We start from the raw sequence: 115,343 nt of genomic DNA on the forward strand, positions 1-115,343 counted from the left end.
GCCATCAGTTATATACGGTGTGGAGTCTCTTTTATTTTAGTACACAGAAATTGTTAGGAATATCATTACTGTTATCAATAAAATTAAAAGAAGAGGCATTATAAATTTTAACCATTTATTGAAGCCAATTTTTACTATAGCCAATGCAGCTAATATTAAACTAGTAGGGTTGATAAGATAAAACAAGCCCATGCCAAATTGATAGGTGTTAACGATACTTTCTCGCCCTATATTTACGGTGTCAGCTAATGGCGACATTATTGGCATTGTCAATACTGCCATTCCTGAAGATGACGGCATGAAAAAGGATAACCCACCGTAAATAAAAAGCATAAAGTTTGTAAAAACACCTTTGTTCATACCTTCAGTTATCGTACTTGCATGATATAAAATGGTATCGCTAATAAGCCCATCTTCCATTAAGATTGTAATACCTCTAGCAATACCAACTATAAATGCTACACTAAGTAATGAGGCAGCACCCTTCGCGAACTCTTCTACAAAAACACTTTCTCTAATTTTAGCAATAAAGCCTATAACAATAGCACCGACAAGAAATGTAGCTGTCATTTCTACAAACCACCAATCTAAAAATGAGACACCAACAATCATAACCACAAAACATAATGAAAACACAACGATAATAAGCCTCAGCCTATGCGTAAATTTCGTGGTTGTATTCATGGTTTTTAAACCAAAAAGTTCTTCTAACTCTTGCTTTTGATCATAGACAAGAGATTTTGATGGATCGGCTTTAACGCGTTTTGCATAGCGAAGAATATAAACAATAGTAATAAGCAGACAAATGAATAACATGATCAATCGATTTTCGAGTCCTGTTGTCCAATTTATTCCAGCTGCATCGGAAGCAATAATCGTGGAAAACGGGTTTATAGTAGAACACATTGACCCAATGCCTGAACCAAGAAAAATACAAGCAAGGCCTACCATTGCATCGTATTTAGCAGCTAGGAATACAGGAATTAAAATAGGGTAGAATGCCATGGTTTCTTCAGCGAGACCAAAGGTTGTGCCTCCAGCAGCAATAAGCGTAGTAACCAAAATAATTAGAATATACTCTCTACCTTTGAGTATTTTCGACATCCAGGAAATGCCAGCATCAAAAGCACCTGTGAGATTCATTATGCCTATTAAGCCTCCAATAATTAGAATTAAAAAAATAATATCGGAAGCGGCGATTATTCCTTTTATAGGCGATTTTACCAATTCAGCAAGGCCTTGAGGTCTTGGTGCCAGTTCTTTATAAGTATTTGGAATGGCAATAGGTTTATAAATATCACCATCTAAAAATTTTTTAATAGGGATTATTATATCGAGCTTATCTAAAGTCTCTTGTGTTGCTGGTAATTCTATGCTTTTTTCTAAACTACTTTTTAAAAATGTATCACTTGCAGTATTGTATACTAGTGTATCATATTTTCCTGCTGGAATTAACCAAGTTAAGACCGTGACAATTATGGCAATGACTATTAAAATGGTTTGGGCAGTTGGAAATTTCAGTTTTCTCATTTATAATTTTATTAGTTATGCTAAGGTATTCCAAATGTACCACAAGGTCTACCGCTGTGGCAAGTGCGGAATATCGAAGTAGGCCACTTGGCCATTTACCATATACTTAATTATTTTTAATATAGTTATATTTAAGCAGTCAGCCACCAATTGATACAGCCGATGTTGTGCAGCTTTTTCACTACTCTTTGATTAGTTCCTCATAGTTTGGGTGCAGGTTTTTATATAAAAATGCTAATTCTAATTCTTTATCATTAACCAAATCTGTCCTACCATGGGAGCCACCGCCCGCTTCATTGAGATAGACCTCATCGTAGCCTAAGTCCTTCAGAAGTTGATGGAATTTTCGTAAGTCAGCGGTGAACAAGCAATTAATTCTAGCCGTTGTTGGCACCGCTTTTTATCTATTTAAAAGTCAAAAAATTTATTTATTGTCTAAATCATCTCTCCAAGCTGAGAAAGACCAATACCAATCTTCTATATAGCGTAACTTTTTTCTGTTGGATTTGGAATCTTCCACAAATTCAATACGAATACTGGTATTTGGCAGATAAAAGGTGTTTTCTGTTTGTGGGTATAGCATTTCTGAACCGAATGGAGAGGAAAATTGTAGTCCATTTTCGTGCAGACTTATTTTTATTTCACCCACCATCATATTGGTATAAGTACCCAGGTATTTATTCAATTTGTTTGGTTCCAGTTCAACAGGTGTGGATTCTTTCCTTTCTTTTCTTTCGTTTGCTTCTTTCAATGATTTTAGATTGCTAAACGTGTATGACTTTCGTCCCTTAGCAAGTAATTCATTGATATTTGTATTGATTATAATGTTTGGGTCGTGGATAGAAAAAAACCAAATTTCTCCTGTAGTCAGGTTTTGAATGTTTGAGTACATTGTTACGATGCCGTTATTGTTTTGAGCTGTTTCCTGGCAAATTGACAACATTGTAGATAAGCTTGCACCAAGTTTGGTTAACTTTTCGGTTGCTACTGGATATCTCCAACAAGAAGAGCTGTCTTCGTTCCCGCAAATGTCGAAGTTTGTCGAAACCAGTGGCTGACCTTTTTCTACCATTTGAGTACCAGAAGCACTTATTATAGCAAACTGTCCATTTCTATCTGCAACGTGCATTTGTGCACTTAAAAAACCTTTTTGAAACCAATAATTGTCAAAGAAATCTATCACTTCCTTAACGGAACTCATATTACCAAGTATATGTGGTAAAATGGCATCATCACCTTCTGTAAATTTTTTTTTGCTTTCCAAGTCGAATCCCTCTATGTAAGCAATGGCATTAAAATCAAATGTAAGTCCAACTTCATTCATTCCTCCTTGAATGTTTCCACCCTCTCCATTTGCAGGAGAAAAATAAGAAAGTGTATAGTAGCCATATTTAGTGTCATTCGTTTTTGGAAAGACATTAATAAAATTTGCAATTCCCTCTGGGCCATCTTCATTATTCGCATTCCACACCTGACCATTGCAATCTACTCCACTAAATATTGTGCAGGCATAAGACGGAATAAACACGAAAAAAGATGTAATTAGAATATAAAGACCAAAGATTTTTCTCCTTAAAATTTTTCGTTTAATCGATTTGTTCATCTGGGTTCGTTTTAAATTGGCGCCAACGGTTTTGGCTATGGTTTCGTTACTGAATGGTACGGGAGTATCATTCCGCCCTACCCATAAAAATAGCAAAAAGGCTTGAAATTCCGATTAGGGCACGAGCACAAAGTGCGAACTGTGCGATAGCAAATTTTCAGAAATGGCCGGTAACGGGGCCATTAAGTATAGCTATTGTTGGGAAACGTTTTTTATCTAGATGACAAATTAATGTCTGCCTTAGAAAAATCAAAGTAACTTGCGAATACATCTAAATTCCTCAAATCTCCTTTAGCAGTTCCATTGCCATTTTTAATTGCGTCTTTTACTCTTCCTTTTCCTAAAACAAAGTCATAAACAACATTACTAGGAATATCCAATATTAAATCAGCGTTTTCAGGGACATACTCATAAAATGCAGCAATACCATTTCGCACATGGAAACCATATGTCTCATTACGGTCTGTAATGTTAAATCCTATTTTAAAATCTGCATCGGTTGCTTTAGTTGCATCTATTTTCACTCTTAGGTTTTCTAATATCGTGCCTATACTAAATTGTTGTATGATAACGGGATTCGCAAAATCAAATGCTCCAGATTTATCTAATGTTCCGTCTAATTCTTTAGCTCCAGACAAAGCAAAATTTCTGTAATAAATATTAGACTGTTCATAACCCCATAATTGCATTGCTTTCGCCTTTGCATTTCTAGCATCTTTATTATCAGGATTAGCTCTTACAGCATGAGTTAATATTTCCATTGCCCAACCATAATCCTTCGCATCTATAGCTTCATTGGCAATTTTCAGCACATTATCAACACCTCCCATCGCAGAAACATAGAGTTTCGCCTTTCTATGAAAATTAGGTGTTGCTAATTCGGTGGCATCGCCAGAATACCAACCGAGATAACCATTATATACGTTTCTTACTGAATGTTCTACACTTCCATAAAACTCCTGTAACCAAGGGTCTTTTTTTAATTGCTCTGGCAATGAAATAAGACTAACTAATTCTTCTCTAGTAGCACCTTGATTCATATGGTATATAGATTGGTCGTGGGTATATTGAATGGCATCTCTATAGTTTTGAATGCGCTCAACTATAAAATCTGTACCAACCCAACACCGCATATGTGAGTGACTAAAACTATTACTATTTTTAGCAAACTCTAGAAGGTTGTCTACGCCTTTATACCATTTTACGAGGTCACGATATTTAGTGCCTCTAAGTGTATATAAGTTAGGAAAGGACTCACCTTGTGTAGTTTCTGAACCATGTACGTGCTTCAAATCTGGAAAGAATACATCAATTTCATCCTCCGCATCTCCATAAGCTTCAAACATGACAATTTTAACACCCGCAACTTTTGTTTCTAGTTGTCCTTTTACAATATCTGTTGGTTTATAAAAAGATATTTTTCCACCTGCGAAGGTAGGTCCTAGGCCTGCATGAACTAAGCCTTCCTTATTTTGACCCAAATAAGTTGCACCACCATAAGCGGTTCTTTCAGTTAAAATACCACCAACCACACTAGCGTCATTCGCTAAGTAATCCATAAATTGATAATGAGCAAAAATTTTCACTTCACCATTGTCAACTTGTTCTTGTGTTACTCCCATTCCTGCTGCACCAAAAGAATGGTCCGGATGTCTATGAGAGTATATGACAGCTTTTACTGGCAACTCTATGCTTGTAGATTTTCTAAAATCTGACATTATTCTTGCAGATGCTTCGTCACTTTCTCCTGGGTCTACAACTATTAGGCCATCTTCTCCAACAACAATCAAAGTAGAAGTTAGTTGCCAGCCAGCCATAAGAAATACTTTATCTTTCACTGGTTCATATATGGTTTTTGCCATTTGTTGAGCAAAAGACGTCATTCTAGGATTTATTGTTTCACTTTTTTCAGTAATTGCAAGATTGTCAAATTGTTCCCTGATTGGTGCTAAATTTTTAACGACTTCTGGGTCTGCATACGGCTCTATCTCCAAAGGTATATTTTGGTCTATCTCCTCATGTTCTAATATGGTATTATCAAATGAATTGCGAGAATTTTCGTTTTGAGCACATCCAATTAAAAGAATTGGAATTAAGAATTTTAGCATTTCTTTCATTTTATTTGTTTTAATGTTTGCCAACAGTTTTGGCTATGGTTTCGTTACTGAATGGTACGCGGCTATGATTCCGCCCTAAACTTAAAAATAGCAAAAAGGCTTGAAACTCCTATTAGGACACGAGCACAAAGTGCGAACTATGCTTAGCAAATTTTCAGAAATAGCCGAGAACGGAGCCATTACTTATAGCTATTGTCGTTATTTTGTTATTTAATAATTTTTCAATTCTGTTTTGATTAGATTTCTCAAGTCATAGTTTTCCTCAATTACTGTTTCGACCCTAGTATAGAAATCGCTCCACTTCACATTGATTTCAAATAACATTTGTTGAAATTTCTTCGTTTTTGCTAATTCAAGAAACTTATTCTTATCAATAAGATTTTTTCCATTTATTTCATTAAAAGTATAGCCCTTAAAAGTTCTTTTCTTCAATTCAAACCAATTCTGTGTATTGTAAAGTTCTTGTTCGGCAAGATAAGGTTTTAGCCTATCGTTGATTAAAGGTGCAAGCTCTATCCAATAGACATTCTCCATATCATTAATACTTCTAATGTAAGAAATTAATGCCTCTTTTATTTTTGTATTATTTATCGTGTAAAGATTTTCTTTAAAATCCGAATCAATCAGTTGCTTGAAGTATAAACTTCTCCTTATAAGAGCAGGTTCTGAAATTGAATCAACAATTTTGTTTTTGAGTCCGAATTTATATAAGTCTAAATGTAATTTGTCAATCTGTTTATATTGATTTTGATAATAATTGAATTGTACTGAATCGATAGCTAAATTTTCAAAAATATTGTTCAATACAACCTTTTCTAATCGTTTATTTTTTCGATTTTCATTCCAGTTATTTATTCCCAAGGCAATCAAAATTCCAATAACCACAAGAATGATTTCTCCAATAGCATATTTTAAATACTTTCCAGTATTGTTTTTTTCCATAAGGTCGTAACGGATTTTTCGAAAGAATTTTATCATATTTCTAGCTTTAAATAGCCAACACGGCAAGCTGGCCCTATCACTAAAACAGTCCACTGGACTGTTTCTATACGTTCAATCCTGTATCCTCATCCAAGCTCTTCAAGACTTCGGGTTTTTCATTTGAAAAACTACATTCGGATAGTGTCTAAAAAACTTGATCATGGTCTAATTTAAGTATTTATTAAGTCCGCAGGCGGCTAAATCGCCCAAATGTCCACAGGACATTTGATTTACTATGTAAATATTGGCTCGATAATATCATTGGTTAGTGATTTCTGTTAATGAAGCACAACATGTTATGTCAACACTAAATTAAGCATTTAACCATTAATATTTCGGGATAACAATACATTTCAATGTTGTTACCCAGAGCTTAAAATAAATAATAAATCCTAAGCATCCAATATATAGACTTCCTTATTTTAGGGCATAAAAAAACCACCTGAATAAGGTGGTTTCGTTTTTCCAAATCATAACAATTATTCTATAATGCCCGCACAGCTTACCCGTGCACCAGCTGCACCAGATGGTTGAGAGGTAAAGTCATCTGCACCTTGGTGCACAATAATAGCCTTACCCATAATATCTTTTGTGTCGTCACCACAACCCATGCACCATTCCGCAGTGTTCATGGAAATGCTGCCTACGCCGTCTGAGCCAACCTCAAAATTGCCTATATCACCTTTGTGGTAGCCTTCTGCATCACCCCATTTGCCGTGTGGTTGTGCCGTGGGGTTCCAATGGCCGCCGGCAGACTTGCCATCAGGTGAGCTGCAATCTGCTGTTTGATGAATGTGGATTGCATGGGTACCTTCCGTAAGACCCGTCATATTGGCTACCATATAGACCTCGTCTCCTTTTTGGTTAAAAGTTACGGTGCCAGACACATTACTATCGCTTTTAGGCAATAAGTCTATGGTGAGGGTTTTAGATTCAATGGCTGGAGGTGTCGGAGGTTCCGGTGGTGTTGGTGTCTCCACTGCTTCGCCTTCCATGTCTGTCTTTTTATCGTTGTTTTTGCACGCCGTGGTCGCCACCAGCGCTATACCTAGTATCAATAGTTGTAAGTGCTTCATAATAAATAAGATTGTTTTTGGTTTGTAGTAAAGTTAAGCATATGCTAGCGCAACTGCAAGTGCCTTAGTTTTTCTTTAACCCTAACAGGGTCTTTACAACGCAAATGGTGCCTAATGCAGCCTTATTTAAGTATTGTGGTATTAATAAATGGGCCATATGACAAAAATCATGTTTTTTACCGACGCTTGCATTTAATTTTGAATATCATTTAAAAAGTATGTGCCAGAACTTAATCGATAAATACAATGTGGCCGGGCCGCGTTACACCAGTTATCCAACAGTGCCTTACTGGAATATGGATAATTTTTCCGTGATGGATTGGAAAACATCCTTACGGCAATCTTTTGACGAAAGCAATGCGACGCAGGGTTTAAGCCTTTACGTGCATTTACCGTTTTGCGAAAGTCTTTGTACGTTTTGTGGTTGCCACAAACGCATTACCAAACGCCACGAGGTAGAATTACCTTATATCACTGCCCTTCTAAAGGAATGGGATTTGTACAGATCCGTACTAGGTGCCAGACCGCGCATCAAGGAGCTGCACTTAGGTGGCGGTACGCCGACCTTTTTCTCACCGGAACACTTAACTTTATTGCTTACCGAGTTGATAAAAGTAGCAGACCTTGATTCCGATTGTGAGTTTAGTTTTGAAGGTCATCCTAACAACACTACAGAACACCATTTGCAAACCTTGTACGATTTTGGGTTTAGACGTGTTAGCTTTGGGGTTCAGGATTATAACCCAAGCATCCAGAAAGCCATTAATAGGGTTCAGCCTTTTGAGCACGTAAAACAGGCTACGGAAATGGCAAGGGCCATTGGCTATACCTCTGTGGGGCATGATATTATTTTTGGGTTGCCGTTTCAGACCGAAGCGGATGTGATACACACCATTAAGCAAACCGAGGCTTTAATGCCAGATCGAATAGCCTTTTATAGCTACGCGCATGTGCCCTGGATGAAGGGGAACGGTCAGCGCGGATTTAAGGATTCCGATTTGCCTACCGGCACTTCTAAGCGTCAGCAATACGAAACCGGAAAGCGTTTGTTGGAGAAAGCGGGTTATGTAGAAATTGGTATGGACCATTTTGCCTTAACCACCGACAGTTTGTACAAGGCCTTACAAAACGAAAGCCTACACCGTAATTTTATGGGTTATACAGCTTCTAAAACACAGGCCATGATCGGTCTTGGTGTATCTGCCATAAGCGATAGTTGGTATGGTTTTGCCCAAAATGTAAAATCTATTGAAGAATATTACCACCTCGTCAATGAAGGAATCATACCGGTGTATAGAGGTCACATCCTTAATACGGAAGATCTCATTATAAGACAGCACATCCTCAATTTAATGTGTCATTTTAAAACCGCATGGTTACAGCCTGAAATGACTTTTGATGAACTGCCCGAGGTGCTTTCAAAACTTAAAACGTTTGAGGATGACGGCCTTCTTGAGTTTGAACGCAAACAAGTGAACGTAACAGAAAAGGGGAGACCCTTTATACGAAATATATGTATGGCTTTTGATTTACTGTTACAGCGTAAACAGCCAGACACCAAATTATTTTCAATGACCATTTAAAAAATAGACCTATGAAACGAATAATAGTGCCCATAGACTTTTCTGAACACTCAGAATACGCATTAGAGGCGGCAGCCAACCTCGCACAGAAATACGGTTCAGAGCTTATCGTGCTACATATGCTAGAATTATCTAATGCCATTTTAACATCAAATGGAGAATCCATTAATGAGGAAGCCGTATTTTATCTAAAACTGGCGGAGCAAAAGTTTGACGCCTTTTTAGACAAGCCCTATCTCGAAGGGATTAAGATTACACCTATAGTAAAGCACTTTAAGGTATTTAGTGAGGTAAATGATGTGGCTAACGAGTTAAACGCTAATCTTATCGTTATGGGCTCGCACGGCGTTAGCGGAGTTAAGGAAGTTCTTGTGGGCTCTAATACCGAGAAGGTGGTGCGCCATTCAGATATTCCTGTGTTGGTAATTAAACACAATCCTATTTTGCTCGATTTTGAAAATGCAGTCTTCGCTAGTGATTTTTCCGATGAAGCCATTACTCCTTATATCAATGCAAAGGTCACCTTTAAAAAGCTCGGTGCTCAAATGCACCTGGTCTATGTAAACTCACCAGATGGTAACTTTAGAAGTTCAGCGGAGATTGATAAGAAAGTATCGCTGTTCTTGAAGAAAGCGGATGGCGACCTAGATAATCTCTCTAATGTCCATATCGTTTCAGACTACTCCATAGAAAAGGGTATCTTGAATTTTGCGAATATGATTGGAGCTGATCTTATCGCTGTGGCTACGCATGGCAGAAAGGGCTTGGCCCATTTCTTTGAAGGAAGTATATCCGAAGATATCGCTAACCATAGCACCTTACCTGTAATGACGTTTAAGATTTAGTTCTTTAAAGTCTTTCGGTACGTGTACATGTTGGTTGGTAGGTTTAATAGCAGTAAAAACGCCAAAGTTGATAGGGCTTTGGCGTTATTGTTATTAGAATCTGTAATCTAGCCTAAGATGTAGGTTGGCACCAATGTCACTGTCATTGGCAAAAAACACGTCATCTTCTATAAAATAATCGATATAACCAATATCAAATCACATAGATATGGGCACTGGGGTTTGAAACGAACGTGTGAGTAAGAAAGCTATAAAAATTAATGGCAGTCTATAGCACTTGATGCCATTTCAACAACAGGAGCCGGGGAGATATAAGGAATACCAAGACCTAGGCCCCTTAAAATAAAAAGTGCTCCAATAAGAACTACAACAATGGGAATGGCTTTTTGAATACGCTGTTTAACGGTAGTGTTTAGAAATTTTCCTAGATAAATGGCTGTGGTCATTAACGGAATGGTACCCAAGCCAAATAACACCATGTACAAACTACCTTCTAAGAGACTACCCGTAGCTACTGCGCCAAAGACTGCCATATAAACCAGACCACAAGGTAAAAAGCCATTGAGAAAGCCAATAGTGATAAAGGTATCGGCTGTTTTCTTTTTTAGGGCTTGCCCTAAATTGGATTTCACTTTAGCAATAATCGTTTGCAATGGTCTAGACAGGTTGTATTTTCCAACCGTTTTATAGGGTAACAGCACTAGAATAATCATTAGAACTCCTATGGCAATGGATAACTGTTGTTGCAATCCAAAAATATAAAGGCTTTTGCCAACGAGACCAAATATCAATCCAATAAGGCTATAGGCGAGCAGTCTGCCGACATGATATACGCCGATTTGGCTTACTTTTTTAAAGGAATTAGAACGGTCAACCGGCAGCATAAAGGCAATAGGGCCGCACATGCCAACACAGTGCAAACTTCCTAATAATCCAAGTATAAGTGCCGATACTAACATAGTTAATACGTGATGGCTTGTTTAAATAAATAGGAATTATTTTTGTAGCTCCAATCTATGGTTATGTTCCAACGACCATCCAACAAACGTTTGTCAGGTATGAGCAAATTGTGGTTAGATAAAGAAATAGGAATTTCAAAATCTAATTGTTTGTTAGATGGTCTATATAGGAACACTTTGCCTTCTATAAGTTTATAATCTAATTCTGGAGGGAAGGTTAAGAGAACACCCGCTTCCGTTGTTTCCCATCTGATGTTTGTTTTTAAGGTATGGGCGTTGGTTTCCTTGTCAATATCCTTCTGAAACTCTAGTTCTTGTTGGTAATAGTCTTCAACGACTAGGTCGTGCTCGTACTTTGAGTCTGTACTCATACTGATAACAAAGTACATGATAAAGGAAATGAATCCTATAAATGCAATAACGATTGCGGTTCCCCAATTTATTTTCATATCTGTTTATCCTGTGTTACAGGACCCTCCATTGTTTTTTGTTTAACCTTAATTAAAGCGTCTAGGCCCTAAGAACGTTACCGAAGTCGTTTCAATAAGTTCGTCCTTGCTGTACACTTCAATCATTAATTCATGCTTATCTCCAGGTAAATCAGCCTGGTTTAATTCTATAAATAAGGTACCTTCGGCAAGGCCTTGGGCATCTACCGTAAAGCTGTCTGAAGTCGAGACGAGCTCAATGGTGCCTTCTGTACCTCTGAGCTTAAAACTAACATCCTCTATATTTTTAGACGTTTTATTGACTAATTTATAGGTGTATACATTACTTATAATATTGTTATCTTTCTTTTCGTACAGTTGGCCTGGTAACCGTAAAATCCTAGCTTCCACATCGTTTCGCAATGCCAACATCCCAGCAAGTACGCCGATTAATATCACAAGTACGGCGATATAGCCCTTCATTCGGGCTGTAAGCTTAAATGGTGCTTTTTTCTCAATATTTTCTTCGCTCGCGTAACGGATGAGTCCTTTGGGCAGATTGATTTTTTCCATGATTGTGTCGCACTCGTCAATACAGGCAGTACAGTTAACGCACTCCAATTGGGTACCGTTTCTGATATCAATACCTGTTGGACATACATGCACGCATTGGAAGCAATCAATACAATCACCATAGCCCAGGGCTTCACGGTCTTCACCCTTTCTAAATTTCTTTCTGCCATTTTCGGCTTCACCGCGTTTATGGTCGTAGGCCACGATTATGGACTTATTGTCTAATAGTACCCCTTGTAAGCGGCCGTAAGGACAAGCAATAATACATACCTGCTCCCTAAACCACGCAAAGACAAAATAGAATACGCCTGTAAATATTAACAGCGGAATCAAAGTACCCATATGCGAGGTAGGACCATCTGTAATATATTTTAGCAACTTATCGCCACCTATTAAATAGGCCAGAAAGACATTGGCAATAAGAAATGAAATTATCAGGAATATAAACCACTTCAGCAGTCGTTTCCTAATTTTTTCAGCATCCCATTTTTGCCGTGCCAAACGCATTTGTTTATTTCGGTCACCATCTATCCAAAACTCTATGCGCCTAAAAACCATTTCCATAAAAATAGTTTGTGGACAAATCCACCCACAGAAGATGCGGCCAAAACCAACGGTGAAGAGTGTAATGAACACCACACCAATAATCATGGAGATAACGAACAGATGAAAGTCTTGTGGCCAAAATGGAAATCCAAATATGTTAAATCGTCGCTCTAGGACATTGAACATTAGGAATTGATTACCATTAACCTTAATAAATGGTGCAGCAAATAGAAAGGCCAATAAGATATAGCTTACTATTTTTCGCTTCTCATAAAAAGGTCCTGAAGGTATTTTAGGAAATATCCAATTGCGCTTACCTTCTTCACTAATGGTAGCAATGGAATCTCTAAAAACTTCATTTTCTGGCGTTTCCATAGGAGTTCAGAACAATCTGATTTTAATGTTTAACTTTCTCTTTTACTTGTTCGATGCTACAGTTGTGGTCTCCATTGCTTCTGAAGCACCTTCTTCTGTGTCAGTATCCTCAATCTTATCTTCAGTATCTATTTTGATGTCTACATCATGGACTTCCTCTCCGGTTTCGGTATCCTTGAGCGATGCGTCCACCCAGATTTCGCCTTCAGGAGCTTTGGGATTTGCAGGTGTTGTTCCTTGGAACTGCAAAATATAACTTCCCACTTGAGCCATTTCCAATGGTGATAAATCAGATTTCCAGGACACCATACCTTTGCCAGCTCTACCGCCTTCAGCTATTGTTTTAAAGACATTCTTAATGCCTCCGCCTAAAATCCAGTATTCATCTGTAAGATTAGGTCCGATACCTCCACCACCGTCTGCCATATGACAGGCCACACAGTTGGTTTCAAAAATTTTCTTTCCTGCACTCAAATCTGAGGCATCCGCTAATACTTCAACCGTATTAGCATCCACCAGATTTTTAGCAGTTTTCTTGTATTCTTCAATAGCGCGTTGTGCTTCGGCATATTCCACTTCATATTCCACAAATTGATCATCTGCTCCTAGAATATGGAAACGGATCATATATACCACACCAAAAATGATGGTGATATAGAAGCCATAGAGCCACCATGGTGGTAAATTATTGTCAAGCTCCTTTATGCCATCATAATTATGGTCCAGGATAATTTCGCCCTCCTCTTCAATGGGCTTACTACCAAGTAACTTTTTATAGAGGGCCTTAATTTTATCGAGTATGGGGAATTCAGTCTTTCTAGCCAAGTAGCGTTCTTTAGCTTCCTCGTCCAGACTTTGAAATAGAATGTTATCAATAGAGCCTACAATACCTTCAATTGCTAGCAGTATAACAAGGACCAACACTAAGAATAACAATACCACGGGTTGCATAAATGCAGGTTGTTCCCCTGAATCTATAAAGTATTCCACTAAGCCGACTATGGTAAAAAATACCAAGGGCACTCTAATGTATGATGGGATTAGTTTTCTCATGATAAGCTGTCGTTTTGGTTTTCTAATGGTATGTTACTCACTTTAGTGATGTAGTCTTTCTTTGCTGTAATTACCCAATAAAACAGGATTACAAAGAAGACAAAGAAAATAACTAGGGATATCAAGGGATAGATTTCTATCCCGGTGATACTTTCCATATGATGTTTTACAAATTTTAGCATAGCAAATTAGTTTTGAACGGTTTGATTTTCTGTATCCTTAACTTTTATATCGGTACCTAAACGCTGTAGGTAAGCAATAATCGCTACTATTTCGCGATTGCGCATTTCTACAAAGTTCTCGCCGCCAGCTGCTTTATCTGCTTCATACGACGCTACAAAATCAGGATCGTTGTAAAGGTTCTTCTCAATTTGGGTGCCCTGTGCTAACATGGAGGCTTGAGCATTAGCAATATCCTCTTCAGTATAAGGAACACCTAAGGAAACCATGGCTTCCATTTTCTTTTCTGTCATGGATTTGTTTAATTTGGCCCCTTCGCCAACTATCAACCATTTGTACGATGGCATAATGGAACCACTCGATGTGGTCTGCGGGTCATAAAAATGGTTAAAGTGCCAGTTATCGGAGTACTTACCACCAATGCGGTGCAAGTCTGGTCCTGTGCGTTTACTGCCCCACAGGAAGGGATGGTCATAAACGTATTCACCGGCTTTAGAATATTGTTTATCATTGGTCCAGTCGAAACGCTCTACTTCACTTCTAAAGGGTCTTATCATTTGCGAGTGGCAGCCTACACAACCTTCTCTTATATAAATATCACGTCCTTCCAACTCTAATGCGGTGTAAGGTTTTACACTGCTAATGGTTGGGATATTAGACTCAACCACTAAGGTTGGAATAATCTGTACGATACCACCAATTAAAATTGCTACGGTGGCGTAAATAGTCAAAAGTACAGGCTTACGCTCTAACCACGTGTGCCAGCCTTCTCCAGCAACCCTACCTTTTGCTACGCGCTTAAGTGCAGGGGCTTCGGCCAATTCATCGGTAACCTTAGAATCAGATTTTACAATAGTCATAACCACGTTGTACACAAGTATAAGCATACCAGTGATATACAAGGTGCCACCAATAGCACGCATCCAATACATCGGCATTATTTCTGTAACTGTTTCTAGGAAGTTACCGTAAACAAGTGTACCGTCCGGGTTAAATTGTTTCCACATACTAGCTTGTGTAAATCCTGCCACATACATAGGTAAAGCGTAAAGGATAATACCAAGTGTACCTACCCAGAAGTGCAGATTGGCTAGTCCAATTGAGTGCATACGGGTTTTAAATAACCTAGGGATTAACCAATAGATCATACCAAAGGCCAAGAAACCGTTCCAAGCTAAGGCGCCAACGTGCACGTGTGCAATGATCCAATCTGTAAAGTGGGCTATGGCATTTACGTTTTTAAGGGATAACATTGGTCCTTCAAATGTGGCCATACCATAACCTGTAATGGCAACCACCATAAACTTAAGCACAGGATCTGTACGGACTTTGTCCCATGCGCCTCGAAGTGTTAATAGACCGTTTATCATACCACCCCAAGATGGAGCAATAAGCATTACAGAGAAGGCTACACCTAAGTGTTGTGCCCATTCTGGTAAAGCGGTGTATAACAGGTGATGGGGTCCGGCCCAGATATATATAAATATCAAAGACCAAAAGTGAACTATGGATAGGCGGTAGGAATACACAGGTCTATTTGCCGCCTTAGGAACGAAGTAGTACATCAATCCTAAAAATGGTGTGGTTAGGAAGAATGCCACGGCATTGTGCCCATACCACCACTGTACCAAGGCATCTTGAACACCTGCGTAAACCGAATAACTCTTCAGTCCACTTACCGGTAATTCCAAACTATTGAAAATATGCAAGACCGCAACGGTAACAAACGTAGCGATGTAGAACCAAATGGCCACGTATAAATGACGCTGACGGCGCTTTAGTATGGTGCCTATAAGATTGACGCCAAAGGCTACCCACACAAGGGCGATGGCAATGTCAAAAGGCCACTCGAGTTCAGCGTATTCCTTAGAGGTTGTAAATCCTAACGGTAGTGTAATAGCTGCACCTACAATGATGAGCTGCCACCCCCAGAAATTAAAATTACTTAATAAGTCACTGAACATCCTTGCTTTTAGTAGACGCTGCGAGGAGTAGTAGACTCCGGCGAAAATAGCGTTACCCACAAAAGCGAAAATAACCGCATTGGTGTGAAGTGGTCTCAATCGACCAAAACTCAACCACGAGATACCATCGGTAACGTTAGGGAATAGAAACATAAAAGCTAGTAGTAGACCTACTAGCATGCCAACAACTCCCCACAATATGGTCGCGTAGATGAATTTTTTAACGATTTTGTTATCGTAATAAAACTGTTGCATTTCCATAGTTAATGTAATTAGTCTGTTTTTGATTTAGTTGATTGTTTAGTTTGTTTTTTGACGAGTTCATCTTCAAAAAGCATTCGGACAGAAGGTGTGTAGCTATCGTCATATTGACCAGATTTTACAGCTAATAAAAAGACAATAAAAAAAGCCACGCCAACAATGACGCTAACAGTTAACAAAATATATATAACGCTCATACCTACTGAAGTTATGGTTCAAAAATAATATGGTCTTTGTATGAAAAACATGACATTTATCATATCGGATAATTTATTTTAATCTTCGTCCTAAAAAATTAGTACATAGGGTTGTAAAAACTACGATGCTTATAGAACTCAAAGGCATTAATATGGCAGCTACTACAGGTGCTAATTGTCCTGTAACTGCAAAATATAATCCTACAATATTGTATAGGAACGATAGGACAAAACTCCATTTTATAATTTTAATTGCTGATTTTGAAGCTTTTATATAGTTAAACAAGTGTTTAAATTTTGAAGCATCCAAAATAGCATCACAAGCGGGTGAAAACACGTTAACATCTTCTGAAATGGCTATACCCACATTGCTTTGTGCCAAGGCTCCGGCATCATTGAGGCCATCACCGATCATCAGCACTTTAGCGCCTTCGGATTGATGATATTTGATATACTCTAACTTGTCTTCAGGCTTTTGATTGAAAATGAGCTTAGTCTTAGCAGGTAAGAGTTTTTTCAAATTTTCCCGTTCACCTTCATTATCTCCTGATAAAATCACCAAATCAAAATGCGGCTTTAATGCATTGAACAATTTGGCGACGCCCTTTCTGTAACTATTGTAAAAGGTGTATTTACCCTTGTAATTAGAGTTGCTGCTAATGTGCACTGTTGTATTAAGGGCAGATTGCTCCATTGGACTGCCAACAAAATGGGCTGAGCCAATCTTTAGATTAACAGCCTGATGCTGCGCTTCGATACCTTTACCGATATGTTCATTGAAATGGTCTAGCGTAACAATATCATGTGTTTCTAGAATATCGTAAAGGGTCCGACTTAAGGGGTGATTAGACCCTCTAAGTGAATTTTTTAATACCAAGGCCTCATCTTGGGTTAGACCTTCACCATCATAAATGGCATGGCTTGACTTGTTAGAGGTTATGGTACCGGTCTTATCAAAAATAATCGTATCAATTTCTGCAAGCTGTTCTAAAACACCAGCATTTTTCACATAGAACTTAAGTTTTCCGAAAATACGAAGTAGATTGCCAAAGGTAAAGGGTGCAGATAGGGCAATGGCACAAGGACAAGCTATAATTAGTACTGCGGTAAAAACATTCATTGCCTTACTGGCATCTATAACTAGCCAAAATGTAGTGGCTATGAGTGCAATGCTTAAAATGGTAATCGTAAAGTGTTTGCTGATGGTATTAGTAATAGTGGTAAACTCGTCTTCCTTGTTTTTATTAAAGACATCGTTGCTCCATAATTGGGTGAGATAACTTTGTTCTACGGATTTTAAAGCTTCAAGCTCAATAACACCACTGGTTTGCTTACCTCCTGCAAAAAGTTTATCACCAGAGACCTTAGACACAGGTTGGGATTCTCCTGTCACAAAACTGTAGTCAATTTTTCCCCGACCGTTAATGAGAATACCGTCCACAGGAATGAGTTCTTCGTTTCTGATGAGCAGACGGTCTCCTTTTTTAATATCGTAAACTTGGATGCTGTCTTCATGGCCATCTTTATCAATCTTGGTAATGGCGATAGGGAAGTAGGATTTGTAGTCCCTTTCGAAGGACAAAAAATCATATGTTTTTTGTTGAAAGTACTTCCCGACTAAAAGAAAGAACACCAAGCCGGCCAAACTATCGAAAAAGCCTGAGCCTAAATCAAAGATTATCTCTATGGTACTTCGAAGAAATAAAACCGTTATCCCTAAGGCAATGGGCACATCTATATTGAGTAGCTTTGACCTTAGACCTTTGTAGGCCGATATAAAATAGTCTTGGGCCGAATAGAAAACAACGGGAAGCGATAAGGCGAACATCAGCCAGCGAAACAAGTGCTTGTACTGTTCCAACCAATATTCATTGACCTCAAAATATTCAGGAAAGGAGAGGAACATAATGTTTCCAAATCCAAATCCTGCTACACCCAATTTGTAAATGAGGGTTCTATTAATATGCTTTTTGCCCGATTGGAAATCTTCCAAACTGATGTAAGGCTCGTAGCCAATACTGCATAAGAGGAGAACCACATCCTTTAAATTGGTCTTTTCTGAATTATAGCTAATACGCACGGTCTTCTTACCAAAATTCACTTGTGAATCACTGATATCCGTGTTCAGTTTGTTGAGGTTTTCTAAAATCCAGATGCACGAACTACAATGGATATGAGGAATGTATAAGGTGACGATTTCTAAAGTATCACTTCTAAACTCCGTCAGTTTTTCTATGATATTATCCTGTGCTAGAAAATCGTATTTGCCTGCAACTTCTTTAGGAATGGTGCCAGGGGAATGCTGTAAATCATAGTAACAGGTTAACTCGTTTTCGCTAAAGATCTCAAAGACGGTCTTACAGCCATTACAGCAGAACGATTTGTCATTTACGATGATTGGATGGATTCCACAATCATCACCACAATGAAAACAAGACTTGTTCTCCATTACACAATTTACTCTTTTATACCTGATTGCAAATATTTGCTTTTGTGCACTAATAAAATATGATTTTTGTCAGGTTTTTTTTATATTTCCACTACTAAATCAATAGGTATGAGTAAATGTGAATCTTGTATTGTTAGGGAATTTAATGCATTAAAATCCTTAACAAGAGAAGAGCTTATGCGGGTCTCCGCATGTAAAACGGCAAAAATCTTCCGAAAAGGTCATGTCATTTTTGAAGAAGGAGAAACCCTTAATGGTGTTTATTGCGTGAAATCTGGGGTTTGTAAACTCACAAAAATGAGTGAAAACGGTAAAGATCAAGTGGTGAAGCTTGTGGTTAAAGGAGGGTTACTTGGTAAGCGCTCCTTGGTGACTGAACAAAAAACCAATCTCAGTGCAGTGGCCTTAAATGATATGGAAATGTGCTTCGTCCCTAAAAGCGAAATTATGGATGATTTGAATAAAAATCCTAAGTTTACGATGGACGTTTTAAAAACTATGGCTGAGGATTTAAAGGATTCTGATGAATCTTTGGTGAACATGGCACAAAAATCCGTAAAGCGCCGTATGGCTGAAATACTCATGTATATTCATGATAATTTTGGCACCGATGATGATGGTTACTTAAGCATTGTACTGTCGCGTGAGGATTATGCAAGTATTGTGGGCACGGCCACAGAGTCAGCTATTCGGATTTTATCCCAATTTAAGAAAGAGGATATCATTTCTACCTCAGGAAAAAGAATTAAAATAGAAGATTATCACAGTTTAAAGTGGATGGAATAAAAAAATGCCCTATTTTCCTAGGGCATTTTTTAATAAGTCCTCTATAACTTTAATCAATACCAAACGTTTTTATCGCTTTAAACGGATCGACTTGAAGGGTTTTCATTTTATCTTGGTAAGTCTTCCAGCCTGAATTGAAAAAAGCATTTGTCTCACTTAACAAAGGCTTCATGGCATCTTTAGCTTGTTGTATCAAGGTTGTTTCGGTTGCCGTTAGGCCATTTTGACTATTGGAAATATAACTACGAGCCGTGCCTAAGCGTTGCAAAGGTGTCACTTCTTGATTTCTGGTAATGCCTTGGCGTTTATCTATTTTACCCAAATATTTGTCTATAAGGGTATCGATGGATTTTACAATACTGTCGGAAGCCTCAATTTGAGTCTTAAATTTCTCCTTATCTAATTTTTTAAGGTCTTTCTTGTACTTTTCGGCAATAGTCTTGCTTTCTACCAATTGTTTTACGGCATCAGCTGCGGTTTGCTGTATTTTTTCTAATTCCTTTGAGGCCGCATAGACTTCATCAATGTTCTTTTGAGACACGTTTAATCTAGGATCTGATGCCACAGTGATTTTGGTTTCAGATAGTTGATCTCCATAATGCAAAACAGCTTTGTAAGTACCAGGTTTTACACTGACACCACCAGATTCACGGTTTCTTTTTCGTATCGTACGCGAAGGTCTATCCGCACCAGCCTCATCCATATACCAGGTCCAATTGTGAATACCGTTTTCTTTAGGAGCCTTAGAGGTTAAGGTGCGTATTAAACGCTCACCATCATAAAGTTTTAAGGTCAGGGAATCCCAGCTAACTTTAGAGTCGTCTTTTTCGGTTTCTTCCTCGTCTTCATCTATGTCTCCATCCTCTGAGTCCTTTTCATCATCATCAGATTTTGGCATTTCTTTTTTGTTGAATAGATACGAGAATCTTGCTCCGCCACTGCGATTTTCACCTTGGAACAACGCATCAGCGCCAAATCGGCTTCCAGTTGGTTGCTGGTAGGCTGCTTGATAGGCTGTGGGTGGATCAAATAGTTTAATATTAGAAGTCATTACGGCTTTATTTCGAGCCATTTCACGCAAGGGTCTAATATCATCCAATACCCAAGCCGCACGACCAAATGTACCAATCACCAAATCGTGTTCTCTGGGATGAATAACTAGGTCCTTAACCGAAGTTGTGGGGAAACCTTCTGTCCATTTCGTCCATTTTTCACCTGCATCTAAGGATACATACAAACCGTCATCCGTACCCAAGAACATGAGGTTGGGTTCTTCTATATCTTCAACTATAGCCAAGGTGTAGCTCTGAACATCTGTCTCGTCCACAATGCGTTCCCACGTTTTACCATAGTTTTTAGTGCGATAGGCATAAGGGATGTAGTTGAAGCGTCTATAATCATTAGCGATTAAAAGCGCTTCGCCCTTATTTTTATTGGATGCTTTTATTTGAGCAATCCAACTGCCTTCGGGTAATCCTTTGAGATTCTTTGAGACGTCTGTCCATTCCATGCCACCGTTTGTGGTATAATGCACACGACCGTCATCTGTCCCTACCCATAACATATCCTTTTCAACCGGAGAGGGTTCTATAACCAGAATGGTGGTATGATTTTCTGCACCAGTCGCATCCATGGTTAAACCGCCGCTTTCCGATTGTTTTTGTTTTTCAGGATCGTTGGTGGTTAAGTCTGGCGAAATCACGGTCCAGGTTTCGCCTTTATCTGTTGATTTATGCACAAATTGACTTCCAAAATAAACAGTGCTATTATCAAAAGGGTCTATATTAATGGCTGAATTCCAGTTAAAACGCAATTCAACCTCAGGATCAGGATGTATAGGTCTTACACTATAATTATTGCCCGTTTGCCAATCGTAGCGGCTAACGTAACCCTGTTGACTCATGGACCATCCGTAACGTGAGTCGTCCTTGTCTGGTACTACATCAAAGCCGTCACCAAAACTAATTTCCTGCCAATAGCTATTTCTAATGCCCTGCGCACGCCATACATAGGCTGGGCCTCGCCAAGAGCCATTATCTTGCATCCCACCATATACATTATATGGATATTCATTATCAACGGCAATATGATAAAACTGTGCTACTGGTAAGTTCCCAATAAAACGCCATGTTTTACCGCCATCGTGGGTTATGTTCATACCGCCATCGTTACCGTCAATCATAAAACTACCGTCCGTGGGGTGAATCCACCAGGCATGGTGATCAGGATGAACACCATTATAGGCGCCATAAGCTGGCATCAATTCATCGAAATTCTTTCCGCCATCTTCAGAAACGTTTACATAGGTAAATACAGAATAAACCCTGTTTTCGTTTTGTGGGTCCACATAAATTTCAGAATAATAAAAAGGGCGGTTGCCAATATCACTTTTATCGTTAATCAATTTCCACGTAAAGCCACCATCCTCACTTTTGTAGAGAGCATTCTTTTTTGCTTCGATAAGTGCATAAACAACGTTTGGTTTTCCTGGGGCAATCGCTACACCGATACGTCCTAAGTCACCCTTTGGTAAGCCATCTTCAGAGCTTAGCTTTTTCCAGGTTTTCCCGCCGTCATGAGTCATGTGCAAACCTGAACCTTCACCACCCGAATTAAAAAACCAGGGTTCGCGCTTGTGTTCCCATAGGGCTGCAAATAATTTGTTTGGATTGGTTGGATCCATGATTAAATCGGCTACACCGGTTTTATTATTGGCGAACAATATTTTATTCCATGTTTTGCCACCATCTGTAGTTTTAAACACCCCACGCTCGGGATGTTCGCCCCAAGGTGAGCCTATTGCTCCAACATACACCACATCTGGATTGGTCGGATCTACGATAATGCGATGAATATGTCTTGTTTTTTCCAGACCCATAGCCATCCACGATTTTCCGCCGTCCAATGACTTATAAACACCATACCCGCCGTTTAGTGAGTTTCGGGGATTGCCTTCTCCTGTGCCGACCCAAATGACGCTTGGATTAGATTGCTGAATTTCAACTGCACCGATGGAAGCGGTCAGTTCCTTATCAAAAACAGGCTCCCATTTAATGCCGCCCGAGGTGGATTTCCAAAGGCCGCCAGAAGCGGTGCCAACGTACATCACATCTGGATTTTCGGTGACCACATCAATAGCGGTAACACGACCAGACATACCGCCAGGACCGATATTTCGGATTGTCATGTTTTTGACCATGTCCATTGAAAATTCTTGTGAAGAAAGAAGTGTTATGCATAGCAGCATAACAAGGGTAAAAAATCGTTTCATTAGTTTGGATTCGTTTAGTGAAGGCTAAAATTAATGAAAAGTTGGGATTGAAATCTAAAATAGTTGTTAATGCTTTTATCCAGACTTTAAAAAGCGTTATTTTTATAGTGCTATGAATAACAATATGAAAAAATCGGGTTTTGTATTCAAAACTTATGAGGCACCCAACCAATCGCCTTTTGAGAAACTCTTCGAGATTTTTAAGGAACTTATCACCTATACCTCGGGCGACTTTGATGAAGCTATTGACTGGTTGCGACAGTTAGATAAGGAATACGAGCTTACCACACCGGAATATACCATTGACGATTTTATTGAAGATCTCAAAAACAAAGGTTATATCCGGGAAGAAATAGATCCCACTGAAGATGGTGAGGGCGAAGGAGAGGGCAAAGGCAAAGGCCGCCTTAAGATTACAGAGAAAACAGAACGGGCCATTAGACAGCAAGCCCTAGAACATATTTTTGGAAAAATAAAGCGCAGTGGTTCAGGTAATCACAAGAGCAAAGGAGTTGGTATAGGTGATGAGCATACCGGTGAATTTCGGTCCTATCAATTTGGTGACGCCATAGAAAAAGTATCTATGACCGAAAGTTTGCGCAACGCCCAAATCAATCATGGGGTTGGTGATTTCAATCTCACCGAGGACGATCTAGTGGTAGAGGAGACCTTGCATAAAAGTCAGATGAGTACTGTATTAATGATTGATATAAGTCATAGTATGATTTTGTATGGGGAGGATCGTATTACACCAGCAAAAAAAGTGGCCATGGCTTTATCTGAACTCATTATGACGCGCTATCCCAAAGATACCTTGGATGTATTGGTGTTTGGTAATGATGCCTGGCCCATCAAAATAAAGGACTTACCCTATCTTAAAGTAGGGCCTTATCACACCAATACCGTTGCTGGCTTGCAATTGGCCATGGACATGTTGCGACGAAAACGCAACACCAACAAACAGATTTTTATGATTACTGACGGCAAACCGAGCTGTCTTCGTATGCCAGATGGACAATATTATAAGAACAGTAATGGTTTAGACCCATTTATTACCAACAAATGCTACGCCATGGCACAACAAGCCAGACGACTGCATATTCCAATTACAACTTTTATGATAGCTGAAGACCCTTATCTGATGCGATTTATCAGGGAATTTACCCAAGCCAATAGAGGTAAGGCTTTTTATACAGGACTAAAAGGTCTTGGTGAAATGATTTTTGAAGATTACGAAAACAATAGAAAGAAACGAATAAAAGGATAGTTAGGGAATAAAGAAAAGAGAATAGAGAAAAGAGATTTTTGAATCCAGTTTTTCTTTAGTTTATGTCTAGCTCTAAAATGAAAATATGAAAATAGAAACAATAAAAACCCTTGGCGAATTAAAGAAGTCAGGTTATCAGTCAAGATCAATCAAAGATGAATTGAGAGACAATTTAATTCAAAACATTAAAGATAAGAAAGCTTCGTTTGAAGGGATTCATGGCTATGAGAGTACTGTAATTCCGGAACTAGAACGGGCTATTTTGTCTAGACATAACATTAACTTACTAGGCCTTCGCGGTCAGGCCAAAACACGTTTGGCACGCATGATGGTTAACTTACTCGACGAGTATATTCCTTATGTTGAAGGCTCAGAGATTAATGATGACCCCTTACAACCTATCTCGCGTTACGCCACGGAACTCATAAACGAAAAGGGAGATAAAACACCGATATCCTGGCTACATAGAGATCAGCGTTTCGCCGAAAAGCTGGCCACGCCTGATGTAACTGTAGCTGATATTATTGGAGATGTAGACCCTATAAAGGCTGCCAACCTAAAATTGAGTTATGCGGATGATCGGGTGATTCACTATGGCATGATTCCCAGGGCCAATCGCTGCATTTTTGTAATCAACGAATTACCAGATTTACAAGCGCGCATCCAAGTTGCCTTGTTCAACATTTTACAAGAAGGTGATATTCAAATAAGAGGTTTTAAGTTGAGATTGCCTTTAGACATGCAATTTGTTTTTACAGCCAATCCAGAAGATTATACCAACAGAGGTAGTATCGTAACCCCATTAAAGGATAGAATAGGATCCCAAATATTAACCCATTACCCCAACACTATAGAGACCGCTAAAACCATTACGGCACAAGAGGCTAAATTAGATAGTCGTCAAAAAGACACTATTTATATTCCGGATTTGGCCAAGGACCTGTTAGAACAAATTAGTTTTGAAGCGCGCGAGAGTGAGTTTGTAGATGTGAAAAGTGGTGTGAGCGCACGTATGAGTATTACGGCATTTGAAAATCTACTTAGCACAGCCGAGAGAAGAGCTTTACTATCTGGTGATGCTTCTACGACCATAAGGTTATCAGACTTCATAGGTGTGATACCAAGTATAACAGGCAAGGTAGAATTGGTTTACGAAGGTGAACAAGAGGGCGCAGATTTTGTGGCGCAGTCTTTATTGGATAATGCCATTAAAACCTTATTCCCAAAATATTTTCCAAAGATTGAAAAATTGCAAAAACAAGACGAAGAGACCCCTTATGACGACTTAATATCTTGGTTTTTTAACGGTGATGGATTTCAATTGTTAGATGATTTTGATAATGCCACCTACAAGGCCAAACTCGACGAAATTACACCTTTGGACGCTTTAGTTGAAGAATACCAACCGGACATTGATGACAAGGACGTTTATTTTGAAAAGGAATTTATTCTTTGGGGCTTGGTACAGCACAAAAAGCTCAGTAAATACCGCTATGCTGAAGGCTTAAAGTTTCAAGATCCCTATGGGAGCTATATCAGTGGATTATAGAATTATTAGATACCACGACTTTTAATATTTGCATCGCAGAGTTTTATAATCTCTGCGATTCTTTTTTGTTTGGTGTCTTCGCGTTTAGCACTGTTTAACCAAGACAAATAACTTTTTCTATAGCCTTTAGAGAAGTTTTGATAGTTTTCGAAAGCACGTGGATTCTTATCAAAAGCCTTTTGTAGGTTTTTGGGAATAACGCCATTTTCAACATCGTCCATGGCAGTCCAAGTCCCAGTATTCTTGGCTAGTTCAATCATCTTGTAACCTGCCTCTTGGATTAATCCTGCCGCTTCCAATTCGATAATATATTTTTTATTAAGTGCGCTCCAAGTGCTATTAGGGTTGCGTTGCGTAAAATATTGGATACGTTTTCCATTACCGAGACTTTTTACCGTGGCATCAATCCAACCGAAGCATAAGGCTACTTTTACAGCCTCTTCCCAACGCATGGTTGGTATCTGCATTTCTAGTTTATAGAACACTAAATAAACAGCTTTGTGCTTTACATGGTTTGCTAATAGCCAATCGTACCATTCGACATCACGTTGAAAATAAAGCTCTGGAAATTTCAATTGATTTTTTCTTAATAGTTACACCCCTAAAGTCCCCTCAAGGGGACAATTGTAACATTTAACTCTTTTGGATTTTCCCTTGAGGGGACTTTAGGGGTGTTTTAGTACTTATAGTTTTTTGGAATAAATATAATAATCTCTATCGACTTTAAAATCTGTGGTATTAATGGGCATTGCTTTCCATTCTGAACTGGGAAACAGCCATTGTCCCTTACCATCAATTAAAACTTCGATTGGCATGTCAAAACCTTTTACAATATCCACATATCTGTATTTCAATTGATTGTTTTCAATATTATATTCTAAAGTTGGAATTCGTGTGTCTCTTAGATATTGATTGAAAAACGCTGACAAATCTTTTTTGGCTTTGGTACTAATGTAGTTTTCAATTTGTGCCGTGGTGACCGTTTGATGATAAAATGCACTGTTAAGGCCTCTCAAAATTTCGCGCCATAGCTCATCGTCTTCAATAAGTTGTCTTAGTGTGTGCAACATATTAGCACCCTTATAATACATATCTCTAGAGCCTTCATTGTTAACATTGTATTGTCCGATGATTGGTTTATCATTTCTGATATTCGCCCGAGTACCAATTACATAGTCTGCCGAGGCTTCTTTACCATAGTAATAGTCTAAGAATAAGTTTTCCGAATAGGCTGTAAACCCTTCGTGAATCCACATATCTGCAGCATCCTTATAGGTGATGTTATTGGCAAACCATTCATGCCCTGCTTCATGGATAATTATAAAATCGAACTTCAAGCCCCAACCTGTTCCTGATAAGTCCCTTCCTAAATACCCTTTTTTATACTGATTACCATAAGTTACTGAGCTTTGGTGTTCCATACCCAAATAAGGGACCTCAACCAGTTTAAAGCTATCCTCATAAAAAGGGTAGGGGCCAAACCAGTATTCAAAGGCTTCCATCATTTTCGGTGCATCCTTAAATTGCGCTTTGGCTTTTTCTAAATTATAGGATAGTACGTAATAGTCCATGTCTAAAGGGCCATTTTCGCCCTCATAGACTTCCGAAAAATTTACATAGTCTCCAATATTTACGTTGACACCATAGTTGTTTATAGGATTGGACACAAACCAATGCGATTTTACTTTGTCACCTAAATCTTCGAGCTTACGCAAACGACCGTTTGAGACATTTGTTAAGTCTTTTGGATTGGTAACACTAATGAGCATACTGTCTACTTCGTCGTACATATGGTCTTTATTGGGCCACCAGACGGAAGCGCCTAATCCTTGGCATGATGTGGCGACAAAATCCTTTCCATTCTCGTCTTTTTTCCAAGAAAAACCGCCGTCCCAAGGGGCTCGAATCGCTTCTTTTGGGTTTCCTTGATAATATACTGTAATAGTGTTTAGGTCATCAATTGACTGTTCATCTTGAAGCTGCACGAAATGGGCATTGCCTTCATGAATTACTTTTAATTCCTTTTCATTTTGCACCACTTTCGTAATTTCCATGGGCGCCTGTAAATCTATTTGCATCACTTGATACGGCTTTAACACCTTGTAGTGCACCGTATTTTTACCAGAGATAAATTTTTCATTTGGTTTTACCTCAATATCTAAATGGTAATAGATTAAATCCCACCAAGCACGCTCGGGTGTGATACTACCTCTTAGGGTGTCTTGTCTGGTGAAGCTCTGTTTATTTGAAAGAAGACCTTGTCCGTTGCAGCTTAGACATAATACAAGGCCTAGTAATGTTATAAGGGTTTTATTCATTATTTTAAATTATGCTATGGACACAAAGTGGTCCGTTGCTAATCGTTATCTAATGATGCTATTGGGAAATACAACGACACTTTCGTGGCCATCCTCACCAACAGATGCCACACCAAAATAAAAATTATCTATGACAATGCCTTCCAAAGTAAATTCGGTGACATTTCCCACGTAACGGCTATGCTCCCAAGTCGGAGAGGTTGTGTCTCGCCAATATACCTTATAGCCTGTAGCACCATTCACTGCATTCCATTTTAGTTTGGCAGAGGCTTCCACAATACCGCCAATACCAACTTCTGATGGCGCAGGTGGTGCCGACGCTAAACTTGCCATGGTTATCGCATTAACTGCGGTTAATTTTTTGCAATAGGGAAAGTTCACATGTTCAAAAGTATCACCGTAATTAATCCCGTTTTCAGTTCTGATATCTTGATGTTGTTGTGTGTAGTTTTCATGGGCTTCCATAATTCTAAGTCCGGCAAAACCGGCATCATTGAATGGTCTGTGATGCCCACCGCGTCCAAAACGGTCTAAGCGATACACCATCATAGGGTTCATCTCTGGCATGTAGGTTCTAGTTGTTTTATAGACATATCTGGCCAATTGTCTAGAGATGCCATCAACTTCGCCACCATAAAAACGACGCGCTCGTGCTTGTCGTGCTAGGCGTTCTGCATCAGTTTCTGCCGTCGTAATAGGTTCAGAAAATATTCTAAAGGTGCGATTGTCTATGACACCATCAACTCCAGAAATATTTCCGATCATATCATTGTTTAAAACTCCAATGATGTCCCAGTCGTTATCCTGAGCATATTTTGCCATGCCTTGTCCGCCAAAAAGACCTTGTTCTTCACCAGATAAGCCTAGATATACGATGCTATTTTCAAATTTATATTTAGACAATACGCGAGCGGCTTCAATAGCACCAGCCATACCTGTGGCATTATCATTGGCGCCTGGCGAATCTGAGGTGAAGTCCGTAGGATCTGAAACCCGGGAATCTATATCACCGCTCATAATTATAAAACGATTTGGATATTTGGTACCGCGTTGAATAGCTACCACATTCACCACATTCACGTCTTTTATAATCCGCTGGTTAGTGCCTTTTTCAAAAAAATTATTTTGAAAAAATACGTCCAAACAATTATCACAATCTGCCGAGATATTATCGAATTGTTTTTTTATCCAGCGTCGTGCTGCACCAATACCTCGTGTGTCCGAAACCGTATCGCTCAAGGTATGCCTAGTACCGAAATCGGCCAGAGTTTTTACATCCGTTCTCAAGCGGTCTTCAGAGACTGCGTCAATGATATCGTAGATTTTAGAATCGGTTTGCGCTGTGCCATAGAAGGTGGATATAAAAAGAAGTGGGATAAAAATAAATTTCATGAGTTTAATTTTAGACTCTAAAAATACCACATAATGCATTCTAGTGTTTTAAAAATTTGTTAATTAGTCTTTGTATCCTTTGCGTTGAAATAAAGTTATGGCGAATTTTACAGAGCCTAATCATAGTGAAGAATGTCGCTCCAAACAGATTAAATAAGGGTATTCAGTGAATTATATGGTTGATATCCGCAGTGCTTACCTCTATCTACAATCATAATTGTAGCTGTAAAAGGCAAAAATAATTTTAATGAACACTGTAACCCTTCCTCTGAAATACCTTATTTACAATAAGGTTTAGGTTAAACTCACGAGTAAATCCCTAACTTGTTCTGATGACTTGATTTGAAACTTAGCCTTTGTCTTTTTATAACCTACCTTGATGGTGAAGGACGATTCAGGTGCTTCTTCAAACATATATTCATCGGTCCAATCATCTCCGATTACCATAATGAAGTCATAATCCTCTTCAACGACTAATCTATTGGTTGCCCGTCCTTTGTTTACGTTGCTGCTTTTTATTTCCATAACCTTATTACCCTCAAGTAGAGAAAGGTCATTGTTGGCAATCATACTTGTAATAACGGTCTTTAATTCCGTAGTTCTTATTTGTGCTAATTCCGGGTCGGCTGTTCTGTAATGCCAAGCTAAGGAGTAATTCTTTTTTTCAATGAACGTACCAGGGGTGCGATCAACAAATGTTTCCAAAATTGGAAGCAAGCGGTCCATCCAGTCCGTTTTAAGACGCTCCAAAGCTGTCCAATCACCTTTGTCACGCAACCAGACACCGTGATCCGTAACCAAGTTGTAAGGCTTATTTTTAAACCACTTGTTAAATGTTTGTTTGTCTCTTCCACTGATAATGACAAGATTATTTTCTTTTTGCGCTTGGAGTTTGTCAAGAAGGCTAAATAATTCTTCATCAGGTTTAGCATCCTGAGGATTGTCCTTGAAGCCTGTTAAGGTACCATCATAGTCTAGCAGTAATAAGCGATTTGACGCCTTTTGGTAATTTTGCTTTATGGTGGCAACATCGGCAACCGTCATTTTTTTGGCTACGATAACCTCCTTGAGCTCCTTGGTAGCTTCTAGGGCACTTAAGAATTCATGGGCCCACTTTTCAACATCATAACGCCTCAAGCGCTTTTGTAGAATCTTTATTCGGCTCTGTTGTTCTTCTAATGGCATTTCCAAACCTTTTTTTAAGGCATTTGAAAAATCATCAAAGCTGTTTGGGTTAATCAGTATAGCCTCGTTCATCTCTTTGGCGGCACCAGCCATCTCACTTAGGATTAATACCCCATCACCGTTGGTTCTTGTGGCCACATATTCTTTAGCCACTAAATTCATACCATCCCTCACAGGCGTAATTAGGGCGACATCTGCAGAGGTGTATAAATCAATTAAGTTGTCAAAAGGAAGTGACCTGTAGAAATACCATATGGGTGTCCAACTTACAGTCGCAAATTTTCCGTTGACACGCCCTACAAGTTCATCGGTTTCACGCTTTAGTTTAATGTATTGCGGAACGTTTGATCGTGATGGTACGGCCAACATAACGAGTCGTACTTTTTCTTGATATTGTGGATTGTTGTCTAAAAAATATTCAAAGGCTTTAATTCTATTCGGTATTCCCTTGGTGTAATCCATCCTATCAATAGAAAGAACAAGTTTTTTATTCTCCTTTGGATCTTTATGGTCGTCCAAACGCTTTTGTAAATCCGATTTTTCGGTTTCAGAATTGTTATGCTCAAGTGCCGCATTATGGAATTTGTCATAATCAATACCCATAGGAAAGGAATCCACTTTTATAAGACGATCGTGATAGCTAATTTCATTAAAGTTAACGTCCAATCTTAAAATACGTTTAATAGAACTTAGAAAGTGGCGTTCGTAGTCATAGGTGTGAAAGCCAATAAGATCAGCACCGAGCATGCCTGTTAGCACTTCACTACGCCATGGAAATGTTCTGAAGATTTCATAAGATGGAAAAGGAATATGTAGAAAAAACCCAATGGTTAGATTTGGTTTTTTGTTTTTTAAGAGCTCTGGTAACAGTAAAAGTTGGTAATCGTGAACCCAAACAGTATCTCCGTCATTAGCATGTTCTAAAACAACTTTGGCAAATTTTTCATTAACAGCTTTATAAGCTTCCCATTCCTTGGTTTCAAATTCGGTATATTCCATAAAATAATGAAATAATGGCCACAGGGTACGATTACTAAATCCGAGGTAGTAATCTTCAATATCTTGCTTGGTGAGTTCAACAGAAGCACATTTGGCTTCTTCAATGCGTCCTTTTACTTTTTTTAATAGGCTTGGGTTAATGTCTTCTTCAGGTATACCAGACCATCCTATCCAAAGGCCATTTCCGTCTTTATGAACGGATTTCATTCCGGTAGCTAGACCGCCCACACTGGGTGAAACTTCAATGGAATTGTCTTTTATGGATATCTGTAATGGTAATCTGTTTGAAACTATTATAGTTTTGTTTGAACTCATATTTTGTTTTGCAATTGATATTTCGTTAATTTAAAGAAAAATGATTGCTTTACCATATGAAGAAAGAAGAATTAATGAATAATTTACATTATGGGATTATTGGTAATTGCCAAAGTGCAGCCTTAATTTCTAAAACGGGCTCTATCGATTGGTGTTGCCTTCCAAAATTTGATTCGGCCTCAGTTTTTGCCAAAATCCTTGATGACGAGATTGGAGGCCATTTTGGTTTTATAGTCGATGAGAGCTATACGGTAAATCAGTCCTATATTCCAGATACTGCCATTTTGGTAACAGCCTTTAGCAATGGCATTGACGCTTTTGAAGTCCACGATTTTATGCCGCGGTATTATAAGCAGAACAATACCTATCATTACCCGCCAGAGATTATTCGCTATGTGAAGTATGTGAGCGGTAATCCTTCTTTTAAAATAGATTATAATCCCAAGTTGGAGTACGCCAAAGGCGAAACCGTCACCTATATCAAACACGATTTCATTGTAAGTCTCAATGATGAAGAAACGTATGACACCTTATTTCTTTATACTGACTTAAACAAAGCAGCGGTAGTGAATGGTGATGTAATTGAGTTGAAAGAGGATTGTTTTCTCATGTTTGGCTATAATGAAAAGCTCTTTCTCCCCGATTTAAAATTTGCCTATTTACAATATGAACGTACCAAAGTGTATTGGCTCAACTGGATGCAGCGCACTCCGACCTATAAACGGTACAACGACTATATTTCCCGAAGTGCGATTACTTTAAAACTCTTAAGTTTTGATAAAACAGGCGCAGTATTAGCTGCAGCAACCACTTCCTTGCCCGAAACCATTGGAGAAGTGCGAAATTGGGACTATAGGTTCTGTTGGATTAGGGATGCTTCAATGGTCATCAAGGTCATGTCCCACTTAGGTCATAAGAATATTGCCAGACGCTATTTAAATTTTATTATCGATTTGATGCCCGATAAGGATGAGAAGCTTCAGATTATGTATGGTATTGATCGCGAGAAAAACTTAACTGAAATTACTTTAGACCATTTGTCTGGTTACCACGGGTCAAAACCGGTTAGAATTGGTAATGCCGCCTATAAACAGAGACAGAATGATATCTACGGCATTCTTATGGATGTGATTTATCAGTTGGTGGCTAATTTTAAAAATGACATTGACAATGGCGAGGAAATTTGGACAATAACAAAAGGTATTGTTTGGGTCGTTAATAAGCATTGGCAAGAACCTGACAAGGGTATTTGGGAATTTAGGGAAGAAGATAGACATTTTACCTTCTCCAAGGTTTTATGTTGGACGGCTATTGATAAGGCTATAAAAGTAGCGCGCTTGTTGGGAAAGACTGGAAAATTGGCAAAATGGCAACTTATTGAAGAAGCTATTAGGACAGATATAATGACCAAGGCCTGGAACCCTGATGTTAAGGCCTTCACTCAAGCCTATGACTCCAACGAATTAGACGCATCGGTATTGTTGATGGAATCGTATGGGTTTATAGATGCCAAACACCCCAAATTCATAAGCACAGTAAAAGCTATAGAGCGCAATCTTTGCAATGATGGCCTTTTGTACCGTTATAAAAACAAGGATGATTTTGGCTTACCATCATCTTCCTTTACGATTTGTACATTTTGGTTTATTAATAGCTTATATAAAATAGGGGAGCGCAAGAAGGCTGCGAAAATGTTTGATCAACTGTTATCCTACAGTAACCACCTTGGTTTATTTAGTGAGGATATTGACTTTAAGACGAAACGTCTTTTAGGTAACTTTCCTCAGGCCTATTCGCATTTGGCACTCATTGAAACCGCAATCAACCTATCTAACGTTACGGAAGAGGAAAAGGTGAAGTCACGCATAAGCTAGTTACCTTCTATAAGGTGTAGTGTTCCAAAAATATCTGCATCGATCCAACCGCGATTTTTGTCTTCACCGGTAACGGCGATGGAGCCTACAAAATTCTCTCTGTGTTCACTATTGTCGTTATCACAGTAGGCCAAGGCAAAACCTATGTACTTTCCAGTATTTAATATTATGGGTTGGTTTGGCTTATCGTCGCTATAGCTATCATTGAATAAATTAATTTTGACCTCCCATAGGGTCACGTTTCCTTTGGTGTTCCGTTTGGATTCGACATGGGAATTATACAATTTACCTTTCTTTTCGGTAGACATGTCAACCACATTGCCATCTAAAGCCACATGATATGCAAAGGCATTATGATTGTATTGGTGCTCACCGCCACTGTTGTCCTCATCGATAAAAATCTCTAGGCAATCATCGTCCCACCAGTTGGTTAAGGGGTCCTTTTCCTGATCTAACAGCACATCATCCGTAATTTCTGCCAAAAGATAAAGTGCTTCTGGGGTCCAAGTTAGCTTGTAACGACCTGAAAAATCGTCGTCAGTAAATAACGCTCCTAACCACAATTGGTCCAAAGGATACCACTTTGCATTTTCCCATATCGCTTCGGTGGCTAGGCCATCTATGTTTAGTTCTTCTGTAGCCTTTGGCACTTTTATCAGGGGCTTTAAGGGTTTTGATGCTTTTTGATAGTTAAACTTAACAGTTTCAACCTCACCTTTAGCGTTCTGTATATCTACATAAACATTCATTTCAGTACTTGTTACTTTTTCGAAGGACATACCCTCAAAAACGGCTTTGTCCTCAGTGATGTACTTCAGAGGAAAATCGACGGTTTCATCCTTGGTTTCCCAACCCCTTAAATCGTTGGTAAAGTGCTTGAGCTGAAGGACTAAGGAATTTTCGCTTTCCCTTATGATTTCAATCTCATAAAAACTGACCTTTCCATCCACGATGAGTTTAAAAGTTGCCATCATAGAACCACCAGAGGGTTCGCTCCATATCTCCTCGGTTTGTCCGCCAAAGGCTTCCCCATGCCAGGTGCCAGAAATCCAGCGAATATTATCAAGTTTGGGCTCTAAATAATTCACCTGACCAAAGGAAAAAGCGCTTATGAGACTCAGCGTTAATACTAGGAAGATGGATTTCATAGTTGAATGATTTTAGTAAAATAAGCATCGCTTGGTAGTTAAGTAAAATACTTAAATTCGTTATCTTTCGTCAAGATACACAAACTTTAAATATGAGGAATCTCCAACTATTAATTTTAATAGGCTTTTCCGTACTAATGGGCTGTAATGAAACAGCTAAAGAGCAAGTCAGCGCAGAGGTAATTGATCCTGAAGTTTACTGGGGTGAGAATCCCTGGCCGGAAATTCGAAAACAACGTATTAATACGCTACTACCTAAAGCTTTAAAAGCGGCGGATGTTGATTGTTGGTTGGTGATTTGTAGAGAAAATAATAACGACCCTATAGCCGACCATGTTGGTGGTGAGAATGCAGGTGGCACGGCCGTATTTTTGTTTTATAATGATGCTGATGGCTTTCATAGTTTGGTATTTTCGCCTTCTGGTGAGGCCAAGGCCTTAGATGATTTAGATATCCATGATAAGGTGGTCAGTGTAGAACGTGGTACTTCTGCTGTAGGAATGGCAGTAGCTTTTATCAAAGACCAAGATTTTAAAACCATAGCCGTAAATTCTTCAGACAGCAATGCCATGGCAGATGGCCTATCCTATACCCAACGGGACGATTTAGAAGCTAAGTTAGGAGCACTTTCCAGTAGATTGGTCTCCTCTACAGACTTAGTCTATGAGTGGCTATCCATAAAATTACCACAAGAAGTTGAGATATTGTGCAAAGCAGCGCAGCTTACAGCCGATTGGCAGATTGAAGCCTATAAGCAAGTTGTTCCTGGCGAGTCGACCGATGCGGATATAGCTAAATTCCTAAAGCAGAAAATGGCTGCATATGGGGTTACCGATGGTTGGGCACCAGACCAGAATCCAAATGTCAATTCCGGACCAGACCGTGGACATTCTCATGCCACAGATAAAGTAATTATGCCTGGTGATGTGATTCAAATTGATTTTGGGATTAAGGTTTATGATCGATGGGTAAGCGATATTCAGCGTTTTGCTTACGTACTTAAGGACGGGGAGACTGAAGCGCCTAAGGATATTATGCATTATTGGGAAAGTGGTAAAGCGGGGAATAGAGCAGCACTTGCTGCTATGAAACCAGGAGTTAAAGGCGTTGATGTAGATAGGGCACAACGTGTTTTAATGGAAAAGGCAGGGTCTGATTATGTGATGTGGAGTACAGGGCATCCCGTAGGCTATGTAGCGCACGATGTTGGGCCCAATTTAGGGGGTTCGCAAGCCTCTCATGTACGGCCCGCATCCCAAAAAGAACTAAAAGCAGGGATGACCTTTGCATTTGACGGTTTCCATGCTTGGCAATTGGAAAACGGTGGTGTAAAAACCATTTCGGTAGAGGAAATGGCGGTGGTTAAGGAAAATGGTGCTGAATACCTTATAGCACCACAAGAAGAATTGATTTTGATTCCAAGCCAATCCTTTAAATTGTAGTATTATTAAAAGAGCTTAGTTATTTAAAGCAATAGCTTCCTTAATATACAACATCAATTCCTCAGTCTGATTCAAAATATTGTTTAAGCGTCTTATGTTATTGCATTGGCTAAAATTTTTAAACCTTAGCGCATGGTTTATTTTAATGATTTGATTTGAAATAGGCCTAGGTTCCTGAATAATTTTATCGTAATCCTTTTTAAAATTTAAGTATTACCCGTTGAGAAAGTATTTGATTTAAACATTTAAAAATATAATCATTGTATCTATTATTTAAGCTCTTGATCAATCATTTCAATAATACTTCTAGCAGTTTTAATTAAGACCTTAGTCTCTGAATTAGATATCATACACATCGTGGCTCGTCGATTCAATGTATTAATAAATATTTTAGAATTGATTAGGGCTTTATAATCACTTGTCACTGCATGATTATCCGGCATTGTTTCTAGTTTAACTTGATTAAAGCGAGCACCAGTCAGGTCATAACTATTAGCCAAATCATTCCATGAAATATGGCGTGCAAGCAAATCAGAATAACGCCCCAAATACAACTCAAGATGAGCGAGCTCATCTTCCGTCATGTCGGCTACATATCCTGGCCACTCGATAAGGCTTTTCTTGAGTGTTGGATTTGAAATCAAGTTTATTTTTCCTGACGTTAGCAATACATTTAATGAGCCTGCTTGGTTGTTATAGGTTGGACCAGACAACGTTCGGCTAAAAAGACTGTCTAGGTGTTTTGGGGAATAATTATAAAGATTTCCCGGGGAAATTGACATAATAGCTTTAGCTGATGAAATAATTGTACTCCTTATATCATTGAGCCATTCAAATTCATTGGTTGCAGTTTGAAAATCTTCTTTAAGATTAATTAGGATAGCTTGCTCCTCTTTTCGCTCTATTCTTTGCTGATTCCAATTATTGATTTGTAGTGCGATGAGGATACCAATGACCACAAGAATGATTTCGCCAATCGCGTATTTGAGGTATCGGGCAGTTTTCCCTTTTTCCATAAGGTTATATCGTATTTTACTAAAGAACTTAATCATTTTGATTCTAAACTAATTTGATTTAATATTTGATCGGTAAAGTCTAGAAGTTTGTTTTGTCGTCTGAGTCTATTTTGATCCATTACCAGTTTATGTGTTAGTAGACCGAAGAACTTTTTATTTAAGGCTAGTTTTTTAATTTTCTCCTCAATATTTTTATGTATTAAAAACGAGTCATCTGGTAGTTTAATTCCCATTTCGTTTTGAGCTTTGATACTGTGTAAATCAAAAAAAGACTCACTTTGCGCAACAGTAAGGAGTGTTAATAAATCCATGCTATGTTCATGGTCTTCAAACCCGCTTTTTATCTCTGCATCAAACTCCGTTAAATATCGTCTCAATGTTTTATTTCGCAACAGGTCGATTTGTCCCGTACTTAACATGGCGTCATAGGTTCCAGTCACTGGTTCGGCTCGCCACCAGGACAATGGGCCATAACATATATATTCTGGAATAGAATCTTTGTGTTCTAGTAATGTATTGGTTGCGTAAAGTTCAATTAATTTTTTGCTATTTGAAATTACAGTATTTTGAAGTTTGATGGTTTCTTTTAATCTTTTTTTCGTTTCAACAAAATCCATTTGCAATGCAAAAAGAAGTTCTTTTTCGGTGTTATGGTTTTTTCGCTGTTCATTCCAATTGTTGATCTGAAGCGCAATGAGAATACCTATAACGACGAGGATTATTTCACCAATAGCGTATTTAAAGTACTTTGTTGATTTTCCAGTTTCCATAAGGTTGTATCTGATATGTCTAAAAAGTTTAATCATTTTGAAGATGTTGCCTTAATAATATCGTCAATTAAAATATCGGTTTCTTGGCATCTGAGAAAAACTTGCTGATGAAACCAAAGGCTATTGTCTAAATAATTTTCAAACTCAACCTCTTGAAATAAAGGATAGTAATCTGGTTTAACTTGAGAGGGGCCAGACCACTTTAAGCCGCCAGTTGTGGCATCCATCTCTTTAAACGAAATTTTAGATAATAAGTATGGTATAAAATGATTGTTAATCCAATCATCTAATTTAGACATTCTGGTTTTTCTAATTTCGGATAAGGTATTCCATTTATAGAGTAATGCTGTTACCTGTTCATTTTTTAAAAGATCTAATCGGCCACTTTGCATGATACTTTTAATGGTATTATCCGCAAAGGCAACTTCACTTGCCGAAAACGATTCATACATCAGACTATCTAGGTTGTACTTTAGAAGTTCTTCTCTAGATGCACCAATGAGGCTCATCAATGCTATTTGTGCGTTTGTTTCATTAGTGATCTCTACAATAAACTGTGCCAGATTAGCTTTGTTCGTTTTAAAATCTTTGTGAAGTTTTGCAATTATCTCCTGTTCTTCGATTTTATCTATTCTGTTCTGGTTCCAAGTATTTATCTGTAAGGCAATGAGAATACCAATGACTACAAGGATGATTTCACCTATGGCATATTTAAAGTATTTTGACGTCTTATTTTGTTTCATGAGGTCATATCTGATTTTACGGAAGAACTTAATCATGTTTATAGTAGTTAATTTCAAGGTGGTAAGCTGGCCATTGACTTTGTCGAATTTACGATTTCACCAAAAATGTCGGCAGGACATTTTCTTTACGCTCTGTCCTTTTATCCATTAGTAATTCTTGTCTTATATATCTAAACAACTTAGTCATTATGGCTTTTCAATATCCCTGTTTATCAATTCAATAATTGTCTCAGACTTTGACTTAATTTTATCATAAAAAGGAATAAAATCCTTAGAAATTGTTATAGAGATTACCAAACCATTTTTATATTCAAGACTTTGAAATAAGCTTTGAAAGCTTTGTAAATCTATATTTTGTTCTCGGGCTGTTTTTTCTTCTTCGTAAATAGGTTTTATCAAATCTAAATCAACGTAACTAAACAATGATTTTGATATGTATTCCCTGTATTCATAAGTTTCATGATCTATACCAGCGTCATTATATTTATAGATTTCTTGCAAATCTAGTAGTAGTTTCTTTATAGAATCGTTAGCAATTAAATTTAAATTTCCTGAGTTTGATAATTCATTATAAGTACTATTATTTGGAGTAAAGCGTTCCTCCATAATAGTAAAATAAACATCTTTCGCTAGTTGATCAATATTACTGGTAGGTGACCCATTTATTTGCGATAAAATTTTCTGTGTTCTTTCAAATTTATCTTGTCTAAATTCGATCATGTAGATGAGGTTTGTAAGATCTTTTTGTAAATCGAGCTTGATGTTTTTTAGATAACTTACTTCACGTTGACGTTCTATGCGCTTTACATTCCAATTGTTGATCTGAAGTGCAATGAGAATACCAATAACCACAAGGATGATTTCGCCAATGGCGTATTTAAAGTATTTGGAGGTTTTGTTTTCCATTAGTAAGGTTTTGCGGATATGTCTAAAAAATTTAATCATTTATCAATAGTTATTAGCCTTGCTGTCAAAGACTATTTTCTAATGCTATAAGAGCTTTTAATTTTTCAGATTCTTTAATTATTCTGTTCAACTTTGAAGACATTAATCTGTGATGATTTCTTGCAGCCCTCACAAATTGCCTAAATTTAATGTATTGTGGTGACCGTGGATTGCTAATCCAAGGATGGTGCTTTAATGCCTCATCAGGATTTTCTCTATACAGGTATTTAAAATCGAACCATCCTTCAAAACATTTAGCCTTAAGGTCATTAACATTCTTACTGTAATTTATATTATAGAATGATTCTCTGTCACAAAGCTGATAATACTTTTGAATTTCGGTAACTAGACTATCTGAGCCTATTGAATACAAACTTCCTGTATTTTTTAATTCTTGAAAAATGGAGCTATTTAAATTAAAGGTATTTATATAAAATATTGAAGTAGAGACCATGTAGTCCAAGTGATCTATCGCCATATTGTGACGTAAAAGGCTATAAAGGCTGTCGGTAAATTTGTATCTATTCGAAAAACCACTAGTTTCAGATGTAGAATCTAATCCGCGAGCCCGCTCAATATTTAAATCTAATTCTTTAGACAGTTTTACTAATAACTCTTGGTTTCGGTTAGTGTTTAATCGTTGGGTATTCCAAGTATTTAATGAAAGTGCAATTAAAATTCCAATAACAACCAGGACAATTTCGCCAATGGCATATTTGAAGTATTTGGAGGCTTTGTTTTCCATAAGCAGGGATTTTCTAATGTGTCTAAAGAATTTAATCATTAGCGTTCAAAGTTTTTAAAGACTTGTTAATCTCCTCTAAAATAGGCTTTACTAAAAGACTAAGCTTCATATCTCTGCGTATCAAATAATCTATGTTGTGCTTATGATGCCAGATGTTATTTTCAAACTCTAACAGGTTAAGTTTAGAAAAATCTGTTTTAAGGTTAGATTTAGATGCGTACATTGGAATAAAAGAAGGAAAATTCTTTTTAATGGTATCACCATTAGATAATGGAAAATGTTTCATTAAATACGGCATTAAATTCATCGTATAGTTATCTACGGTGTATTTGACGTCATTTTCGGACCTTTCCAATTCTGTTACCCAGTTTGTAATCAAAGATTTTAAATTCGTATTGGATATGATTTCTAATTTACCCGAATTAATCATCTGATCAGTTATACTTCTTTCGGGCTTAAAAGAACTTATATTACCTAATATTATAAAAAGGCTATCTAGCGTATTGAGATTTGATGTTAATTTATTTGTTTTTATAATACTATCAATACGTATACAAGCCCTTGTGTTGATGAGATTATTTTCTACGGACCCATTAGCTATTTCAAAGTTATTTTTTAACTCTTCTTTTAGGTCTAACAATATTGCTGTTTCACTTTGTTTTAGTTTCTGAAACTCATTCCAATTGTTAATCTGTAAAGCAATGAGAATACCAATCACCACAAGAATAATTTCGCCTATGGCGTATTTAAAGTACCGGCCTGTTTGATTTTTTTCAATTAGTGATTTGCGAATATGTCGGAAGAGTTTAATCATAATTTAATCCACTAGTTTTCAAATTGTATCCTTATCAAAAGTCTACTAGACTTTTTATTTCGGATAGTCTAAAGAATTTTATCATTGGTTGGTCTGTAAATGTGTTGGCATAAGTGATAGTGTTTTGTCAACGGATGCCATCGTAAACTCCAAGCGAGTTATGGACGCCGCAATATTATCTCGGTTTAGCATAAGGAGTCTCCAAACATTAGTTTCACTGAAGAATTCCTCAATGTTATTTACTTCAAGAATATTTCGAAACTCAAAATTAGTCGCATGGGATTCCATTAGCGGTAACCAATGGTTATTAAATGCATATTCAACATCTCCTAAAGCCTTTACGATATGATTTGCGTGATCGTCATAGTAAACACCGAGACTTTTCCTCAACTCAGGATTTTTCACCGTATTTATGCCTGTAGATTTAAGCGCTTCGTAGGAGTTGGTCAGGGGCTGAAATCTGCTGAAATGAACAACCTCGCCCAACCAATAAGGTACGCTGTCCAAATGTTTTGTTCGTAAGGAATCGTTTATGAGCTTTGCGGATGCGGCCAATGCTTTTTGATGCCAGTATTTTATATCCACTAAATTTTCTCTGTCTTGAACAAGGTTTTCCTTAATCTGGGATAGGATTTCTTTCTCAAATTTCGCCGTCTTTCGTTCTTCATTCCAATTATTAATCTGTAGGGCAATAAGAATACCAATAACCACAAGAATAATTTCGCCAATGGCGTATTTAAAATATTGGGTAGTTTTGCCTTTTTCCATGAGCTTGTATCTTATTTTTCGAAATATTTTAATCATGTAACTCAGACTTGATTAGGGAAATGATTTTTTTACAAGCCCGCATAGTTATTCGACATTCTAAGACACAATGGTACTCGTACATTTTTTTTAGTGCCACGTAACTTTGTAATTGCTCATTTTCCAGAAGGACTTGCCAGTTGACCATTTTTTTATCAAATACTAGGCTAGCTTCCCTATCAATTTTCATGTCTAAAGATTCTAATAATTTTATATTGGATTCTTCAAGATTTGTAATAGGGTAGTGCTTTGATAAAAATGGCAATATGGTTTCTCGTGTGAAATCTGCCAGAAAAACTTCATCGTCAATCACATCATTTACATTACCCGTCCATTGGGTAATTAAATCTCTTAACTCGGTATTTTGAATGATGTCCAAATTACCTGCACTAATTAAATTATTTGAGGCACCAGGCCTGTCCGTAAAGGAAAACCATTTAATGAGACTATTTGTAAGGCTGTCTAGATGGATATTGGTATAATCCTTCGATTTTGAAATGACTTGAAGTGCTCTTAACTCTTTTAAAATAAGTTGGTGCTGATTTAAAACACGATTTAGGTCTATAAAATTCGCCTCAAATTCAACTTTTAAGTCTTTGAGTATGTTTTGTTCACTTATGCGCTCTAGTCTTGCTTGATTCCACGTATTGATTTGAAGCGCAATGAGAATACCAATAACCACAAGGATGATTTCGCCAATGGCGTATTTAAAATAGCGCGTTGATTTTGAGTTTTCCATAATAATGGTTTGACGGATATGACGAAAGAATTTAATCATTGGCTAGCTTTTGTTAAGCATAAAGGTGCTAAGTGGCCATCAATGCTTATAGCCTCTTTCAATTCAGGTTTATTTTGAAGTCTTTCAGAAAATGTGTTTGACTCCATAGAAGTTGCTGGTCTCATTTGTCTATATGCTAATTACTTGCCTCAAATAGATTAATTGTTTTTGTCTTGTAATCTCAATTTTAAGGCTTTATCGAGATGATCTAGATACGTTTTCTGTTCTTCGAGTTTTAAGATGATATATCCTGTCATGGTGTATAAGGAGCCCAATATCTGTTCTAGTTCTTCAGTGCCGTATTGTGCCCTTAATTTTGAGTAGTTAAATATGTCAAATTCCAAGTTAAAAGCATTCTTAAAATTGAAGTCTAGCTTGGAAAAAATTGTATCTACATTTTTAATACCGTACTTGTTTACAAAAGGGCGTACGGTTTCAATTTTTAGTAAGTCCCAGTTTTTAAAGGCCTTTAATAAAATTTCCTCATGCTTGAGGTAATCTCTTAGTGCGTCACGTACATTATCGTTGGTGATATCGGTTAAATTATCACTGTAGTTTTCAGAAATAACCGCGTTATATGTGCTGTACCACCACAAATCGTGATACATCATATTTGGGTTGTAATAGGCTTTTCCTCTAATTTCAGAAAAAACTTGAATATTCAAATTTTGATAATTAGTAAAACTGGACAAAAATCGCTGATTCATGCTATCGGCCAGTTTAAGATCGACTTGAATCTTACGAAGTAATTTACCTTCTTCTAGTTTGGACATGCGATTCTGGTTCCAATTGTTAATTTGCAGTGCAATTAAAATTCCAATCACTACCAATACAATTTCGCCTATAGCGTATTTGAAGTACCTTCCTGTTTGGAAGGCAGGTTTACTCGTTTGGTTTTTCATTATTAAGCTGTGTCTTACTTGGCGAAATAGTTTAATCATTCTAGACGGAATAAAAATTAAAGCGACAAGCAGTCTTTACTAAAAGAGTCCACAGGATTAATTTTAAGCGTCCGGTCCTACTTTGATTCATAAGGGTGGTTATAATTTTTCGTAATTATCATTACATTACTCATAAGCCCTGTAAAGGCTATCGGGTTGCGTGAATTTAGGAATGGTAAGATGGGGCTTCGATAAGCTAAAGTATGTAATCTGTACTGACAAAATTGGAGGATTTAGTTTCTAATAAATTCTTTAAAATAGCATTGTTGTAGGCATTGTCTTTAGAGGCTACAAAAGTTCTTATGGAAAAGGACCGTAAGGCATCGTGAACACTTAAGGTACCAACAGCCGAGTCTTTACGTCCGGTAAAAGGATAGACGTCTGGACCGCGCTGGCATGAACTATTTAGGTTTACCCTACAGACTAAATTAACCAAGGTATCGATCAATGGGGCTAGGGTTTTAACATCTTTGCCAAATAAACTTACCTGCTGCCCATAATTGGAGGCTGCCATGTCATCCAATGGTTCTTCAATATCTGAGAATGATATGACGGGAATAACTGGGCCAAATTGTTCCTCTTTATACACACGCATGTCTTTTGTCACTGGATACAAGACGGCCGGAAAAATATAGTTCTCTGTAGTTTCACCGCCTTTTTTATTTATAATCTTGGCGCCTTTTTGTACCGCATCATCAATGAGTCCTTGGATATAGGCAGGTTTATCGGGTTCTGGCAAGGGCGTTAATTTAGCACCATCTTCCCATGGGTTTCCAAATTTTAAGGCATCCACCTGTTCAGAAAAGCGCTTGTTGAATTCGTCAATTATAGCCTCATGTACATAAATCACTTTTAGTGCTGTGCAGCGCTGACCATTAAAAGAGGTGGCGCCCGCAATGCATTCGCTAATCGCTAAATCTAAATCGGCATCTTCTAAAACAATGGCAGGATTTTTTGCCTCTAAGCCCAACACCATACGTAAACGATTACTCTTAGGGTGTACATCTTGTAGAGCATTAGCCGACTTACTGTTACCAATTAGTGCCAAAACATCAACCCGACCGTCTTTCATAATAGGTGAGGCAACGGTACGACCACGACCATAGATGATATTAACAACCCCTTTTGGAAAGCTGTTTTGAAAAGCCTCTAACAAGGGTGATAACAGTAGTACGCCAAATTTCGCCGGTTTAAAAATAGCGGCATTGCCCATTATTAGGGCCGGAATTAACAGTGCAAAAGTTTCATTTAGCGGATAGTTATAAGGGCCTAAGCACAAGACAATACCCAGAGGGCCTCGTCTAATATGCGCGTTAACGCCACTGTGCTTTTCAAATTTAGCACTATTACGATCCATTTGTTTATAATCTTCAATAGTATCGTAGATGTATTCCACGGTTCTGTCAAATTCCTTTTCAGAATCGGGCAGATTCTTCCCAATTTCCCACATGAGCAGTTTCACCACCGCATCGCGCTTTGTCTTCATTTGCTCTACAAAGGTTTGCATACAGGCTATTCGCTCAACAACTTTCATGGTTGGCCATAGGCCTTGACCTTTGTTGAATGCTGTGACAGCTGATTCAAGTGCGCCTAACGCTTCTTTTTCGCCCAGTTTGGGAATGGTACCCAACAAGGTGGGTTGATAGTCTTCGGTTGAAGAAATACTGGAATAGACTTTTGAAGTTTCGCCATTCCATAACTTTAATTCACCATCAACTAAATAGGTGTTTTGGGTAATCGTTTCCTTGATTTGAAAGTGTTCTGGGATTTTCATAGAATTGTTTTGAGCTTAGGATTAATTAATAAGACATGCACAGCTTAGCCAAAAGCGTCACAGCTACTATTTTTTACTAAAAATACGAAATACGATACAGATGGTATGCATATCTGCTTCATATGGTTTTAGAATTTTGAATTTCCCTAAAGACTGAATATATCCATTTCAGTAAAACCGTTCCCATAAACCGATAATATATGGCTTGTCATGTATTAAGGTTAATTGAGTTGTTGCGGCCAGATAGGGTTAATGGCGAATTTTTACGAGGTATGACATGAATTTTTCGATTTGGTCATTGAAAAATTTAGTCAGGCTTAATCATTTTATCAATGAGAGCTATCATGTCTATTATTTTCGTTTTAATATCATCTAATCGCTCACCTTGAACAATTCCATAAATCAAATAATTGGCTAACATACTTTCAAATTCCATAGTGTAAAAAAATTCATTTGGCAACGACTGGAAATTTGAACTAGGTAACGGCTCTGCCAATAGCGATGCTGAATTCGGTTTAATAACATAGTTGAATGAATTTCTGTAGGGAAGGATTTTCATGTAAAGAGGTGTCTTAAAATTGTCATCTAGATAAATTAACCGGTTGTCTACCTCACTTAGTTCGTCCATATATCTGTTCCATGAGGAGATATGTTTTCTAAGTGATTTGTTTTGTATAATTTCCATCTTGCCTGTATTGAGTATTTCGTTCAAGGTTCCGAGTTCAGGATCGAATGTTGGTGTAAAGATGTGCGCCAGTAATAGCTTTGTAATGCTGTCATTAGGAACCTCTGTTTTACTGTGAATTAGTTCCATAGCAGTAGAGTCATAAAATCGATACAAATTATTCTGCATAATTTTATTGTCTAATTGTGCCATGGCAGAATGTAAATCTAGTCTTAGATTTATTAGCGTGTCTCGTTCAATATGTCTATCTAATCTATTTTGATTCCAATTGTTAATTTGTAAGGCAATTAAGATTCCAATGACCACAAGGATAATTTCGCCAATGGCGTATTTGAAGTATTTGCCTGTTTTTCCTGTTTCCATGAGCCGAAGTCTAATGTGTCGAAAAAATTTAATCATTTAATCTCAGAATTAATTAAAACTAAAATTTCTTCAAGGACTTGTGAAGCTTCTATTAATTTTGCTTTTAAGGAATTAACAAAAATAATTTTATTCTCAATCATGTTTTCAAACTCGGGATAATCAAGCAAGCTTCTGTTATCAATATCAAAACCAGATACAGGAAATTTGATATCAGGTCTTATAAGAGTTTCATCAGCATTGAGCCAGCTTCCTTTTTTAATTACAAAATCAATAAGCACATAGTCAAATTGAAGGGATGAATTCTCCTTTTTATAAATATTATCGAGTTTAGGTTTCCAAAGCGATAATTTATTTCGTAAGTTTTCATTTTTGATGATGCTGAGTTTGCCAGAATTTATTAAATCGTCCAAAAATCCATTTCGCGGGAAATATTGTTCTGTAGCACTAATAAAATTAACTAAACTGTCAAAATAAACTTCAGAGGTGGGTTTACTTTTTTTACCAGTGAATTCTAAAATTTTAAGATTTGCTTGAACCGTTCGTTTTGTTCGAAATATCAGAGAATCAATCTGAGATGTATTATATAGAAAATCTTCTTTAAGATTAATGAGTGCATTTTGCTCTTCAATATTAATCTTTCTTTCCTCATTCCAATTATTGATCTGTAAGGCAATAAGAATACCAATAACGACGAGGATGATTTCGCCAACGGCATATTTGAGGTATTTCCATGTTTTTCCTGTTTCCATGAGATTGAGTCTTATCTGACGAAATAGCTTAATCATTTTTAGGTTTCGTTATGGTTATAATGTCATTGATAATTTCTGATGCTTTTTGATACCGCATTACGCGTTGTCTCATGTAGACTAAACAATCGTCAATGGCATTTTCAAAAGTAATGTCAGAGAAAAACTTAAGGTGATCGTAGCTCAAAGTGGATTGTCCTTCTGTTATAAGAGTTCCAAAGGCATCCAAACTTCTTAATGAACCGTTTACTTTGTAATAGTTTAATAGATAGTTAAAACCAATAGTGGCATCAGCATCTTTATCTTCTATGTCTGTGGACACCAATGACCATTCATACAGTTTCGTTTTTAAATCTTCATTAGACAAACCGCTTAACTTTCCGGAGTTCTCGAGATTCCTAAGTGTGTATTCACTTCTTTTCCAATAGGGATTTGTGATGGTCTCAAATAAAACACTATCCAATTTTTGTGAAGACAGATTAAGCTTTGGTTCCGGATTTATATTAGTAAGCACAAATGTTAGTGCCTTTTCTGCATTACCTAAAACGGTTAAAGTAGAATCTAGTGTTTTTCGGTTTTGTTGAAATTCTGCATGAAGTGTGTTTAATATTTTAGTTTCATTGAAAAGTTCCTTGCGCTCTTCATTCCAATTATTGATCTGTAAGGCAATAAGAATACCAATAACCACGAGGATAATTTCACCAATGGCGTATTTGAAGTACCTCCCTGTTTGGAAGGCAGGTTTACCTGTTTTGTTTTTTATCATAAGGTTATATCGGATTGTTCGGAAGAATTTAATCATACGTTTACAAGTTTTGCTTTAAGTGTAGTTTTTGAAGCATTTCTTGAATATGTTGCATAACAATTTGACTTAATTCAAGATAGCGATTAATAGTATGTCGTTGATGATCGAGTAGATTAAAATACATAACAGCAAACTTATTAGGGTCAAGGTTGCCAGCAGTTTTTCGTATAATGGCACGATAGAGGTGGGTTTGGTCTGTAGGATATTGGGTGCTCAAATTGCTTAAAAGTTGAAGATAAAACGAGGAATTTAATTTTGAAACTTCCAATTCAGCGTTTTGAACCCGATTAAGTTCCATTAGGCTATTGTTAAAAGCATTTGAAAAAAGATCAATATTACCGCTGGAGGTGAGGATGTTAAAGGTGTTGGTATTGTAGGTGTTGATGACACGAATCCCTAAAAAAACAGATTCTTTAAGATACTTAATATAGATGTCCTGTTCACTTAGTTCTTCTTTTTGAATTAAAGAGAGATAGGCGTTCATAGCCTTCAGAGAAGCATGATTTTCATCTATTCGGTTTTGAAGTTGAATCGAATCCTTCGTTAAATCGTTGATTAAATTTTCAATGTAATTTGATTTTAGTTGTTTCTTTTTCTCATTATCATTCCAATTATTTATTTGTAGTGCAATAAGAATCCCTATGACTACCAGAATAATCTCACCGATGGCGTATTTGAGGTAGCGGAAAGGTTTTTCTTGTTTTATCATATTATAACGGAAATGGCGAAAAAATTTAATCACTACTTTGATTTTTAATGGTCTCTAAATGTCTGTCGCGACCAGTCATTTGCCAATGTCCTAAGGATATAGGAATGTTACCTATGCTGTTTAACGCATCAAAAAAGTCTTTGACTTTAAAATCTTGTCCTACTGATTCTTGCTGTTGTGCATAGTCGGCTAGGGCACTTTCTAAAAGATACTTTCCGGTAATGTAGCTTGTGCCATAGCCTGGTTGTCTCAAATAGAGATGTTGCTCAAAAATAAGAAGTTCTTTTTCCGTTTTCATCCAGCCTCTTGGTGTGTATTCGCTATGAATACCGCCAGCTTCCTCCATAGTCATGATATTCGCATGGGCATATAAAGAGCCTAAGCCTCTTGCAGCGCGTTGTGCAATCATTATGTATACAATCTCTTTGGTTCTTGGACTGTCATCATACAAACCTGCCTGCATAAATAGCTCTTCAACGGCTGTGGCTGTACCTTCATTTCTAGAATCGAAAATATTATAGAGTAGGGGGCCTTTTCTAATTTCACTTGGGTGGGGTTCATTCTCCATTCGTGCAAGTTCGAACCAATGGTAAAAATGGGAATATAAGGGTCTAGGATCATAATGCTCGCCAATGACAAAAAAATTACGCTCTGCTTTTGGTACATATTCACCCAAATGCTCTCTTAATGCAGGCTCAAAATAAGGTTTTACGGTTACGATATCCTGTTTGTCTAAAAAGTTAATTAAGCTAGCGGCAGCTTCATTTGCCATCTTATCATAAGCTTCTGGTGAATTCGCATCTTCCAATTTTGGGAGGTTTCTGTTACGGTGTTCTTCGAGTTTTAAAGCCGTCCATGCACGTGCTAATTCGCGCTTTAAGATGGTGACCTCGTTTTCCCAAGTTAAGGGTACCAGATGTACATTTTGTAGATACCAGGTGTAATGGTCTTTTCCGATACCTGAAGGACCTGTTTTAGTTTTTGATTCTGATTCTAACCAGTTCACAAAAGCAGTCGTTGCTGTAATAGCCGTATCAATAACTGCTAGGATTTCTGAGTCGTTCTGAAGTTCGGGTTTAGATTTTAAATCGTTTAGTACCCCACGTTGCTCTTTAATATCCCGAATACCAGTAATCCATAAGTCTTTAGCATTACCGGTTAAGTTTTGTTTGGCTTGTTTGTATAGAGGTGGTATGACTTGTAACTCATGTAGAAATCGTTCGCGTTCATCTGAGGATAGGGGAAAGGTATAGGTCCATAACTCGGTGGTAGCATGGTTTGTTGGTCCTTCATGGGCCGGTACATCGCTCTTATAGGTCCAAATATTTTTGTAAAATGCCGGATCACGTTCCCAAGGTTTTAAAATATGATAGTTAAAGTCGTAACCATTCATTTCTGCCCAAACAATCATCCAATCCACTTTTTTATCTACCGCCCAACTTGTGGTATCTATAGCTTTTAATTGCTGTTGTAAGTCTTTAAATTGAGGCCAGCGCTTTTCAAAAGTTGCTTTGGTGTAATCTGGTGCCTTGTCTCTAAGAGGTGGTGTTTCAAAGTTTCGCCACTGTTTAAAGAGTTTAACTAAGTCGTCATAGCTATTAGATTGATAGGCCTGAGAGGCTATTGGTTGATTGGGGTCGACCTTTTCCGAATTGTCACAGCTCAAGGCTAATAAACAAAAGCAAAGTCTAATTAATATATGTTTCATTGGTTGGTTTTTAATAGTTTTAATTTTTCAAATAATCGTTTTTAATAGGGTTTATCTAACACATATTAATCTGTAAAGCAATTAGAACCCCAATAACCACATAGAGAATTTTAACAATGGCGTATTTAAGGTATTTACTTGTAAGGCCAATAAAATACCCACCATCACTGGTATTATTTCACCTATCGCATATTTAAGGTATCGTCCCATTTGGTTTTGCTTAATTAATGAACGACGCGTATTACGCAAAAATTCAATCATGGTTGAGTAGTTCTTTCTTTAATAATGCGTTTAGAGCTTTTGTATCGTGGATGAGGGTGTTTAACATAGTTATAGCATCCTTTTTAATCCAATAATGCGTAGCGATTATATTGATATAGTCCAATCTATTGTCACGTAATTCTTGGGCTAATTTATTATAAGGGGTTGTTGGAAATAGAAAACTCGAAGCAGGTTCAAAACGCATAATGCTATGCTCATAAGTGAAGGCCCCATCTACAGGAAGGGCCCATTCAGTGCTCACCCGTATTCGTTCTTTGACTTCCTCTTGTTTTGCATATAGTTTTACGAGGCTGTCTCGCAGATTGCTGTTTCTAATAACCTTAAGGTTGCCCGTACTCGACAAATCATCAAAGGTTGAGGTAGAGGAGGAAAAATTGGGATAGATACTACCCGTTTGAAAATAGGTGTTAGCGCGTTCGACTAAAAGAGAATCACTAGAATCACTTTTTTTTAAAGCTTCACTAAACCTTATAATAGTTTCTATGCCTAGTTTTATGCGGTTAATCTCTGCATTAAACGTCGTAATATTCTCGTTGGTTTCAACCAGAAGACGATTGAGATAGAGACCCTCCTCAATGACAGCTTTTCTTTCCTCATTCCAATTATTTATCTGTAAGGCTATTAAAATACCAATGACCACAAGGAGAATTTCACCAATGGCATAGAAGCCGTATTTCGAAATTTTATTCTCGTAGAGCAGTTGCTGCCGAATCCGGCGAAAAATTTTAATCATTTACTTCCTTTAGGTTGAAAGTAAATTAGGTCAATGGTTGTAGTTGAGGTTGCTAACCCTAAAGATATTAAAATGCTATCAGTTGTTCGTTCATCTGATTTTAATTTCTTGGGATTTGAAATATATTTTATTGATTTAGGTAGTTTTCTATACGTTTTGATAAGACTAGGTTCGATGCTTTATAGGTGCTTAAATTGTCAAAAACCAAAGCACTTTGGTGCAGCAGACCTACTAAAAAGTTGAGGACTTCAGGTTCCTTAACAAATGTTTTAAAATCGGTTTCAAAGGTGTTTTTCAATTCCAATCGATAATTAGGAATACTTTGGTAATTTGTGCTTGTTCTAAGTTTATCTAGTGGAACGAATGTGCTCGATTGGTTAAAGTTAAAGCTTCCTGCTTTTTGTTGATAAACCTCCAAAGACCATTCAAGGAATTGGCGTGAATAATAACTAATAATAGCTTCGGGAATGCTGTTGTCTTTGATTTTTTGAAGTAGGCCACTTCCATACAGGGTTTGATAATTCGTATTGAATTTAGAAAATTTACGATATTCGAAAGCGTTTAGAAAATATTGACCTAATTCTTCATTGCTGTAGTTTGCTTTACCTTGTTGGAAAAGGATAATATGTTGAACGCCCTCCATTATAGTGCTGTAATAGGCAATTAAATAATCGATACGTTCTGCTTCCAACTTTAAATCGGCTTGAATACCGATTAACAGTTCTTCTGTTACTATTTTTTCTTGAGCGTCTTCCTTTTGAATATTTAATTGAAGCGCGATAAGAATACCAATAACCACAAGTACAATTTCGCCGATGGCATATTTAAGATATTTAGCAGTCTTATTTCGATTCATAAGGTCGTATCTAATCTTTCTAAAGAACTTAATCATATGGCCTGACGTTTATTCAGTTCTTGGTCAATCAAATCGATAAGGGCTACAACATCTGATTTAAGTCCCTTGTAATGAAAATTAATGTAAAGGTCAGTCCAGTTTCTATTGGTTTTCAGGTAGTACATAAATTCTTCATCCTTTTTAAGTAATTCAAAATCAATAGGTCTCAGAGACCCAACAAAATCACCTGAAATGATATCATAATCGACACCTCCTTCGAATCTAAGCGGAAAAATTTCTTGAATCCCTAAAAAGTAGTTTTTAGCATAGTCATCTTCAGCAATACCAAAAAACCTGTAACGCGAGTCATAAACATCTATAATTTTCTTTCGTAGTTTCTGATTTGAAATGATATTAACACCTTTGGCTTTTAAGGATTCAAAAGCACTAGAAGAATACACAAAACGAGTCACAAAAAATGCCTTAGCAAAGAGTTCAGATAGCGCATCTTCATGTATTTGGTTTGAGGATGTCATGAGTTCTAAAATTGAATCGCAGGCTAAAAGACTTGCTTGGTGTTTTGCAATATTATAGTTTATATCGGCCAAGTCAGTAGTCAAGGATGTTTTAAAAGAACGCAGCATTTCAAGCTCAAAGGCTCTTTCTTTTCTAGTTTCATTCCAATTATTAATCTGAAGCGCAATGAGAATACCTATGACCACGAGAATAATTTCGCCAATGGCGTATTTGAAGTACCTCCCTGTTTGGGAGGCAGGTTTGGATGTTTGATTTTTCATAAGCAAGTTTTTACGAATATGTCTGAAGAACTTAATCATTTATTGGATTTTTTCAATTTCAGCTTTCAATAATTTTATAATGCTATCATTAACTATATTAAAAGCAAGATTTTTTCTTTTCATATTATTTAGGAGAAACATTTTATTGTCTACCATGCTTTCAAATTTTCTACTTTTTAAAATAACTCTGTTATCAAATTGAGATAATTTACTTTTTCCAATCCTTTCTTTTATTGGGGCAAACCTGTAATCTATCTGCCTCAAAGAAATATTGTCATACAGAAATGGTACGAAATTGTTTGATCCATCTAAATTCTCTACATCCTCGGTTCTTTTGATATCTGAATATAAACTTGGTATTTGATATAAATAATCACGAAGGCTGTCGGATAATATTAATGATAATTGACCAGAGTTTAAGGCCTCGTTAAGAGTTGATCCTTTGTAAATTAAATCTGGTGAAGTTAGTATAGAGTAAATTAGTGTATCAATTGTTTTTTCACCAGTATGAGCAGGCTTAGTCCCAATAAATCCCAAAAGTGTTTCACAATCCTTCATTAAGGATTCTATGGATTCTAAATTTTCTTCAACTGCTTTTTTATTTTTTTGGCTTTCAAAAAGTAGCCTTCCCATCAGATTTTTATTCGCCTTGATATCATTTCTGTCATTATTCCAATTATTGACTTGTAAGGCGATAAGAATTCCAATAACAACAAGAATAATTTCGCCTACGGCATATTTAAAGTATCGTCCTGTTTGATTTTTCATAATAAGGTTTTGACGGTTGCGACGGAAGAATTTAATCATTATTGGTTAGATAATTTTCAATGGATGATTTGAGTTTTTCTGAACTATCTGAAAGCAGTTTTAATTGATACATGATGCCCTGAATGTTTTGAGCCTTTTGTCTTAAGGTGTTAATTATAAAAATATTATTCTTATAATCTTCCAGAGACTTTTCTTCAATATTATAGTCTGAATACTCTACAAGTTTTTCTTCTTGAAAATCAAAATCCAAATCAGGAAGCTTTATTCCAATTTCTTGGATATATTTTGAAACGTATGCAAATGGTTTATAATCAAAACTTAAAATATATGGAGCTGTAATGTTTCTCGTGTAATCACTAAGTGCAGAATACCAACCCTCGTAATCAATAGTATAATATTTTACGATTTCATCATTTAAGGATTTATTTCTAATTAATCCCAATTGGCTGGAAGCTTTAATGTTCTCAAAAGTTGTGGTATTCAATGCCAGACCACCAACAGCTAAAATTGAATTATAATGTTTAAAAAATGTTTCCTTATTTGCTTTTTTTCTGTTCGCTAAAATATCCAGACATTCTATATAATTATTGAAATCTATTTTTTTTGATTTTAATTCAATCTCTATGAAACCTATATCAGAATTTAGATCAGTTAAAAAACTATTTAAGATAATTCTTTCCTTAATTTGATTCTTTCTGTTTTCATTCCAACTGTTAATCTGAAGTGCAATGAGAATTCCAATAACCACAAGTATAATTTCACCTATGGCGTATTTGAAGTACCTCCCTGTTTGGGAGGCAGGTTTGGATGTTTGATTTTTCATAATAAGGTTTTGACGGATGTGACGGAAGAATTTAATCATATAAAAAGCTTAAAAGCAAAATGGTTCAATTTTCTGAATTAAATCTTCGGCTCTTTTCTTCATTTCGTTTATTAATTGTTTTTCGCGCTCACAAACTATTATTGTTAAATTCATTTCATCTTGTAGTGCAATGAAAATAGGATGATGGGGATCTCTATGCCAATTGACACTTTTTAATAGCGTTTGTAACTCTTTACTATAGCTATCTCTATAGAAAGGTACTTCTTGAATTCCAAAGTCCGTATAATTAATTAGTCTGGATGAATCCGTTAAAAGGTTTTGATTGACTTCAATAATTTGTATGGCATTGTCTAACTCAGAATAATAATTTAAAATGGCATTTTTTAAGTCCTGATTTTTTAGATTTTCTAATTTTCCAGAAGATGTAATATCAATGATGGCCGATTTAGAGGGGATAAAACGGTAGGACCGCACAGCAGCTAAGTAATCATCTAGTAAAACGGATTTATCCTCTTGAATTTTTAATAGGTTGATTAAAAATCGATTTGTACTTATTTGTCGCTCATTTAGCGTTGCTAAAGAACGCTCAATATTTAAGAGGTCATTGCTGAGGTCTTCATTTATTTTGCAATAATAGAAAATCTCTTGTTGTTTGAGTTTTCTGGTTTCATTCCAATTGCTTATCTGTAAGGCAATTAAAATTCCTATAACTACGAGGACAATTTCTCCGATGGCGTATTTGAAGTACCTCCCTGTTTGGAAGGCAGGTTTACCTGTTTTGTTTTTCATAATCAGTGATTGACGGATGTGACGGAAGAATTTAATCATTTAAATCGGTATTTATTGAATCTATAATACTCCGCGCTTTACCTTTAAAATTTCTGAGTTCGTTGGTATAGATGTTAAAGAACAAGTAATAGGCAGCCATTCTGTTTTTAGCATCGTCATCATAAAGATAGTATTCTATAAAGTTCTCATCATGCCGACCCATTACATAACTCCAAGTAAAACCTTTCCTCTTAAAATGAAGGTTATTGTCTAAAAACTCTTGGGCCAGCTCTATTTGGGCTATCTCTATTTCGTAAAGATGTGTATTATAAAAATCAGCTATTTTGTTAGCCAATGATTGATTTGAATTACTGATACTAGGTAAATTTTTAAGCAGCTCATAACCTCGCGTGCTGATTCTAATATCATCCCAACCACGAAATCCCAATTGAAGGCTCGGATTTTTTATAACCTCTTCTTTGATAAGCTCGTCTCTTAAAAAGGATAAAAAAAGTGGTTTTCTAACGGAATCATAGTAATTCAAAAACAGTTCCGTCTTCGCAATATCTGCTTCTAAATCTGATTTTATGGTAGAATAAATCCCATCGGTAAGTTGTTTTAGTTTTCTATTTTCATTCCAATTATTGATTTGAAGTGCAATGAGAATACCAATCACCACCAGAATAATTTCACCTATGGCGTATTTGAAGTACCTCCCTGTTTGGGAGGCAGGTTTGGATGTTTGATTTTTCATAATAAGGTTTTGACGGATGTAACGGAAGAATTTAATCATTTTAGATCCATTTCAATATTGTTTAAAATCCTATCCGCGGTTTCAATTAATTTAACTCTGTCATTATACATTATAAGCAATGTGCCTCGTCTGGAAATGAGGTTGTTAATAAACATACGATTATTAAATAAGCCGAAATGATCTGTTTTTAAATTGGGATTTGTAATTATTTGATAACGATAATCTCTAAAATTAAAATATGAAAAGGTATCTGCGTAAGAGATATACTGCTCCCAAATAGTGGATTCTTTTTCAATTCTAATTTTCTGTATAGTTCTTGTTTCTTCGAGATGTTCTTCTACGAGCCAGGGCCAGATGAGTAGGTCTTTTTTGAGCGCTTCATTTTCTATAATATCAATTTTACCTGTGTTGAATAATAGATCCAACAATTGAAAGCTATCGTTGAAAGAATAAGAATTACCCATAAATGATAATAAACTATCCAGAGTTTCTGCTTTATAAATCAATTTGGGCTTGTTGCATTGAAGTAGCATCTGGTCAATTGCATTTAATTCCTTGATGGTAAACTCATTAAACTCAAACAGTTCATTTTTTCTCATTTTAAAATCGATAGCGAGATTTTGGAGAATTTTCCTTTCTTCTTTTTTGAGTTGCTGTTCTTCTTTCCAGGTGTTGATTTGTAAAGCGATCATAATCCCAATCACCACCAAAATAATTTCACCTATGGCGTATTTGAAGTACCTCCCTGTTTGGGAGGCAGGTTTGGATGTTTGATTTTTCATAATAAGGTTTTGACGGATGTGACGGAAGAATTTAATCATTTTTTGTCATTGTTCAGTCTAAGCTCTATTAGTCGCTTGGTAGTCATCATACCTTCTTTAGTTAAATCATACCTTCTAATTTTATAATCTCTATACTTTTTAGCTTGCTTCAATAGCATAAGAAATTCAGTATCGTTCTTTACTTTTTCAAAGTCTAAAGGAATATAGCCTTCTGGTACTGCGACTTTATTTCCATTCTTGGTATTGTATCTTGGTAATTGAATGGTATCATTATCTATAATTTCAAAGAAGGATATAGAAGTGTCGTAGTTAGGAATAAAGTTCTTTATATAATAGTCGCTTAGTAATAGTTCAATATCAGGATAAAACGCATGGTCTTTGCTTATTCTTGGGAAATAGCTCTCATATAATAACTGTAATTCATCTTTGAGTATACTATCCTTAATAAGTTCAAGCCCTTCCATTTTTATTTTGTCGTAGGCCGCTGATTTCGGATAAATATACTCATCATCTTTTAGCCATAGGAATTCATAAACCAAATCTTCTGTAAAAGGGGCGTTGTTTTGTATTGCCTTTAAAATTCTATCGTGACTTCTTTGTCCGAGTTTTAAAAAAGTTAAATCTGTTGAGACGTCGTACTCTAGGGATTCAATTTCGCTCTTAATTTGCTTTAGAAGCTCCAATTCTAAGGCCTGTTTTTTTCTTTGTTCATTCCAATTATTAATCTGAAGGGCAATTAAAATCCCAATAACCACCAGAATGATTTCACCTAGGGCGTATTTGAAATATTTACCTGTTTGATTTTTCATAAGCAAGTTTTTACGAATATGTCTAAAGAACTTAATCATACATCTGGTTTCTATTTTTTCCGTTAGCGTCTATCTTCAAAATCCCCAGTTTCGTGAGGACTCCACTAGAGCTTTGATTTTGCAAAAGCAAAATTGTGTTTCGATAATGACGGATAGGACGGGAAAATTTTAGCATTGAAGCAAATTATTCTAAAACTGAAAATATATAAATTGTTCACCGCTACCTTGGGATATTACAATGAGAAAGAACATCAGAGCCCATGCTATTCCCAACACCCATGAGGGTGTGTTTTTAGCTAGAGCCTTAAGGGAACTATTTCGCATCAACCAGTGGCATAGAAACATTATGGCAATGAGGCTAGTGACTTTCAGTATTTCAAATGTACCTAGTATTTTGGTGCCATCTGCTTGCATATAGAACATGGATGTAATCATATTCCATGCTTTTTCAAATGACCGGGCTCTAAAAAACACCCAGGTAATGTTTACACAAGAAAAGGTGAGGAGTGCTAAAAAAATACCGTTATAAGCATTAACCTTAAAAGGGATGTAACGTTTTTGGATACGCTCTAGAATGAGGTAAGACCCATGAAGCCCTCCCCAAACCATAAATGTCCATGCAGCACCGTGCCATAAGCCTCCTAATAACATAGTGATCATTAAGGCCGCATACATTTTGGTAATGCCATGTCTATTACCACCTAAGGGTATGTACAGATAATCTCTTAGCCATGTTGATAAGGTAATATGCCAACGGCGCCATAGGTCTGAAAAGCCAATAGAGGCATAAGGATACCTGAAATTATCAGGGAGAATGATACCTAACATTAAGGCTATACCAATAGCGCAGGTGGAATAGCCTGCAAAATCGAAAAATATTTGTCCAGAAAAGGCAATAGTTCCTACCCAGGCATCTACGCCATGCAGTAATTCATTTGAGCTAAATACGGTATCTGATGTTTCAGATAAAAGCGTATCGGCCAAAACCACCTTTTGAAATAAACCTATGGTAAGTAAAAACAATCCCCATATAAACTGCTCTACTGTCGCCTTTTTTTCTTCATAGAATTGAGTGATTAAATCTGTGGCCCGTACTATAGGACCCGCAACTAACTGAGGGAAAAAAGTAACATAGAGTGCAAAATCCAAAAACGTTCGGGCAGGTTTCATTTTACCTTTATACATATCTATGGTATATGACATGGTCTGAAAAGTGTAAAATGAGATGCCCATTGGTAAAATAATATCCATGGGTTGTGCCTGAAAGTCAATACCAATACTATTGAGAAGGGCTACAAAATTTTCGAGCAGGAAATTACCGTATTTAAAAAAACCTAGAAACCCCAAGTTAACAATGAGGCTTAAAGTCAACCAGAATTTTCGCTTGCTCTTATGGGTTTCTTTGGCTAATTTATTTCCTGCCGTATAGTCTACGATTGTAGAAATCCAAAGTAATAAGACCAAAGGAGGATTCCATAAACCGTAAAACACATAACTAGCCAATAGCAGCATACGTTTTTTATTGGTCCAGTTAAATAGTTTTGAATAATATAGCCCGAGTACAAGTATTAAAAATACTACAAAGCTTAGTGAGTTAAAGAGCATATCTAGTTGATTTTTTTAGTTAGGTGTTTATCTTGTATGAGTTTATTTACAAAATCCTGAGTATAGGTTTTGGCATCCTGTGCATTCATATGAGACCATTCTGGTAAAGTGTGTTTCGACATAAACTCGTAATCTTCAAAATGATAGTTTGGGCAATCTACAATGTCAACAAATTTGTCCCATACCTTTTCTCTTGGCATCGCCCTGCTGGAGTGCACATACCATTCAGCCTCAACTTTGTGCCGTACAAGAACTAACCGTCCACCACGTGCTTTAAATTTCTTTATGAGTTGATGTAAATGATCAATACTTTCAAATGCTATTTTTTCTGTGTCCTCAGAATAATCGGGGAGGTTGGGGAGAAAACTATTCCACACATCGGTTATTTCTTTTTGGTAAAAGGGGTTCTCCGTTAACCTAGGGAACATTATGAGATTTCTATCTTCGTCATTGTAACCAATATTGACCAATTTAAATTCATTGTCTTCAACGCGATTTTCGGTGAAGGAGATGGTATTGATAAGGGATTTTAAATCTAAGTTGTTATATGATTTAAGTTCCGACGAGGATAACATCACTAGATGTCTTTGAAGTGGTTTAGACAATGCAAAACCAAGTTTTTGCGCATATGTTCTGTTATAGTAATGCGCAACCCATTGTCGTGCCGTCACACTTCTTGGATGATTCGGAGACCTGAAAACCATAAGGGGTACAATACCCATAACTATGGTGCCATTAAAATCGGTATTATTTACAATATCTTCAAGAAAAGGGCCTGGAGGTTTTCCGTTGGCGCTTAAGTGAATGGGTTTAACACCTTGTATTTCCTCCCATATGTGTGTATTGAAATTATAACCTGTTCTGGAAGCCCCGATTAAAATCACATCATCAGATGTTAAATGGTCAACTTTAGCTCTTTGCTCTGACCATAAGTTTCTATCATCTTCTAAATACGCCGTATAGTATTCTGGTTTTGTACGCCAATAGCACTCCCAAAGTATAAGACTAAGACTACTAATTATGATGGCTAGTATCAGCGATTTTCTTAAGTCCATGGCTAAGGGATTAAGGCGTTATCTTTTTCCATTATCTGTATCAGCTCTCTTGTAAAGAAACGTGCGTCTTCTGTGGCAAGATGCGACCATTCTGGTAAAAACAAATTTTGGAACTGTGGATAGTCAGCGTAATGGTATCCTTTTACCCCAGTTTTTTCTACCAATTCATCCCAAAAGCTGTCCCTGGGAAACCCTTTGGTTTCAACTTCTAGAAATAGACCAGAGGAAGGACATCGCAATAAAATCAAATTTCCACCTCTAGCCTTGAATTTTTCGGCCAATTCCAGAAAGGCAGCTGTTGTTGATTCCTTATCTGGAGGAGGTCGATCACCATTGGTTAAGATTGAGGTCCAAACCTTTTTAATCGTATTGGCATATGTTGTATCGTTGGTCACATATTCAGGCATTTTCATGTGCCTATTCAAATCAATTTCCTCGAAATTATAAAATGGAGGTCCTTGTTTTGGCCCGCGATTACCTATGTGAATATGACTTAATAAGGTTTTTAAGTCTACATCAGAATCCCAACTTTCATCACCGTCCCTAATAAAGGCCAAGTTGGTTTGAAGTGGCACGGACAGTTTATGATTAATTATTTGGGTATAGGTTCTATTGTGATAATGATCAACTAGCGTTTGAGACCGCTTTATAGGGGATGCTTCAGGAAAGGTCGTTGAAAAAAACAATGGTGGCGTAATCCCAACGACAAGCGTGCCCGAAAAGTCCGTATTATTCACAAGATCTCTAAAGACGGGTATCGGCGAAGCCCCTTGGGTGGCAAGCATAATCGGCTTAGTCTGTGTTAAGTCTTGCCAAACGTCTAATTGAATGTCATACAAAATGCGCGAAGACCCTATAAAAACCACCATATTGCTATGGTCTTTATCGAGTTGCGTACGCTGATTGGCCCAGAGATTTTTATTGTCATCTAAATTAGGCATTAACCCTTGGGAACGCCAATATGATTCCCAACTAACCAAACCAAATAGGCTAAGAATGATACCGATAAATAAGGATTGTTTTAGTTTCATATTAAATAAATATTATAAATAGCTTAGCCACCAATAATGGCGGTGTGTTTTCTTATAGTTCCAGAACCAAACGCAAACGGGATAAAGCGTCAGCACCACAAATAACCAGACCAGGTAAACCACTCCTAAGGAAAAGCCATAACCTTGCAGTCTCGTTTCAAAAGTTATAAATATTTCAACAAACATCAAGTTTGGATCATAGCCCGTTAGATATACGGCAAAAAGCGCGAGCAAATGGATATAGTAAATGTGTATGATGTAAAAAAACATCGGCACTTTTCCGAACAATACCATCATGTTGTAAACAGTACCTTTAAAATGTTCTGCCCAGGCCAATACTATTAAAGATGGTCCAAGTGTTATCAGCAAATACAGCAGTGATGGTGGGTATTTCGTAATATTGAAGAAAGAGATTACGGTTTTAGTGAATTCGTCGTAATGTAACCACGGCGTCATATTGCCGTATACATTGAATATTCGGATGACAAAAAACAAAACAACTGCGCTAAGCCCTAGCTTAATTAATAAACGTCGTCTAGCAGAAGGGTCATAGCTAGAGTTGTATAGGCTACCAAGATGATAACCTAGAGGCATAACAAAAATCCAGGGTATTAAGGGGTAGGCACTTATAATTCTAACATTTTCTGTCAATTTAATTGGGCCTCGCACGTGAAGTAGTGTCCACAAATCGCTGAATTGCCCTCCCGTAAAACCGTCTAAGCTATTATGGCCAAAAATGACAATGAGACACACAGGAATCATTATTTTTTTTGGGATGTGCGCAAAAACAGCTAAAAAGATCATTGAAATACCAAGTAACCAAATCACTTGAAAAATGATACTATTAAAATTGAATAGGAATCGCCATCCAAAAGCAATAATAACTATTTCTGCAAAAACAAGCCATAAACCTCTTTTTATCAGCCATTTGCTAAGTTCTGAATTTCCAATCCGTTGATGAACAAAAAAGGCGGAAGTACCAGCCAATAAGACAAAAACCGGAGCACAGAAATGCGTGATAAAACGCGTAAAAAATAACCATCCATTGGTTTGGTCAATATCTGTAGGGCTAAAATAAAAAATATCTCTATGAAAATAATCACGCACATGGTCTAAAGCCATAATGACAATGACCAAACCTTTTAAAAAATCGAGGGATTGAACGCGCGATTTATCTTGAGCCATTCTTATTATCTTTTAAAGGGTTGCTTCTTACCATAGGTCAATGAACGCCATACCCATTCAAATGGGCCGAACTGAAAATACTTTAACCATATTGGACTGGTGATGAGTTGGAAAATCCATATACTGAAAACCACATAGTATAATTCATAACGCTCTAATTGACCGTAGAGTCCAAAACCTATGAAAACAATAGAAGTGATGATACTATGCATTAAATAATTAGAGAGTGCCATTCTACCAACAGCAGCCAATCCCGATTGAAGGAAGCCGATAATTCCGGACTTGATAAACAACATAAAAAGACCAATATGGCCTAAGGTTACAAATAAACGACCTACACTGTAAGTCTGTGAGGCTTCATAAATTTTTAATGCATCGAAATTACTATCGGTAATCAATCTAACCTCATAGTAATTAATACTTAAGCCAACGATATAGCCGATAAGCAATAATACTGCGTAAAATTTTACGGTTCGTTCACCATGCAGGATACGCAACTTAAAAAATGCCATACCTAAAAACATAAAACTTAAGATATCCCATGCGCCATAACGATATTGGAACCAGGTCTGCATCCATTGAATCTCACTAGCTTTATGTTGCATTACTTCGAAATAATTTCCATGCATACCATCTATTTGCTCCTGTATCTCTTCTGATGTTTTTTTGTGTTTCGCTTCGTCCCATTTAGCCACAGCTTGTTCAGCGTTTTTATCGAGGGTGGCGCCGCTTTCTTTTAAGGCCGTAGCTTGTTCCGCTTCTTTTTTAAGGTCTTTGTTTTTGTGATAATCGCTAACATCCCAGACCATTCCTAAGCCTATTAAAACCGCGGCAATAATCAATAGATTTTTAACCGGTAGGTTTCTAAATGGAAACAAAAAGAATCCAAATAGGGCATAGGCATATAGTATGTCTCCATTCCACAGGAATACCCAAGAGTTTAAAAGTCCAAACAATAATAACCACACTATTCTGCGGTAGTAAACATCTGCTGTAGAAATACCAGCACCTTTATCGATGAGACGTGTGGTAAGTAATATGACGCCCGCACCAAAAAGAATAGTGAACAGACCGCGCATGGTGCCTTCAAAAAACATTTCGTTGGCAAACCATACCCCATAGTTTGGGCCTTCGGTATGTCCAAGTACACTTGGGTCTGAATACGAAAAGGGTAATCCCATACCGTTTATATTCATTAGTAAAATACCAAACAGGGCGATACCTCTAATTACGTCTAGGGCATTAATGCGCGATTGATTTTGTGTAGGTTTAAATTCATTGGTGGTTAGTGGTTCCATGGATTATTGACTTAGTTTAGTTGAAATGCGTCTTTTCTTTGAAAAGAAACTTGTTTGGTTAGGTATAGGTGATGGTGTTAATACTTCTGGTGTTATACTGTATTACCCGTAGGTGTCATTTTGAATAGTATCTTCCAAAGCACTAAACTTTATTTGGTTGCTAATTGAAGCATTCCTTGTTTTTTTGAATTGTACATAGTGTTGAGATCCTACGCTTTTTCCATTTGATAATTTTTGGAAAAGTATAGTTTGGGGGTAATTAGCCTGGCCAATTCGCAAGGGCTTGCTGTTGGAAGAAGTGTTTATTGTTATAAGTCTTAGTGTCTTATTATAGGATTCCCATGGGTCTAAGGAAAGATGAAATGGCAAACATGAGGCATGTAGCAATCTATCAGAAGTAACTAAATCCTTATCGAAGAAGGCCTGTTTGAAGGTCAAGAATATTTTGTTGTGCTTTAGGGTAGTGGTTAAGAATTGGCAATAACAATGCAAATTCCAAGTCAGAATTGGCAATAGCCCAAAAACTATCACAATTCCTGAGGATTGTTTTAAGCGCATTTTGGTTGGTTCAGTTAGTCGGCAGGTAAGCTAAAGGATAAATCTGGAAGATTTAAATATACAATAAATTTCAATTGCTAATACAACAGGTAAGAGGACTTCTTAATTTAATTATAAAGCACCTTACTACAGTAACTCATATCCATTTTCATAAGCTCTAAATTTTTAGCAAGTCTACCTGGCTTATCCAATGTCTGAACAAAAACGTTGTTGTTGCTATCATTAGCGACGTATTCTGTACCGAGAATGGTCATAAATTTATAAGGAGGGAGATCAAAACAGTGACTTCCTAGTTTGATACCCTTTTTGCATTTAGATTTTCTAAACAAATGTCAGAATGTGGGTGTTTTTAATATTAATAAAGAATATTGTCCAATATGCTGTCTAATCTGCCCTCATTGATACTTAGGCGACCGTCTGACATAAAAATCTTATGGATTTCTGTTCTAAATTCACTGAGTTCCATCATTGTAAATTGATGGTCATGTATGGCCCTTTCAATTTTGTCTAAGCGTTGTTCCTCGCTATCACCGTTAAATTCCTTGTAAATTTTTTTAAATGTATCGCCGTTAGCCTTTGACTTAATTAGCTCAAGTTCTATAGGAGTTTCCTCCATATCAGCATTGGCACAGAGTAATAAAATGTAAAGTTGTAATTCGGTTTTATCCCATTGGTTAGGTCGAGATGTCATAATTTTTAGTTTTTTGGTTTTAGTTACTCATTTGACATTGAAAGTTAAGTCGATTGAAATGGGATACACTAAAGATAGTTAACATAACGTATAAAATACCTGTTGTAAAGAGTATTTAGTTATTTATATGAGTTTTGGGTCTTCTTTTTATTGATTTAAGGATTGGAGGTGATTGTAAATGGGTTTAGACGCTATTTAAATCGTGGGACGAAATAACAAAAGATTTGAAAAAGTCAGTTAATACAGGATAATTATTAGTTAAAGTCTACGATTTTAAATTACAGACTTTTCTTTTCGGGAATTTGTCCTGTTTCATTAATAATAGCTTCGAAAATACGATCTATTTTATTGAGCTCCAAAATATAACCTGAGAGTCTGTAAAGCATATCATCCATAAGATTTTCATATTCAATATCACTAAATATTTTAGTCTTATCAATAGGTAGGCGCGATTTTGATTTCCAGCCTAATCTACCGTAACTATCTACATCTTTTAAGGCATAGTTTTTTGTGAGGTAGGGTACAAGGTCCTCTTCAATTTTATTATCAAGACCTGAAAATTGATCTTCGGCACCTTTTACGGCCCTAGACCATTGGTAGAGTAAATTTTTTAAATGCTCCTTACGTATGAGATTTAAACGGCCAGACTGCAACAAGTCAGATAATGCATTTTCTGAGGGCGTAAAGCGCGCATATTCGAAGCCCATAAATAAAATACTATCTGTGTTTATAGAGGCAATTTCAGTTGGGTCTTCACCTATTAAGCCCATAATGTACCTACCGGTTTTGAGACATTGCTCATTCATTTTAATAGCCCCAGCAAGTTCTTTTTTATTTTGTTGAAATTCACTCTTTAAATTTGCCAATATATTTTGCTCTTCTAGTTTGGCAATACGTTCTTCATTCCACGTATTGATTTGTAATGCAATGAGAATACCTATCACTACGAGAACAATTTCGCCAAGGGCGTATTTGAGGTACTGGGTGGTTTTATTCTTCTCCATTAAATTGTATCTTATTTTACGAAATATCTTAATCATAATTTAAGTATAAATTGCCCATGCACTGGTTTAGTAAGTAACTAAAACTAGCTGCTGAAGTGTTTCTAACAATTAAGCCCTAATTTAATACAGAATTAAATATCTAATTTTTCGGAAAAATAGTTTCATTTAACCTATTCCTTTATAATCAGAGCTGGCAGGTTTAAAGCTTTAAAACTAGTATTATAGGTTTTCATTTCACCATCAATAATAGCGTCATGTTTTTGTCTCAAACCATACCAATGTTTTAATAAGTCTGATAAACGTTCCTTGGCACCTTGGGTGAGCATTGGGTCTGCGCCATCAATATAACCAGCTAGATTAATTAACTGTGCGTTAAGTTTGTTATTAAAATTTATGACATCTTGAAAGGTCTTTTGTTTAGGCTGTATAAGTTGCTCTTCCCAGGTATTTATTCTGGTAATCAGGGTGTCGCCAAGTTTTAAAAGATCTAGAGCTTCCGGTTTATCCTTTAGAAGTTCACTATAATTACCTAACTGACGCTTTGCTGATCTCATATTATTTACGGATTCATGAATTTCCTTAACCGTATTGGCTATGGTCTTAAGCGTGTTGTATTGTATCTCGTAGTCGTTCTGAGTAGCCTCAATGGCTGGATCTGCTAATACCTTAAAACTTATATCCTTTGCAGTGTCACCTTGGGATAATATAGCCGTATAATCACCTGGTGGCGTGGAATGACCTCCAAGTCCACCTAGAACAAATACATTTTCTACTGGTGGAATGTCCGTAGTGGTAAAATCCCATGTCATTGAATTTATACCAACCTTAGTAGGTAGAACTTCTGGTTTTGAAGGTCCACCAGGCCATGATTTAAAGTTCTCTGCAGGTTTGTTGGTGTAACGACGTATGGTATCACCATCTTTAAGTATGACTAGCTGAAAATCGAGAGTGTCCTTATTTTTTGGTATAAAATAGCGGAACGTAACCCCACTTTTGGGATTTTGGCCTTGCCTCTGTGCGTTTGTTGTTCCTCCAAAAATACGATAGCTATCCTTGGGTTTGAAGAGTTGAAGTTCGCTCTGATTGTTAAGTTGTTGTATCGGACTTAAATCATCTAGAATCCAAAAACCACGTCCGGCTGTGGCAGCTACTAGATCATTGTCTTGTATTGTGAGATCATTAATAGGAACTACAGGTAAATTTAATTGCAAAGGCTCCCAGAGTTGGCCATCGTTGAAAGATAGGTAAAGGCCCGTTTCAGTACCAGCGTAAAGTAAGCCTTCCTCTACCTTGTCAGCCCTCACCACCCTTGCAAAGCCATTAGGGTCATTTAAACCATTGGTGATTTTTGTCCAACTCTCACCATAATCCGTTGTTTTAAAGATATACGAGCTTAAATCCATAGACTTGTAGCGCATAACCACAATATAAACCGTCCCTGGATTGTGTTCAGAAATGTCAATACTGTTGATAATGCCATCGGAAATTCCTTTTGGGGTAATAGCTTTCCAAGATTGACCACCATTTTTTGTAATGTGTAACAAACCATCATCCGTGCCTGCAAGTAGAACGCCTTTTTCATGTTGTGATTCTACCAATGCCGTAATTGTATTGTAGTTTTCCCCTCCTGCAGCTTCGTTAGTGAAAGGCCCTCCTCCAGGACCGTGTTTTTCAGTTTCATTTTTAGTGAGATCTGGACTAATAGTATCCCAACTTAAACCACCATCAGTCGTTTTGAAGACCACATTACCCGCGTGGTAAATAGTTGACCTGTCGTGGGGTGAACTAATAATAGGAGCGTTCCAGTTGTAACGGTATTTTGAGTCTTTTGGAGCTATACTTAAGCCAAGTTCCGGATACTGCTTGATCGATTTTTGTTCAGTTGATTGAGAATACCACTTGCTTATATTGCCTTGATAGGTGCCGCCATAAACCACACTTGGGTTGTCTGGGTCAAAGGCTAGAAATGCACTCTCACCGCCTGCCGTTGGATACCAATCTTTCCAGCCAATACCGGCATCTCTAGTTCTGCTTGCTATAGCCATAGTAGAGTTGTCCTGCTGACCCCCATAAACGTAGTAGGGAACACGATTATCTGTAATTACGCGGTAAAACTGAGCAGTAGGTTGATTTTTCTGTGTACTCCAACTTTTGCCACCATTTAGCGAAATATTAGCTCCGCCATCATTTGAATTAATAAGGCTTAAGTTATTGTTGGGATTAATCCATAAATGATGATTATCGCCATGTGGAACAGGAATATTACTAAATGTACGTCCACCATCTATAGATTTCATAAGCGGTGCATTAAGTACATAAACGAGATCTTGGTTTTGAGGGTCTGCAAAAATCTCCATGTAGTACCAAGATCTGGTAATATTGATTCGGTTTTTATTAACTTGAACCCAGTTCTTACCAGCGTCATCCGATCGGTATACCCCTGCCTTTTCAGCTTCAGCTTCAATAACGGCAAAAACCCGTTCAGAATTGGCTCGGGAAACAGAGATTCCAGCTTTGCCAATTATTTCTGGTAGTCCAGATTCCATTTTTTCCCAACTGCTACCGCCATCTATGGATTTATAAAGACCTGAACTTTCACCACCAGATTCTATATACCAAGGAAAGCGCCTGTGTTCCCACATAGCAGCATATAAAATTCTTGGATTATTGAAATCCATGGATAGGTCTGAAGCACCAGTGATATTATTAATAAATAAGGCTCTTTCCCAAGTTTTGCCACCGTCTATGGTTCTGTAAATACCCCGTTCTTCAGAAGGGGCGTATTGAGCTCCTTGAGCTGAGACGTAAATGATATCGGGATTCTTAGGGTGTATTATGACATCAGAAATGTGCCTAGTCTTTTCTAAACCGATATGGCTCCAGGTTTTTCCAGCATCCATAGACTTATACACACCATCCCCCATTGAGGTCATTACACCTCTTGCAGCATGTTCTCCCATTCCTACAACGACAATATTTGGGTCAGATTCGCTTACAGCAATAGCACCTACCGTACCTGTTTTAAAATGGCCATCGGAAATATTAAACCAGGTAGTACCTGCATCGGTAGTCTTCCATACACCACCACCTGTAGAACCCATATAAAAGGTTAATGGTTGGCCTACAACACCAGTGGACGCCACGCTACGCCCTCCTCTAAATGGACCTATATTACGCCACTTAAGGCCTTGGCTGAGGCTATCGACCAGATGACTTTGAGAAGTTTGTTTTTGTTTTTTTCTTTGAGGATAAACACTTAAGCTTACGCATAATAAGGCGCAGAACGCCAATTGAAATGCCTTCATTAGAGCGGTTTTAATTAGTTAGTATCATATTCCCTTGATATCCGAGATATATCAGTTTCAAAAGTTACAGAAAATTTGTCTATTTGCCATTTATAAATGTTAAGACATTTGATTTTGCAACCTTAGGGCTATACGCACCAGCATATAACAGGTTTAGCTATGGGAAAAAATGTTGTGAAAGTCTAGTAGGGTTATCCTATTTGACCGTCTTCATTGATGTCCGTACCAGAATGTGTTTCTAATAATTTTAAGGTTTTTAGAAGTAATGCCTTGGTTTTTTCTAATTCACTTTCGAGTTGAGTTACGCGTTCATCCAAAGAGTCGGCCTTACCTTTTTGCTCGTCAAGTTCACTTTGTTGAATTAAATCCCAGAATAATCCCATTATGATTGGTTTTGATGAAGTAGGAAATTATGTAGATAGTAGAGGGCTACTTATTAGTGTTCAAGAAAGATATTATGTTACACTATTGTATAAAGGTAACCTTTTTTATCAAGCCGTTTTCAATTTCATAAATGGCTACAGCACGAAGCGTTTTGCCGTTAACCCTGACTTCTTCCTCGTCAATAACCTTATTGCCAATCACAATGCGATTTTTGATAATCGCGTTAAGATCTGGTGCATTCTTGAATAAATTTGTATATGCGGTTCGCATCTGATCTTTGCCTTGAGCCGTAAGTTGGTTAGGGTAGTTATATAGTGTTATATCATCTGCATAGGTTGCCATAAAGCCCTCTATATCCCTTTGGTTGTAGGCCTCTAATTGTTGTTGAACAATGGCTTCTATCATTGAACTCACTTCACGACCGCCATCTGTTTTCACTCCTGCTACTTGATCAATGGTCTTTTCATTATTGTCTTCCGTTACGAGTTCCACGGCCATAGCAAGCTTGTTAAAAACGGGGTTCACCGTTATTCGTGTAATATTGAAAATTCCGAATGATGAAAGATTTTCTACTGTTTTCCAATAATTATCTTTTTGTAAGGTCAATTTGTATAAGGTGTTCTTTTTTCCTGAGAGTAACGTCTTTGGGTTTAACCAACACATATCCTCTACATCTTCAATGGTATTGGCTATAGTTCTTACGCTACCTGTTGCAGGATTTAACGATTTTATTTGCCATTGATTAGGATTGGATTTAGATATGAAACTGACTAAATCTGAACCTGGAATTCTATGAATAGAGCGTCCTACATTGGTTGCATATTTTCGGTTTTTACTACTTCGAAGGTCAGTTATATAGAGATTGAGCATGTCATCCTCAATCACTGCGGAAACAATAGTGTTCTCATCATACCAGACATAATAAGCTACAATAAGGTCTTCGATAAGCGCATAGGATTCTCCAGTGCTAAGGTCGTACGCGTAAAGACCTTGTTTACCATCCTTGTCAAGCCTTACGGCAGAAACTTCATTTTTATTCGGGATGTTCAATGGTGAATACTCACTACTTTCGGTGAAGTTCACCCAGATTTTTGAACTATATTTAATAAAATACTGCGCAATATCTGTTTGTCCGTTCCTTGTGGAGGCATAAAAAAGCCGATTGTCATTTAAAAATGACGGTTGATTGTCGTACCCACTATTGTTTGAAATATTCTCGAAATTACTTAGCTCAATTGACCCGTTTTCAATATTTAAATCGAATAGTACAACTTCAGTATCTGACTGGGCAAATAGGCCAAAGGGAATAAGAAAATAGAGGAAATGGATTAATTGTTTCATTAATAGCGAGTTAATATTTTCTAAAGGTATAAAAATAAAGAAGCCAATTCAAATGAATGAATTGGCTTTTAGAATTAAAATTTTAATTTATTTAAAAGCAATACTTGTTTTCAGATTTTACTTTTTCAGCAATGGTGTTGCGCAATTCTACCACGTTAGGATAGTTTGTATATTTTGTAAAACGTTTTAAGCCCATGAGCATCATTTTTTGCTCGTCACCTTCAGCAAAGGAAATAATACCTTCCATACCGTTTTTCTTAATTATTTCAACGGCGTTAAATAGATATAATCTTGCCATGGCAATTTGTTCTTTTTGTGCGTCTTCACCAAATCGTTTGGCATTCTTCTCAGCTCTAAGAATAGCCGACTCTGCCATGTAGATTTCTATTAAGATATTAGAAGCCGCTAGCAATAATTGCTGGTGCTTTTCTAAGTCTGGCCCAAATTTCTGAACAGCAGAACCAGCGACCATTAAAAAGACTTTTTTCAATTTGGCAATCATATCTTTTTCTTCAGAGAATAATTCTGAATAATCAGGCACATCAAATGATGGAATCCCCATGAGTTCGTCTGCGACTTTCATAGCTGGGCCTAATAAGTCCACATGGCCTTTCATGGCTTTTTTAACCAACATACCAACAGAAAGCATACGATTAATTTCATTGGTACCTTCATAGATTCTGGCTATTCTGGCGTCTCTCCAAGCCGCTTCCATCGGTGTTTCTTCAGAAAAGCCCATACCACCAAAAATTTGGATACCTTCATCGGCACAGTTCTGTACATCTTCCGATACCGCAACTTTTAAGATAGAGCATTCTATAGCGTACTCTTCAACACCTTTAAGTTCTGCTTCCTGATGACTGTTTCCAGAGGCTTGTCTCATAGCGATTCGGTCTTCTATGTTTTTAGCAGCGCGATACGATGCCGCTTCCCCGGCATAAGCGCTTGTGGCCATTTCTGCTAGTTTTGATTTAATGGCCCCAAAATCGGCAATGGCGGTTTTAAACTGCTTACGCTCATTGGCATACTTTACAGCGTGAGTCGTAATTCGTCGTTGAGAATCTAAACAAGCTGCTGCTAATTTAATACGTCCCACATTTAGAGCGTTCATGGCAATTTTAAAGCCTTCGCCTCGTCCTGCTAGCATATTTTCAACGGGAACGACGGTATCATTAAAAAACACTTGTCTTGTAGAACTAGCTCTAATGCCTAATTTGTGTTCTTCTTCACCTAAAGTAATGCCATTAGAGGGATCATTTTCTACAATGAATCCAGTGATGTTTTTGTCATTTTCAATGCGCGCAAATACAATGAATAGCTTACAGAAACCTGCATTGGAAATCCACATTTTTTGACCATTGATTTTATAGGACTTTCCATCAGCACTCAATTCTGCCGTGGTTTTTCCTGAATTTGCATCAGAACCCGCGCCAGGTTCAGTTAAACAGTAGGCTCCAAACCACTCTCCTGTGGCTAGTCGAGGCACGTATTTCTGTTTTTGTTCTTCAGTACCATATAAAGTAATAGGCATGGTTCCTATTCCAGTATGTGCGCCAAATGCAGTACTAAATGAGCCTGTTCCACTTGAGATATAGTCACAGACCAACATGGTTGATACAAATCCCATTCCCAAGCCACCGTACTCTTCAGGTACAGCTACACCAAGGAATCCAAGTTCTCCAGCTTTGACCATACATTCTTCTGTAAAGGCATAATCTTTCTTTTCGAAGCGTTCTCTATGGGCAATAATTTCACGGTCATTAAACTCCATAACCGCTTCTTTCATCATGGTTTGCTCTTCATTGAAGTCTTCTGGCGTAAAGACGTCTTGGCAGTCGGTTTCCTTAACTAGGAACTGTCCACCCCTTAATAATTCTTTTTCAATTGTTTCCATATTTTTATAGATTTAGTAGTTAATCCTGAGTACTGAGTTAATTTTTTATTTATTCAATACCCTAATCTCATTTCTCGATTCTAATTAATTCAAAAATTCAAATATGCCTGCTGCACCTTGACCAGTACCTACACACATTGTTACCATACCGTATTTGCTTTGCATATTACGCTTGCGCATTTCATCAAATAACTGAACCGATAACTTCGCTCCTGTGCAGCCTAGGGGATGTCCTAAGGCAATTGCGCCACCATTAACATTCACAACGTCTTGGTTTAAATCTAACTCACGTATAACAGCTAAAGACTGCGATGCAAAAGCTTCGTTAAGTTCAATTAATTCTATGTCTTTTTGGGCAAGCCCTCCTTGTTTTAGCGCCTTTGGAATAGCGGCAACAGGTCCAATACCCATAATTCTTGGTGGTACGCCTGCGGCAGCATAGCTCACTAATCGTGCGATAGGTTCTAAGTTTAATTCTTTAACCATATCCTCACTCATAATTAAAACAAAAGCGGCTCCATCACTGGTTTGCGAGGAATTACCAGCCGTAACCGATCCGCCTTGAGCGAATACAGGTCTTAGTTTTGCCAATGCTTCTTTCGTAGTACCACGTCTTGGGCCTTCATCTTTAGTCACGGTATAACTACGGGTTGCTTTTTTACCATTATTATCCACATAGGTTTCGTCCACTTCAATAGGAACTATCTGATCTTGAAAACGATCTTCATCCAAAGCCTTTAGGGCTTTCATATGGGAGTTGTACGCAAATTCATCTTGATCTTCTCTAGAAACATTGTACTTGTTGGCAACAGCCTCTGCTGTATTTCCCATACCCCAATAATAGTCTTCATGACCTGCGTTGACGATGTCATAATTTAATTCTGGTTTAAATCCTGTCATCGGTACAGAGCTCATACTTTCAGCGCCTCCGGCAATAATACATTCGGCCATTCCTGATTGAATCTTAGCAACGGCCATGGCAATAGTTTCTAATCCGGAAGAGCAGAAGCGATTCACGGTTACACCAGGCACATCGACCGTGTTTAATCCAATTAAGGAAATGATGCGCGCCATATTAAGCCCTTGTGATCCTTCTGGCATGGCATTTCCTACAATAACATCATCGATACGAGTCACGTCAAAATCGGGCAGTTTTCCCATCATATACTGAATGGTTTCTGCGGCTAATTCATCGGCTCTTTTAAATCTGAAACCACCTTTTTTAGATTTACCTACGGCGGTTCTGTATCCTTTTACTATATACGCTTGTTTCATTTTTTCTTTGAGATTAATAGAATAAAGAGTCAAGAACCAAGACAGTTATCTTGAATCTTTTGTCTTGTTTCGTGGTTCTAATTTCTAAGTGGTTTCCCTGTTTTTAACATATGCTGAATACGTTCCAGTGTTTTACGTTCAGTACATAAGGAAAGGAACGCTTCACGCTCCAAATCCAATAAATATTGTTCGCTAACTAAGGTTGGTTCAGATAAATCACCACCCGCCATAACATAGGCTAGTTTGTTGGCAATTTTCTGATCGTGCTCGCTGATGTAATGGCTTGCCTCCATAGAATCTGTACCTACCAAGAACATGCCTAAAGCTTGTTTACCAAGAACTTTCACGTCTTTACGTGGCACAGGTTGTGTATAGCCTGCATCAGCCATTAAGCGCGCATGGGCTTTGGCCGTTGCAATTTGACGATCTTTATTAACCACAACAATATCTTTTCCTTTTTGAAGTACGCCCATATCGAAAGCTTCATAAGCTGAGGTAGCTACCTTGGCCATTCCTACAGTTAAGAAATACTCTTGAAGCACATTCAGTTCTACATCACCTTTATGGAATGTGTCTGATGCTCTCAAGGCCATTTCTTTAGATCCAGCGCCTCCTGGAATCACACCTACACCAAATTCAACAAGTCCAATATAGGTTTCTGCAGCTGCAACTACTTTGTCGGCGTGCATAGATAATTCACAGGCACCTCCTAAAGCCATGCCATGCGGGGCTGACACCGTTGGTATTGCAGAATAACGCATGCGCATCATCGTATCTTGGAAGTACTTAATGGCCATATTGAGTTCATCGTATTCTTGCTCAACAGCCATCATAAAAATCATTCCAATATTCGCACCGACAGAAAAATTAGCCGCTTGGTTTCCGATGACTAAACCGTCAAAATCCTTTTCTGCCAAGTCCACAGCTTTATTTAAACCGGCCAACACATCACCTCCAATGGTATTCATTTTAGACTGAAATTCACAGTTTAATATGCCATCTCCTAAATCTTCAATGACTACGCCAGAGTTCTTGAAGACTTCATTTGATGTTCTAATATTATCTAAAATGATAAAGGCTTCTTGACCAGGTTTTTTAGTTTGTGCTTGGGCTGGAATATCGTAATAATAGGTAGCGCCATTCTTTACGGTGTAGAAGGACGTTTCACCTTTATTCAGCATTTCAGTAACCCATGTAGCAGGTTCGTGACCTTCTGCTTTCATTAATTCGATACCTTTTTCAATACCGACAGCATCCCAAATTTCAAAAGGACCGTTTTCCCATCCAAATCCTGCTTTCATGGCATCATCAATACGATATAATTCGTCTGAAATCTCAGGAATTCTATTTTGAACATAGGCAAACATAGCCGCAAAGTTTTTACGGTAAAATTCAGCGGCCTTGTCTTTTCCTCCAATTAAAACCTTAAAACGATCAATTGGTTTATCTATAGTTTTGGTTAATTCTAAAGTGGCAAATTTGGCCTTTTTAGAAGGACGGTATTCCATAGTATCTAAATCTAAGGCTAAGATTTCTTTTTGGCCATCCTTCGATACAGACTTCTTGTAGAATCCCTGTCCTGTCTTACTTCCTAACCATTTGTTCTCCATCATGGTCTTAATGAAGTCTGGAAGTTTAAACAACTCATGTGCCTCATCGTCAGGACAATTGTCATAAATACCATTCGCAACGTGAACCAGTGTATCTAAACCAACCACATCTACAGTTCTAAAGGTCGCTGACTTAGGTCTTCCAATCACGGGCCCTGTTAATTTATCGACTTCTTCAACCGTAAGACCAAGTTCTTTAACTTGGTGAAATAAGGATTGTATTCCAAAAATTCCGATACGGTTACCGATAAATGCAGGTGTGTCTTTGGCCAATACCGAAGTCTTGCCTAAGAACTTTTCGCCGTATTCCATTAGAAAGTCAGTAACCTCTTGTTTGCAATCTGGCCCAGGTACTACTTCAAATAATTTAAGGTAGCGCGGTGGATTAAAGAAATGGGTTACGGCAAAATGTTTACGAAAATCTTCAGAACGCCCTTCATTCATAAATTTAATAGGAATCCCAGAGGTATTGGAAGATATAATAGTACCAGGTGTTCTGTGTTTTTCTAATTTTTCAAATACTTGTTTCTTGATATCTAACCGCTCGACAACCACTTCCATGATCCAATCAACATCAGCTACTTTAGCAATATCATCTTCTAAATTACCAGTCGTGATTCTATCAGCAAATTTTTGGTGATAAATAGGGGAGGGCTTAGATTTTAAAGAGGTTTGAAGCGCAGTATTTACAATGCGGTTTCTAACCACCTTATCCTCTAAGGAAAGGCCAGAGGCTTTTTCCTTTTCATTGAGTTCTCTTGGTACAATGTCTAATAAAAGTACATCGACTCCAATATTAGCGAAATGACAGGCAATACCGCTTCCCATTATTCCCGAACCAATTATGGCTACTTTTTTTATTCTACGTTTACTCATCTTATTTTAAAATGTGTTCGTTTTGGTTATATATTTTTTTATTTGAAATCATATTATTGATGACATCGGCTACCTCAAAAAAGTGTTTTAATTTCTCAGGAGGAATATTTGCTTTTATAGCTTCATTGAAAATAAGTACGCGCTCTCTTGAATACGCACGTTTTTCTCGTCCAAATTCAGTAAGGTAGATTAATACGCCTCTGCCATCCTCAGGATTAGGCTTGCGTTCAATTAAGCCTTTCTCTTCCATGGTTTTTAAAGTGCGTGACAAGCTTGTGGCTTCCATGCCCATTTTAGGCCCTAATGATGTCGATGGTGTGCCGTTTTCAGGATCAATACTTAATAAAGCAAAGCCAGTAGCCATGGTAGTATCGAACTTTGCTGCCTCTTCATTATACATTTTGTTCACGGCTAACCATGTGGTTCTTAGAACATAATCTATTGTCTTGTCTTTCATTTTTAAAATTTGGTTACCAAAGATAATAAAAAATACTATGCACGCATAATAAATATAGAAAAATTATGCATGCATAGTAAAATTACATTAAATCAAAAAAGAAGGGCCTTACACAATCTGTAAGGCCCTTTGAAAATAAGTTGTATTTAGTTTTAGTTCATTTTACCATTAATTGCACCAATAATGGCTCCAACAATAGCGGTCATAACGATACTAATACCAACATCGGCTACAGCCATTTGCGCTGTTGTTTCTGGCTGCATAGCCAAATTAAAAAAATTATAATATAACCCCATAAACAAACCTATGACGGCTCCAGCTTTTGCACCAGTTGCCGCAGTACTTATTTGCGCCCACCTATTGTAGACATATGAAATAAAAAGACCGTACATTATACAGCCTAAAAGAATATAGACCATGGTTGCTGATGATTCTTCCGGTTGTGGAAAAAAATCTGCCAATAAGATACCGTAGAAAAGCCATCCTAATAGCCAATTTGCTATGCCTCCGACCAAGCCCGAGATAATAAACGTTTTGGTTTTCATATTATAATGATTTAATAGTTAGTTAATTAAAGATAGGGATTTAACTTTAATAATCATTATAATATGCTAGTAAACAGTTATTTGTAGGAATTAGCTAACAAAATTAGGAGCTATAAATTTTTTCGTAGAGATTGTTGTATTTTTCCCTTATCACACTTCGTTTCATCTTCATGGTTGGCGTAAGGTGGCCATCATCTATGGTCCATGCCTCAGGGGTGAGCTCAAAACGTTTAATTTGTTCCCATTTCCCAAAGTTCTTATTGTACTTATCTACTTCCTTTTGTATTCGTTTAATGACCTTTTCAGAGGTAGCAATTTCTTTATCGGTCTTACCAATATCATTATACTCTTTATGGTCGATCCAATCTCTAATAAAGTCAAAATTAGGCTGAATTATGGCTGCGGGCATTTTTTCACCTTCACCAATGACCATAATTTGTTCAATAAACAACGATTGTTTAAAGTCGTTTTCTAATAAGGTGGGGATAATATACTTGCCGCCAGAAGTTTTAAACATTTCTTTTTTACGTCCTGTAATTTTTAAGAAACCATCATTGTCAATTTCACCTTTATCTCCCGTATGAAAATAGTCACCCGTCATGACTTCAGCTGTTTTTTCAGGATCTTTATAGTAGCCCAACATTACGTTAGGACCTTTGATTAAGATTTCTCCATCCTCAGCTATTTTTACCTCTACGTTTGGAATCGGTTTGCCTACGGTCCCTACCTTGTACATATGGTTTTCATATAATCCAACAGAAACCACAGGCGAGGTTTCTGTTAAGCCATAGCCCTCCATGACGCGCATTTGCGCTGCGCCAAATATTCTGGCTAGCCTTGGTTGAAGGGCAGCACTTCCCGATACCATGGTTCCTAATTGACCGCCTAAAGCTTCACGCCATTTACTGAAAATAAGTTTATTGGCGATTTTTAGTTTAAATTCGTACCAAGCTCCATTAGCCCTGTAGGGTTCCCAGCGTTCTCCCAGACTTACAGCCCAAAAAAACAAGGCCTTTTTTATACCAGACAACTCTTCGCCCTTTAGCATTATTTTGTCAAATACCTTTTCGAGGAGTCGAGGGACAACACTCATTAAATTGGGATTAATCTCTTTAGCATTATCACCAATTTTATCTAAAGCCTCAGCGTAATAAATAGATGTTCCTGCATATTGATAGACATAGATAAGCACCCGTTCAAAAATATGACAGATGGGCAGAAAACTTAGAATTCTTGTCTCTCCAGATGGAGGTAAGGGAACCCTGGGTGAACTGTCCAAGACATTGCTCGTAATATTCCAATGCGATAGCATGACGCCCTTGGGTTTACCAGTCGTACCTGAAGTGTAAATAATAGTCGCTAAATCATCAGGAGAAACAGCTGCTTTACGTAACTCCACTTCTTCTTGCAAGGTAGTTTCGAACCCGAGTTCAAACAACTCTGAATAGTGTTTACAACCTTCGATATAATCAAAAGAGTACACCTCTTTTAGTTTTGTATTGGCTTGAACTTTCCTAACCTTTTCTAGTACTTCTTCGTCTGAAACAAAGCAAAAAATTGATTCGCTGTGGTTGAGGACATATTCATAATCCTCTGCCGAAATTGTAGGGTATATAGGAATATTTTGCGCGCCAACCTGAAGAACACCAATATCCATAATATTCCATTCAGTGCGATTAGTAGAGGAAATAACGGCGATTTTATCATTTTTTTGAACACCTAATTTCAATAGAGCTCGGCTAATCGTGTTAGCTTTTTTTAGATATTCTTCTGTAGACATAGGAGTCCATACACCGTTGTATTTAGTAACTAAGGCTGAATCATTAGGTTTATGTTTAAGTTGATAGTAAGGAAAATCAAAAAGGCGAGTTATTTCAGTCATGATGAATTTAGCAAAAAGTTAGTTGGATGTTTACGAAAATAGGAAATAAAAGCCTATTATTTTATTGGATTAAAAATACGATTTGAATTTTTAACAAAAATTTAGAGCTTTTACGTGTCCAAATTTAATGTTACGGAAATTAAAAAAATAGGACCTAGATGAATTTGATCTATTTCAAACGATTTCGTAAGTAATGGCAGTGAAAATAAGGCTTTACCCGGTTTAAATATGACAATTATCAGTATTTAACAAGGCATAGATATCTAATTTTGTACATCGAAATGGATATCATTAATAAAGACATTTTAATACTGTAACAATATGGAAGTAAAACAATTCATAAATGGTTCGTGGACAAAAACAATCAACGTAAGAGATTTTGTTTTTAAGAATATTACGCCGTACTACGGAACAAGTACCTTTTTAGAAGGCCCAACCGAACGCACAAAAACTCTATGGAATACATGTAAAAAGGCTATGGCTGAAGAACGTGCCAATAGTGGTGTTCGTAAGTTAGATACAGAAACCATATCTACCATTGATGCTTTCGGTCCTGGATATATAGATAGAAAGAATGAAGTGATTGTGGGTCTTCAAACAGATGAACTACTTAAGCGTGCCATGAAGCCATTTGGTGGATTTAAAGTTGTGGAAAAAGCCTTATCAGAACATGGACTAAAGCCTTCTGAAAAGCTTACCGAATTATTTTCTAAATATGTTAAGACACATAATGACGGTGTTTTTGATGCTTATAACTCTGAAATCAAGAAATACCGCTCACTGGGTATTTTAACTGGGCTTCCAGACAACTATGCAAGAGGACGGATAATAGGTGATTACAGGCGCCTAGCCTTATATGGTCTCGACTTTTTAATTAATCAAAAAAAGAATGATTTAGAGTTTGTGTCTGGCCCTATGACCGATGAGGTAATTAGGCTACGTGAAGAAGTTTCTGAGCAAATAAAAGCACTTAAAGCCATGAAACGTCTAGGGGCTAAGTATAATTTGGACTTATCGCGTCCTGCTGAAAACGCTAGGGAAGCTGTTCAATGGACTTATATGGCCTACTTGGCTGCGGTTAAGGAGCAAGATGGCGCAGCTATGTCTTTGGGCAATGTATCCACGTTCTTAGACATTTTTATTGAGAATGATTTGCAAGAAGGTTTAATTACAGAAGCAGAAGCTCAAGAATATATAGATCAATTTGTGATTAAACTAAGGATGGTACGCCACCTTAGAATGAAAGCTTATGACGAAATATTTGCGGGTGATCCAACTTGGGTAACCGAGGCTATTGGTGGTATGTTCTCTGATGGACGTACCAAAGTTACTAAAACCTCTTATAGGTTTTTAAATACACTTTATAATTTGGGACCATCGCCAGAACCTAATATGACGGTGCTTTGGTCTGAGGATTTACCAGAAAATTTCAAAAAATTCTGTGCTAAAGTGGCTATTGATACCTCTTCGCTTCAATTTGAGAACGACAGATTAATGCTTGAAAGTCGTGGTTCTGATGACTATGGTATTGCTTGTTGTGTATCCCACCAAGATTTGGGTAAATCCATTCAGTTCTTTGGCGCTCGTACTAATTTAGCCAAGACTTTATTGCTAGCGATTAATGGTGGGCGATGCGAATTAACGGGTGAACAAATATTTGAAGGTGTTCCTGAAGATAAGGACGAATATTTAGACTTTGATAAGGTAATGACCAACTTTAAAATTGCCATGCAAGAAATTGCGCGTGTATATAGCGATACTATGAATATCATTCACTATATGCACGATAAGTACTATTATGAAAAAGCTCAAATGGCATTAATTGACACGAATCCTAGTATTAATATTGCTTATGGTATTGCAGGCTTATCTATCGTTGCAGATTCGCTTTCAGCCATTAAATATGCTAAAGTTAAACCTATAAGAAATGAGGAAGGACTTACAGTTGGTTTTGATATAGAGGGTGAATTTCCAAAATATGGTAATGATGACGATAGGGTAGATACTCTGGCAGCAAAAGCTGTAGCAGATTTCAATTATGAATTGAAGCAATTCCCTGTGTATAAAAATGCAGAACCTACCTTGTCCGTATTGACTATTACCTCCAATGTGGCTTATGGTAAAAAAACGGGGGCAACGCCTGATGGTAGGGCGAAGGGTATTCCATTTGCACCAGGAGCTAACCCTATGCATGGAAGGGATGAAATGGGAGCCATTGCATCTCTTAATTCCGTGGCTAAAATCAATTATGAAGACGCACAAGACGGTATTTCGAATACCTTCTCGGTAGTTCCTAAATCTCTAGGGCCTGATAATGACACCCGAGTTGAAAATCTAGTGTCCATATTGGATGGCTATTTTTCAAATAATGCACAGCACGTTAATATCAACGTTTTAGACAAGGAAACCTTAATGGATGCTATGGAACATCCAGAAGATTATCCTCAACTGACCATAAGAGTTTCAGGTTATGCTGTAAACTTTGTGAGGTTAACGCGAGAACAACAATTGGAAGTGATTTCAAGGTCCTTCCACGAATCAATGTAATTAAATAGAAAAGCACCTTGGAAGTTGGTTTCTTAGGTGCTTTTTTAAATTTAAAGTGCTATTAAAACTCAAGACAATATATTGTGTGTTCATTCTATTGAAACCTTTGGAGCTCATGATGGTCCAGGTATTCGATGTGTCGTTTTTTTACAAGGTTGTAAATTAAAATGTCTGTATTGTCATAATCCAGACACTATTGCCATGGAGGGTGGCAGACCTTATACAACCGATGAACTTTTTGAGATTATCATAAAATCCAAACCCTATTTTGGGAAAAATGGAGGCGTGACTATTTCAGGAGGAGAGCCCTTGCTACAAGCAAAAGCATTGATACCCTTATTTAAAAAGCTAAAAACTGAGGGTATACATACCACTTTAGATACCAATGGGCGCATCCTCAATCATTTTGCTATGGAGTTGATGGATAAGTACACGGATTTGGTAATGTTAGATATTAAGCACATGACAGAAGAAGGATATGAATATATCACTGGCCAAAAGAACAATAAAACAACTTTTGCCTTTTCTGACTATCGCGAAAAATCAGGAAAGCCTATGTGGCTGCGATATGTTCTTATTCCAGGATTGACGGATAAGCCAGAATTACTAAAGTCTTTGGGAGAAAAATTTAAGACCTATAAAGCGATTCAAAAATTAGAAATTCAGCCGTATCACAAGCTTGGTGTTCATAAATGGGAAGCTTTAGGCTGGGATTATCAGCTTAAGGATGCCAGAGAAAACTCCGAAGAAGAACTTAGAAAAGCCCAAAACATTTTAAAACCGTATTTCAATGCGGTTACTATTAATTAACCTGCTGCAAAAAACGAGAACCATGTCAACTCAAAAGCTAAAAAATCGATGGCTTATAGCCTTATCAGCGATAGGAATTCACATAGCAATCGGATCCGTTTACGCCTATTCCGTAATTACGAATCCTGTTAAAGACATTTTTGATGTTGAAGGCAGTACGATAAAATGGGCGTTTAAAATCGCCATTTTATTCCTTGGGTTTTCAGCGGCATTTTTAGGACCATGGGTTGAGAAAGTAGGTCCGAAGATAAGTGGTACAACTGCTGGTTTGTTCTACGGGATAGGAATTTTGGGTTCTGGTTTAGCGGTTCACTTAGAATCTCTAGTGCTGTTTTATCTGTGTTATGGTGTTATTGGCGGAATTGGCTTAGGTCTAGGCTATATCACTCCTGTAAGTACATTGGTCAAGTGGTTTCCAGACAAAAGGGGATTGGCAACAGGTATGGCTATTATGGGCTTTGGTTTCTCAGCTTTGATATTTGGGCCAGTAATGCAGTCATTTTTTGAAACTGTTGGTATATCTAATGCCTTTTACTTATTAGGACTTATCTATATGATTTTAATTTTGACTTCAGCACGTTATATTGAGCGACCACCAGAAGGTTATGTCCCAAAAGGCTTTAATCAAGAGGATTCAAAAACCATTAAAGGAGACATATCTAATATTACGGCAAAGGAGGCGCTTAGTGCAAGACGATTTTATTATATCTGGATTATGATGTTTATCAACATAACTTGTGGTATTGCCATTATTGCAGCGGCAAGTCCAATGATGCAAGAAAAATTGAATTATTCGCCAATGCAGGCGGCCGCGGTAGTTGGGCTCATAGGTGTTTTTAATGGTTTAGGTAGAATTCTGTGGTCGAGTTTATCTGATTATTTAGGGCGTCCTAATACTTATGTCATTTTCTTCGCTTTCCAGATTTTAGCATTTTACTTCTTGCCACAAATCACCATGGAGCTACTGTTTCTAATCGTGCTATTTACCGTAATAACTATGTACGGAGGTGGTTTCGCCACCTTACCTGCGTTTTTAGGAGATTTGTTTGGTACCAAACAATTAGGAGCTATCCACGGCATGGTGCTTGCAGGTTGGGCGCTCGCGGGTGTTATAGGCCCAACTATTTATGATGTGGTAAAAAAGACTACAGGGTCCTTAGATATAACCCTTAAGGTATTTTCAGGGTTGTTTTTAATTGCCTTTGTAATTTCCTTATTGATGAAGCGTTCAGTGAATTTAGCGTACAAGGAGACAAAGAAAGTGCCAGCAAATGTGTAAGTAACTTCTGAATAAATACCTAACTTTTCATTTAAGGGATGATGTAAAATCATTGGTTAACTGATTTTAAAATTGTCTTGCTTTCAATATTAAGGAAAACAATTCTAGTTTTTTTTTAACATAAGTAATAAACTTTCATTAGATGATAATTGTCAGCAAATTACTTAGTAGTACAGAGTACTTTTATAACAGTCTTATGCAATAAGATATCCGAAACTGAATAAGAATCATAAATACACATAAAATGGAAGTACTCAATGGGTTAAAAACTCGAGTTTACAGATTTGGGAACAAAACTGCAGACGGTAACAGTAAAATGAAAAATTTGTTAGGCGGTAAAGGTGCCAATTTAGCTGAAATGAGCGCAATTGGAATTCCTGTGCCACCTGGATTTACAATTACAACAGAAGTTTGTACTGAATATAATGATTTAGGCAAGGATACTGTTGTGGATTTGATTAAAGAAGAAGTTGAGCAATCGATTGCCAATATAGAAGACCAAATGGGCACCACTTTTGGCGATAAGGAAAATCCCTTATTGATTTCAGTGCGTTCAGGGGCTAGGGTATCTATGCCGGGTATGATGGATACCGTTTTAAACCTAGGTTTGAACGATGAGGTAGTTCAAGGATTAGCTAAACGCACAAATAACGAGCAATTTGCTTGGGATTCCTATCGTCGTTTTATTCAAATGTATGGTGGGGTTGTGTTAGGTATGAAACCAGAGTCTAAGGACGACATAGATCCGTTCGAAGAAATTATGGAGCATCTAAAACACAAACGAGGTATAGAACTCGACACAGAGTTTACCGTTCAAGACTTGAAGGACTTAGTTTACGATTTTAAGGATGCCGTTAAAAAACGAACAGGGCAAGAGTTTCCAACAGACCCTTGGGACCAACTTTGGGGAGCTATCATAGCCGTATTTAATAGTTGGAATGGTAATAGAGCTGTTTATTATCGCAACATGCACGGTTATCCTGCCGATTGGGGAACTGCTGTTAATGTGCAGGCTATGGTCTATGGTAATATGGGTGATAATTCAGGAACAGGTGTTTGTTTTACGCGAGATGCCGGTACTGGAGAGAATGTATTCAACGGTGAGTATTTAATTAATGCTCAGGGCGAAGATGTTGTTGCGGGCGTTAGAACTCCGCAACAAATTACAAAGTTAGGCTCCCAACGCTGGGCGCAACTTGCTACTATAGATGAAAAGGACCGCTTTGAAAATTATCCCTCTTTGGAAGAGCTAATGCCAGCTATTTTTAAAGAATTAAACGGTTATCAAGATACTTTAGAAAAACATTATCGCGATATGCAGGATATGGAGTTCACCATTCAAGATGGTAAACTTTGGATTCTCCAAACCAGAAATGGTAAACGAACAGGTGCGGCCATGGTTAAGATAGCTATGGACTTGCTAAAAGAAGGTATGATTAACGAAAAGGAAGCCTTATTACTTATCGAGCCCAATAAACTAGATGAGTTATTGCATCCGGTTTTTGAGCCAAAAGCCTTGAAAAGCGCAACTATTATTGCACAAGGTCTTCCTGCATCACCAGGAGCAGCTACGGGTAAAATTGTATTCTTCGCTGATGAAGCCAATAAGTATAAAAACAGCATTCTAGTGCGTATTGAAACCTCTCCTGAAGATTTGGAGGGTATGAATATAGCTAAAGGTATTCTTACAGCCCGTGGTGGTATGACCTCTCACGCGGCAGTTGTTGCAAGGGGTATGGGTAAATGTTGTATTTCTGGAGCAGGAGCCTTAAAAATAAATTATAAGACTAGAACATTAACTGTTAACGGTCACGAATATCATGAGGGTGATTGGATTTCACTCAACGGTTCCACAGGTAATATTATTGAAGGTAAGGTAGCTACTATGGAACCCGAATTAAGTGGTGAATTTGCCGAATTGATGGAACTTACGGATAAGTATGCTGAAATGAAAGTAAGAACCAATGCTGATACACCTAAAGATGCTAGGATAGCACGGAATTTTGGTGCTCAAGGTATTGGGTTAACAAGGACTGAGCATATGTTTTTTGAAGTGGATAGAATAAAAGCCATGCGCGAAATGATCTTGGCAGATACCGTTAAAGGTCGCAAACAGGCCCTCGAAGAATTATTGCCGATGCAACGTTCGGATTTTGAGGGTATTTTTGAAGCTATGGATGGCCTATCTGTCACAATTCGATTATTGGACCCTCCATTACATGAGTTTGTGCCCCATCAACTTGCCACCCAAAAAGAATTGGCTGATGAAATGCACATTTCATTGCAAGCGGTTAAGAACAAAGTAGCAGAATTGGAAGAATTTAATCCAATGTTAGGCCATAGGGGCTGTAGGCTAGGGAATACCTATCCGGAAATTACTGAAATGCAAACACGAGCAATCATTGAAGCCGCCCTTAATTTAAAAGAACGCGGAATTATATGTAAGCCCGAAATAATGGTCCCTTTAGTTGGAACCGTTAAGGAGTTTGAAGCTCAGGAACAAATTATCAGAGCCACTGCTAACACCATCTTTGAGGAAAGAAATGATACCATTGATTATTTAGTCGGTACTATGATTGAAGTCCCAAGAGCTGCTTTGGTAGCTGATCTTATTGCAGAAAAAGCAGACTTTTTCTCCTTTGGCACTAATGATTTAACTCAAATGACCTTTGGTTATTCTAGAGATGACGCTAGCAAGTTCTTACCGATATACATTGAAAAGGGTATCCTCAAAGTAGATCCATTTGAAGTTTTAGATCAGGAAGGTGTCGGTCAATTAGTTAAAATAGGAACTGAACGTGGACGCAGTATAAAACCAAACCTAAAGGTTGGTATTTGCGGTGAACACGGTGGTGAGCCTTCATCCGTTGAGTTTTGCTATAATACAGGAATGGATTATGTGAGTTGTTCTCCATATCGTGTTCCCATTGCACGATTAGTGTCCGCTCAAGCGGCCATAAAAACAACCATGTAGGTATTTTAATGATTCCTAGAAAAAGCCTGAAGTTTAGCTTCAGGCTTTTTAATATCTACTCTTGTCTTTTCTAGACTATTGCTTTTCTACCCCTGTACCCACACTCACAAAAGCTTCAAGCCGAGATAAAACTAACTCTTTTCTATTTTCTGGAAAATGCCTCTTATGCTATTGATTAAAAACTAAAATCTAAGGGCTTATATAGGATTTTAGATACTAGTGGAATAATAACTAATGAATGCATGTTAGGGAAAATACTGATGTCGAACTAGTTTCAAAATCAGTTGAGCTCATACGTCTTTATTTGAAGGGTATAACTACAAGTTAAATTGAATACATAAAATAACCAACACAGTAGATTTAAAAAGATAGATAATTTATAATACTGAGTACAGTGAGGATGAATATATTTATTGGTTGCGGTTCCTCTCAAGTTTTATAGACATAATTGAAAATATTTATTTTTCAAGTCTAGCTAAAAAGTATAAACGTAAATAATGCACTTAATTCTTATTATGCAGTATCAATAATGGTACAGGACTGTTGAAGGTTTGTTTTAAGGTAACACTTCCGCTAAAGAGTCTATCCAAAAAATCTTTTTTGGTTCTCAACAAACACAATAAGTCGGTATTGTGATTTTTTATATGAACATTAAGGCTCTGGTTTAAGTCTCCAGCACCCGTTTTTTGCGTGAAAGTTGGTTTTAGGTCCTTTATAGCGCTTAGTATTTCTTTAAAATCTGGTGATCCATTTTCCGTTATGTTTAGGACTTCTAATTCGCTCGTGTGTAGTTCTATAATTTGTCTCAAGGGACTTAGAACGGAAAGGTCGGATAATGTATTGTCTCCAACGGCAAATACAACATGCTTTAAGTCGTTATAAGTATAATCAAGTGGGACTACAATTACAGGGGCAGAGGTCTTTGATATTACACCTCCAGCAACGCTTCCCATAAAGACTTCCTTAAGTCCGCTGACACCTTTTGTTCCCATGACAATAAAATCATAATTTCCAGAATTGCCCATTTCCGATATGGTAGAAATTGCATAATTTTTAGCCAATCTTGTTTTAAAGGTAACTAGTGGTGCTGCGGTTTCCATATCTTTGACCAAAGCCGCCAATTGCTTTTCTGCATCCCTAATGAGGATGCTGTCAATGGATTTCATCATCAAAGCTGTAGATTGAGTGCCAAAAATATGAAGGATAGTTACCTCTAACTTTGAACCTTGAAACATATCTGTTGCATAGCGCAAAGCATTTTTTGAGGTGTCCGAAAAATCGACTGGTACTAGAATTTTAATCATAGATCATAAATGACGTCTCAAAATGCTGTTTGAGACTTGTTATTAAAAATACACTTTTTTTGGTTGTTTTAATACCGATGTGCGTATACCGAAAATACAAAAAAAGAAGCAATAAAAAGAATAAGAATTTTAATAAATCCAGAGTTTAGGCACCAAAACTTTGTTTCTGCTAATGACATGGTTTGGATACCTAATTAATTTCAATTATTCTGAATTTTATTACAAATAAAAAAAGAATTTCCCTATGACAATTCTTCATGTTTTTTGAAAGATTTATCTTAACTTTGAGAGACTACTTTTGATGTTTTTATTGAATATTCCTTCCATTTAAACCTTGAAGGTGATTGTGTAATTTTGAAATAATTTTAATCTAAATATGAAAATTCTAGACAAGGTATTGTTCGCTCAAGATTTTGGTCCTTCATCTAAAAATCTTGAAAAGGTTGCTATCGATATAGCTCAAACCTTTCATTCAAAAATAATTCTCATTCACGTGTTGCCTGATGATGTCGTAAATCCAAAAGTAAAGAGTTTGCTTGATGAAACGGCTTTGTCTAAACTCAAAGAAATTTCGGCTACCCTAAAAGGTCATGGTATAGAAGTTGAAGACCCCTTAATTGAATACGGTTCAGCCCACGAAGCCATTATAAAGGCGGCATCAACTGTAAAAGCCAATTTTATATTGATAGGGTCAGGTTCACACCCAAAAGATGATAAGTTTCCGTTGGGAACAACTACAGAGCGGATTATACAAAACAGTGAAAAGCCAGTTTTGGTTATAAAGGAAAATTCGAGCTTAAACGTTAAAAAAATTCTTTGCCCTATTGATTTTTCGGAGGCGTCTAAGCGTGCGTTAACTAATGCTATTATAATGGCTCGTCGTTTTAAAGCCCAGCTTACTATTCTCAGTGTTTGTGAATTGCAGACACCCTCTTGGTTTAGTTCTAAGGGAGATATAGACAAGGAGAATGAAGCACGTTTTACAAAACATAGTGACGAGTATGATACATTTTTAAAGCAGTTTAATCTTCAGGATGTAGAATGGATCAAAGAAAATAAAAAGGGGAATCCGGCCCAAGAGATTTTAAATACTATCAAAGCAAATAAAATTGACTTATTAGTGATGGGTACCAATGGTCGTACTGGTATAAACCGTATGATTATGGGTAGTGTTACTGAAAAGGTCATTAGGGAAGTGCCATGTTCCTTTTTAACCTTAAAATCTGAAGATGTTATTAATTTACAGTTACAATCAGATATTACGGACTTTGAAAAACTTTTTGAGGCGGGAACTCAACTCGAAAAGGATGGCTTTTATAAAGAAGCCATAGACCAGTTCAAGGCTAGTTTAAGTATTAATACCATGCACGTACCAGCCTACAGTGCCATTGCCAAATTATTTGATAAGCTAGGTCAACCCGAAAAAGCATCTTTGTACAGAAAAAGTGCCAACGAAATCAAAGAGCGGATATGGTATAGTAAAGTAGAGGAGGAAGTACGTAAGTTGAGAGGTAGTTGATGAAATTGAAATTGAATAATGTGAGGCTGAGCGATGCCGAAGCCTACTTATTTAAAAAGACAATAATCTATATTGATATATATTAAAGAAACTTAAAACATTTGGAAAAAGCAAAAGGCAAAGTCGTTAGCGTTAATGAATCTCTGGTGGGTGTAGAGAACACTGAAGGGGCGGTTATGAATGGCGAGGTGGCTTATATTACCATTGAAGATGGTAAGCGCCTTAAGTCTGAGGTTATTGATGTAAAACCCGGCAAATTGGTTTATCTGCAAGTGTTTGAAGATACCTCTTGGATGAAGGTTGATGATGCTGTAGAGTTTACAGGTCTCCCTCTTGCGGTTAAACTTGGGCCAGGTATACTGGGTTCGGTAACGGATGGTTTACAAAATCCACTGTACGAATTGGCCAAAAAAGAATGGTTCTTGGAACGCGGCATGGTTGTAGAACCCTTGGATACCAATGTCAAATGGCATTTTTCCCCCGAAGTAAAAAAAGGAGATATTGTTACTGGTGCTTCCATATTAGGTTCAGTCCCAGAGAAAATTTTTAAGCATAACATTTTTGTCCCTTTTTCACTTCAAGGCGAATACACGGTCGATTCTATTGTTGAAAAAGGCGATTATACCATAAAAGATATCATTGCAACAATAAAGGATAGTTCTGGTAAAGTTTTGGAATTGACCATGGCATTCGACTGGCCCGTGAAGCAACCTATGCCATTTCACCAGCGTTCAGTACCTACGGAAACCTTACCCACAGGAATGCGTATTTTGGATGCACTATTTCCAATAGCCTATGGCGGAACGGCTTGCAGCCCAGGACCTTTTGGTGCTGGTAAAACCGTACTACAACACAGTATAGCAAAACATTCAAGGGCAGATGTGGTTATTGTGGCTGCCTGTGGTGAACGCGCTGGTGAGGCCGTGGAGGTCTTTAAAGACTTTCCTGAGCTTATAGACCCTAAAACCGGAAAGTCCTTAATGGATAGAACATATATCGTCGGTAATACATCCTCAATGCCGGTGGCCGCTCGTGAAGCCTCTGTTTACATGGCAACAGCCGTTGGTGAATACTATCGCAAACAAGGGTTGAACGTATTGATTTTAGCCGATTCTACATCTCGTTGGGCGCAGGCACTAAGAGAAACTTCTGGTAGAAAGGAAGAAATCCCAGGGCCAGAGGCTTTCCCCATGTATATCTCTACTTTAATTTCTGCCTTTTACGACAGGGCAGGCGTAGAGATTTTACCTGATGGAACAAAAAGTTCCTTGAGTATTATCGGTACGGTATCACCTGCTGGCGGAAACTTTGATGAACCTGTAACCCAAGCGACTCTACTGAGTACTGGTGCTTTTTTAGGCTTGTCTCGTGAATTATCCGATGCGAGAAAATATCCTGCTATAGACCGTATTGATAGTAGCTCTGCCTATCCCTCATTAATTACGGAAGATGAAGTAGGCTTTTTGAAAGAATTACTCAAAGAAGGCAAAACTATCGCCTCCAACTTATTGTTGATGGGCGAACGTGGTATAAGCAATGAGGCTTATATTACCTATCAAAAATCCGAATTACTAGATGCTGTTTTCTTGCAGCAAAACAGTTTTCATCCGGTTGATGGTGTCACCAATCCAGACCGTTTGCGTATGATGTTCGATATGGTGAAACACATTATTGACTCACCAGTTTATGCAGAAACCAAAGACGATATTAGGACACATTTCAACTTCTTGCGCCAAGCTTTTATCGATTGGAACTATCTAAAAATAGAGGATGCTAAATTCGATAGTCAAAAAGCTAAAATTTTAAATCTGGTTAAACAAACAGCACATGCTAAGGAAAACGTATGAACATATTGATAGTATTGGAAGGGCTATTTTGACTATTGAAGCCAAAGATGTTCATAACAAGGAAATGGCGGAGATTATTTATCCCGATGGAAAAAAAGCCTTCGCTCAGGTCATCGCTTTAAATGGAAATAAAGTAACGCTACAGCTTTTTGGAGGTGGTTTTGGGGTTTCAACCGATTGTAAAGTACGATTTTTAGGAAATCCAGTCCAAGTAGGATTTTCAGATGAAATGCTCGGACGCGTATATTCGGGTAATGGGCAACCCATTGACGGAGGACCACAACTAACGTCTGATATGACACGTGTGGCCGGACCATCCATCAACCCTGTAAAGCGGCTTATTCCAAAAAATATGATTCGTACCGGTGTGCCTATGATTGACGTTTTTAACACCTTGGTACGCTCGCAAAAAATTCCCATTTTCGCTAGAGCTGGGGAACCGTATAACCGGTTGCTGGCCAATGTCGCCACTCAAACTGATGCTGATGTTATTATCATAGGAGGTGTAGGATTAAAATATGACGAATACCATTATTTTAAAGAACGTATTGAGGAAGCGGGAAGCAAGAGCAAGACGATTATGTTTATCCACACCCATCGTGATTCTATTGTTGAAGGTTTAATGGTACCAGATTTAGCCTTAGCAGTTGGAGAGCGCTTTGCGCTACAAGGTAAGAATGTATTTGTGCTGCTCTCCGATATGACGCAATGGTCTGATTATTTACGCCAAGTGGCTAACGCTCAAGACCAGATTCCTGCGAACCAAGGCTATCCTGGCGACTTATATTCGCAACTAGCAAGCCGTTATGAAAAGGCTGCAGATATAGAAGACTCAGGAAGTTTAACCATTTTGGGTGTTACCACGATGGACGATGTAACCCATCCCGTACCTGATAATACAGGTTATATCACAGAGGGACAATTTTTTATGAAAGATGGCTACCTAGAATTATTCGGGTCGCTAAGCCGACTAAAACAGCAGGTCAATGATAAAACGCGTGATGACCACCGCAGCATCATGAACGCTATGGCGCGTCTGCTTTCTGAAGCTGAAGAACGTGTTAAGGCTCAAAAGTTTGGGTCAGTAAAAGATGATTATTCGTTAAGGTTATTGGATTACCGAAAAACTTTCCAGCGTGAACTAATGGATCCATTCCGTTATTTGGAATTGGAGGATGCCTTGGATTTGTGTTGGGATATTTTATCAAAACACTTTAAAAAAGAAGAAGCGGGTCTATCCTCAGATCTAGTAGAAAAATACTGGCCTAGAAAAGGCGAATTTAAGATTTTAAAAGAACATTACGCATGAGTGAACATACGTTAGACGGTTTAATTGCCAAGGTGAAATCCGAAGCCATTGAAGCTTCAGAAAAAGAAGCGCAAAAAATCATTGCAGATGCCAAGCATAAAGCACAACAGTTATTGTCTAAAGCAGAAGCAGACAAAGTTGTACTTCTCGATGAGGCCCAAGCGAAAGCCGACGCCTTGCTCGATAAAGGAAAGGTTGCCTTGAATCAAGCAGCTCGTGATGTACAGATTTCGGTTAAGAACGATATTCAAAAACTATTTAAATCGGTTTTAGAGACCGAGATTAAGGACGGCTTTACACCAGAATTGTACGTAAAGGTGATTTCTAAAGTTATAGACCAGTTGGGAAGCCATGTAAGTATTGCTTTGCCAGCTGATACCAAAGAGGACTTGGTTAATGCTATTAAGCAAAGTGTGGCTAAGTCTAAAACCGTACCTGAAATTATAACGAAACATAATTTACTCTCTGGACTTTCGGTGACCAAAACAGATGAAGGTTGGAGCTATGAAATCACAGCAGAAGAAATAGCTGATTTGCTAAACCAACATCTCAGTAATAAGTGGGTTGAACTTTTAAGAAACGATTAAATGCTCACAGGAAATCTCGAATATCTCATAAGCAGTTTGCCGAACCTCACCTTTAGCGATTCGGAGTCAGTTCAGCATGAGGTCTCGGGATTATTTAACAAGTATGCGTTCAATACTAAAGACACCAAAGATTTAGTTGCCATTTTAGACGAAGAAGCATCAAAATATTTATCATCAACAGCTATTGAGCGGTTTAAAAGCGTCAAATTAAATAACATTCATTCCAAAAGTTTTCAAAATAGTGCCACTGAGGTCATTTCAGATTTTTCAAAATTCATGTTTGCCCTAAAAAGCGAATTAAAAACCGTTCGATTACAACGCAAAACTGAAGAATCAATAGGTAAAAGTAACTATGAGCTCTTAGGCGATTTACCAAAAAATCCATTACAAGCAGAAGAATACTTGCTTAATATACAATGGCAAAAATTGGAAGCCTTGTCCTTTGGGCATTACGCTGACTTTTCGGCATTGGTGCTTTACAAATTGAAATTGGAGGTCTTATTGCGTTGGTGGCAATTTGATGCAGAAATCGGATTTAAAGTGTTTCAACAATCCTTAAGGGTAGCGTAAGATGGCAGACAAGATTTTAATGAATAAAAATACCTTGGCTGCCTTGAAGAACGAACTGAAGGGCTACAAAACCGCACTGCCTGTTTTCGAAATGAAAGAACAACAGTTAAAAGAGGTTATAACGAGTATTGAAACGGCTGTAGAACGTTTGCAAATAGCGATCGAGGCTGCCGATACAGAGGTAAAGCAATGGGCTTCGGTTATGGCAGAACCGACGGTTGATTTGGGACAGCAGGTCTCAGTCTCGGAACTCAAAACCAAATCACGGGAAATAGCTGGTGTCATCATTAAGCAATTCGTTGATATTAGTTTTAACGAAAGTGAGATCGATTATTTTGAAACACCACTTTGGGTGGATGATGCCGTGGAAGCCATTAAAGACCAAACCACCAACCAAGAAATGTTAAGGTTAGAATATAAGAACCTAGAGCGCGTTCGCGAAGAATTGGCGGAAGCTAGACGTATGAAAAATGCGCTTAAGGAAGTCTTTATTCCTGAAACCCAACACAACATAAGAAAGATTGAAATCTATTTGGGCGATGTGGAACGCTTGGCGATTGGTTGCGCTAAACTGGTAAAGAAGAAAAAACAAGTAAAAAGTGAGGCCGTATGATAGTACGTATGAAGGAAATACTGCTGTTTACGAGTGCTCACGATGTGGACGAGACCATTCAAAATTTAGGTGAATTGGGAGTGGTCGATATCAAAGAAGTGCATCCGCCACAAGGCGAAAGCATAGAACGATACCTGCAAGACCTGAAAGATACCCGTCTGGCCTTATCTATTTTAGAGCAACATGAGTTTAATAATACCATTTCTTATGAGTTTACCGATACTAACGGAAAAGACCCCAAACGAATTATCGGTCGATTATTGAAATCTGAATCGGTAGAACAAAGCATACATAAAGCCTTAGGAGATATAGAAAACCAATTGGTATTTTATCATATTTGGGGAGAGCAATTTCATAAAAAAAATCTTGAATACTTAAAGGATAAAGGAATTTTTGTGCGATTGTATCTCGTTGACAAATCGCAATTAAAAACCCTTCCAAAAGAACGTGCAATAGTTGTATTTTCTGAGAAAAATGGAAAAGTGCCTGTGGCATTATTTACTCAAAATAATTTAGAAAGGCTCAACTTCAAGGAAGAACCTATTCCGGATTTGTCCTTTACCACCTTAAAAGAACTTAAAAGACGCAAGGAGAGACAGCTTGCTCAGCTAGACATTTTTTTGAATGAGTACAAGGCCTTCGATTCTGTATTGGAGGATTATTATCAATTTTTAGAGGACCGCTTCCAATCTGAAACTACTACAGAAAGCATGGGTGATATTGAGGGTAAAGTTAAATTTTTAAGAGGTTATCTACCAAAGGATGCCGTAGATAAGTTTTCAAAAATTGCGAAGGAACAGAATTGGGGTTTCGCCCTTTCTGAACCAAAAAATACAGATGAAGTACCTGTGTACATTAAGAATCCCAAATGGATAAGTATCATTAATCCTATGATGAAGTTTATAGATATCGTTCCAGGCTATAAGGAAATTGATGTGTCCATTTATTTTCTCATTGCCTTTGCTTTGTTTTTTGCAATGTTGGTCGGTGATGCTGGTTACGGTTTTATTTTCTTGATTTTGGCACTCATTTTCAGAAAGAAAATAGCACCACAACTGCGCACCTTGATTGTTGTGCTTAGTGGCGCCACAATTATTTGGGGCGTATTGAGTGGTACCTATTTTGGTGCCGAGCAAATTGCGCAATTGCCATTTTTAAAAGATATGGTCATTCCAAATATTGCTAGTTTTGGTGTGGACAATATTAATTTTATGATGTATTTATCCTTTTTAATTGGTGCGATTCACCTTACAGTAGCACATGGAATAAGGGTAGTTCAATTTATAAATTCTATAAAAGCCTTAAGCGAGATTGGATGGGTTGCTTTGGTTTGGGGCTTATTTTTTATAACGGAACAATTGGTTTTGGGAAATCCTGCACCAAGTTGGTATAATTGGTTGTTTATCGCTGGTGCCACATTGGTGATTTTATTTTCTAAAGAAAGTAATAGTTTCTTCAAAAGTATGGGTGCGTCCATTGCCAATTTGCCTTTAAGTTTAATCAGTGGTTTTTCGGATATTGTATCTTATGTGCGTTTGTTTGCTGTGGGTATGGCAACTGCAGCTGTAGCCGCCAGTTTCAATAATATGGCTTTACCAGATGGAATTGCAGGTATGGGTATTTTAGAATTTGTAATGGCTGCGATTGCCTTGCTCTTAGGGCATACCTTGAATATTGCTTTGGCCTTAATGGCCGTTATGGTGCATGGTATACGGTTGAATATGTTGGAATTTGCTGGGCATTTAGGTGTACAGTTTTCTGGGGAGGCCTATAAGCCATTTAAGTTAATGGTTAACGATAAAGAATGAACAATAACGCCACATCGAGTGTCCTAAACTTGTTTCAGGATGTACCTACATGATAACTATTAAAAAATATAGAATAGTTCTCTGTACATCCCTATGGTTATCGGGATACTTAAACTGACGGCAACGTAATAAAAACACACTAACTAAATAGAACATTTAAAACGATTCAACTATGGGAATTTTCACATTTATACAAACCTCAGTAGAAGGTCTGGGCGATATGGGCATGTCATTAAGTATAGCTGCGATTGGTTCAGCCATTGGTACAGGAATTGCCGGTATGGCTGCCATTGGCGCTTGGAAAAAAATGATAACTAACGGTCAAAAAGCGGCCACAGCCTTGCTGATATTTGTCGGTGCGCCCTTGTCTCAGGTTATTTATGGCATGATACTTAAAAATGCTATTGCCGATGCCAATTTGAGCCCAGATTCCTATCTATGGCAAATTATCATAGGACTTTTTGCAGGTGCTGCAATGGCAGGGTCGGCCATATTTCAAGGAAAAGCCGGAGCAAGAGCTTGTGACGCTATTGCTGCTGGTGCCAATGACACGGCTAAGTACATTATGATAATTGGTGTGGTTGAAACCGTAGCATTGTTTGTGATGATATTTACTATGACAGGGTTGCCAGGTTAAAATGATTGGGCTCTAGGTATTATATGAATTTTATAGGTTTAAGCCTATTTGAATAGCTTCATCCGTAACCAGCTTGAATTCACTTCAGCAATGTTACTAATTGAAATTCCTTCAGGACACTCTATCTCACATGCACCAGTATTAGAACAATTACCAAAACCTTCCAAATCCATCTGATATATCATTTGTTCTAATCGTTTTTCTGCTTCTGCTTTTCCTTGAGGTAAGTTATTTAAATGATTGATTTTTGCAGAAGTGAACAAAACTGCGGATGAATTTTTACACGTCGCTACACAGGCACCACATCCAATACAGGCTGCTGCATCCATAGCTTTATCAGCTATTTCTTTTGGAATTGGAATAGCATTTGCTTCTGGCGCAGACCCTGTTCTAGAACTGATATATGCCCCTGATTCTATAATTCTATCGAAAGCAGACCGGTCTACAATCAAGTCTTTAATAATTGGAAATGATTTGGCACGCCAAGGTTCAACGGTAATGGTTTCGCCATCCTTAAAACTGCGCATGTGCAGTTGGCAGGTCGTCATATTAGGATGAGGTCCATGGGCGCGTCCGTTGATAAATACGCCACATTGACCACAGATACCCTCGCGACAATCGTACTCGTAGGCAATGACCTTTTCGTCCTTCAAAACCAATTCCTCATTCAATTGGTCTAGTGCTTCCAGAAACGACATGTCGTCGGTTAAACCATCAACCTCATAGGTTTTAAATTCGCCTTGAGCATTTCGATTTTCTTGTCGCCATATTTTAAAGTTAACCCTCATCTAATTTTATTAATTGTTTTTATTCTAACAACATCTGGCATCTCCACATCTCATATCTATCTACTATTATTTATAACTTCTTACGATTGGTTCAACAAATTCAAACTTCAAGGTCTCTTTGTGTAATGTGAAATTGCCACTATTGTATTCCCAAGCAGATACATATGAAAAGTCTTTGTCATCTCTGACAGCTTCGCCATCCTTCGATTGGTATTCTTCTCTAAAATGTGCACCACAAGATTCTTTACGCTGCAAAGCGTCGGTGCACATTAAGATTCCTAATTCTATAAAATCGGATAGGCGATAAGCTTTTTCCAACTCAGTATTCATTTCATCATGATTACCAGTTACTTTTACATTTTTCCAAAATTGTTCTTTCAACTTTGTAATCTCTGAAATAGCATTTTCAAGTCCTTCTTTTGTGCGACTCATAGCGCATTCTTGCCACATAATCTTTCCTAATTCCCTATGAAAATGGTCTACCGTTTTACTGCCTTTTATAGCCAAAATTTTATCAATGTGTTTGTTCACCTCTCGTTCCGCTCTTTCAAATTCAGGGTGCTCAGTTGTTGGATGGTCTACTTTGATTTCATCAGCTAGGTAATTATTGATCGTGTTTGGCAAAATAAAGTAACCATCCACACTTGCTTGCAATAACGAATTGGCTCCTAAGCGATTGGCGCCATGGTCTGAAAAATTACATTCACCTACGGCATAAAGTCCGGAAATGGTCGTCATTAACTCATAATCTACCCAAAGGCCACCCATGGAAAAATGTGCGGCAGGCGAAATGAGCATGGGTGTGGTGTAGGCATCGATACCTGTTATTTTTTTATACATAGTAAATAGGTTGCCATAACGGTCTTTAATGGTATCTAGTCCAAACTTGTCAATAGCGTGTTTAAAATCCAGATATACTGCATTTTTAAGGCGTCCCACGCCGTAACCTGCATCAATACGCTCTTTAGCGGCTCTTGAGGCAATATCGCGAGGTGCCAGATTTCCAAAACTCGGGTACCTCCGTTCTAAATAGTAGTCGCGTTGGTCTTCCGGAATGTCTTTTGGTGCTCTACTATCGTCTTTTTGTTTTGGTACCCAAATACGGCCATCATTCCTTAGTGATTCCGACATTAAGGTTAATTTAGACTGTGCTTCACTAGACTGCGGTAATGCGGTAGGATGTATTTGGGTAAAACTTGGAGCAGCGAAAAAGGCACCTTTCTTGTGGGCTTTCCAAATGGCACTGCCGTTGCAACCTATGGCCAACGTCGATAATCGGAATACTCTAGAGTAGCCGCCAGTTGCCAAAACCACAGCATCAGCAGCGTAGCGCTTCAACTGTCCAGTGACCAAATCCCGAACAATGATCCCTTTTGCTTTGCCGTCAACGACCACTAAATCCATCATTTCACTTCGGGCATACATAGTTACCTTCTTGGCTCTAACCATTTTATACAATTGTGAATAGGCGGCCAGTAGCAACTGCTGCCCCGTTTGTCCACGTGCATAAAAGGTGCGTTGTACTTGTACACCGCCAAAACTGCGGTTGACCAGAGTACCTCCGTATTCTCTGGCAAAAGGTACACCTTGTTGCACAAAGTGATCAATTAAAGGTGCGGATAATTCTGCTAAACGATAGGTATTGGCTTCTCTAGACCTAAAATCACCACCCTTTAAAGTATCGTAAAACATGCGATACACGCTATCACCATCGTGCTGGTAATTTTTAGCCGCATTGATGCCACCCTGAGCAGCTACGGAATGTGCGCGTCTGGCAGAATCTTGGTAGCAAAAGCATTTAACATCATAACCCATTTCTGCCAAGGTAGATGCTGCCCCAGCGCCACTTAAACCCGAACCAACTACGATTATATTTAACTTTTTTTTATTTGCCGGGTTGATGAGTTGGGACTTTAACTGATAGTTACGCCATTTGTATTCTAAGGGACCATCTGGAACTTTTGGATTCAATAGAAAATTTTTATCTGTAAAATAGCGAAAAAATAATTCCTCTCAAAGTTAAATATGTGTGAGAATACGGTTGAAAATGGTAAAGAAATTATTCCTTTGCTAGTAATGACTATAGAAGTTGCAATCTACTTAGTACTATCAATCCATCTTCTAGCATTCACAAAAGCTTCAAGCCACGGCGAAACCTCGTCTTTTCGACCTTCTGGATAATATGCCCAATTCCATTGAAATGTTGAGCGCTCAATATGAGGCATGGTCACTAAATGGCGTCCGGTTTTATCACAGAGCATCGCAGTGTTATAATCTGACCCATTAGGATTAGCTGGATAAGCTTCATAGCCATATTTGGCAACAATGTGGTACTTATCTTCGGAATATGGTAAACTGAATTTACCCTCGCCATGCGAAATCCATACCCCTAAGGTTGTTCCAGCTAAGCTAGATAACATGACCGAATTATTCTCTTGAATTTTTACAGAGGTAAAGGCACTCTCATGTTTATGCGAATCATTGTGTACCATTTTTCCGTGTTGCTCATGATCCGGATTGATTTCATCCAATTCCATAAACAATTGACAGCCATTACATATACCAACTGATAAGGTGTCTTTACGGGCAAAGAAATTTTTAATGGCCTTGTTGGCCTTTTCATTATATTTAATAGCACCGGCCCAACCCTTGGCAGATCCTAGAACATCCGAGTTACTAAAACCGCCTACGGCACCGAGAAATTGAATGTCTTCAAGTGTTTCACGCCCAGAAATTAAATCGGTCATATGAACGTCCTTAACATCAAAGCCAGCTAAATACATGGCATTGGCCATTTCCCGTTCTGAATTGCTTCCTTTTTCACGCAATATGGCAGCTTTCGGTCTAGGTTTAGAACTATCTAGTTTTGGTAGCTTGCCATTAAAATGCTTAGGGAATGTATACTGTAAGGCTTGGTCTTTGTAATTATTGTAACGTGTTTCAGCAAGATTATTGGCCGTTTGTTTTTGATCTAGTAGGAAAGAGGTTTTGTACCACATGTCCCTTAATCTTGAAACCGTCATGGTGAAAACTTCGTTTCCATTAACGATACTTAAAACATCGCTTTCGGTAACCTTTCCAATGTTGTGAAATTCGATTTTTGCCTCAGTTAAAATTGCTTCTATACTATCATCTTTAGACTGAATCACAATGCCTGCATTTTCAGCAAAAAGTACTTTAAACGCATCTTTTTCAGCCAAGCCCGTTACATCCAATTCAGCACCTAAATTAGTATCAGCAAAACATAGTTCCAGAAGCGTTGTAATTAAACCACCAGAAGCCACATCATGCCCTGCCACTATTTTATGGTCTTTGATAAGTTGTTGAATGGTGTTGAATACCGTTTTAACATAGGCTGCACTTTTTACAGTCGGCGCTTTAGTTCCTATTTTATTGGTGATTTGAGCAAAGGAGCTACCACCTAATTCAAAGCTGTCTTGAGATAAATTGATGTAGTAAATAGCTCCATTGTCTTTTTTGAAGACAGGTTCTATAACGTTGGTAATGTCAGTGCAGTTAGCCGCTGCAGATATAATGACAGTACCAGGGGCAATAACATCACCATCAGGATATTTTTGCTTCATGGACAGCGAATCCTTTCCTGTTGGGACATTAATCCCTAAGTCAATGGCAAACTCGGAAACCGCTTTTACGGCTTTGTAAAGCCTTGCATCTTCACCGTCGTTCTTGCAAGGCCACATCCAGTTAGCGGAAAGGGAGGCACTTTTTAGACCGTCTTTAAGTGGCGCCCACATAATATTGGTTAAGGCTTCGGTAATAGAATTTCTACTGCCTGCCTCAGCATCTATTAAGCCTGAAATTGGAGAATGCCCAATTGAGGTGGCAATTCCCTCTTTACCTTTAAAATCCAAGGCCATAACCCCAACATTGTTTAAAGGCAACTGTAAAGGTCCTGCACATTGTTGCTTAGCCACACGACCACCTACGCAGCGGTCTACTTTATTGACTAACCAATCTTTACAAGCCACAGCCTCTAATTGAAGAACCTTATCTAAGTAATCGTAAAAGGCATCCCTGTGGTAATTTACATCTGCATACTGTTTAACAACAGTTTTATCATCCATAATAGTCATTGGAGAGCTACCAAACATATCGCTCATGGCTAAATCCATGGGTTTCTCTCCTGTAGATTTAGATTCAAACGTAAAGCGGTGTTCGCCTGTGACATCACCCACATCATAAATAGGCGAGCGCTCACGGTCTGCTATGTTGTGTAATATTTCTAAATGTTTATCCGAAATTACTAAGCCCATCCGTTCTTGTGACTCATTTCCTATAATTTCCTTAGCAGATAAGGTGGGGTCGCCAATTGGCAATCTATCGAGATCGATAAGGCCGCCAGTATCTTCAACTAATTCAGACAAGCAGTTTAGGTGACCACCGGCACCGTGGTCATGTATGGAAACAATATAATTTTCTTCACTTTCAACCATGCCTCTAATAGCATTAGCAGCACGTTTTTGCATTTCGGGATTAGAACGTTGAACGGCATTTAATTCAATACCAGAATCAAACGCCCCTGTATCGGCTGAGGAAACTGCCGCGCCACCCATGCCTATGCGGTAATTATCACCACCAAGAATTACAATTTTATCACCTTTTTGAGGTTTGTCTTTAATGGCCTGGTCTGCCTTACCATAACCTATACCTCCAGCCAGCATGATGACTTTATCAAAACCTAGTTTTTCTTTTTTTTCCTTATGCTCAAAGGTTAAAACGGATCCTGAAATTAAGGGTTGCCCAAATTTATTGCCAAAATCAGAGGCACCATTGCTAGCTTTTATTAAAATATCCATTGGTGTTTGGTAGAGCCATTTGCGCTCGGGGAAGGCTTTTTCCCACGGGCGCTTGTCTTCTAATCGTGAATACGATGTCATGTATACCGCAGTACCAGCCAAGGGTATAGATCCCTTTCCTCCAGCTAAACGGTCCCTGATTTCACCTCCTGAACCAGTTGCCGCGCCATTAAAGGGTTCCACTGTTGTAGGGAAATTGTGTGTTTCTGCCTTAAGTGAGATGACCGATTCAAACGGCCTTATTTGGTAATACGCAGGAACATCTGCCCGTGCTGGCGCGAACTGCTCTACGATAGGCCCCTTAATAAAGGCTACATTATCCTTGTATGCCGAAACAATATCGTTAGGATGTTTTTTAGACGTTTCCTTAATCAGTTTGAACAATGACGTAGGCATTTCTTCACCATCAATAATGAAGGTGCCATTAAAAATTTTATGGCGGCAATGTTCTGAATTTACCTGTGAAAACCCAAATACTTCAGAATCCGTTAATGGTCGTCCTATACGTTTTGCAACACCTTCTAAATAATCAATTTCCTCATCGTTTAAGGCTAAACCTTCTTTAGCATTAAAACCGGCAATATCGCTTATCTCTAAAATAGGTTTTGGCTTAATATCAATCGTAAACATACCCTGATGTAGCCCTTTGAATTTTTCTGAAATCATAGGATCATAATCCATAAAATCTTCAGAAACCGATATAAATTCTTCAATACGGATTATGCCATCAATTCCCATATTCTGTGTAATCTCAACGGCATTTGTACTCCAGGGCGTTACCATAGCGGCGCGTGGGCCAACAAAAAAAGCATCAATGGATGCTTGTTCTAGTTTAGCTTGGTCACGAAATAACCATGTTAATTTTGAAATTGTTTCAGTTGAGAATTCTTTTGTGGCTTGAACAGCAAAAACTTTACTGTTTTGGTTTCCAAAGAAATGAATCATCAGGTTTTCTAGGTGTTAGAATTAATAAAGTGCAAATTTACGCTTTTTGAGTAAAATAAGGTTTTAAAATCACCTTGATAATGGCAAGTTATCCACTAATTAATTGACATTAAAAATAAGTGTTTAGTATCCGTTTGACGGATCCATAGTATGAAGATCCAAAAAGGTTAAGATGTACCAAAAGAAAGTACAATTGATAAATGTCTAGTCTAGCGGAAGCGTTTATCGTTTTTGGATGTACGTCATGGTACGCCTCGTAAAACGCATCGTGAAATCCTCCAAAGAGTTTGCTCATGGCAATGTCAACCTCACTATGACCATAATAGACAGCGGGATCGATGAGGTAGGGTAAACCATCCTTTGAAAACAGGTAGTTGCCACTCCATAAATCGCCATGAAGTAAGGCTGGTTTTACATGTTCAAATAAAGGTTTTAGTACTGTTTTTAAAGATTTGATGGATGGAATTTCCGAGTGACTTAGCTTGCCACTTTCCACAGCTAAATTCATCTGATAAAGCAGTCTATGCTCAACATAAAAGTCGGTCCAATTGGAGGATTGGGTGTTGATTTGGGCTAAGCTACCAATAAAATTATCTTGGGATAGCCCAAATTGAGCTACGCCATGCTGGTGCAGTTTTGCTAGTTGGGAGCCCAGAAGGGCGAAGTCATTAGAAGCTCCAGTTCTGGATTCTATAAATTCTAAGATCAAAAATGACGAACTATCAAATGTGTCATGTCCTATAACTTCGGGTGTTTTAATGGTGTTGGTTTGTGCAATAGATTTAAGTCCAAAGGCTTCAGCCTTGAACATGGCAGACGCCTTTTCATTTGTGCTAAGTTTTAACACATAATCCTTTGAGTCGGTTTCAAGTTTGAATACAGAGGCGGTGTCACCTCCCGTTAACTTCTGTGTAGCGATAATAGGTGTATTGAGAAGTGATTCAAGGTGTGAAATCAAGTTCTCCATGGTTTGAAATAGCTTCTTACAATTTTATGATCTTCTTACTTATGAACTGCTTATCTTTTTCTAATGTAAGAAGGTATATGCCTTTCTTTAAATTTGAAACATCTATTCTACCATCAAAGAGGTTTCCCTTATCTATTAAATTACCAAGTATGGAGTAAATTTTAAAGTCTACCGCTTCAGAAATGTTAAGATATATATATGGGCCCTTTACAGGATTTGGATGAATCTTTAAATGATTAAATTCAGCATCTGAAACGCTTAGAGGGTTATAGCAGGTCCAAGAAAGATTATCCATTGCAACCCTTGCGCTTCCCGAATCATTATCCTGAATAATCACTTGGATATTACCTTCAATATCAATATCGTTAATCGTTACATTTTGGACGGAATTAGAATATGCAATAGTTCCAACACTATTTCCATTGACAACAACATCTAGATTCCCATCAGTACCGGAAAATATCCGTTGTGTTGTAAGTGAAAGACTTTTAATACCGCCCGAAACCACCGGAGAAGTTAATCTACCATCCGTGTCATCCCTAAAATCTATCGCAATAGCTCTACTTCCAGCAATGGTTCTATCTGTTCTCGCTTCGGCAGCACTCCAAGTACCGTTAGGGCCAACCCAGCTGCGGTTGGTGTATTGGCTGTTATCGGCAGGTATATTTTCAAAATCCTCGGAGGCACATTCGTTAGAGCCCGATCCATTGTTTGTCGTGGTTTCACAGGCTTGATTACTGAAATCAGAGGTATTACCTGCAGCATCCTTGGCTTTAATGGTAAAGCAGTAGTTAGTGTCAGGAATCAATCCGTTAACTGTAAATGACGTATTCGGTGTGGTGTTACTTAAAATGCCATCGGTGTAAATATCATAGGCGGTTACACCTACATTATCGGATGCCGCTGTCCAAGATAATTCAATGGAATTATCGGTTGGATTCGAAGTTGAGAGATCGCTTATGGTAGATGGCGCCTCATTATCATTTGTTACAGACCATATTAAGCTTACATAGTTTGGGTTATCAACAAATGGATTTCTATTATTCTGATAATTGAAGACCACATTATTCCTGTCGATTTCTCTCTGGGATACAGGGTCATTCTCATGCCAAGTTAGAAGAATGTTTAAAAAGGGATCTGCAATGGCCTTGTTATTACTGCCATCAAACATAGGATAGTCGCCCCAGTTATCTACTAAATCTTCATAGCGCGTTACAAAATAAAAGTACATTCTTGCCACATCGCCCTTAAACTCATCTATGGGTTCAAAAACAGTTCCTGTGTAACCAGCGGAATAGCCACTGTTCAAATTCCCTCCTGCTTTAGACCCATTAAGAGTTGGATTGGATATTCCACTTTGAGAAATTAATTGGGAGTCATCAACTACACCAAATGGTAGATTGCTTCTTAAGCCATTGACGCGTCCATCCGTGGGAACAACGTGATGCCCATCATCTACCATGGGACTAGCATTACCAACGGTAGAACGTGGAATGATATGTTCCTTATTATAACATTGGCCTTCACCATTGAAATTACCAGTACATTCATCAGTGCCAAAAAAATAAACATAAGGATCAACACCGTCCGGGTTTTCGGAATAGATATCTAGAATACTATTATCGTTTTCATAGTAGAGGTCTAAATCACTATTCGCATAGAGTCCGTCTAAGTTATCCCCTTGGTCTAAATGTGTAAATTCTGTTGATAGACCGTCTGAAACATCGTCGATGATCTGTTTTAATTGAGTTTTTAAAGCGTATCCTTCTAGGCCCAGAGCTGAATCATAATAATTGGCCGGGATTTGGGAATAACCCAAAAATGAAACGATTAAAAAACATAGTAGAATGTAAAATTGTCTCATAGTGACGTTTGTAAAGCTCTAATCTTCTGACCTTTCCAATAAAGCCATATAAAACCCATCAAAACCAGATTTATGTGCCAATATCTTTTTGTCTTTTACAAATTTAAAATTTTTCCCTTCGGCTGAGGTTAAAAAACTATCAATTTGATTCTCATTTTCAAAAGGAAGTATGGAACATGTGGCATACACCATCTTACCGCCAGGTTTTACCATTCTTGAATATTGACTCAACAGTTCTGCTTGGGTTTTCTTAATGTCTTCAATGAAACTTGGCCCCAGTTTCCATTTTGCATCAGGGTTTCGTCTTAGCACACCCAAACCAGAACAAGGTGCGTCGATTAACAAGCGATCGGCCTTATCATATAGTTTTTTTATAGGTTTGGTTGAATCTATAACTTTCATTTCAATGTTGTGAACATCATTGCGTTTGGCCCTTACTTTAAGCTTCTTCAATTTACTTTCGTAAATATCCATAGCTATAATTTGTCCTTTGTTCTCCATAAGTGAAGCAAGGTGTAAGGTTTTGCCACCAGCGCCTGCACAAGCATCAACAACTTTCATACCCGGTTTAACTTCCAAATATGCGGCTACCAATTGCGACGATGCATCCTGAACTTCAAACCATCCCTTTTTAAAGGCTTCTGTTTTAAAAACATTCGCCCGCTCGGTCAATTTGAGAGCAGAAGGATATCCCTCTAAAAACTCAGTTTCAATCTCTTCCGATTGCAATTGTTGTTGTAGGTCTTTTTTGGTCGTCTTAAGCGTATTGACACGAAGAATAACATCAGCTTGTTCATTCTGCATAGCTATTTCTTTAGTCCATATAGCTTCCCCGAGTTCTTTTACGCCAAGGTCATCCATCCAATCTGGAATTGACTCCTTGAATTTTCTAATTTTTGAAAGCTCATCGAAACGACCTTTGATTTTTCGTGAAGGCGTATCTGTAAAGTATTTCCAGTCAGGTAATTTTATACCTTTTAAGGTCGCCCATACGGCAAAGATTCTCCAAAGATTGTCTCGTTGGTAAGGTGCCTTTACATCTGCGATTTCAGAGTAAAGACGTTTATAGCGGACAATTTCATAAACCGTTTCCGCAATAAATCCACGGTCTCGACTTCCCCAGCGCTTATCGCGTTTTAATAATTGTTGTATGACCTTATCGGCATAGTCACCTTCATTAAAAATGAGATGTAATCCATCAATAACCGCAAAACATAAGTTTCTGTGTAGTCGCATGTTAAAAAAATATAAGCGTGCAAAGGTACACAAATGATTAATTGTTGTCTTGTTAATTATAGAGTTTTCTATTTTTATAGAAATTTGAAATTATGCGTGTTTTAATAGCCTTATGGCTTATACTTTTTTCTCTGGGTTGTGACCAACAGATTAAAACCGAGAAAAAGACCCAGCGGAAATTATCCAATATTTGGATAGAAGATATTTTATTGGATTCTATATTGAGCACACGGACAATTGATGTAATTGATAGTAATGTTTATTATGGTGCTCAAGATGGAAGGATAGGGGCATTTCTAGAGGATGGTCGTCACGTTTCCGACCGTTATCATCTGGATTCCATTTACCCGTCATTCCGGTCTTCAGCTTTCAATGGTAAAAGTCTGTTTTATTTAAGCATCGAATCTCCTACATTGTTATATAAAATTGAGAAAAATCAAAAATTAAACGCATATACTGAAGCAAATTTGGTCTATAAGGAAAACCACCCAAAAGCCTTTTATGATTCTATGGATTTCTGGGATGAAAAGGAGGGTATTGCCATTGGAGACCCTACGGATAATTGTATGAGTATAATTATAACTAGAGATGGCGGCGAGACGTGGACAAAACTATCTTGCGAGGTTTTGCCAAAAATTGAAGAAGGTGAAGCCGCATTTGCAGCAAGCGATACCAATATTGCCATTGTTGGCGACCATACTTGGGTGGCAACAGGAGGAAAAGCTAGTAGAGTCTTATATTCTCCAAATCGAGGCAAAACTTGGGACGTGTTTAATACCCCAATTGCGCAGGGTAAAGAAACTACGGGGATATATTCCATAGATTTTTACGATGCACAACATGGTTTTGCTATTGGTGGTGATTACACGAAACCTGATGATTCATTAGCCAATAAAATCAGAACTTCAAATGGAGGTAAAACTTGGAAACGTGTTGCCGATGGTAAATCTCCAGGCTACAGAAGCTGCGTGCAGTATATCCCAGGTAGAAAAGGCCGTGAATTGGTAGCTGTAGGTTTTAAAGGAATCGATTATAGTGATGATGCTGGTGAACATTGGACGCATTTAAGCGATGAAAGTTTTTATACCATTAGATTCTTAAACGATACTATTGCTTATGCGGCGGGGAAGGGACGTATTAGCAAGCTTACGTTTAGGGAGTAAAAAAAGAAGCCGATGTGGCTTCTTTTATCTTAGTCTCTTTTGCCGCGACTATTGCGCATCTCTTTTAAGCGTTCTAGAAGTTTTCGGTTGAACTCGTCTTCTGCGCGCTTGAGGCGAATGATTTTTTTAGAGGAGATAATACCTTTCAAATCGCTCATTAAATCGATCTTGGCGCGATGCATTTTATCTTCGGCAGCGATGAGGTCTTGCAAAAGTATGTCTGCTTCACTGTCTGACATATCAGGATTGTTTCTCATTTTCATCTTGATATTACGCATATCCTCATTTCTTACCTTTTCGGTTTTGGTCTCAAATTGATTGTAAACTGGCCAAAACTTGGTAGCTTCATCTGGTGTAAGGCTTAATTGCTCTGTAATAAAAGCTATTTTTTGGGCTTTTATGCGCTCTCGCAATTTTTCACCACCTTGGGCAAAGCTTGAGAAACTCAGTAAAAACAGTACTATGGCTATAAATTTTTTCATGGTGTTTAACTTATTTTAAGATGGATTCTAAATCGACATTTTCAATGAGATAGTTTTCTAAATACCCTTCATTATAGTCGGTTTCAGTAATTATAAAGTCTTCCTCTAACAAGTCGGCGTCTGAGAGCAACTCCGCCAATTCATAACTGTCTAAATCGCTATTTTCTAAATAGGTTTCTACCATTTCAACAGTCAAAGAAGGACTGTTATTTTTATTAAGGAAAACCGCAAGGGCCAACATCAATGACGCAGCGATGCCAGCTACATAATAAAAGGTTTTTCTAGAGCGGAGACTAATGACTGGTTTTTGGTCGTTCTTGATTTTTTCGAAAAGTTTATCTTCAAAAGAATTGAAATAATCTGTTGGCACTTGATAACCTGGAGTCTTAATACCTTCTATAGTCTCTTTTTTGTTCAGTTGTTCTAATAATCGTTCATCAAAGGAATCAAAGTAATTCTTTGGGGTTTTAAAACCTGTTGATTTTACGGTATTTAATTTATCTCTTTTCATTGATTGATTTCGTATTCTTGAAACCTTTTGTTGTTCTACCCTATTTGACTTGTAAAGTTGGCAATAGTTTAATGATCAGTTAAAAAGGTTTCTATTTTTTTTACGGCAATATGGTACGAGGCCTTTAGTGCACCTTCACTAGTTTCGAGTATTTCTGACATATCTTTATAGGTAATGTTATCAAAATATTTCATGTTAAACACAAGTTGTTGTTTTTGTGGTAGAGTAGCGATAGCTTTTTGCAGCTTGAGCTGAATCTCATCACCTTCAAAATACACGTCAGCCTGCAAATTATTTATGGCATTGTTTTGGTGCTCTTCATTAGTGATTTGTAGGCGTCTGGCTTTTTTGTTTAAAAAGGTAATTGACTCGTTGGTTGCAATCCTATATAACCAAGAATACAATTTGCTGTCACCTTTAAATTTATCTATGTTTTTATAAACCTTGATAAAAGTGTTTTGAAGAACATCATCAGCATCGTCATGGCTCACTACAATTTTTCGAACATGCCAATATAAGCGTTCCTTATATAGCTGTAATAACTCTTTAAAGGCCGTTTCCTTGGTTGTTGGCTCTTGCAATCGTATTATAAAGTTGGGCTCATTTTTCAAATGATTGGACTTTGATACTAAGACCAAGTAAATGAATAAAGGTTTAATTAAAAAACTAATTTTTTATGAAATATATTAAATAACTGTAAATCAGTATATTAAAAATAAAAACATCGATAAAGAGTTAAATAAAATCGATAAAATGCATTTTTTTCTTGCTTGGTATGTTTTTTTGTTATATGTTTGAACTGCTTAACCTATTAACCGTTACCAGTGTCCCCAAATCTGGTAACAAAAAAGAAGGATGCACGTAACAGTGCATCCTTTTTGATTTTAATACTACAGAAAGTTCATTAGGAATCAAAACTCTGCATTTCGACGAGTTTCTTATAGATTCCTTGTTTTTTGATTAATTCGGTGTGGGTACCTTGCTCTGCAATTTCACCTTTATGCATCACTGCGATAAGATCGGCATTTTGAATGGTAGAAAGACGATGAGCTATTACGATGGAGGTCCTATTTTTCATCATATTCTCAAGTGCATCTTGCACCAATCGCTCACTTTCAGTGTCTAGAGCAGAGGTTGCTTCATCTAAAATCATGATGGGAGGATTTTTTAAAACTGCTCTGGCAATACTTAATCGTTGTTTTTGCCCACCAGATAATTTATTACCTGAGTCACCAATATTGGTTTCAATGCCCTGGGGTAAGTTCTTAACAAATTCCCAAGCATTGGCTATTTTAAGTGCCTTGATAATCTCCTCATCACTAGCGGTTTCTTTACCAATCCTTAAGTTATTGGCAACGGAATCGTTGAACAAAATAGAGTCTTGAGTGACTAGCCCCATAAGATTTCGCAATGAACTTTTGGTTAAATCCTTAATGTTTTCGCCATCAATTGTTATACTGCCATCATTAACGTCATAAAAACGGGTAACGAGATTTGCTATGGTGCTTTTGCCGCTGCCAGATTGTCCTACTAAGGCCACGCTTTTTCCCTTGGGTACGGTAAGGGTAAAATTCTTAAGTACGAGCTCATCTTCATACTTAAAGGAAATGTTGTTGAGTTTAATGTCGGAGTTGAAGGTCCGTTTTTCTATAGCATTTGGCTTATCCTCTAAAGGGGAGGGGGTATTCAGTATTTCTAAAACCCTATCTGCTGCCGCATTACCAGATTTTACTTTGTAACTCGCCTTGCTTATAGCTTTCGCAGGCGTAAGGATTTGATATGCCAAGGCCATATAGCCAATAAATGCACCTCCAGAAAGCGTATTGTCAACAAGGACCATACTACCGCCGTACCATAATAAAGCAGCAATAGTGACAATACCCAAGAATTCACTGGTTGGCGATGCTAAATTTTGTCTATTCAAAAGTGAATTCGAAAATTTATAAAAGCGAGTGGTCGAGTTTTGAAACTTTTTGCTGAACCGTGCCTCGGCATTGAACCCTTTGATCACCTTTAAACCACCGAGAGTTTCTTCTAAGGTGGAAAGAAATAGACCCTGCTCGGTTTGAACCCTGTTCGATTTCTTTTTAAGGCTCTTTCCTATTCTTGAAATTATAAAACCCGATATAGGGATAAACAAGAATACGAAAATTGTGAGTTTCATTGATATCGTAAACATGGCTATTATGGCGAACAAAATAGTGAGCGGTTCTTTTACAATCAGCTCCAAAACAGCTAAAAGCGAATTTTTAACTTCGTCGACATCACCCGATATTCGAGCTATGATATCGCCTTTTTTCTTTTCTGAATAATAGGAAATAGGCAAGGTTATAATTTTGTCATAAATCTCATTCCGTAAATCCTTAAGAACGCCATTGCGCAAAAACGTGATGAAATAAAGGCCCAAATAATTGAATAGGTTCTTTAAAAGAAACAATGAAATAATCAGTATAATCATATACAATAACGAGCGCTGGGCGCCGTATTGTTCTGATGTAGAGGTAATGATATAATTAATGTAATTTTCCAGGTAATCCTTGAGGTCGCTGATACCCGAATATAAAGGCTTCTTGTACACCTTCTCGCCCTCTCCAAATAACACGTTTATCATGGGCATAAGAGAAATCATGGCCATGGTGCTAAATAAGGCGTAAAAAACATTAGAGATAATATTTAATATACCGTAACGCTTATAGGGAATTATGAATCTAGATAATTTCTTGAGGTAATCCATGTATTACAAGTTCATATCCTTTAAAATTGCGTCAATTCGGTCTTCCAAGAACTGCTCGGTAACTTTAAATTTAGATATATTACTGAGTTTGGTATTTACGCTGATGTAAAACTTAATTTTTGGTTCGGTGCCACTTGGTCTTAGGGCTATTTTACTTCCGTCTTCGGTATAGTAGATAAGAACGTTGGATTTTGGGATATCTATAGGCGATTCTGTGTTGGTCGTTGTGTCCTTTGCAATTGATAATTGATAATCTTCAATCCTCACAACTTTAGAGTCATTGACCTGTTTTAATGGATTTTCTCTGGCATCTACCATCATCTGTTTAATCTCTTGAGCACCTTCAATACCTTTTTTGGTTAAAGATATAAGACGTTCTTTGTAAAATCCATGTTCTACATAGAGGTTTATAAGTTCTTCAAACATGGTCATGCCCTTAGCCTTGGCTTGCGCCGCGATTTCGCAGGCCAATAAAGTAGATGTCACAGCATCCTTGTCCCTAACAAAATCACCAACCATAAAACCAAAACTTTCCTCGCCACCTCCTATAAAGTCAAGTTCGGGGAAGTCCTTAATCATTTTGGCAATCCATTTAAAACCGGTTAAACCAATCTTACACTCCACACTATAGGCCTCTGCCAATACGGACATCATTGGCGTTGATACAATGGTAGAGCCAATGAATTGACGACCATTTATTTTTCCATTCTTCTTCCACTGTTTTAATAAAAAATCCGTCATCAAAAGCATGGTTTGGTTACCATTAAGGATAACCAAATCATTGTCTAAATTTCTTACCACCACACCCAGACGGTCACAGTCAGGATCAGTTCCGATAACAATGTCACCATTTGTTTTTTCGGCCAAGTCCATAGCCATCTTCAAGGCTTCTGGTTCTTCTGGATTTGGTGACACAACGGTTGGGAAATCCCCGTTGGGCTTGCGCTGCTCCTCGACAATATTAACATTGGTATAGCCAGCACGTTTTAAAGTTTCTGGAATAGCCATAATAGACGTACCGTGCAGCGAAGTAAAGACTACATTTAAGTTTTGTTTGGCCTCTTCTGAAGTATCAAAGCTACCATTTTCAATTGAGGCATTAATAAATGCATCATCAACATCCTTTCCGATATATTCAATTAAATTCGGGTCAGACTTAAACTTAATTTCAGCATAATCAAGTTTGTTGATTTGAGCGATTATTTCTTCATCTTGAGGAGGTACCAATTGACCGCCGTCCTGCCAATACACTTTATAGCCGTTATATTCTGGTGGATTGTGCGATGCAGTTAGAACGATACCACAATGACAATTGAGATGCTTTAGCGCAAAGGATAATTCTGGCGTGGGTCTTAAATCCTCAAATAGGTAAACTTTAATCTTATTGGCCGAAAAAACATCGGCTACAACCTTACCAAAACTTTTGCTGTTGTGCCTACAATCATAGGCTATTGCCACCTTTATAACTTCATTAGGGAAACAGTGCTTTAGATAATTACTTAAGCCCTGTGTGTTCTTTCCCAAGGTATATTTATTTATCCTATTGGTTCCAGGTCCCATAATGCCGCGCATGCCCCCTGTACCAAACTCTAAATCCTTATAAAAACTCTCCTCAAGTTCTTTGGGGTTAGTAGCGATTAAATGTTTTATTTCAGCTTGCGTTTGGGCATCAAAGGTTGAGGTTAACCAGGTATTAACGCGTTCCAATATCTCAGGTTTAATATAAATCATAAATAAAGGTAATTATAGACAAAATTAAACATTTAAGTTCTTGTGGATTCGTATCTATTCTATAATTCTCAACAATTTCATGCCAAATTAATTTGGTCTTTTATGAAATAGCGTTGCTGCTGACGTTTAGTCCTAAGAATGAGTTCTCCTAAAAATCCTGCAATAAAGAACTGTGAGCCAATAATCATGGTGGACAATGCGAGATAAAACTGAGGCCGTTCTGTAATTAAGCGCCCCGTTGGATTTATAAATAGCTTGTCAATACCCAAATAAAATGCAAAGGCAAAACCGATAAAGAACATGAGCACACCTAGGGCTCCAAAAAGATGCATCGGCCGTCTT

Annotated in this window: 95 protein-coding genes (1 of these 95 only partly in view); 20 read left to right on the forward strand and 75 right to left on the reverse strand. The window is 37.7% G+C overall.

Translation table 11 applies throughout. From position 1 onward, the window contains the following. Positions 1-36: 36 nt before the first annotated feature. The 6 genes from CA834_RS10240 to CA834_RS10265 all read right to left on the reverse strand — a co-directional run bounded on the left by CA834_RS10240 (position 37) and on the right by CA834_RS10265 (position 7,307). Positions 37-1,530 (reverse strand): YfcC family protein, encoded by a 1,494-nt coding sequence (locus tag CA834_RS10240; protein WP_094968608.1) that lies wholly within the window; start codon positions 1,528-1,530, stop codon positions 37-39. Between the two features lie 181 nt (positions 1,531-1,711). Next, positions 1,712-1,924: a hypothetical protein gene (locus tag CA834_RS10245; protein WP_094968609.1), complete on the reverse strand. Its 213-nt coding sequence runs from the start codon at positions 1,922-1,924 to the stop codon at positions 1,712-1,714. A gap of 30 nt (positions 1,925-1,954) precedes the next feature. Further along, positions 1,955-3,133: a C45 family peptidase gene (locus tag CA834_RS10250; protein ID WP_133085486.1), complete on the reverse strand. Its 1,179-nt coding sequence runs from the start codon at positions 3,131-3,133 to the stop codon at positions 1,955-1,957. A gap of 212 nt (positions 3,134-3,345) precedes the next feature. Next, on the reverse strand, positions 3,346-5,241 hold the full coding sequence (locus CA834_RS10255) for an alkyl sulfatase dimerization domain-containing protein (RefSeq protein ID WP_165764792.1): 1,896 nt from the start codon (positions 5,239-5,241) through the stop codon (positions 3,346-3,348). Positions 5,242-5,460: 219 nt separating this feature from the next. Beyond that, positions 5,461-6,228 carry a DUF6090 family protein gene (locus CA834_RS10260; protein WP_094968612.1) on the reverse strand — a complete coding sequence of 256 codons (768 nt, stop codon included), beginning with the start codon at positions 6,226-6,228 and terminating at the stop codon, positions 5,461-5,463. A 482-nt stretch (positions 6,229-6,710) separates the two neighbouring features. After that, complete coding sequence (locus CA834_RS10265) at positions 6,711-7,307, reverse strand: superoxide dismutase family protein (protein ID WP_094968613.1); 597 nt, start codon at positions 7,305-7,307, stop codon at positions 6,711-6,713. A 218-nt stretch (positions 7,308-7,525) separates the two neighbouring features. On the opposite strand from CA834_RS10265, the gene hemN reads away from it, so the two are divergent. Both hemN and CA834_RS10275 read left to right on the forward strand, forming a co-directional pair. Beyond that, entirely contained in the window at positions 7,526-8,890 is a 1,365-nt protein-coding gene (gene hemN, locus CA834_RS10270; protein ID WP_094968614.1) for an oxygen-independent coproporphyrinogen III oxidase, read from the forward strand. A gap of 11 nt (positions 8,891-8,901) precedes the next feature. Next, complete coding sequence (locus CA834_RS10275; protein WP_094968615.1) at positions 8,902-9,735, forward strand: universal stress protein; 834 nt, start codon at positions 8,902-8,904, stop codon at positions 9,733-9,735. A 257-nt stretch (positions 9,736-9,992) separates the two neighbouring features. Here the strand turns inward: CA834_RS10275 and CA834_RS10280 are convergent, their stop codons facing one another. The 8 genes from CA834_RS10280 to CA834_RS10315 all read right to left on the reverse strand — a co-directional run bounded on the left by CA834_RS10280 (position 9,993) and on the right by CA834_RS10315 (position 18,720). Continuing rightward, positions 9,993-10,694 carry a sulfite exporter TauE/SafE family protein gene (locus tag CA834_RS10280; protein ID WP_094968616.1) on the reverse strand — a complete coding sequence of 234 codons (702 nt, stop codon included), beginning with the start codon at positions 10,692-10,694 and terminating at the stop codon, positions 9,993-9,995. A gap of 2 nt (positions 10,695-10,696) precedes the next feature. Further along, positions 10,697-11,143, reverse strand: coding sequence for a FixH family protein (locus CA834_RS10285; RefSeq protein WP_094968617.1), 447 nt, complete (start codon positions 11,141-11,143; stop codon positions 10,697-10,699). A gap of 48 nt (positions 11,144-11,191) precedes the next feature. Next, complete coding sequence (gene ccoG / locus CA834_RS10290; protein WP_094968618.1) at positions 11,192-12,616, reverse strand: cytochrome c oxidase accessory protein CcoG; 1,425 nt, start codon at positions 12,614-12,616, stop codon at positions 11,192-11,194. A gap of 42 nt (positions 12,617-12,658) precedes the next feature. Further along, complete coding sequence (locus CA834_RS10295) at positions 12,659-13,669, reverse strand: cbb3-type cytochrome c oxidase N-terminal domain-containing protein (RefSeq protein ID WP_094968619.1); 1,011 nt, start codon at positions 13,667-13,669, stop codon at positions 12,659-12,661. Further along, positions 13,666-13,851: a CcoQ/FixQ family Cbb3-type cytochrome c oxidase assembly chaperone gene (locus CA834_RS10300; protein WP_094968620.1), complete on the reverse strand. Its 186-nt coding sequence runs from the start codon at positions 13,849-13,851 to the stop codon at positions 13,666-13,668. The genes CA834_RS10295 and CA834_RS10300 overlap by 4 nt, the downstream gene beginning before the upstream one ends. A gap of 6 nt (positions 13,852-13,857) precedes the next feature. Next, positions 13,858-16,074: a cytochrome-c oxidase, cbb3-type subunit I gene (gene ccoN / locus CA834_RS10305; RefSeq protein ID WP_094968621.1), complete on the reverse strand. Its 2,217-nt coding sequence runs from the start codon at positions 16,072-16,074 to the stop codon at positions 13,858-13,860. A gap of 11 nt (positions 16,075-16,085) precedes the next feature. Then, positions 16,086-16,271, reverse strand: a complete 186-nt coding sequence (ccoS, locus tag CA834_RS10310; protein WP_094968622.1) for a cbb3-type cytochrome oxidase assembly protein CcoS — start codon at positions 16,269-16,271, stop codon at positions 16,086-16,088. Positions 16,272-16,344: 73 nt separating this feature from the next. Continuing rightward, positions 16,345-18,720: a heavy metal translocating P-type ATPase gene (locus CA834_RS10315; RefSeq protein WP_094968623.1), complete on the reverse strand. Its 2,376-nt coding sequence runs from the start codon at positions 18,718-18,720 to the stop codon at positions 16,345-16,347. A 108-nt stretch (positions 18,721-18,828) separates the two neighbouring features. Here CA834_RS10315 and CA834_RS10320 point away from each other — a divergent pair, with 108 nt between their 5' ends. Then, positions 18,829-19,506: a Crp/Fnr family transcriptional regulator gene (locus tag CA834_RS10320; RefSeq protein WP_094968779.1), complete on the forward strand. Its 678-nt coding sequence runs from the start codon at positions 18,829-18,831 to the stop codon at positions 19,504-19,506. 49 nt (positions 19,507-19,555) lie between these two features. Here the strand turns inward: CA834_RS10320 and CA834_RS10325 are convergent, their stop codons facing one another. Further along, positions 19,556-22,777 carry a VPS10 domain-containing protein gene (locus CA834_RS10325; protein WP_094968624.1) on the reverse strand — a complete coding sequence of 1,074 codons (3,222 nt, stop codon included), beginning with the start codon at positions 22,775-22,777 and terminating at the stop codon, positions 19,556-19,558. 112 nt (positions 22,778-22,889) lie between these two features. On the opposite strand from CA834_RS10325, the gene CA834_RS10330 reads away from it, so the two are divergent. Continuing rightward, positions 22,890-24,044 (forward strand): vWA domain-containing protein, encoded by a 1,155-nt coding sequence (locus CA834_RS10330; RefSeq protein ID WP_094968625.1) that lies wholly within the window; start codon positions 22,890-22,892, stop codon positions 24,042-24,044. A gap of 85 nt (positions 24,045-24,129) precedes the next feature. After that, positions 24,130-25,593: a MoxR family ATPase gene (locus tag CA834_RS10335; protein ID WP_094968626.1), complete on the forward strand. Its 1,464-nt coding sequence runs from the start codon at positions 24,130-24,132 to the stop codon at positions 25,591-25,593. A gap of 5 nt (positions 25,594-25,598) precedes the next feature. Here the strand turns inward: CA834_RS10335 and CA834_RS10340 are convergent, their stop codons facing one another. The 4 genes from CA834_RS10340 to CA834_RS10355 form a co-directional block, all read right to left on the reverse strand. Next, positions 25,599-26,168 (reverse strand): YdeI/OmpD-associated family protein, encoded by a 570-nt coding sequence (locus CA834_RS10340; protein ID WP_094968627.1) that lies wholly within the window; start codon positions 26,166-26,168, stop codon positions 25,599-25,601. 108 nt (positions 26,169-26,276) lie between these two features. Next, the gene (locus CA834_RS10345; protein ID WP_094968628.1) at positions 26,277-27,911 is read right to left on the reverse strand and encodes a M1 family metallopeptidase; all 1,635 of its coding nucleotides are present in this window, start codon (positions 27,909-27,911) and stop codon (positions 26,277-26,279) included. A 45-nt stretch (positions 27,912-27,956) separates the two neighbouring features. Further along, the gene (locus CA834_RS10350) at positions 27,957-29,303 is read right to left on the reverse strand and encodes a M28 family peptidase (protein ID WP_094968780.1); all 1,347 of its coding nucleotides are present in this window, start codon (positions 29,301-29,303) and stop codon (positions 27,957-27,959) included. Positions 29,304-29,597: 294 nt separating this feature from the next. Then, a complete protein-coding gene (locus tag CA834_RS10355; protein WP_094968629.1) occupies positions 29,598-31,802 on the reverse strand; it encodes a bifunctional alpha,alpha-trehalose-phosphate synthase (UDP-forming)/trehalose-phosphatase in 2,205 nt (734 codons plus the stop codon). Positions 31,803-31,876: 74 nt separating this feature from the next. Here CA834_RS10355 and CA834_RS10360 point away from each other — a divergent pair, with 74 nt between their 5' ends. Next, on the forward strand, positions 31,877-33,676 hold the full coding sequence (locus CA834_RS10360; RefSeq protein ID WP_094968781.1) for a glycoside hydrolase family 15 protein: 1,800 nt from the start codon (positions 31,877-31,879) through the stop codon (positions 33,674-33,676). Here the strand turns inward: CA834_RS10360 and CA834_RS10365 are convergent. Further along, entirely contained in the window at positions 33,673-34,824 is a 1,152-nt protein-coding gene (locus CA834_RS10365) for a DUF6265 family protein (protein ID WP_240507572.1), read from the reverse strand. The genes CA834_RS10360 and CA834_RS10365 overlap by 4 nt on opposite strands. Before the next feature lie 92 nt (positions 34,825-34,916). Here CA834_RS10365 and CA834_RS10370 point away from each other — a divergent pair, with 92 nt between their 5' ends. Beyond that, positions 34,917-36,266 carry a M24 family metallopeptidase gene (locus tag CA834_RS10370; protein WP_094968630.1) on the forward strand — a complete coding sequence of 450 codons (1,350 nt, stop codon included), beginning with the start codon at positions 34,917-34,919 and terminating at the stop codon, positions 36,264-36,266. Between the two features lie 269 nt (positions 36,267-36,535). Here the strand turns inward: CA834_RS10370 and CA834_RS10375 are convergent, their stop codons facing one another. From CA834_RS10375 to CA834_RS10580, 42 genes are all read right to left on the reverse strand, one after another. Further along, the gene (locus CA834_RS10375; RefSeq protein ID WP_133085487.1) at positions 36,536-37,318 is read right to left on the reverse strand and encodes a DUF6090 family protein; all 783 of its coding nucleotides are present in this window, start codon (positions 37,316-37,318) and stop codon (positions 36,536-36,538) included. Further along, positions 37,315-38,088 (reverse strand): DUF6090 family protein, encoded by a 774-nt coding sequence (locus CA834_RS14710; RefSeq protein ID WP_206186873.1) that lies wholly within the window; start codon positions 38,086-38,088, stop codon positions 37,315-37,317. The genes CA834_RS10375 and CA834_RS14710 overlap by 4 nt, the downstream gene beginning before the upstream one ends. Continuing rightward, positions 38,085-38,795 carry a DUF6090 family protein gene (locus CA834_RS10385; RefSeq protein WP_206186868.1) on the reverse strand — a complete coding sequence of 237 codons (711 nt, stop codon included), beginning with the start codon at positions 38,793-38,795 and terminating at the stop codon, positions 38,085-38,087. The genes CA834_RS14710 and CA834_RS10385 overlap by 4 nt, the downstream gene beginning before the upstream one ends. Before the next feature lie 186 nt (positions 38,796-38,981). Further along, entirely contained in the window at positions 38,982-39,701 is a 720-nt protein-coding gene (locus tag CA834_RS10390) for a DUF6090 family protein (RefSeq protein WP_165764781.1), read from the reverse strand. Positions 39,702-39,765: 64 nt separating this feature from the next. After that, on the reverse strand, positions 39,766-40,524 hold the full coding sequence (locus CA834_RS10395) for a DUF6090 family protein (RefSeq protein WP_094968634.1): 759 nt from the start codon (positions 40,522-40,524) through the stop codon (positions 39,766-39,768). Beyond that, positions 40,517-41,299 (reverse strand): DUF6090 family protein, encoded by a 783-nt coding sequence (locus CA834_RS10400; RefSeq protein ID WP_094968635.1) that lies wholly within the window; start codon positions 41,297-41,299, stop codon positions 40,517-40,519. The genes CA834_RS10395 and CA834_RS10400 overlap by 8 nt, the downstream gene beginning before the upstream one ends. A gap of 81 nt (positions 41,300-41,380) precedes the next feature. Beyond that, on the reverse strand, positions 41,381-42,103 hold the full coding sequence (locus CA834_RS10405) for a DUF6090 family protein (RefSeq protein ID WP_094968636.1): 723 nt from the start codon (positions 42,101-42,103) through the stop codon (positions 41,381-41,383). Beyond that, positions 42,096-42,881: a DUF6090 family protein gene (locus tag CA834_RS10410; RefSeq protein ID WP_094968637.1), complete on the reverse strand. Its 786-nt coding sequence runs from the start codon at positions 42,879-42,881 to the stop codon at positions 42,096-42,098. The genes CA834_RS10405 and CA834_RS10410 overlap by 8 nt, the downstream gene beginning before the upstream one ends. A gap of 158 nt (positions 42,882-43,039) precedes the next feature. After that, positions 43,040-43,822 carry a DUF6090 family protein gene (locus CA834_RS10415; RefSeq protein ID WP_165764782.1) on the reverse strand — a complete coding sequence of 261 codons (783 nt, stop codon included), beginning with the start codon at positions 43,820-43,822 and terminating at the stop codon, positions 43,040-43,042. Positions 43,823-44,018: 196 nt separating this feature from the next. Continuing rightward, the gene (locus CA834_RS10420; protein WP_094968639.1) at positions 44,019-45,596 is read right to left on the reverse strand and encodes an NADP-dependent glyceraldehyde-3-phosphate dehydrogenase; all 1,578 of its coding nucleotides are present in this window, start codon (positions 45,594-45,596) and stop codon (positions 44,019-44,021) included. A 307-nt stretch (positions 45,597-45,903) separates the two neighbouring features. Continuing rightward, positions 45,904-46,644, reverse strand: coding sequence for a DUF6090 family protein (locus CA834_RS10425; RefSeq protein ID WP_133085488.1), 741 nt, complete (start codon positions 46,642-46,644; stop codon positions 45,904-45,906). A gap of 32 nt (positions 46,645-46,676) precedes the next feature. Then, entirely contained in the window at positions 46,677-47,429 is a 753-nt protein-coding gene (locus tag CA834_RS14715) for a DUF6090 family protein (RefSeq protein ID WP_206186869.1), read from the reverse strand. Continuing rightward, a complete protein-coding gene (locus CA834_RS10435; protein WP_094968641.1) occupies positions 47,422-48,192 on the reverse strand; it encodes a DUF6090 family protein in 771 nt (256 codons plus the stop codon). Before CA834_RS10435 ends, CA834_RS14715 begins: the two co-directional genes overlap by 8 nt. 4 nt (positions 48,193-48,196) lie before the next feature. Beyond that, positions 48,197-48,904: a DUF6090 family protein gene (locus CA834_RS10440; protein WP_094968642.1), complete on the reverse strand. Its 708-nt coding sequence runs from the start codon at positions 48,902-48,904 to the stop codon at positions 48,197-48,199. Between the two features lie 25 nt (positions 48,905-48,929). Continuing rightward, a complete protein-coding gene (locus CA834_RS10445) occupies positions 48,930-50,612 on the reverse strand; it encodes a DUF885 domain-containing protein (RefSeq protein WP_094968643.1) in 1,683 nt (560 codons plus the stop codon). A gap of 81 nt (positions 50,613-50,693) precedes the next feature. Next, positions 50,694-50,822, reverse strand: a complete 129-nt coding sequence (locus CA834_RS14790) for a hypothetical protein (RefSeq protein ID WP_262508275.1) — start codon at positions 50,820-50,822, stop codon at positions 50,694-50,696. A 43-nt stretch (positions 50,823-50,865) separates the two neighbouring features. After that, positions 50,866-51,627 carry a DUF6090 family protein gene (locus CA834_RS10455; RefSeq protein WP_094968645.1) on the reverse strand — a complete coding sequence of 254 codons (762 nt, stop codon included), beginning with the start codon at positions 51,625-51,627 and terminating at the stop codon, positions 50,866-50,868. A 127-nt stretch (positions 51,628-51,754) separates the two neighbouring features. Next, entirely contained in the window at positions 51,755-52,519 is a 765-nt protein-coding gene (locus tag CA834_RS10460) for a hypothetical protein (protein ID WP_094968646.1), read from the reverse strand. Next, positions 52,516-53,259, reverse strand: coding sequence for a DUF6090 family protein (locus CA834_RS10465; protein ID WP_165764783.1), 744 nt, complete (start codon positions 53,257-53,259; stop codon positions 52,516-52,518). Before CA834_RS10465 ends, CA834_RS10460 begins: the two co-directional genes overlap by 4 nt. A gap of 39 nt (positions 53,260-53,298) precedes the next feature. Further along, positions 53,299-54,027, reverse strand: a complete 729-nt coding sequence (locus CA834_RS10470) for a hypothetical protein (protein ID WP_165764784.1) — start codon at positions 54,025-54,027, stop codon at positions 53,299-53,301. 31 nt (positions 54,028-54,058) lie between these two features. Next, positions 54,059-54,850: a DUF6090 family protein gene (locus CA834_RS10475; protein ID WP_133085489.1), complete on the reverse strand. Its 792-nt coding sequence runs from the start codon at positions 54,848-54,850 to the stop codon at positions 54,059-54,061. A gap of 48 nt (positions 54,851-54,898) precedes the next feature. Beyond that, a complete protein-coding gene (locus tag CA834_RS14585; protein WP_110476943.1) occupies positions 54,899-55,639 on the reverse strand; it encodes a DUF6090 family protein in 741 nt (246 codons plus the stop codon). Positions 55,640-55,670: 31 nt separating this feature from the next. Next, entirely contained in the window at positions 55,671-56,372 is a 702-nt protein-coding gene (locus tag CA834_RS10485; RefSeq protein WP_165764785.1) for a DUF6090 family protein, read from the reverse strand. A 35-nt stretch (positions 56,373-56,407) separates the two neighbouring features. Next, on the reverse strand, positions 56,408-57,154 hold the full coding sequence (locus tag CA834_RS10490; RefSeq protein WP_133085490.1) for a hypothetical protein: 747 nt from the start codon (positions 57,152-57,154) through the stop codon (positions 56,408-56,410). Between the two features lie 35 nt (positions 57,155-57,189). Next, on the reverse strand, positions 57,190-57,963 hold the full coding sequence (locus CA834_RS10495) for a DUF6090 family protein (protein WP_094968652.1): 774 nt from the start codon (positions 57,961-57,963) through the stop codon (positions 57,190-57,192). Between the two features lie 189 nt (positions 57,964-58,152). After that, the gene (locus CA834_RS10500; protein WP_094968653.1) at positions 58,153-59,568 is read right to left on the reverse strand and encodes an MBOAT family O-acyltransferase; all 1,416 of its coding nucleotides are present in this window, start codon (positions 59,566-59,568) and stop codon (positions 58,153-58,155) included. Positions 59,569-59,570: 2 nt separating this feature from the next. Next, positions 59,571-60,623 (reverse strand): hypothetical protein, encoded by a 1,053-nt coding sequence (locus CA834_RS10505; RefSeq protein WP_094968654.1) that lies wholly within the window; start codon positions 60,621-60,623, stop codon positions 59,571-59,573. A 2-nt stretch (positions 60,624-60,625) separates the two neighbouring features. Beyond that, positions 60,626-61,654: a hypothetical protein gene (locus CA834_RS10510; protein ID WP_094968655.1), complete on the reverse strand. Its 1,029-nt coding sequence runs from the start codon at positions 61,652-61,654 to the stop codon at positions 60,626-60,628. Positions 61,655-61,666: 12 nt separating this feature from the next. Next, positions 61,667-62,839 (reverse strand): DUF1624 domain-containing protein, encoded by a 1,173-nt coding sequence (locus CA834_RS10515; protein WP_094968656.1) that lies wholly within the window; start codon positions 62,837-62,839, stop codon positions 61,667-61,669. A gap of 5 nt (positions 62,840-62,844) precedes the next feature. After that, positions 62,845-64,137: a DUF418 domain-containing protein gene (locus CA834_RS10520; RefSeq protein WP_094968657.1), complete on the reverse strand. Its 1,293-nt coding sequence runs from the start codon at positions 64,135-64,137 to the stop codon at positions 62,845-62,847. 102 nt (positions 64,138-64,239) lie between these two features. Next, a complete protein-coding gene (locus tag CA834_RS10525; protein ID WP_094968658.1) occupies positions 64,240-64,695 on the reverse strand; it encodes a hypothetical protein in 456 nt (151 codons plus the stop codon). Between the two features lie 355 nt (positions 64,696-65,050). Further along, on the reverse strand, positions 65,051-65,386 hold the full coding sequence (locus CA834_RS10530; protein WP_094968659.1) for a hypothetical protein: 336 nt from the start codon (positions 65,384-65,386) through the stop codon (positions 65,051-65,053). 278 nt (positions 65,387-65,664) lie between these two features. Next, entirely contained in the window at positions 65,665-66,390 is a 726-nt protein-coding gene (locus tag CA834_RS10535; protein ID WP_165764786.1) for a DUF6090 family protein, read from the reverse strand. Between the two features lie 170 nt (positions 66,391-66,560). Continuing rightward, positions 66,561-69,695 (reverse strand): VPS10 domain-containing protein, encoded by a 3,135-nt coding sequence (locus CA834_RS10540; RefSeq protein ID WP_094968661.1) that lies wholly within the window; start codon positions 69,693-69,695, stop codon positions 66,561-66,563. A gap of 191 nt (positions 69,696-69,886) precedes the next feature. Then, positions 69,887-70,078 carry a hypothetical protein gene (locus CA834_RS10545; RefSeq protein WP_094968662.1) on the reverse strand — a complete coding sequence of 64 codons (192 nt, stop codon included), beginning with the start codon at positions 70,076-70,078 and terminating at the stop codon, positions 69,887-69,889. Positions 70,079-70,160: 82 nt separating this feature from the next. Continuing rightward, complete coding sequence (locus CA834_RS10550) at positions 70,161-71,420, reverse strand: nuclear transport factor 2 family protein (RefSeq protein ID WP_094968663.1); 1,260 nt, start codon at positions 71,418-71,420, stop codon at positions 70,161-70,163. A gap of 91 nt (positions 71,421-71,511) precedes the next feature. Further along, on the reverse strand, positions 71,512-73,314 hold the full coding sequence (locus CA834_RS10555; protein WP_094968664.1) for an acyl-CoA dehydrogenase family protein: 1,803 nt from the start codon (positions 73,312-73,314) through the stop codon (positions 71,512-71,514). An 84-nt stretch (positions 73,315-73,398) separates the two neighbouring features. Next, a complete protein-coding gene (locus CA834_RS10560; protein WP_094968665.1) occupies positions 73,399-74,589 on the reverse strand; it encodes an acetyl-CoA C-acyltransferase in 1,191 nt (396 codons plus the stop codon). A gap of 77 nt (positions 74,590-74,666) precedes the next feature. After that, complete coding sequence (locus CA834_RS10565; RefSeq protein ID WP_094968666.1) at positions 74,667-77,075, reverse strand: 3-hydroxyacyl-CoA dehydrogenase/enoyl-CoA hydratase family protein; 2,409 nt, start codon at positions 77,073-77,075, stop codon at positions 74,667-74,669. 1 nt (position 77,076) lies between these two features. Beyond that, positions 77,077-77,532 (reverse strand): MarR family winged helix-turn-helix transcriptional regulator, encoded by a 456-nt coding sequence (locus CA834_RS10570; RefSeq protein WP_094968667.1) that lies wholly within the window; start codon positions 77,530-77,532, stop codon positions 77,077-77,079. Between the two features lie 152 nt (positions 77,533-77,684). Continuing rightward, positions 77,685-78,077, reverse strand: a complete 393-nt coding sequence (locus CA834_RS10575) for a hypothetical protein (protein ID WP_094968668.1) — start codon at positions 78,075-78,077, stop codon at positions 77,685-77,687. 103 nt (positions 78,078-78,180) lie between these two features. Then, complete coding sequence (locus CA834_RS10580; protein WP_094968669.1) at positions 78,181-79,959, reverse strand: AMP-dependent synthetase/ligase; 1,779 nt, start codon at positions 79,957-79,959, stop codon at positions 78,181-78,183. Positions 79,960-80,280: 321 nt separating this feature from the next. On the opposite strand from CA834_RS10580, the gene pflB reads away from it, so the two are divergent. From pflB to ppdK, 4 genes are all read left to right on the forward strand, one after another. Beyond that, complete coding sequence (pflB, locus tag CA834_RS10585; RefSeq protein ID WP_094968670.1) at positions 80,281-82,506, forward strand: formate C-acetyltransferase; 2,226 nt, start codon at positions 80,281-80,283, stop codon at positions 82,504-82,506. Between the two features lie 81 nt (positions 82,507-82,587). Further along, positions 82,588-83,316, forward strand: a complete 729-nt coding sequence (gene pflA, locus CA834_RS10590) for a pyruvate formate-lyase-activating protein (protein ID WP_240507573.1) — start codon at positions 82,588-82,590, stop codon at positions 83,314-83,316. A gap of 22 nt (positions 83,317-83,338) precedes the next feature. Continuing rightward, on the forward strand, positions 83,339-84,595 hold the full coding sequence (locus tag CA834_RS10595) for an L-lactate MFS transporter (RefSeq protein ID WP_094968783.1): 1,257 nt from the start codon (positions 83,339-83,341) through the stop codon (positions 84,593-84,595). Between the two features lie 244 nt (positions 84,596-84,839). Beyond that, positions 84,840-87,569 (forward strand): pyruvate, phosphate dikinase, encoded by a 2,730-nt coding sequence (gene ppdK, locus CA834_RS10600; RefSeq protein WP_094968672.1) that lies wholly within the window; start codon positions 84,840-84,842, stop codon positions 87,567-87,569. Between the two features lie 503 nt (positions 87,570-88,072). Here ppdK and CA834_RS10605 read toward each other — a convergent pair. Continuing rightward, positions 88,073-88,873 (reverse strand): universal stress protein, encoded by an 801-nt coding sequence (locus CA834_RS10605; protein ID WP_094968673.1) that lies wholly within the window; start codon positions 88,871-88,873, stop codon positions 88,073-88,075. Between the two features lie 376 nt (positions 88,874-89,249). Here CA834_RS10605 and CA834_RS10610 point away from each other — a divergent pair, with 376 nt between their 5' ends. From CA834_RS10610 to CA834_RS10645, 8 genes are all read left to right on the forward strand, one after another. Next, entirely contained in the window at positions 89,250-90,392 is a 1,143-nt protein-coding gene (locus CA834_RS10610) for a universal stress protein (protein ID WP_094968674.1), read from the forward strand. Positions 90,393-90,493: 101 nt separating this feature from the next. After that, positions 90,494-92,239 (forward strand): V-type ATP synthase subunit A, encoded by a 1,746-nt coding sequence (locus tag CA834_RS10615; RefSeq protein WP_094968675.1) that lies wholly within the window; start codon positions 90,494-90,496, stop codon positions 92,237-92,239. Beyond that, positions 92,220-93,548 (forward strand): V-type ATP synthase subunit B, encoded by a 1,329-nt coding sequence (locus CA834_RS10620; RefSeq protein WP_094968676.1) that lies wholly within the window; start codon positions 92,220-92,222, stop codon positions 93,546-93,548. Before CA834_RS10615 ends, CA834_RS10620 begins: the two co-directional genes overlap by 20 nt. Beyond that, entirely contained in the window at positions 93,545-94,135 is a 591-nt protein-coding gene (locus tag CA834_RS10625) for a hypothetical protein (RefSeq protein WP_094968677.1), read from the forward strand. The genes CA834_RS10620 and CA834_RS10625 overlap by 4 nt, the downstream gene beginning before the upstream one ends. Beyond that, positions 94,136-94,705: a DUF2764 family protein gene (locus CA834_RS10630; RefSeq protein ID WP_094968678.1), complete on the forward strand. Its 570-nt coding sequence runs from the start codon at positions 94,136-94,138 to the stop codon at positions 94,703-94,705. Between the two features lies 1 nt (position 94,706). Further along, positions 94,707-95,318 carry a V-type ATP synthase subunit D gene (locus CA834_RS10635; protein ID WP_094968679.1) on the forward strand — a complete coding sequence of 204 codons (612 nt, stop codon included), beginning with the start codon at positions 94,707-94,709 and terminating at the stop codon, positions 95,316-95,318. Further along, positions 95,315-97,126, forward strand: coding sequence for a V-type ATP synthase subunit I (locus tag CA834_RS10640; protein ID WP_094968680.1), 1,812 nt, complete (start codon positions 95,315-95,317; stop codon positions 97,124-97,126). Before CA834_RS10635 ends, CA834_RS10640 begins: the two co-directional genes overlap by 4 nt. A 172-nt stretch (positions 97,127-97,298) precedes the next feature. Then, entirely contained in the window at positions 97,299-97,763 is a 465-nt protein-coding gene (locus CA834_RS10645) for a V-type ATP synthase subunit K (protein WP_094968681.1), read from the forward strand. Positions 97,764-97,807: 44 nt separating this feature from the next. On the opposite strand, the gene CA834_RS10650 is transcribed toward CA834_RS10645, so the two are convergent. From CA834_RS10650 to CA834_RS10675, 6 genes are all read right to left on the reverse strand, one after another. Next, a complete protein-coding gene (locus tag CA834_RS10650) occupies positions 97,808-98,551 on the reverse strand; it encodes a succinate dehydrogenase/fumarate reductase iron-sulfur subunit (RefSeq protein ID WP_094968682.1) in 744 nt (247 codons plus the stop codon). 66 nt (positions 98,552-98,617) lie between these two features. Further along, positions 98,618-100,522 (reverse strand): fumarate reductase/succinate dehydrogenase flavoprotein subunit, encoded by a 1,905-nt coding sequence (locus CA834_RS10655; RefSeq protein ID WP_094968683.1) that lies wholly within the window; start codon positions 100,520-100,522, stop codon positions 98,618-98,620. Positions 100,523-100,647: 125 nt separating this feature from the next. Then, positions 100,648-104,313 carry a phosphoribosylformylglycinamidine synthase gene (purL, locus tag CA834_RS10660; protein WP_094968684.1) on the reverse strand — a complete coding sequence of 1,222 codons (3,666 nt, stop codon included), beginning with the start codon at positions 104,311-104,313 and terminating at the stop codon, positions 100,648-100,650. A gap of 109 nt (positions 104,314-104,422) precedes the next feature. Next, on the reverse strand, positions 104,423-105,271 hold the full coding sequence (locus tag CA834_RS10665; RefSeq protein WP_165764793.1) for a fructosamine kinase family protein: 849 nt from the start codon (positions 105,269-105,271) through the stop codon (positions 104,423-104,425). 25 nt (positions 105,272-105,296) lie between these two features. Beyond that, on the reverse strand, positions 105,297-107,144 hold the full coding sequence (locus tag CA834_RS10670; protein ID WP_094968686.1) for an endonuclease: 1,848 nt from the start codon (positions 107,142-107,144) through the stop codon (positions 105,297-105,299). 18 nt (positions 107,145-107,162) lie between these two features. Then, positions 107,163-108,380, reverse strand: coding sequence for an RsmB/NOP family class I SAM-dependent RNA methyltransferase (locus CA834_RS10675; protein ID WP_094968687.1), 1,218 nt, complete (start codon positions 108,378-108,380; stop codon positions 107,163-107,165). A gap of 92 nt (positions 108,381-108,472) precedes the next feature. Here CA834_RS10675 and CA834_RS10680 point away from each other — a divergent pair, with 92 nt between their 5' ends. Further along, positions 108,473-109,543, forward strand: a complete 1,071-nt coding sequence (locus CA834_RS10680; protein WP_094968688.1) for a WD40/YVTN/BNR-like repeat-containing protein — start codon at positions 108,473-108,475, stop codon at positions 109,541-109,543. Between the two features lie 29 nt (positions 109,544-109,572). Here the strand turns inward: CA834_RS10680 and CA834_RS10685 are convergent, their stop codons facing one another. The 6 genes from CA834_RS10685 to CA834_RS10710 form a co-directional block, all read right to left on the reverse strand. Further along, positions 109,573-110,025, reverse strand: a complete 453-nt coding sequence (locus tag CA834_RS10685; protein ID WP_094968689.1) for a sensor of ECF-type sigma factor — start codon at positions 110,023-110,025, stop codon at positions 109,573-109,575. Between the two features lie 10 nt (positions 110,026-110,035). After that, positions 110,036-110,536 (reverse strand): hypothetical protein, encoded by a 501-nt coding sequence (locus CA834_RS10690; RefSeq protein WP_094968690.1) that lies wholly within the window; start codon positions 110,534-110,536, stop codon positions 110,036-110,038. Positions 110,537-110,604: 68 nt separating this feature from the next. Next, a complete protein-coding gene (locus tag CA834_RS10695; protein ID WP_094968691.1) occupies positions 110,605-111,147 on the reverse strand; it encodes an RNA polymerase sigma factor in 543 nt (180 codons plus the stop codon). A gap of 293 nt (positions 111,148-111,440) precedes the next feature. Next, positions 111,441-113,270: an ABC transporter ATP-binding protein gene (locus CA834_RS10700; protein WP_094968692.1), complete on the reverse strand. Its 1,830-nt coding sequence runs from the start codon at positions 113,268-113,270 to the stop codon at positions 111,441-111,443. 3 nt (positions 113,271-113,273) lie between these two features. Beyond that, positions 113,274-115,001, reverse strand: a complete 1,728-nt coding sequence (locus tag CA834_RS10705) for a phospho-sugar mutase (protein ID WP_206186870.1) — start codon at positions 114,999-115,001, stop codon at positions 113,274-113,276. Between the two features lie 77 nt (positions 115,002-115,078). Continuing rightward, on the reverse strand, positions 115,079-115,343 hold the final stretch of the coding sequence (locus CA834_RS10710) for a glycosyltransferase family 2 protein (RefSeq protein ID WP_094968693.1). Its footprint extends 686 nt past the window's final position; 265 of the gene's 951 nt are visible here — the last part of the coding sequence; its start codon lies off the right edge, out of view; its stop codon occupies positions 115,079-115,081.

The sequence above is a fragment of the Winogradskyella aurantia genome (genome assembly GCF_002266855.1).
GTDB lineage: Bacteria > Bacteroidota > Bacteroidia > Flavobacteriales > Flavobacteriaceae > Winogradskyella > Winogradskyella aurantia.

Coding starts and splice junctions, on each gene's coding strand:
- CA834_RS10440 (WP_094968642.1), bottom strand. CDS start 48,904: ATGATAAAACAAGAAAAACCTTTCCGCTACCTCAAATACGCCATCGGT.
- CA834_RS10405 (WP_094968636.1), bottom strand. CDS start 42,103: ATGATTAAAATATTTCGAAAAATAAGATACAAGCTCATGGAAAAAGGC.
- CA834_RS10700 (WP_094968692.1), bottom strand. CDS start 113,270: ATGGATTACCTCAAGAAATTATCTAGATTCATAATTCCCTATAAGCGT.
- CA834_RS10495 (WP_094968652.1), bottom strand. CDS start 57,963: ATGAAAAATCAAACAGGTAAATATTTCAAATACGCCCTAGGTGAAATC.
- CA834_RS10250 (WP_133085486.1), bottom strand. CDS start 3,133: ATGAACAAATCGATTAAACGAAAAATTTTAAGGAGAAAAATCTTTGGT.
- CA834_RS10500 (WP_094968653.1), bottom strand. CDS start 59,568: ATGCTCTTTAACTCACTAAGCTTTGTAGTATTTTTAATACTTGTACTC.
- CA834_RS10350 (WP_094968780.1), bottom strand. CDS start 29,303: ATGAAATTTATTTTTATCCCACTTCTTTTTATATCCACCTTCTATGGC.
- CA834_RS10455 (WP_094968645.1), bottom strand. CDS start 51,627: ATGATTAAAATTTTTCGCCGGATTCGGCAGCAACTGCTCTACGAGAAT.
- CA834_RS10575 (WP_094968668.1), bottom strand. CDS start 78,077: ATGAAAACCAAAACGTTTATTATCTCGGGCTTGGTCGGAGGCATAGCA.
- CA834_RS10670 (WP_094968686.1), bottom strand. CDS start 107,144: ATGAGACAATTTTACATTCTACTATGTTTTTTAATCGTTTCATTTTTG.
- pflB (WP_094968670.1), top strand. CDS start 80,281: ATGGAAGTAAAACAATTCATAAATGGTTCGTGGACAAAAACAATCAAC.
- CA834_RS10335 (WP_094968626.1), top strand. CDS start 24,130: ATGAAAATAGAAACAATAAAAACCCTTGGCGAATTAAAGAAGTCAGGT.
- CA834_RS10415 (WP_165764782.1), bottom strand. CDS start 43,822: ATGATTAAACTATTTCGCCAAGTAAGACACAGCTTAATAATGAAAAAC.
- CA834_RS10595 (WP_094968783.1), top strand. CDS start 83,339: ATGTCAACTCAAAAGCTAAAAAATCGATGGCTTATAGCCTTATCAGCG.
- CA834_RS10460 (WP_094968646.1), bottom strand. CDS start 52,519: ATGATTAAGTTCTTTAGAAAGATTAGATACGACCTTATGAATCGAAAT.
- CA834_RS10510 (WP_094968655.1), bottom strand. CDS start 61,654: ATGAAACTAAAACAATCCTTATTTATCGGTATCATTCTTAGCCTATTT.
- CA834_RS14715 (WP_206186869.1), bottom strand. CDS start 47,429: ATGATTAAGCTATTTCGTCAGATAAGACTCAATCTCATGGAAACAGGA.
- CA834_RS10550 (WP_094968663.1), bottom strand. CDS start 71,420: ATGAAACAATTAATCCATTTCCTCTATTTTCTTATTCCCTTTGGCCTA.
- CA834_RS10635 (WP_094968679.1), top strand. CDS start 94,707: ATGGCAGACAAGATTTTAATGAATAAAAATACCTTGGCTGCCTTGAAG.
- CA834_RS10360 (WP_094968781.1), top strand. CDS start 31,877: ATGAATAATTTACATTATGGGATTATTGGTAATTGCCAAAGTGCAGCC.
- CA834_RS14710 (WP_206186873.1), bottom strand. CDS start 38,088: ATGATTAAACTTTTTAGACATATCAGATACAACCTTATGGAAACTGGA.
- CA834_RS10645 (WP_094968681.1), top strand. CDS start 97,299: ATGGGAATTTTCACATTTATACAAACCTCAGTAGAAGGTCTGGGCGAT.
- CA834_RS10625 (WP_094968677.1), top strand. CDS start 93,545: ATGAGTGAACATACGTTAGACGGTTTAATTGCCAAGGTGAAATCCGAA.
- CA834_RS10400 (WP_094968635.1), bottom strand. CDS start 41,299: ATGATTAAACTCTTCCGACATATTCGCAAATCACTAATTGAAAAAAAT.
- CA834_RS10530 (WP_094968659.1), bottom strand. CDS start 65,386: ATGACATCTCGACCTAACCAATGGGATAAAACCGAATTACAACTTTAC.
- CA834_RS10565 (WP_094968666.1), bottom strand. CDS start 77,075: ATGAGTAAACGTAGAATAAAAAAAGTAGCCATAATTGGTTCGGGAATA.
- CA834_RS10390 (WP_165764781.1), bottom strand. CDS start 39,701: ATGGAAAACAAAACCTCCAAATACTTTAAATACGCCATTGGCGAAATC.
- CA834_RS10385 (WP_206186868.1), bottom strand. CDS start 38,795: ATGAAACAAAATAAGACGTCAAAATACTTTAAATATGCCATAGGTGAA.
- CA834_RS10410 (WP_094968637.1), bottom strand. CDS start 42,881: ATGATTAAATTCTTTCGTCATATCCGTCAAACCATTATTATGGAAAAC.
- ccoS (WP_094968622.1), bottom strand. CDS start 16,271: ATGAGCGTTATATATATTTTGTTAACTGTTAGCGTCATTGTTGGCGTG.
- CA834_RS14790 (WP_262508275.1), bottom strand. CDS start 50,822: ATGGGACGATACCTTAAATATGCGATAGGTGAAATAATACCAGTGATG.
- ccoG (WP_094968618.1), bottom strand. CDS start 12,616: ATGGAAACGCCAGAAAATGAAGTTTTTAGAGATTCCATTGCTACCATT.
- CA834_RS10315 (WP_094968623.1), bottom strand. CDS start 18,720: ATGGAGAACAAGTCTTGTTTTCATTGTGGTGATGATTGTGGAATCCAT.
- CA834_RS10240 (WP_094968608.1), bottom strand. CDS start 1,530: ATGAGAAAACTGAAATTTCCAACTGCCCAAACCATTTTAATAGTCATT.
- CA834_RS10490 (WP_133085490.1), bottom strand. CDS start 57,154: ATGAAAAATCAAACATCCAAACCTGCCTCCCAAACAGGGAGGTACTTC.
- CA834_RS10580 (WP_094968669.1), bottom strand. CDS start 79,959: ATGACTGAAATAACTCGCCTTTTTGATTTTCCTTACTATCAACTTAAA.
- CA834_RS10355 (WP_094968629.1), bottom strand. CDS start 31,802: ATGAGTTCAAACAAAACTATAATAGTTTCAAACAGATTACCATTACAG.
- CA834_RS10680 (WP_094968688.1), top strand. CDS start 108,473: ATGCGTGTTTTAATAGCCTTATGGCTTATACTTTTTTCTCTGGGTTGT.
- CA834_RS10620 (WP_094968676.1), top strand. CDS start 92,220: ATGCTAAGGAAAACGTATGAACATATTGATAGTATTGGAAGGGCTATT.
- CA834_RS10535 (WP_165764786.1), bottom strand. CDS start 66,390: ATGGAGAAGAATAAAACCACCCAGTACCTCAAATACGCCCTTGGCGAA.
- CA834_RS10395 (WP_094968634.1), bottom strand. CDS start 40,524: ATGATTAAATTCTTTAGACACATTAGAAAATCCCTGCTTATGGAAAAC.
- CA834_RS10445 (WP_094968643.1), bottom strand. CDS start 50,612: ATGAAACATATATTAATTAGACTTTGCTTTTGTTTATTAGCCTTGAGC.
- CA834_RS10300 (WP_094968620.1), bottom strand. CDS start 13,851: ATGCTAAAATTTGTAAAACATCATATGGAAAGTATCACCGGGATAGAA.
- CA834_RS10555 (WP_094968664.1), bottom strand. CDS start 73,314: ATGGAAACAATTGAAAAAGAATTATTAAGGGGTGGACAGTTCCTAGTT.
- CA834_RS10420 (WP_094968639.1), bottom strand. CDS start 45,596: ATGAAAATCCCAGAACACTTTCAAATCAAGGAAACGATTACCCAAAAC.
- CA834_RS10560 (WP_094968665.1), bottom strand. CDS start 74,589: ATGAAACAAGCGTATATAGTAAAAGGATACAGAACCGCCGTAGGTAAA.
- CA834_RS10675 (WP_094968687.1), bottom strand. CDS start 108,380: ATGCGACTACACAGAAACTTATGTTTTGCGGTTATTGATGGATTACAT.
- CA834_RS10265 (WP_094968613.1), bottom strand. CDS start 7,307: ATGAAGCACTTACAACTATTGATACTAGGTATAGCGCTGGTGGCGACC.
- CA834_RS10650 (WP_094968682.1), bottom strand. CDS start 98,551: ATGAGGGTTAACTTTAAAATATGGCGACAAGAAAATCGAAATGCTCAA.
- CA834_RS10275 (WP_094968615.1), top strand. CDS start 8,902: ATGAAACGAATAATAGTGCCCATAGACTTTTCTGAACACTCAGAATAC.
- CA834_RS10465 (WP_165764783.1), bottom strand. CDS start 53,259: ATGAAAAATCAAACATCCAAACCTGCCTCCCAAACAGGGAGGTACTTC.
- CA834_RS10255 (WP_165764792.1), bottom strand. CDS start 5,241: ATGCTAAAATTCTTAATTCCAATTCTTTTAATTGGATGTGCTCAAAAC.
- CA834_RS10425 (WP_133085488.1), bottom strand. CDS start 46,644: ATGGAAACAGGAAAAACAGGCAAATACTTCAAATACGCCATTGGCGAA.
- CA834_RS10365 (WP_240507572.1), bottom strand. CDS start 34,824: ATGAAATCCATCTTCCTAGTATTAACGCTGAGTCTCATAAGCGCTTTT.
- CA834_RS10470 (WP_165764784.1), bottom strand. CDS start 54,027: ATGAAAAATCAAACAGGACGATACTTTAAATATGCCGTAGGCGAAATT.
- CA834_RS10285 (WP_094968617.1), bottom strand. CDS start 11,143: ATGAAAATAAATTGGGGAACCGCAATCGTTATTGCATTTATAGGATTC.
- CA834_RS10370 (WP_094968630.1), top strand. CDS start 34,917: ATGAGGAATCTCCAACTATTAATTTTAATAGGCTTTTCCGTACTAATG.
- CA834_RS10505 (WP_094968654.1), bottom strand. CDS start 60,623: ATGGACTTAAGAAAATCGCTGATACTAGCCATCATAATTAGTAGTCTT.
- CA834_RS10295 (WP_094968619.1), bottom strand. CDS start 13,669: ATGAGAAAACTAATCCCATCATACATTAGAGTGCCCTTGGTATTTTTT.
- CA834_RS10690 (WP_094968690.1), bottom strand. CDS start 110,536: ATGAAAAGAGATAAATTAAATACCGTAAAATCAACAGGTTTTAAAACC.
- CA834_RS10540 (WP_094968661.1), bottom strand. CDS start 69,695: ATGAAGGCATTTCAATTGGCGTTCTGCGCCTTATTATGCGTAAGCTTA.
- CA834_RS10260 (WP_094968612.1), bottom strand. CDS start 6,228: ATGATAAAATTCTTTCGAAAAATCCGTTACGACCTTATGGAAAAAAAC.
- CA834_RS10515 (WP_094968656.1), bottom strand. CDS start 62,839: ATGGCTCAAGATAAATCGCGCGTTCAATCCCTCGATTTTTTAAAAGGT.
- hemN (WP_094968614.1), top strand. CDS start 7,526: ATGTGCCAGAACTTAATCGATAAATACAATGTGGCCGGGCCGCGTTAC.
- ccoN (WP_094968621.1), bottom strand. CDS start 16,074: ATGGAAATGCAACAGTTTTATTACGATAACAAAATCGTTAAAAAATTC.
- CA834_RS10520 (WP_094968657.1), bottom strand. CDS start 64,137: ATGGAACCACTAACCACCAATGAATTTAAACCTACACAAAATCAATCG.
- CA834_RS10525 (WP_094968658.1), bottom strand. CDS start 64,695: ATGCGCTTAAAACAATCCTCAGGAATTGTGATAGTTTTTGGGCTATTG.
- CA834_RS10605 (WP_094968673.1), bottom strand. CDS start 88,873: ATGATTAAAATTCTAGTACCAGTCGATTTTTCGGACACCTCAAAAAAT.
- CA834_RS10345 (WP_094968628.1), bottom strand. CDS start 27,911: ATGAATAAAACCCTTATAACATTACTAGGCCTTGTATTATGTCTAAGC.
- CA834_RS10475 (WP_133085489.1), bottom strand. CDS start 54,850: ATGAAAAATCAAACATCCAAACCTGCCTCCCAAACAGGGAGGTACTTC.
- CA834_RS10610 (WP_094968674.1), top strand. CDS start 89,250: ATGAAAATTCTAGACAAGGTATTGTTCGCTCAAGATTTTGGTCCTTCA.
- CA834_RS14585 (WP_110476943.1), bottom strand. CDS start 55,639: ATGAAAAACAAAACAGGTAAACCTGCCTTCCAAACAGGGAGGTACTTC.
- CA834_RS10280 (WP_094968616.1), bottom strand. CDS start 10,694: ATGTTAGTATCGGCACTTATACTTGGATTATTAGGAAGTTTGCACTGT.
- CA834_RS10640 (WP_094968680.1), top strand. CDS start 95,315: ATGATAGTACGTATGAAGGAAATACTGCTGTTTACGAGTGCTCACGAT.
- CA834_RS10685 (WP_094968689.1), bottom strand. CDS start 110,025: ATGAAAAAATTTATAGCCATAGTACTGTTTTTACTGAGTTTCTCAAGC.
- CA834_RS10435 (WP_094968641.1), bottom strand. CDS start 48,192: ATGATTAAATTCTTCCGAACAATCCGATATAACCTTATGATAAAAAAC.
- CA834_RS10325 (WP_094968624.1), bottom strand. CDS start 22,777: ATGAAACGATTTTTTACCCTTGTTATGCTGCTATGCATAACACTTCTT.
- CA834_RS10545 (WP_094968662.1), bottom strand. CDS start 70,078: ATGGGATTATTCTGGGATTTAATTCAACAAAGTGAACTTGACGAGCAA.
- CA834_RS10570 (WP_094968667.1), bottom strand. CDS start 77,532: ATGAAAGACAAGACAATAGATTATGTTCTAAGAACCACATGGTTAGCC.
- ppdK (WP_094968672.1), top strand. CDS start 84,840: ATGGAAGTACTCAATGGGTTAAAAACTCGAGTTTACAGATTTGGGAAC.
- purL (WP_094968684.1), bottom strand. CDS start 104,313: ATGATTCATTTCTTTGGAAACCAAAACAGTAAAGTTTTTGCTGTTCAA.
- CA834_RS10485 (WP_165764785.1), bottom strand. CDS start 56,372: ATGAAAAATCAAACATCCAAACCTGCCTCCCAAACAGGGAGGTACTTC.
- CA834_RS10320 (WP_094968779.1), top strand. CDS start 18,829: ATGAGTAAATGTGAATCTTGTATTGTTAGGGAATTTAATGCATTAAAA.
- CA834_RS10330 (WP_094968625.1), top strand. CDS start 22,890: ATGAATAACAATATGAAAAAATCGGGTTTTGTATTCAAAACTTATGAG.
- CA834_RS10375 (WP_133085487.1), bottom strand. CDS start 37,318: ATGATTAAGTTCTTTAGTAAAATACGATATAACCTTATGGAAAAAGGG.
- CA834_RS10705 (WP_206186870.1), bottom strand. CDS start 115,001: ATGATTTATATTAAACCTGAGATATTGGAACGCGTTAATACCTGGTTA.
- CA834_RS10630 (WP_094968678.1), top strand. CDS start 94,136: ATGCTCACAGGAAATCTCGAATATCTCATAAGCAGTTTGCCGAACCTC.